This window comes from Enterococcus sp. AZ084 (genome assembly GCF_051714905.1).
Lineage (GTDB): Bacteria > Bacillota > Bacilli > Lactobacillales > Enterococcaceae > Enterococcus_B > Enterococcus_B pernyi.
The window spans coordinates 1,511,374-1,626,716 of sequence record NZ_JBIOSS010000001.1 but is presented as its reverse complement, the minus strand read 5'-3'; the positions used below and the strand labels follow the sequence as shown (position 1 = coordinate 1,626,716).

115 protein-coding genes and 1 riboswitch (2 of these 116 only partly in view) are annotated in these 115,343 nt (G+C 37.6%); of the genes, 85 read left to right on the top strand and 30 right to left on the bottom strand.

All coding sequences use genetic code 11. The features are described from left to right. Together lepA and IGI79_RS07490 are read left to right on the top strand one after the other, a co-directional pair. Positions 1-933 carry the 3' portion of a translation elongation factor 4 gene (lepA, locus tag IGI79_RS07495; protein ID WP_065095933.1) on the top strand. 903 nt of this gene lie to the left of the window's left edge, so only the last 933 of its 1,836 coding nucleotides appear in the window; its start codon lies beyond the left edge, outside the window; the stop codon is at positions 931-933. Between the two features lie 781 nt (positions 934-1,714). Beyond that, positions 1,715-2,146 carry a DUF4231 domain-containing protein gene (locus tag IGI79_RS07490; RefSeq protein WP_002305693.1) on the top strand — a complete coding sequence of 144 codons (432 nt, stop codon included), beginning with the start codon at positions 1,715-1,717 and terminating at the stop codon, positions 2,144-2,146. Positions 2,147-2,377: 231 nt separating this feature from the next. Here IGI79_RS07490 and IGI79_RS07485 read toward each other — a convergent pair whose 3' ends face one another. After that, a complete protein-coding gene (locus IGI79_RS07485; protein WP_019723395.1) occupies positions 2,378-2,635 on the bottom strand; it encodes a hypothetical protein in 258 nt (85 codons plus the stop codon). Between the two features lie 162 nt (positions 2,636-2,797). Here IGI79_RS07485 and bsh (IGI79_RS07480) point away from each other — a divergent pair, with 162 nt between their 5' ends. Beyond that, positions 2,798-3,772: a choloylglycine hydrolase gene (bsh, locus tag IGI79_RS07480; RefSeq protein ID WP_019723394.1), complete on the top strand. Its 975-nt coding sequence runs from the start codon at positions 2,798-2,800 to the stop codon at positions 3,770-3,772. A 537-nt stretch (positions 3,773-4,309) separates the two neighbouring features. Here bsh (IGI79_RS07480) and IGI79_RS07475 read toward each other — a convergent pair. Next, positions 4,310-4,612, bottom strand: coding sequence for a DUF5960 family protein (locus tag IGI79_RS07475; RefSeq protein ID WP_019723393.1), 303 nt, complete (start codon positions 4,610-4,612; stop codon positions 4,310-4,312). 588 nt (positions 4,613-5,200) lie between these two features. Between IGI79_RS07475 and IGI79_RS07470 the strand changes: the two genes are divergently transcribed. The 10 genes from IGI79_RS07470 (at position 5,201) to IGI79_RS07425 (ending at position 12,172) form a co-directional block, all read left to right on the top strand. Next, entirely contained in the window at positions 5,201-6,577 is a 1,377-nt protein-coding gene (locus IGI79_RS07470; protein ID WP_065095747.1) for an FtsX-like permease family protein, read from the top strand. A gap of 193 nt (positions 6,578-6,770) precedes the next feature. Further along, entirely contained in the window at positions 6,771-7,478 is a 708-nt protein-coding gene (locus IGI79_RS07465) for an ABC transporter ATP-binding protein (RefSeq protein ID WP_065095746.1), read from the top strand. 225 nt (positions 7,479-7,703) lie between these two features. After that, complete coding sequence (locus IGI79_RS07460; protein WP_104776749.1) at positions 7,704-9,092, top strand: C39 family peptidase; 1,389 nt, start codon at positions 7,704-7,706, stop codon at positions 9,090-9,092. A gap of 244 nt (positions 9,093-9,336) precedes the next feature. After that, positions 9,337-9,696 carry a YxeA family protein gene (locus tag IGI79_RS07455; protein WP_019724117.1) on the top strand — a complete coding sequence of 120 codons (360 nt, stop codon included), beginning with the start codon at positions 9,337-9,339 and terminating at the stop codon, positions 9,694-9,696. Positions 9,697-9,946: 250 nt separating this feature from the next. After that, a complete protein-coding gene (rpsN, locus tag IGI79_RS07450) occupies positions 9,947-10,216 on the top strand; it encodes a 30S ribosomal protein S14 (protein WP_019724116.1) in 270 nt (89 codons plus the stop codon). A 17-nt stretch (positions 10,217-10,233) separates the two neighbouring features. Next, entirely contained in the window at positions 10,234-10,401 is a 168-nt protein-coding gene (rpmF, locus tag IGI79_RS07445; protein WP_019724115.1) for a 50S ribosomal protein L32, read from the top strand. Positions 10,402-10,432: 31 nt separating this feature from the next. Then, positions 10,433-10,810, top strand: a complete 378-nt coding sequence (locus IGI79_RS07440) for a hypothetical protein (RefSeq protein ID WP_065095742.1) — start codon at positions 10,433-10,435, stop codon at positions 10,808-10,810. Between the two features lie 36 nt (positions 10,811-10,846). Then, entirely contained in the window at positions 10,847-11,254 is a 408-nt protein-coding gene (locus IGI79_RS07435) for a NusG domain II-containing protein (RefSeq protein WP_019724113.1), read from the top strand. Positions 11,255-11,517: 263 nt separating this feature from the next. Further along, entirely contained in the window at positions 11,518-11,703 is a 186-nt protein-coding gene (locus IGI79_RS07430; protein ID WP_029594205.1) for a type II toxin-antitoxin system HicA family toxin, read from the top strand. Positions 11,704-11,737: 34 nt separating this feature from the next. Next, positions 11,738-12,172, top strand: coding sequence for a type II toxin-antitoxin system HicB family antitoxin (locus tag IGI79_RS07425; protein WP_019724111.1), 435 nt, complete (start codon positions 11,738-11,740; stop codon positions 12,170-12,172). A 394-nt stretch (positions 12,173-12,566) separates the two neighbouring features. Here the strand turns inward: IGI79_RS07425 and IGI79_RS07420 are convergent, their stop codons facing one another. Then, on the bottom strand, positions 12,567-13,583 hold the full coding sequence (locus IGI79_RS07420; RefSeq protein ID WP_065095741.1) for a hypothetical protein: 1,017 nt from the start codon (positions 13,581-13,583) through the stop codon (positions 12,567-12,569). A 417-nt stretch (positions 13,584-14,000) separates the two neighbouring features. Here IGI79_RS07420 and IGI79_RS07415 point away from each other — a divergent pair, with 417 nt between their 5' ends. Both IGI79_RS07415 and IGI79_RS07410 read left to right on the top strand, forming a co-directional pair. Next, positions 14,001-14,807 carry a MerR family transcriptional regulator gene (locus IGI79_RS07415; RefSeq protein WP_438845806.1) on the top strand — a complete coding sequence of 269 codons (807 nt, stop codon included), beginning with the start codon at positions 14,001-14,003 and terminating at the stop codon, positions 14,805-14,807. A 303-nt stretch (positions 14,808-15,110) separates the two neighbouring features. Next, entirely contained in the window at positions 15,111-17,954 is a 2,844-nt protein-coding gene (locus IGI79_RS07410; RefSeq protein WP_438845805.1) for an endo-beta-N-acetylglucosaminidase, read from the top strand. A gap of 744 nt (positions 17,955-18,698) precedes the next feature. Here IGI79_RS07410 and IGI79_RS07405 read toward each other — a convergent pair. Next, a complete protein-coding gene (locus tag IGI79_RS07405; RefSeq protein ID WP_010735353.1) occupies positions 18,699-18,848 on the bottom strand; it encodes a hypothetical protein in 150 nt (49 codons plus the stop codon). 270 nt (positions 18,849-19,118) lie between these two features. Then, positions 19,119-19,877 (bottom strand): hypothetical protein, encoded by a 759-nt coding sequence (locus tag IGI79_RS07400; RefSeq protein ID WP_438845804.1) that lies wholly within the window; start codon positions 19,875-19,877, stop codon positions 19,119-19,121. A gap of 419 nt (positions 19,878-20,296) precedes the next feature. On the opposite strand from IGI79_RS07400, the gene IGI79_RS07395 reads away from it, so the two are divergent. Continuing rightward, positions 20,297-20,773, top strand: a complete 477-nt coding sequence (locus IGI79_RS07395) for a flavodoxin family protein (RefSeq protein WP_438845803.1) — start codon at positions 20,297-20,299, stop codon at positions 20,771-20,773. A 184-nt stretch (positions 20,774-20,957) separates the two neighbouring features. Beyond that, positions 20,958-21,158, top strand: coding sequence for a cold-shock protein (locus IGI79_RS07390; RefSeq protein WP_010735357.1), 201 nt, complete (start codon positions 20,958-20,960; stop codon positions 21,156-21,158). Between the two features lie 122 nt (positions 21,159-21,280). On the opposite strand, the gene IGI79_RS07385 is transcribed toward IGI79_RS07390, so the two are convergent. From IGI79_RS07385 to IGI79_RS07370, 4 genes are all read right to left on the bottom strand, one after another. Then, the gene (locus IGI79_RS07385; protein ID WP_023519740.1) at positions 21,281-21,643 is read right to left on the bottom strand and encodes a TIGR02328 family protein; all 363 of its coding nucleotides are present in this window, start codon (positions 21,641-21,643) and stop codon (positions 21,281-21,283) included. A 38-nt stretch (positions 21,644-21,681) separates the two neighbouring features. Then, positions 21,682-21,915, bottom strand: coding sequence for a helix-turn-helix domain-containing protein (locus IGI79_RS07380; protein WP_010735359.1), 234 nt, complete (start codon positions 21,913-21,915; stop codon positions 21,682-21,684). Between the two features lie 526 nt (positions 21,916-22,441). Next, positions 22,442-22,933 (bottom strand): isochorismatase family cysteine hydrolase, encoded by a 492-nt coding sequence (locus IGI79_RS07375; RefSeq protein WP_438845802.1) that lies wholly within the window; start codon positions 22,931-22,933, stop codon positions 22,442-22,444. 13 nt (positions 22,934-22,946) lie between these two features. Then, positions 22,947-23,759, bottom strand: coding sequence for a Cof-type HAD-IIB family hydrolase (locus tag IGI79_RS07370; protein WP_438845801.1), 813 nt, complete (start codon positions 23,757-23,759; stop codon positions 22,947-22,949). Positions 23,760-24,084: 325 nt separating this feature from the next. Here IGI79_RS07370 and IGI79_RS07365 point away from each other — a divergent pair, with 325 nt between their 5' ends. The 11 genes from IGI79_RS07365 (at position 24,085) to IGI79_RS07315 (ending at position 37,362) form a co-directional block, all read left to right on the top strand. Then, complete coding sequence (locus tag IGI79_RS07365; protein ID WP_438845800.1) at positions 24,085-24,942, top strand: glycosyltransferase family 8 protein; 858 nt, start codon at positions 24,085-24,087, stop codon at positions 24,940-24,942. Next, positions 24,935-25,837, top strand: coding sequence for a glycosyltransferase family 8 protein (locus tag IGI79_RS07360; RefSeq protein WP_108146405.1), 903 nt, complete (start codon positions 24,935-24,937; stop codon positions 25,835-25,837). The genes IGI79_RS07365 and IGI79_RS07360 overlap by 8 nt, the downstream gene beginning before the upstream one ends. A gap of 45 nt (positions 25,838-25,882) precedes the next feature. Further along, positions 25,883-26,233, top strand: a complete 351-nt coding sequence (locus tag IGI79_RS07355) for an iron-sulfur cluster biosynthesis family protein (RefSeq protein ID WP_023519736.1) — start codon at positions 25,883-25,885, stop codon at positions 26,231-26,233. A gap of 26 nt (positions 26,234-26,259) precedes the next feature. Then, positions 26,260-27,201 carry a magnesium transporter CorA family protein gene (locus IGI79_RS07350; RefSeq protein ID WP_438845798.1) on the top strand — a complete coding sequence of 314 codons (942 nt, stop codon included), beginning with the start codon at positions 26,260-26,262 and terminating at the stop codon, positions 27,199-27,201. A gap of 64 nt (positions 27,202-27,265) precedes the next feature. Then, positions 27,266-28,159 carry an SDR family oxidoreductase gene (locus IGI79_RS07345; protein WP_019723804.1) on the top strand — a complete coding sequence of 298 codons (894 nt, stop codon included), beginning with the start codon at positions 27,266-27,268 and terminating at the stop codon, positions 28,157-28,159. A 30-nt stretch (positions 28,160-28,189) separates the two neighbouring features. Then, the gene (gene amaP / locus IGI79_RS07340) at positions 28,190-28,753 is read left to right on the top strand and encodes an alkaline shock response membrane anchor protein AmaP (protein WP_065096363.1); all 564 of its coding nucleotides are present in this window, start codon (positions 28,190-28,192) and stop codon (positions 28,751-28,753) included. A 12-nt stretch (positions 28,754-28,765) separates the two neighbouring features. Further along, positions 28,766-28,954: a DUF2273 domain-containing protein gene (locus tag IGI79_RS07335; protein ID WP_010735369.1), complete on the top strand. Its 189-nt coding sequence runs from the start codon at positions 28,766-28,768 to the stop codon at positions 28,952-28,954. An 11-nt stretch (positions 28,955-28,965) separates the two neighbouring features. Beyond that, positions 28,966-29,736, top strand: a complete 771-nt coding sequence (locus IGI79_RS07330; protein ID WP_438845797.1) for an Asp23/Gls24 family envelope stress response protein — start codon at positions 28,966-28,968, stop codon at positions 29,734-29,736. Positions 29,737-29,823: 87 nt separating this feature from the next. After that, complete coding sequence (locus tag IGI79_RS07325) at positions 29,824-30,066, top strand: GlsB/YeaQ/YmgE family stress response membrane protein (protein WP_019723801.1); 243 nt, start codon at positions 29,824-29,826, stop codon at positions 30,064-30,066. Between the two features lie 472 nt (positions 30,067-30,538). Further along, on the top strand, positions 30,539-35,773 hold the full coding sequence (locus tag IGI79_RS07320) for a putative mucin/carbohydrate-binding domain-containing protein (protein WP_438845796.1): 5,235 nt from the start codon (positions 30,539-30,541) through the stop codon (positions 35,771-35,773). Positions 35,774-35,925: 152 nt separating this feature from the next. After that, entirely contained in the window at positions 35,926-37,362 is a 1,437-nt protein-coding gene (locus IGI79_RS07315) for a helix-turn-helix domain-containing protein (protein WP_438845795.1), read from the top strand. 72 nt (positions 37,363-37,434) lie between these two features. Here the strand turns inward: IGI79_RS07315 and IGI79_RS07310 are convergent, their stop codons facing one another. Together IGI79_RS07310 and IGI79_RS07305 are read right to left on the bottom strand one after the other, a co-directional pair. Then, positions 37,435-37,650 (bottom strand): helix-turn-helix domain-containing protein, encoded by a 216-nt coding sequence (locus IGI79_RS07310; RefSeq protein ID WP_010735376.1) that lies wholly within the window; start codon positions 37,648-37,650, stop codon positions 37,435-37,437. Between the two features lie 8 nt (positions 37,651-37,658). Continuing rightward, positions 37,659-38,132: a DUF2975 domain-containing protein gene (locus IGI79_RS07305; RefSeq protein WP_066025054.1), complete on the bottom strand. Its 474-nt coding sequence runs from the start codon at positions 38,130-38,132 to the stop codon at positions 37,659-37,661. 587 nt (positions 38,133-38,719) lie between these two features. Between IGI79_RS07305 and IGI79_RS07300 the strand changes: the two genes are divergently transcribed. The 14 genes from IGI79_RS07300 (at position 38,720) to IGI79_RS07235 (ending at position 51,369) form a co-directional block, all read left to right on the top strand. After that, entirely contained in the window at positions 38,720-40,003 is a 1,284-nt protein-coding gene (locus IGI79_RS07300; RefSeq protein ID WP_066025053.1) for a sensor histidine kinase, read from the top strand. A gap of 2 nt (positions 40,004-40,005) precedes the next feature. Beyond that, positions 40,006-40,758, top strand: coding sequence for a LytR/AlgR family response regulator transcription factor (locus IGI79_RS07295; RefSeq protein WP_410300271.1), 753 nt, complete (start codon positions 40,006-40,008; stop codon positions 40,756-40,758). Between the two features lie 102 nt (positions 40,759-40,860). Beyond that, the gene (locus IGI79_RS07290) at positions 40,861-41,427 is read left to right on the top strand and encodes an accessory gene regulator B family protein (RefSeq protein WP_195339384.1); all 567 of its coding nucleotides are present in this window, start codon (positions 40,861-40,863) and stop codon (positions 41,425-41,427) included. Between the two features lie 2 nt (positions 41,428-41,429). Next, positions 41,430-41,594 (top strand): cyclic lactone autoinducer peptide, encoded by a 165-nt coding sequence (locus IGI79_RS07285; protein WP_010735382.1) that lies wholly within the window; start codon positions 41,430-41,432, stop codon positions 41,592-41,594. A gap of 696 nt (positions 41,595-42,290) precedes the next feature. Continuing rightward, complete coding sequence (gene amaP / locus IGI79_RS07280; RefSeq protein WP_410300273.1) at positions 42,291-42,857, top strand: alkaline shock response membrane anchor protein AmaP; 567 nt, start codon at positions 42,291-42,293, stop codon at positions 42,855-42,857. Between the two features lie 12 nt (positions 42,858-42,869). Beyond that, on the top strand, positions 42,870-43,058 hold the full coding sequence (locus IGI79_RS07275) for a DUF2273 domain-containing protein (protein ID WP_010735385.1): 189 nt from the start codon (positions 42,870-42,872) through the stop codon (positions 43,056-43,058). A gap of 12 nt (positions 43,059-43,070) precedes the next feature. After that, entirely contained in the window at positions 43,071-43,625 is a 555-nt protein-coding gene (locus IGI79_RS07270; RefSeq protein WP_010735386.1) for an Asp23/Gls24 family envelope stress response protein, read from the top strand. 34 nt (positions 43,626-43,659) lie between these two features. Continuing rightward, the gene (locus IGI79_RS07265; RefSeq protein ID WP_010735387.1) at positions 43,660-43,902 is read left to right on the top strand and encodes a GlsB/YeaQ/YmgE family stress response membrane protein; all 243 of its coding nucleotides are present in this window, start codon (positions 43,660-43,662) and stop codon (positions 43,900-43,902) included. Positions 43,903-44,455: 553 nt separating this feature from the next. Beyond that, on the top strand, positions 44,456-45,526 hold the full coding sequence (locus IGI79_RS07260) for an ABC transporter ATP-binding protein (RefSeq protein ID WP_438845794.1): 1,071 nt from the start codon (positions 44,456-44,458) through the stop codon (positions 45,524-45,526). Next, complete coding sequence (locus IGI79_RS07255) at positions 45,526-46,413, top strand: carbohydrate ABC transporter permease (RefSeq protein WP_438845793.1); 888 nt, start codon at positions 45,526-45,528, stop codon at positions 46,411-46,413. Before IGI79_RS07260 ends, IGI79_RS07255 begins: the two co-directional genes overlap by 1 nt. Beyond that, positions 46,410-47,228, top strand: a complete 819-nt coding sequence (locus IGI79_RS07250) for a carbohydrate ABC transporter permease (RefSeq protein ID WP_438845792.1) — start codon at positions 46,410-46,412, stop codon at positions 47,226-47,228. The genes IGI79_RS07255 and IGI79_RS07250 overlap by 4 nt, the downstream gene beginning before the upstream one ends. Beyond that, positions 47,212-48,492 (top strand): MBL fold metallo-hydrolase, encoded by a 1,281-nt coding sequence (locus tag IGI79_RS07245; RefSeq protein WP_438845791.1) that lies wholly within the window; start codon positions 47,212-47,214, stop codon positions 48,490-48,492. Before IGI79_RS07250 ends, IGI79_RS07245 begins: the two co-directional genes overlap by 17 nt. Positions 48,493-48,509: 17 nt before the next feature. Then, positions 48,510-49,793, top strand: a complete 1,284-nt coding sequence (locus tag IGI79_RS07240; protein WP_066025046.1) for an extracellular solute-binding protein — start codon at positions 48,510-48,512, stop codon at positions 49,791-49,793. Between the two features lie 22 nt (positions 49,794-49,815). Then, positions 49,816-51,369 (top strand): bifunctional metallophosphatase/5'-nucleotidase, encoded by a 1,554-nt coding sequence (locus tag IGI79_RS07235; protein WP_438845790.1) that lies wholly within the window; start codon positions 49,816-49,818, stop codon positions 51,367-51,369. Positions 51,370-51,442: 73 nt separating this feature from the next. Here IGI79_RS07235 and IGI79_RS07230 read toward each other — a convergent pair whose 3' ends face one another. After that, positions 51,443-52,210, bottom strand: a complete 768-nt coding sequence (locus tag IGI79_RS07230; RefSeq protein WP_438845789.1) for an ankyrin repeat domain-containing protein — start codon at positions 52,208-52,210, stop codon at positions 51,443-51,445. Between the two features lie 439 nt (positions 52,211-52,649). On the opposite strand from IGI79_RS07230, the gene IGI79_RS07225 reads away from it, so the two are divergent. From IGI79_RS07225 to IGI79_RS07205, 5 genes are all read left to right on the top strand, one after another. Then, complete coding sequence (locus IGI79_RS07225; protein WP_438845788.1) at positions 52,650-53,993, top strand: lytic polysaccharide monooxygenase; 1,344 nt, start codon at positions 52,650-52,652, stop codon at positions 53,991-53,993. A 148-nt stretch (positions 53,994-54,141) separates the two neighbouring features. Beyond that, complete coding sequence (locus IGI79_RS07220; protein WP_065096379.1) at positions 54,142-54,756, top strand: flavin reductase family protein; 615 nt, start codon at positions 54,142-54,144, stop codon at positions 54,754-54,756. 163 nt (positions 54,757-54,919) lie between these two features. Continuing rightward, positions 54,920-55,086: riboswitch (M-box (ykoK) riboswitch) on the top strand. Between the two features lie 319 nt (positions 55,087-55,405). Further along, positions 55,406-56,287 (top strand): LCP family protein, encoded by an 882-nt coding sequence (locus IGI79_RS07215; RefSeq protein ID WP_438845787.1) that lies wholly within the window; start codon positions 55,406-55,408, stop codon positions 56,285-56,287. Positions 56,288-56,462: 175 nt separating this feature from the next. Next, positions 56,463-58,496, top strand: a complete 2,034-nt coding sequence (gene pbp4, locus IGI79_RS07210) for a penicillin-binding protein PBP4(5) (RefSeq protein ID WP_438845786.1) — start codon at positions 56,463-56,465, stop codon at positions 58,494-58,496. A gap of 102 nt (positions 58,497-58,598) precedes the next feature. Then, positions 58,599-58,883: a hypothetical protein gene (locus IGI79_RS07205; protein ID WP_066025039.1), complete on the top strand. Its 285-nt coding sequence runs from the start codon at positions 58,599-58,601 to the stop codon at positions 58,881-58,883. Between the two features lie 68 nt (positions 58,884-58,951). Here IGI79_RS07205 and IGI79_RS07200 read toward each other — a convergent pair whose 3' ends face one another. From IGI79_RS07200 to IGI79_RS07185, 4 genes are all read right to left on the bottom strand, one after another. Beyond that, positions 58,952-60,103, bottom strand: a complete 1,152-nt coding sequence (locus tag IGI79_RS07200; protein ID WP_010735399.1) for a cation:proton antiporter — start codon at positions 60,101-60,103, stop codon at positions 58,952-58,954. Between the two features lie 174 nt (positions 60,104-60,277). Further along, entirely contained in the window at positions 60,278-60,805 is a 528-nt protein-coding gene (locus IGI79_RS07195; RefSeq protein ID WP_410300285.1) for a DUF308 domain-containing protein, read from the bottom strand. Between the two features lie 69 nt (positions 60,806-60,874). Continuing rightward, positions 60,875-61,225 carry a DUF2200 domain-containing protein gene (locus tag IGI79_RS07190; protein ID WP_438845785.1) on the bottom strand — a complete coding sequence of 117 codons (351 nt, stop codon included), beginning with the start codon at positions 61,223-61,225 and terminating at the stop codon, positions 60,875-60,877. A 141-nt stretch (positions 61,226-61,366) separates the two neighbouring features. Continuing rightward, positions 61,367-62,899, bottom strand: coding sequence for a helix-turn-helix domain-containing protein (locus IGI79_RS07185; protein WP_438845784.1), 1,533 nt, complete (start codon positions 62,897-62,899; stop codon positions 61,367-61,369). A gap of 129 nt (positions 62,900-63,028) precedes the next feature. Between IGI79_RS07185 and IGI79_RS07180 the strand changes: the two genes are divergently transcribed. After that, the gene (locus tag IGI79_RS07180; protein ID WP_438845783.1) at positions 63,029-64,450 is read left to right on the top strand and encodes an LPXTG cell wall anchor domain-containing protein; all 1,422 of its coding nucleotides are present in this window, start codon (positions 63,029-63,031) and stop codon (positions 64,448-64,450) included. Positions 64,451-64,522: 72 nt separating this feature from the next. Here IGI79_RS07180 and bsh (IGI79_RS07175) read toward each other — a convergent pair whose 3' ends face one another. The 7 genes from bsh (IGI79_RS07175) to IGI79_RS07145 form a co-directional block, all read right to left on the bottom strand. Continuing rightward, positions 64,523-65,497, bottom strand: a complete 975-nt coding sequence (gene bsh, locus IGI79_RS07175) for a choloylglycine hydrolase (RefSeq protein WP_071867091.1) — start codon at positions 65,495-65,497, stop codon at positions 64,523-64,525. A 116-nt stretch (positions 65,498-65,613) separates the two neighbouring features. Next, the gene (locus IGI79_RS07170; protein WP_438845782.1) at positions 65,614-66,054 is read right to left on the bottom strand and encodes a MarR family winged helix-turn-helix transcriptional regulator; all 441 of its coding nucleotides are present in this window, start codon (positions 66,052-66,054) and stop codon (positions 65,614-65,616) included. Positions 66,055-66,109: 55 nt separating this feature from the next. Next, a complete protein-coding gene (locus IGI79_RS07165) occupies positions 66,110-66,520 on the bottom strand; it encodes an organic hydroperoxide resistance protein (protein WP_010735406.1) in 411 nt (136 codons plus the stop codon). 163 nt (positions 66,521-66,683) lie between these two features. Further along, complete coding sequence (locus IGI79_RS07160; RefSeq protein ID WP_023519705.1) at positions 66,684-67,532, bottom strand: YitT family protein; 849 nt, start codon at positions 67,530-67,532, stop codon at positions 66,684-66,686. A 237-nt stretch (positions 67,533-67,769) separates the two neighbouring features. After that, positions 67,770-68,129: a PaaI family thioesterase gene (locus IGI79_RS07155; RefSeq protein ID WP_010735408.1), complete on the bottom strand. Its 360-nt coding sequence runs from the start codon at positions 68,127-68,129 to the stop codon at positions 67,770-67,772. A gap of 204 nt (positions 68,130-68,333) precedes the next feature. Then, positions 68,334-68,525: a hypothetical protein gene (locus tag IGI79_RS07150; RefSeq protein WP_104776877.1), complete on the bottom strand. Its 192-nt coding sequence runs from the start codon at positions 68,523-68,525 to the stop codon at positions 68,334-68,336. Positions 68,526-68,622: 97 nt separating this feature from the next. Continuing rightward, positions 68,623-69,069 (bottom strand): helix-turn-helix domain-containing protein, encoded by a 447-nt coding sequence (locus tag IGI79_RS07145; protein ID WP_104776876.1) that lies wholly within the window; start codon positions 69,067-69,069, stop codon positions 68,623-68,625. A 135-nt stretch (positions 69,070-69,204) separates the two neighbouring features. Here IGI79_RS07145 and IGI79_RS07140 point away from each other — a divergent pair, with 135 nt between their 5' ends. The 25 genes from IGI79_RS07140 (at position 69,205) to IGI79_RS07020 (ending at position 95,277) form a co-directional block, all read left to right on the top strand. Next, entirely contained in the window at positions 69,205-69,465 is a 261-nt protein-coding gene (locus tag IGI79_RS07140; RefSeq protein ID WP_066025029.1) for a helix-turn-helix domain-containing protein, read from the top strand. Positions 69,466-70,102: 637 nt separating this feature from the next. Continuing rightward, the gene (locus tag IGI79_RS07135; RefSeq protein WP_108146555.1) at positions 70,103-70,516 is read left to right on the top strand and encodes an ArpU family phage packaging/lysis transcriptional regulator; all 414 of its coding nucleotides are present in this window, start codon (positions 70,103-70,105) and stop codon (positions 70,514-70,516) included. A 287-nt stretch (positions 70,517-70,803) separates the two neighbouring features. Then, complete coding sequence (locus tag IGI79_RS07130) at positions 70,804-71,037, top strand: hypothetical protein (protein WP_104776874.1); 234 nt, start codon at positions 70,804-70,806, stop codon at positions 71,035-71,037. Between the two features lies 1 nt (position 71,038). Continuing rightward, positions 71,039-71,311: a holin gene (locus IGI79_RS07125; protein WP_066025026.1), complete on the top strand. Its 273-nt coding sequence runs from the start codon at positions 71,039-71,041 to the stop codon at positions 71,309-71,311. Between the two features lie 31 nt (positions 71,312-71,342). Beyond that, positions 71,343-72,242 (top strand): peptidoglycan recognition protein family protein, encoded by a 900-nt coding sequence (locus IGI79_RS07120; protein ID WP_438845781.1) that lies wholly within the window; start codon positions 71,343-71,345, stop codon positions 72,240-72,242. A gap of 122 nt (positions 72,243-72,364) precedes the next feature. Then, the gene (locus IGI79_RS07115) at positions 72,365-73,366 is read left to right on the top strand and encodes an N-acetylmuramoyl-L-alanine amidase (protein WP_195339287.1); all 1,002 of its coding nucleotides are present in this window, start codon (positions 72,365-72,367) and stop codon (positions 73,364-73,366) included. Positions 73,367-73,642: 276 nt separating this feature from the next. Continuing rightward, complete coding sequence (locus tag IGI79_RS07110) at positions 73,643-73,990, top strand: transposase (RefSeq protein ID WP_195339286.1); 348 nt, start codon at positions 73,643-73,645, stop codon at positions 73,988-73,990. A 381-nt stretch (positions 73,991-74,371) separates the two neighbouring features. After that, complete coding sequence (gene menB / locus IGI79_RS07105; RefSeq protein ID WP_438845780.1) at positions 74,372-75,187, top strand: 1,4-dihydroxy-2-naphthoyl-CoA synthase; 816 nt, start codon at positions 74,372-74,374, stop codon at positions 75,185-75,187. Further along, on the top strand, positions 75,162-76,646 hold the full coding sequence (gene menE / locus IGI79_RS07100; protein ID WP_195273533.1) for an o-succinylbenzoate--CoA ligase: 1,485 nt from the start codon (positions 75,162-75,164) through the stop codon (positions 76,644-76,646). Before menB ends, menE begins: the two co-directional genes overlap by 26 nt. Further along, positions 76,627-77,985 (top strand): isochorismate synthase, encoded by a 1,359-nt coding sequence (locus IGI79_RS07095; RefSeq protein ID WP_229053956.1) that lies wholly within the window; start codon positions 76,627-76,629, stop codon positions 77,983-77,985. The genes menE and IGI79_RS07095 overlap by 20 nt, the downstream gene beginning before the upstream one ends. After that, the gene (menD, locus tag IGI79_RS07090; protein ID WP_104776678.1) at positions 77,982-79,691 is read left to right on the top strand and encodes a 2-succinyl-5-enolpyruvyl-6-hydroxy-3-cyclohexene-1-carboxylic-acid synthase; all 1,710 of its coding nucleotides are present in this window, start codon (positions 77,982-77,984) and stop codon (positions 79,689-79,691) included. Before IGI79_RS07095 ends, menD begins: the two co-directional genes overlap by 4 nt. Next, positions 79,691-80,527: a 2-succinyl-6-hydroxy-2,4-cyclohexadiene-1-carboxylate synthase gene (gene menH / locus IGI79_RS07085; RefSeq protein ID WP_104776677.1), complete on the top strand. Its 837-nt coding sequence runs from the start codon at positions 79,691-79,693 to the stop codon at positions 80,525-80,527. The genes menD and menH overlap by 1 nt, the downstream gene beginning before the upstream one ends. Next, positions 80,518-81,630: an o-succinylbenzoate synthase gene (gene menC, locus IGI79_RS07080; RefSeq protein ID WP_161641848.1), complete on the top strand. Its 1,113-nt coding sequence runs from the start codon at positions 80,518-80,520 to the stop codon at positions 81,628-81,630. The genes menH and menC overlap by 10 nt, the downstream gene beginning before the upstream one ends. Before the next feature lie 157 nt (positions 81,631-81,787). Further along, positions 81,788-83,554, top strand: a complete 1,767-nt coding sequence (locus IGI79_RS07075) for a glycoside hydrolase family 13 protein (protein WP_104776675.1) — start codon at positions 81,788-81,790, stop codon at positions 83,552-83,554. A 98-nt stretch (positions 83,555-83,652) separates the two neighbouring features. Further along, entirely contained in the window at positions 83,653-84,912 is a 1,260-nt protein-coding gene (locus IGI79_RS07070) for an extracellular solute-binding protein (RefSeq protein ID WP_195273531.1), read from the top strand. A gap of 144 nt (positions 84,913-85,056) precedes the next feature. Further along, a complete protein-coding gene (locus tag IGI79_RS07065; RefSeq protein ID WP_010735424.1) occupies positions 85,057-86,355 on the top strand; it encodes a carbohydrate ABC transporter permease in 1,299 nt (432 codons plus the stop codon). A gap of 2 nt (positions 86,356-86,357) precedes the next feature. Beyond that, positions 86,358-87,209 carry a sugar ABC transporter permease gene (locus IGI79_RS07060; RefSeq protein WP_010735425.1) on the top strand — a complete coding sequence of 284 codons (852 nt, stop codon included), beginning with the start codon at positions 86,358-86,360 and terminating at the stop codon, positions 87,207-87,209. 12 nt (positions 87,210-87,221) lie between these two features. Further along, the gene (locus tag IGI79_RS07055; protein WP_074799020.1) at positions 87,222-88,043 is read left to right on the top strand and encodes a maltodextrose utilization protein MalA; all 822 of its coding nucleotides are present in this window, start codon (positions 87,222-87,224) and stop codon (positions 88,041-88,043) included. Positions 88,044-88,219: 176 nt separating this feature from the next. Then, the gene (locus IGI79_RS07050; RefSeq protein WP_074799019.1) at positions 88,220-89,386 is read left to right on the top strand and encodes an SAM-dependent methyltransferase; all 1,167 of its coding nucleotides are present in this window, start codon (positions 88,220-88,222) and stop codon (positions 89,384-89,386) included. Between the two features lie 180 nt (positions 89,387-89,566). Then, on the top strand, positions 89,567-90,208 hold the full coding sequence (locus IGI79_RS07045) for a PepSY domain-containing protein (protein WP_195273529.1): 642 nt from the start codon (positions 89,567-89,569) through the stop codon (positions 90,206-90,208). A gap of 83 nt (positions 90,209-90,291) precedes the next feature. After that, positions 90,292-91,233 (top strand): dihydroorotate oxidase, encoded by a 942-nt coding sequence (locus tag IGI79_RS07040; protein WP_195273527.1) that lies wholly within the window; start codon positions 90,292-90,294, stop codon positions 91,231-91,233. 144 nt (positions 91,234-91,377) lie between these two features. After that, complete coding sequence (locus tag IGI79_RS07035) at positions 91,378-92,835, top strand: amidase (protein ID WP_195273525.1); 1,458 nt, start codon at positions 91,378-91,380, stop codon at positions 92,833-92,835. Between the two features lie 262 nt (positions 92,836-93,097). Then, on the top strand, positions 93,098-93,787 hold the full coding sequence (locus IGI79_RS07030) for a hypothetical protein (protein WP_195273524.1): 690 nt from the start codon (positions 93,098-93,100) through the stop codon (positions 93,785-93,787). 7 nt (positions 93,788-93,794) lie between these two features. Further along, positions 93,795-94,757: a sce7725 family protein gene (locus tag IGI79_RS07025; protein ID WP_195273522.1), complete on the top strand. Its 963-nt coding sequence runs from the start codon at positions 93,795-93,797 to the stop codon at positions 94,755-94,757. 13 nt (positions 94,758-94,770) lie between these two features. Then, entirely contained in the window at positions 94,771-95,277 is a 507-nt protein-coding gene (locus tag IGI79_RS07020; protein ID WP_195273520.1) for a GNAT family N-acetyltransferase, read from the top strand. A gap of 30 nt (positions 95,278-95,307) precedes the next feature. Here IGI79_RS07020 and IGI79_RS07015 read toward each other — a convergent pair whose 3' ends face one another. The 3 genes from IGI79_RS07015 to IGI79_RS07005 form a co-directional block, all read right to left on the bottom strand. Beyond that, positions 95,308-95,868: a guanylate kinase gene (locus IGI79_RS07015; protein WP_195273518.1), complete on the bottom strand. Its 561-nt coding sequence runs from the start codon at positions 95,866-95,868 to the stop codon at positions 95,308-95,310. Between the two features lie 169 nt (positions 95,869-96,037). Further along, positions 96,038-97,219, bottom strand: coding sequence for a NupC/NupG family nucleoside CNT transporter (locus IGI79_RS07010; RefSeq protein ID WP_104776668.1), 1,182 nt, complete (start codon positions 97,217-97,219; stop codon positions 96,038-96,040). A gap of 413 nt (positions 97,220-97,632) precedes the next feature. Further along, entirely contained in the window at positions 97,633-99,135 is a 1,503-nt protein-coding gene (locus tag IGI79_RS07005) for a DUF1846 domain-containing protein (protein WP_104776667.1), read from the bottom strand. Positions 99,136-99,294: 159 nt separating this feature from the next. Here IGI79_RS07005 and IGI79_RS07000 point away from each other — a divergent pair, with 159 nt between their 5' ends. The 12 genes from IGI79_RS07000 (at position 99,295) to IGI79_RS06945 (ending at position 112,052) form a co-directional block, all read left to right on the top strand. Then, entirely contained in the window at positions 99,295-99,486 is a 192-nt protein-coding gene (locus tag IGI79_RS07000) for a hypothetical protein (protein ID WP_010735437.1), read from the top strand. Between the two features lie 191 nt (positions 99,487-99,677). After that, a complete protein-coding gene (locus IGI79_RS06995) occupies positions 99,678-100,556 on the top strand; it encodes a viral A-type inclusion protein (protein WP_074799012.1) in 879 nt (292 codons plus the stop codon). Beyond that, positions 100,556-101,632 carry a hypothetical protein gene (locus IGI79_RS06990; protein WP_195273514.1) on the top strand — a complete coding sequence of 359 codons (1,077 nt, stop codon included), beginning with the start codon at positions 100,556-100,558 and terminating at the stop codon, positions 101,630-101,632. Before IGI79_RS06995 ends, IGI79_RS06990 begins: the two co-directional genes overlap by 1 nt. A gap of 116 nt (positions 101,633-101,748) precedes the next feature. Then, positions 101,749-102,141 carry a DUF4430 domain-containing protein gene (locus tag IGI79_RS06985; protein WP_195273512.1) on the top strand — a complete coding sequence of 131 codons (393 nt, stop codon included), beginning with the start codon at positions 101,749-101,751 and terminating at the stop codon, positions 102,139-102,141. A gap of 30 nt (positions 102,142-102,171) precedes the next feature. Then, entirely contained in the window at positions 102,172-103,146 is a 975-nt protein-coding gene (locus IGI79_RS06980; RefSeq protein WP_195273510.1) for a cation diffusion facilitator family transporter, read from the top strand. Between the two features lie 266 nt (positions 103,147-103,412). Then, positions 103,413-104,192: an AzlC family ABC transporter permease gene (locus IGI79_RS06975; protein WP_195273508.1), complete on the top strand. Its 780-nt coding sequence runs from the start codon at positions 103,413-103,415 to the stop codon at positions 104,190-104,192. Continuing rightward, positions 104,185-104,502: an AzlD domain-containing protein gene (locus IGI79_RS06970; protein ID WP_335883322.1), complete on the top strand. Its 318-nt coding sequence runs from the start codon at positions 104,185-104,187 to the stop codon at positions 104,500-104,502. Before IGI79_RS06975 ends, IGI79_RS06970 begins: the two co-directional genes overlap by 8 nt. A 128-nt stretch (positions 104,503-104,630) precedes the next feature. Beyond that, positions 104,631-106,223 (top strand): polysaccharide biosynthesis protein, encoded by a 1,593-nt coding sequence (locus tag IGI79_RS06965; protein WP_071867062.1) that lies wholly within the window; start codon positions 104,631-104,633, stop codon positions 106,221-106,223. A gap of 264 nt (positions 106,224-106,487) precedes the next feature. Continuing rightward, positions 106,488-107,336 carry a DegV family protein gene (locus IGI79_RS06960; protein WP_335883323.1) on the top strand — a complete coding sequence of 283 codons (849 nt, stop codon included), beginning with the start codon at positions 106,488-106,490 and terminating at the stop codon, positions 107,334-107,336. Positions 107,337-107,492: 156 nt separating this feature from the next. Beyond that, the gene (locus IGI79_RS06955) at positions 107,493-107,972 is read left to right on the top strand and encodes a DUF6530 family protein (protein WP_010735448.1); all 480 of its coding nucleotides are present in this window, start codon (positions 107,493-107,495) and stop codon (positions 107,970-107,972) included. Between the two features lie 22 nt (positions 107,973-107,994). After that, the gene (locus tag IGI79_RS06950) at positions 107,995-110,232 is read left to right on the top strand and encodes an AAA family ATPase (protein WP_335883324.1); all 2,238 of its coding nucleotides are present in this window, start codon (positions 107,995-107,997) and stop codon (positions 110,230-110,232) included. 179 nt (positions 110,233-110,411) lie between these two features. After that, entirely contained in the window at positions 110,412-112,052 is a 1,641-nt protein-coding gene (locus tag IGI79_RS06945; protein WP_335883325.1) for a glycoside hydrolase family 13 protein, read from the top strand. A gap of 64 nt (positions 112,053-112,116) precedes the next feature. Here the strand turns inward: IGI79_RS06945 and IGI79_RS06940 are convergent, their stop codons facing one another. The 4 genes from IGI79_RS06940 to IGI79_RS06925 form a co-directional block, all read right to left on the bottom strand. Then, complete coding sequence (locus IGI79_RS06940; protein ID WP_195273500.1) at positions 112,117-112,665, bottom strand: TIGR01440 family protein; 549 nt, start codon at positions 112,663-112,665, stop codon at positions 112,117-112,119. 16 nt (positions 112,666-112,681) lie between these two features. After that, a complete protein-coding gene (locus IGI79_RS06935; protein WP_195273498.1) occupies positions 112,682-113,179 on the bottom strand; it encodes an ECF transporter S component in 498 nt (165 codons plus the stop codon). Then, the gene (locus IGI79_RS06930) at positions 113,169-113,975 is read right to left on the bottom strand and encodes a bifunctional hydroxymethylpyrimidine kinase/phosphomethylpyrimidine kinase (RefSeq protein ID WP_195273496.1); all 807 of its coding nucleotides are present in this window, start codon (positions 113,973-113,975) and stop codon (positions 113,169-113,171) included. Before IGI79_RS06930 ends, IGI79_RS06935 begins: the two co-directional genes overlap by 11 nt. A 176-nt stretch (positions 113,976-114,151) precedes the next feature. After that, positions 114,152-115,343: the 3' portion of an AMP-binding protein gene (locus tag IGI79_RS06925; RefSeq protein ID WP_195273494.1), read on the bottom strand. The gene runs 338 nt beyond the window's last position; 1,192 of the gene's 1,530 nt are visible here — the last part of the coding sequence; the start codon falls outside the window, past its right edge — the gene reads right to left on this strand; it ends in the stop codon at positions 114,152-114,154.

Here is a 115,343-nt window from a genome sequence, read left to right as displayed (position 1 = left end):
CCAATGGTCTATTGTGGCTTATACCCGATCGACACATCACGATATAATGATCTACGTGAAGCATTGGAAAAACTTCAACTGAATGATGCTGCTTTGCAGTTTGAACCAGAAACATCACAAGCACTCGGCTTTGGTTTCCGTTGTGGCTTCTTGGGATTACTTCACATGGATGTCGTCCAAGAACGTTTAGAGCGTGAGTTCAATCTTGAATTGATCACGACAGCACCTTCTGTAATCTATCATGTCAACAAGACAGACGGTTCGATGGTCGTTGTTGATAATCCTGCTGATTTTCCTGAACCAGTCACGATCCAAGATGTCGAAGAACCTTTTGTGAAAGCACAGATCATGGTACCTAATGAGTACGTTGGTGCAGTCATGGAACTTTCGCAACGTAAACGTGGCGATTTTATTACGATGGATTATTTAGATGACTATCGTGTCAATGTTGTTTATAATCTTCCATTGTCCGAGATCGTCTTTGATTTCTTTGACAAACTTAAATCAAGCACGAAAGGCTACGCTTCACTTGACTATGAAATGTCGGGTTATCAAAAGAGCAAGCTAGTGAAAATGGACATCTTGCTGAATGCTGAAAAAGTCGACGCATTAAGCTTCATCGTTCACCGTGATTTTGCCTATGAACGCGGAAAAGCCATCGTTGAAAAACTGAAAAAATTGATCCCTCGTCAACAATTCGAGGTACCGATCCAAGCGGCGATCGGACAAAAAATCGTTGCCCGTTCAGACATCAAAGCGTTACGTAAAAACGTGTTGGCTAAATGTTACGGTGGTGACGTTTCCCGTAAACGTAAACTTCTTGAAAAACAAAAAGAAGGTAAAAAACGAATGAAACAAATCGGTAACGTCGAAGTCCCTCAAGAAGCCTTTATGGCCGTTCTGAAAATGGATGAGGATGAACCGAAGAAATAGTAAGGGGTCTAGCCGTTGGGCTAGACCTTTTTTGTTGCTTTTTCCCACGGATTTCCCACGGTTGTATGGGAAATTTAAATCATACTGTCTTTTAACATTCTTTCAAATATATCTAGTTGACGGAACAAATCACGTTTTTGCGAGTAGCTGCAAGTGCGCCAGTTCGGCAAAGAAATGCGAATGCCAAGCTTGATAAATTCACTGTATTTGAAAAAGTCACAGCTCGCGTTGCTGGATGATTAGTACCTAGCACTCCGCAAGGATCTATTCGTGCAAGAGCATTCGTTTTGATTATGGAGCATGGCACCATAAAGAATTTAATCGCATTGAATCTAAAGGTATCTTATGCCCAGATGTCAAAAAAGCATATGGTTATCAAGGTGGAGATACACTTGGTTTTGATGTAACTTTTGATACTGATTTGCTGAAAGGGAAGAAGATTGATATTGTTTTACGCCGATGCAATCAGTCTAATGGTTAAGGTGCAGTAAATGATGTGCGGATTTCTGATATTTATTTAACGCTATAAATAAAAATAATCCCTCTTTGAGGGGCGGTACATAAAAATTTATTATTTAGATTCTATAAACATGTGCAACTTATCTAACAACAAAGTATATATTCTACAGAAGTAAACAAATAGCTTATATTTTAGGATGTACACAAATTGACAAGTATAATAAAACTTTGATAAAATACAAATGTTTTTTTATTTTTATGTGTGATTAGTTAGAACTTACTTAAATCCTATTATAATATTTTTGTTAATGATTTTAATAAAATGATTGGAGAGAAAATGATGGATCAAAAAGCGTTTATCGAATCTATTGATTCTACAATCGATAGATTAAAAAAAGAAATTCGATTTTATAATAGAGTAATTGGTATCGGAAATATTATAAAAATAGTCTTATCAGCTAGTATCCCAATATTAATTGATCAGGCTTCCGAACACAGGTCTTTACTATTGATTGTTTCAATTGCTTCAGCAATAATTACAATTATACAAAGTGGGATGTCTGCATTTAATTATCAAGATAAAGTACAGACTTCGACAGAGTTATTAATGAAAATTGAAAAAGAAAAGTTGTTATATATAACGAAAACATCCCCATATAATAAAACAGATGAAGAAAATTTCCATTTAATCGTTACAACCCTTCAAACTGAATTAAATGATATTATCTCTGATTTTAATCAAGTTAATAACTAAAAATTTATTTAATTAGAAAGTAGTGCAGATAATACTAATTGTACAATTAAGAAAAGAGATAAGACTTTACATTTTTTTAGGAATGTAAAGTCTTATCTCTTTTCTTAATGCTATAAATTCATAATAACATTATGGACAATAAATTTAAAATTTATTCAGACTGTAGACAAACTCCTAAATTTAGAGTGTTGTTTGCAGTCTGACGACTCAAAAATGAGTCGTATAAATCAATTATAGTAATAAGTCATTGATTTCTTTAAATTCTTTATCAAGTTCTTTTTCATCATATTTTTCATATTTATCAGCTTCATGAAGAACTTTTTTAATTTCATGAATAGCCTTTCGTTCAACTAACCATTTTTTTAGGTTATGTTTTTTTTCTGGATTTTCAGATAACGTATCAAGTTCGTCTAACTCTTTATCCAGTTTATTGACAACAGAAACAATTCTGTTTACAACTTTTTCTTCTTTGTTTTCTAAATTTGACATTTATCTTCACGTCCTTTTTATTTGATAATTTAAGTATAGAACTTTGATATAGTTTATACAAATAGAAACGCTTCTTCGTGTATTCTGTGATTTTCTTTTGAAATGAGGAAAACTTTGGAGTAAAATGAACGTGGACAGAACAATATTTAGGAGGAATAAACTATGTGTACGTCTATTACTTATGTAACAAGTGATCATTATTTTGGAAGGAATTTTGATTATGAAATATCTTACAATGAAGTAGTCACTGTTACTCCAAGAAATTATAAGTTGAATTTTCGAAAGGTAAATGATTTGGATACTCATTATGCAATGATTGGTATTGCCGCTGGTATAGCTGACTACCCTCTTTATTACGATGCGACAAATGAAAAAGGATTGAGTATGGCTGGGCTAAATTTTTCTGGGTATGCTGATTATAAAGAAATACAAGAAGGGAAAGACAATGTATCTCCTTTTGAATTTATTCCTTGGATTTTAGGACAATGCTCAACAGTAGGAGAAGCTAAAAAATTGTTAAAAAATATCAATTTAGCAAATATAAATTATAGTGATGAACTTCCTTTATCCCCTTTACATTGGCTATTAGCTGATAAAGAAAAGTCAATTGTCATTGAAAGTATGAAAGATGGACTTCATATATATGATAACCCTGTGGGCGTTCTTACCAATAATCCTTCATTTGACTATCAATTATTTAATTTAAACAATTATCGTGTCTTATCGAGTGGAACTCCTAAAAATAATTTTTCAAATCAAATAAGTTTGAATGCCTATAGCCGCGGTATGGGAGGGATAGGCTTGCCTGGAGATTTATCCTCAGTATCTCGTTTTGTTAAAGCGACTTTTACGAAGCTGAATTCTGTATCTGGAGATTCAGAGTCAGAAAGTATTAGTCAATTTTTCCATATCTTAGGTTCAGTAGAACAACAAAAAGGTTTGTGTGATGTTGGTGATGGAAAATATGAATATACAATTTATTCTTCTTGTTGCAATGTTGACAAAGGAATCTATTATTATCGAACATATGAAGACAGTCAAATTACTGCAATTGATATGAATAAAGAAGACTTAGATAGTCATAAGTTAATTAGTTATCCAATTATAGAAAAACAACAAATTAAATATATAAATTAGTTAATGTGTTGTGATTGATTATTTAATATAGATATAATACAAAAAGGCAAAGATATTTTCAAAACATTTTTTCTTGATGTGATATCCTTGTCTTTTTTGTAATGTTTTTAACTTATTACTTTTGCAAAATTTATTTACCTGTTTTCTGGATCAACGATAGTGTATATTATGCTATCCTTGTTTGATTTTAGGACGTTTAAAGAGGCACTTTTTTACATAACTTAATCCATAGACCTTTTAAGCATGCTGTGAGATAATAATAAAGAAGAGTTTAAAGCGCACCCCAAACCACTTCCCCATAAGTGTATTACGCTTTAAACTCTTTTATATTTGAATTCACTAAGAAGCATAACATATTTTTGAAAAAAAGTGAGAAAAAAGGCTTATAATTAGGATTTAGAGTAATTAATTAGATGTTTATTTTATAGGACTGATATTATAGATTACAAATAGTATCGTATTTCGCAATCTTAAAATTATCTTCTTACTATGAATAAGATAATAAAATTTGTATCTGTCCTTTTTAGGTAACTTATTTTAATCTATATACCTTTCTGGATCAACGAAAGTATACTTTATATAGTCATAACGTCGATGATCGCTCCGTGTGTCTGGCACGTCAGTCACGATATCAAACAAAAAATATACATCCTTCTTCATTCTCGTTTTCGCAGCAGGGATTTTAAAGTAGTTCTTATTTGAATAGTAGAGATTGATTAATAAGCTTTCTTCGATTGCTAAAAAGAAAACTTCTGAATCCCATACTTTATAAAAATATTTGATAAATCTATTCGAAGGATCAAATTTAAACCACAATAGTGTTTTTACTTCCATTAACATATAAAGTTCACCTTAAAAATACTAACAAAAGTTTTTTTGTAAACCTTAAATAAAGATAATATCTCCCACATTTCTCCCACGTAGTCTATATAAAACCACAAAAAAATTTGAAGTGATACGAAGAAGAGTGAAAAAATAATAGAATATACAGCAATTGAAAACACTTCTACATGAAGCAAATTAAAACTTATTGAAAATGTACGTAATGCTTTTAGAATACAAGACTATAAGAAGCCTTCATGGCCGTTCTGAAAATGGATGAGGATAAGACGAAGAAATAGCTATTTCAAAATGAGAATACTAAATGATTTTGATTCTTTGTCAAAATGATGTTGGCAAAGAGAAATCTTAGAATAATTTGGACAGTAAGAAGGAGTTAACTTCTTTCTGCTCTTTTTATTTGGACAGAAAGAATCCATTGTCGAGTCATAATCCTTAATGGTTAATTTTACTAACAAAAATATAGTCGTATTTATTACTTTGTAATTAGAGTAATACCTTTCAGAATAAGGCTAAAGTCTAATTGTTACTACAATTTTCTTATGCTACCTTAAATTTAGAAATACTAAATGAGGAGGCAACAAATAAATGTTTAAGTTGATTTTAAAGCAATTTTTACAACACTGGAAAATTTGGCTATCCATCCTGCCTATTTTTATTGTTTCTGGATTAATATTTAGCACTGCTTTTGTGATATTAAATGCTTTAAGTAGGGCTGGTCTTAACAGTTCAGTTGATTATGGTGTTTTTATGCAGTTACCAATAGTAATAGGGATAGTAGTGTTGTTTTTATTGACTACCAATGCAATGAAACAGTGTATAGATTTTTTTGATGAAACAAATGACATATTGCTTCTTTTAGGGGCTTCTCCTGCTCAAATTAGTTTGGTAATGACCGGTCAAATGTTAATAATTGGGATGATTGGAGCCTTTTTTGGAAGCTGCTTCTCCTTAAAATCTTCACAGCTTTTTTTATCCACATTACCTTCGAGTGCTGCTAAAGAATCTCTTGTACATATCCCTCTTCAGTTCTCATGGAATATCGTTTTTGCTGTGATAATGATTCAACTAGCAATTATTCTATATACATGTATGCGCTATTGTCTTAAAAATTATAAGAAAAGAAAGGGAAGCCTTTCTTCTCATAGAGCATCTAATAAAACGAAGAACAGTGGTAAATTTTTGGGAATAATTGCGTTACTCATAAGCGTAGGTGCGACATTATATTTATATTTCAAAAATATTCCTGATCCAACTTTAATAAAAGAATATACTCAAAGTATGAGTAACTCAATGAATTTATTGCTCCTTCTGTGGCTTTCTATACTTATGACTATGAATTTTTTGATTCGTCCCATATTTCGAGGGATCGTACATATAATTGTTGGATTACCAAAAATGACAAAGAATCCAATGGTCCGCACTGCATTTTACAATATGCAATACAATATAGAAGAATTAGTAAAATTAATTCGTCCTGTCAGCATCATTACCTTATTAGTTGGGAATTTTATAGCTTTGTTTCTCAACACTAAACTACTGATTGATGGTACAAATGATAACTCTTATATTTCAGATTTGATCATCAACCTTATTTTTGTATTTGGAGCTCCAATATTAATCAGCTTGGCGAACGTAATTGTGTCAATTTGCCTTTTTAGAATAAAAACAAAAGTTGAATCTAAAAATTATTTTTATACTGGATGTACACCAGATTGGATTTTTAAAATGAGAATCATTGAAATCAGTATAGTTTCACTTATCTCAATAGTAGTTACTCTCATTGGAATGATAATGTTTGCGATTCCTTTATTAAGAGTGACATATCTGGGTGGTGGCAATATTTTTAAGGCAAATTGGTCGGTTAATCTCTTATTATCGTTAGGCGCTTTTCTAATATTCGGTTTATGTTTTATTGCAATATATTGGTTTGAGCGCTACACGTTAAAAAAGTATGTCGAGTAGATTTATTAATATACTAAAAGAATAGATTGTTTTAATTGAATCAAACACAAGAAAGTAATTAATTCAAATTGAAAGAAGGAAAGAAATTGCTGAATTGGGAGATCCTTCTACTATCAATGAGTAGTTTGCGCCCTACAGTTTTGTATGAGAATTTGATTTATAAACTAGAATGATTTTATGGAGGTTAATATCGATGAGAGAGATAGTTATTTCAATAAACGAATTAAAAAAAGAAATAGAGCTTGCGAAAGGAAATCTTTTACAAGTGCTTACTGATATTTCTTTTGATGTAAAGCAACAAGAGTTTGTATCGATCGTAGGACCTTCTGGTTCAGGAAAAACAACGTTGCTTCATTGTATCTCTAGCTTATTACCTCCTACAGAGGGAGAGGTGATGATCGATGGCGAATCACCATATGGATGGAGTGCAGCGAAATTAGCAAAGTTTCGTCGTAAAAAAATTGGTTTTATTTTTCAAGATTTTCAACTCATACCTTCATTGTCAGCCTACGATAATATGGTACTCCCAGGAACATTGAATGGGCACAAAATAAAAAGGGAAAATATCGATACTTTGGCAAAACGATTGGAATTAAAAGCGGATTTACATCAGCCTATTGATGCTCTTTCGGGTGGTGAACAACAAAAAGTTGCAATTGGGCGCACAATATTAGCAGATCCAGAAATATTATTTTTAGATGAACCTACTAGCGCATTAGATACTCACTCACGTGTCCTTATTATGGAAGTACTGAAAGAATTAGTAAGCAAAGGTAAGACAATTGTTATGGTTACTCATGACCTAGAATTAGCCAGTCAATCTTCCAGAGCAATTGTTTTAAAGGATGGGCGCATTCATAATAATATAAGTTCGCCAACATTGGAAACCCTCATATTCTAAAAGATACGATTCATTCATATCTACCTTAGCTCCATCTACTTTTACTCAATGAAATTAGCGTATGCTTTCTTTGGTTCTCAAATGGATTAAACAAATCATTCGGACAAAAAAATAGATTCATGTATAATTTAATCAGAGTTTATATTACTATCGTTATAATATTTTTAGGAAACATCTTATGTAAAATCTATTGCTATTTTTTGTTCATTTATGAGGAGGAAAAAGATGAAAAGGGGATTTATTTCTAAGGGGATTTGTGGGTTCACGATACTTGCGATATTAACGAGTTCGTTTGGTGTGAGTCAAGTTTTTGCAGAGGATTCGTCTACAATGGATACCTCGACTGAATCGACTCAAACGTCAGCAGCTCCACAGATAAATAGTACAGAAACGAATGAAGTCAGTCAGCAGACAGAAACGACAGAAACAGAGATACCAGCGCAAGAGTCACAACAAACGCCACCAGTACAAGCGAGTAAAGAAACAGAAGTTCAACCAGAGCAACCACAAACTGCAATCGTCGATGGAGTAGAAGTCGCTTTGGAAGCGCCAGAAAAAGCTGGTAAAAACGAAGCGGATATCACACAAGCGCCAAAAGAGGAATTGATCGAAGGCTCTCCAAGACTATTTCGAGCAGCTGTGCAAACGATTCCAATGTATCGTTTATTCAATCCACATAGTGGGGAGCATTTTTACACGAGAGACACTGGTGAACGAGATAATTTAAGAAGGATTGGTTGGAATTACGAAGGTGTTGGTTGGCAGGCACCGACAAGTGGTGATCCAGTCTATCGTTTGTACAATCGCTATAATGGAGAACATTTTTATACGTTGAACGCAAAAGAAAGAGATAGTATCACGAAACAAGGCTGGAAGTATGAAGGAATCGGTTGGTATTCCTACAAAGGGGCGAATGCCATTCCTGTCAGTCGTTTATATAGTAAACGCGTGAACTGGCACCATTACACATTAGATGAAAACGAGAAAAAAGTAATCACGAAACAAGGGTGGGTCTATGAAGGTGTTGGTTGGTACGCAGTTGGCAGTGGTCAACAAAATCAAGAGGACTATAAACTATTGGGTGTGAAAAATTACAACCAATATGCGTTAGGTGCGCCAAGTGGATGTGAAGGGGCTTCATTATTGCAAGCACTTCAATATAAAGGAAAGATCACCAACTGGAGTTTGACTCAATTCTTGAACACGATTCCTAAATCTCCGAATGGTAATCCAAACAGCGGTTTTGTTGGCAGCCCATTCGTCGAAAATTCATGGACTTATTCTGCAATTTATCCTGCACCTTTGACGACGTGGGGCAAGAAGTATGGAAATGTCCAAAATATTTCAGGTAGCTCGATGAATACGTTGTTAAACGAAGTCAAAAATGGCCATCCGGTGGTTGCTTGGGTTACGATCAACTTCCAACCAATCCGTTGGGGGAATTGGAATTTTGGTGTCGCAGCGAATAATAATCATGCGGTTACTCTTGATGGATATAATAAAGGAAGTAATCAAGTCCATGTATCTGATCCTATCAGTGGTTCTTATTGGATGAATCGGACAACATTTGAAAATATTTATAATGCACGTAAATACGCGGTAGTTGTAAGATAGACTAAAGCTTAACAAAAACAATGGTTGCAGTAATTCTTTTCCCATAACCTGTAAGATCCGAGAATAGTTTGGATTTTATGGGTTATTTTTATTGCATTATTCTATCTAGATCAAAATCAATGGTTAGAAACAAATTCTATTACGTTAATGTAAGTTAAACATAGGAAGAATAGATTTCGGATCATTGCCTTATTTAGTATGATTTAGACAGGAAGTGAAAAAGAATAGGAAAGTGGGAATGATAATGGGAAAACTAGTAAAAGGATTATTAGCAATTACGCTTATTTTAGGAATCGGTGCATTTTTTATTGAATCAAAGACAGAAGGCTTTCAAGCATTAACGGATAATTTTTTATCTGATAAAGAAGTGAAAGAATATTATGTAAAAACAAGTAGTGGGGATAAAAAAGGGAAGGATTATCTCTACACGTTTGAAGGATACGATGAAGATGGCAATCAACAAACAGTAAAAAAATTAGTGGATCACGAATTAAAGCAAGGTAGATACTTAAAAATCTATGCAAAAGGAATGCAAGGAAAAGGCTGGAGTGAAGTAGCAGAAAACGAAGTGCCTACGAAAGCATTGCAAAAAATCAATATATAATGGCTGAAATGTTTAATTACATTTGAGGTAGTTAATAATAAAAAAAGCTCACCGTGATGGATGTGATACATGTCATGGGGGCTTTTTCAATGTTCTCAAAAACACACGCTCAGTCCAAGCCCGCTCAGCCATATTTTTTATTAGTATTTCTTTTTTGACAAACAAATAAATAAATGGTAATGTTATTCTACTCAAAACGTAATTATTACGATTTGTATAATATAAAGTGAAATAAAGGAGCAGATTATTAGTGGCAAAAAAATCAAAAATTGCAAAAATGAATAAGCAAGTAGCTTTGATCAATAAATATAGTGAACAACGTCAAGAGTTGAAAGCAGCAAAAGATTATGAAGGACTAGCTAAGTTGCCAAAAGAGTCTAATCCTAATCGTTTAAAACTGAGAGATCAGACAGATGGCCGTCCTCGAGGCTACATGAGAAAATTTGGCATGTCTCGAATCACTTTTAGAGAACTGGCACATCAAGGGTTGATCCCAGGAATTAAAAAAGCAAGTTGGTAAAATAGGAGGAAAAAGTCATGGCAGTACCAGCAAGAAAAACATCGAAAGCAAAAAAACGTTTGCGACGAACACACCAAGGTTTGACGAAACCACAGATTTCCTTTGACGAGGTGACTGGTGATTATCGTCGAAGCCATCATGTCTCTTTAAAAGGCTACTATAAAGGACGCAAAGTGACAGAATAACCGATTGGAAGCTGCAAGGGGGGTTCAAGAAATGAAAATTATTTATCCACCATTAGTCGAACAAGGAATCAAATATTATTCGAAAACGGTGAAAGAACCTGTAGACAAAGGGGAATTCTATCGTGCGATGGTCGATAAGAAACTGATCACAGAAACTGGCCTTCCTACAGAACATGCGCTAGAGCAAGGCTTTGTCAAAGACTATTACGAAAAACAAAACTTATCCTTTGAAGAATTTTTGGACATTTATCCTATTTTTCAAAAGCATGATGCCGATTTGTTCAAATCTATTGACGGCTTCTGGGAGATTCCTGTAGACTTGAAAATAGAATTAATGGAAATGCTTGAAACTGATCAACTGGATTATGATGACGAACAACAAATCAACATCTATTTAGAAGATCGATAAAAGGATAGAATAAGAAAATCCAAAAGGACAAACTATATGCACAACTTTCGTAAATCAGGTATAAAACCTTGGGATATCATCATTATTACTGTTCTGGTAGTTGCTTCTTTCGTTCCGACAATTGTCTTTGCTTTGTCATTTGATAACGCAGAAAGCGGTAATAGTGTGAAGTATGCAGTAGTCAAAATTGACGGAAAAGAAGTCGAACGTTTTGATTTAGATGAAATCAGTAGTAAGATGGTGACTTATCATCCTTCTGATACCCAATACAATATTGTCGAAATCCAAGAAGGCAAGATCAGAGTCAAAGAAGATAATAGTCCCGATCAAATCGCTGTCAGAACTGGCTGGATCTCGGAACCTGGACAAACGAGTATCTGTTTGCCGCATCGACTAGTTATTACAATTGAACAAGAAGGACAGTCGGATTATCATATCTATTAAGTAAAAGAAAACTGCTACTATCAGCTAGGATAAAGTTGATAGTAGCAGTTTTTTTGTCTCCAGAGTGATAGGGTACAATCAGATATGATTATACATTAAAAAATATGTATTTAAAAATTGAACAAGGTGGCATGATCTATTTAAATGATTTCAAAATTTAGCATTTCTCAACCAAGAAAAATAGCTCTTTAAAAATATAGTCTCTCCTTTACGTACGTGTTGGTACGTGCTATAGTTGTTTTTGTAAGGAGGTATAGTGAAAAATACCGCTTACAGGAAAAGAAATGCTTCGGTTATTGAAGAAGAATGGCTGGGTTGAGCGAAGGCAGGAAGGCTCTCATCATCACCTTTATAAAGATGGTGTTAGAATTACTGTCCCTGTTCATGCCAATCAAGATCTAGGCCGAGGACTTGAGCAAAAAATTTTGAAGGATGCGGGATTGAAATAATCTCGCATTTGATTACAAGAAGGGATTGACTGAGATGTTAAGCGAACCTTTAGCAAAAACATATCCTGCTATTTTTAAACCCGAAGAAGGTGGCGGTTACTTCATTGAATTTCCTGATATTCAGGGTGCTTATACAGGAATCAATGAAGATGATATATCTTATGGAATTGCCATGGCACAAGAGGTGTTAGGTATGGTTCTAGCGGACTATATTGATCACGGAGAGCCAATACCAGAGCCGACGCCGATCAAAGAAGTCTTTGTTGAAAAAGATTCCTTTACGACATTGATTCGTGTAGATGTTGCTAAATATCTAAAGGATACAGAACTTATCAAAAAGACTTTAACGATTCCACGATGGGCCGATACATTAGGTAAACGTGCGGGGATAAATTTTTCAGTCCTTTTAACAGAATCCATTGCAGATAAAGCGGATGATATTCTTCATTCAGGTAAAAATAATAGATAAAAATGATTTGGAAACTAGTATCTTTTTATGTCTTCCACTAGTAATAATGCTCTCGAAATCTGACAGTAGATGAACATCTTTATGAATAAATTAGTTGAAACTGATTCTAAAAAAATTTAAAAAGCTTTTTAAAATCAGTCTCATAATAAATCAATTGTTGACTTGTATCTTTTATTTACAATTAAAGGAAAAGACCATTTAAAGTTTTCGATGAATGATCATTCTAGAAGTCAGCCAAAGCCCTCATCTAAATCAATACTTAGATGAGGGCTTTTCGCAGATGTGATACAGCATAGTTGATTCTAGGAGGTTAATCCTTATACTACCTTTTGATTGATTATTTGTGTTCGGTGCTTATGATCCTCTAGCACGTTTTATTGCTACTTTTCAAAGGTTACTGTAATTTGAAAAAAATCCTATTTGTAAAATCATTAAATTCAATAAGCGTATCGTCACCAATCGGAACGAGCAATGCGACTTTGCCTTTGTCCGTTCCACCTTCGTACAAATCTTTGTTCCCAAATTCTTCGTTGCCTAAGTAGCTATAACTTTCTTGGTTGACTTCTTCTCCAGTTGAACTAACTGGTATAAAACTAGAAAAAGCACGATATGGCTCATCTTGGCTCCCTTTATTGACAGTTAGCTCTGCATCAAAAACTACCCATTCTTTTCCTTCTGGTGCTGGTTCATTGTACTCATCCATGCTGATCATATAATTATACGCTTCTTCACCACGGACAACGTTACTGATGGTTAAGGAAATATTTGTATCGATTTCTTCATATTCGTCATCATAATAAACAGTGTCGAACGTGATCGGGTTGTCGAGGGGCACAGGGTTTGAACGTTTGCCAAAAGCAGAATCACCTGATGCGTCATCTGATCCGCTTAGTTCAGTTGAGTTATCAGTGATATCTACGAGAGATGAATCATGTGTTGCGTCTTTATCAGTTGTGGTGCTGTCTGAAGAAGTAGAAGATGTTGCTGTTTTACTTTTATCATATGGCTTCAGAACAAGTTTTTTATCTTCCTCGTTATCTTTGGTAGGTGTGAGAATAATATTTTTATCTTCTTTTGTTACTGTATACTTGCCTGTTTCCCCGTCGTTTTCCCAGGTCATGATATTTCCTTCTAACGTGTATTCAAACTTATATTGAAATTCTTCAAGCATGCTTTTCGCAAATTCTTCACCCAAGGCTTCCCATTCATTGGTAGCGGTCGATTGGTAAGAAGAAGGATCAATGCGAAACGATACGACATGATTTGAGAAAGAGGCAATCATGTCTACTTCCTCTAATTCTTCAATCAGCCAATCATTGGCTTTCAGGTCATCAACACTGACTTGCTTTCCACAGGCGGCTAGAAATAGTAGAACGAACAATAACATGGAACGACTAACGATTTTTTTCATTTTTTTCCCCCAAAAAATTATTTTGACTACTATGTAAATGTAGTAGTTACCAAAAAAGTAGACCTATAACCAAGTTTGAAAGCCTATTCATTTTTTAAAAAAACTTATTTGAATTTGGGCGTTTTAACTTCTTCATCGAAAACACATTAATATTATATCTTTATCTAATGAATAATACAAGTTGTGTTAAAAGTACGTTTGTTTTTTTACATAAAACTAAAATAAGGGTGATGTTTAAACGATATAAATATAGCTGTTCATCAAAATTTCTGAGTGGAAAATATTGAATAAAGGAATCTATGTGAATAGTTTTAGATTAAAAAATAACGATAAAATATAATATATAAAAATAGTTTATGATATAATCAGTATCTGAACGCTTGATATTAAAGATTATTATCATGTAGGAGAATTGTAATGAGAGAAACGGACAAAAGAAGTGAATTGTTGAGTATCGGAGAATTGGCGAAAATAACCGGTGTCAATATTAAATCGTTAAGATATTATGAACAAGTCGGGGTATTATTGCCGGTGTACATCAATCCAGATTCTGGCTATCGCTATTATTCCTTAGCGCAAGTGAGTGCGGTCGAGCTGATTCAAGCATGTGTAGAGATTGGTTTGCCTTTAAAGGAATTGCATCGCTTCAGTGATCCGAATAATTCCATCGATTACCTATCTTTTTTATCATATAGCGAAGAATTAATGAAACAAAAAATCGATTCGCTCCAACAAAATTTAAAAGGAATGCAAGAGGTAAAAGAAGAAATCAATTTGTTAAAAACATATCCACATTCTAAAAAGCAACATATTCGGCAATTGTCAGAAAAGTACTTATATGTTTTTCCTTATCAACCGACTGATAACAAAAAGACACTTTATACAGAAGCAGCCAATTTGTTTGATCGCTCGATGGAAGCAGGGTATGAGCCTTTATATGATTTTGGTATTCTCTATGAATTTATTGATAAAAATGTGCACCAGTATATGTATATAGAAATCAAGCCTACAAAAAATGTTGGTAACAATATCAAGATTTTACCTAGTGGAGAATACGCATGCAGATTTAGTCCTAAAAGTTACGGTGAGCGCCTTCCAGAGTTGTTTCCAGAAATATTTGAAAAAAAGTCGACTGTTCTTGCGATCGAAGCAGAAGCTTCCACTGGAACATTAGAAGAAATCGTTTATGAGATTCGAGTTTTCAACGAGAGAATGAATGATTGAAAAATCCGTCATCACTGTACAAACGACGAAAAGTCAAAATGTTGAAGTAACTAATCATGCTGAGAGACAATCCAAGTTTTATTATAGTTGATTGGTTTCATGAGGATTTCAATTAAAATCTATCGTAAAAGGGCATAATAGCGAATCAACAATACAAAAACTGATTTCGATCGACGATCAAAATCAGTTTTTTTGTTCATGTTACCTATAATTTGTTGTGAAAGTTCTATGATTTGTTCATATACCCAAAATAAAGAAAGCGTTATCATTTTTGTGAATCAATTAAATTTAGGAGGAGTGGAGATGAAGGAAAAGAAAAAAATGGCGGTCGGACTCTTTTGTGCAGTAGTAATAGCAAGTGCAATTGGTAGTGGGACAACGTATCACGCAGAGACTAAAACGTTTGATTACAAAGAAACAGAAGCAGCAACGTATCAACGAGGAATGGATAATCAGCCGGAATCGTCTTACTGGTTTCCTGAAGACTTGCTAGAATGGGAATTTTCTAAAGACCCAGATGCACCTTATAATGTTAGCCAAGTACCTTTGGCAAAACGGATCGATAAAAACGCACTGACCACTTCAAATGATACACAGACACCAGAAATGAAAGTTGTCGCTTTGTCGATCATGAATAGTAGTACAAGTGGAAATGCGCCTAGAGGTATCAATACTTTTGATGCCAATGTATTTTCCAATTGGCAATATATTGATCAACTTGTGTATTGGGGTGGTTCGTCTGGTGAAGGGATCATTGTACCGCCAAGTCCTGATGTCATTGATGCGGCCCATAAAAATGGCGTGCCAGTATTAGGGACAGTTTTCTTCCCGCAGTCTGCTCATGGCGGTAAAATCGAATGGTTGGATACATTCTTGCAAAAAGATGAGGATGGCACCTTTCCTTTAGTCGATCAATTGATCGAAGTAGCTAACCAATATGGGTTTGATGGCTGGTTTATCAATCAAGAAACAGACACCGTAGTCACAAGCTTCGATGATGCAAACAATCAAAAAAAGGTAGAAGGGGCGAATACGACAGAAGGATTGAGTAAAAAACATGCGGATTTGATGCAAGAATTCATCAAGCAATTCAAGCAAAAAGAAGCAGCATTAGAAATCATGTGGTATGATTCAATGACTTCGGAAGGGAAGATGGATTGGCAAAATGCACTGACGGATAAAAACCAAGCTTTTTTAGTCGATGCGGAGATGAATCCTTTAGCAGATAGCATGTTTTTGAATTTCTGGTGGAACACCGATCGTTTAGCTAGTCAAGAGCTATTGAAAGCTTCTAAAAAGAAAGCAAATGAATTAGGCATTGATCCTTATCAATTATATGCGGGCATCGATGTCCAACAAAATGGTTTTGATACACCAGTGAATTGGCGGCTGTTCACAGATGAAACGGGCACTCCGTACACTTCGTTAGGTCTGTATGTACCAAGTTGGACATACACATCAGCTAGTGATCCTGCTGATTTTCAACGTCGTGAAATGCGTTTTTGGGTAAATGAACAAGGTGATCCAACGAAAGGGAAGGCACCGGTAGAAAAAGAATGGCCTGGGATCTCTACGTATGCAGTAGAGCAGAGCGCTATTACCAGCATGCCTTTTGTGACGAATTTTAGTATGGGGAATGGGTATGGATACTTTATCAATGGAAAAAAAGTATCTGATCTAGAGTGGAATAATCGCAGTATGCAAGACGTGATGCCAACGTATCGTTGGATCTTTGATCATCAAGGAGAAAATCAATTAGCCGTTGAGATGGATTACGATGAGGCGTTTCGTGGCGGAAATTCTTTGCTTCTTAAAGGGAGTATGGAGAACGAGGCAATAAGTACAATCAAACTTTACCGAATGGATGGAATCATTTTCGATAAAACTTCTATCACAACAACGGCAAAAGCAACGAGCATGAGCCAACTTGACTTAGTTCTGGAAATGGCTGACGGGCGAAAAGAAATCATCTCAGCAAGTGAACCAATCGGTCGGGATTGGACAACTGTCAGCTACGATGTCAGTCGATTGGCAGGAGAAAAAATCAACACCCTTTCTTATCAGCTTGCTTCTTCAGAAACTCAGTCGGATTACGCGTTACACTTAGGTCAATTAGCTCTGACAGGTGGAAAGGAACCTCAAGCCACAAAAGTGTCAGGACTGACGCTTGAAGATGTTGTGTTTGATGAAGAGGAAGGGCGATACGCTGGCATACGGCTGGCTTGGGATGAGACGGAGAGTCAAGCAAGCTACTATGAAATCTACCGGTTGAATCCTGATAACTCAAAATCTTTCTTAGGAGCAACACCAGCTACGAATCATTATATCAATGCCCTTGAACGAACCTTAGACACCGCGCAGACAAAATTGATTGTCGTGCCTGTTGATGCGCTGGGTAATCAAGGTGAACCTTCAGAGGCCGTTTCTTTTGATTGGCCGGATAATAAAGTCCCGAGAGCTGATTTTACTGCTTCAAGAACCTTAGCAGCTCCAGGATCAGCGATTACTTTTACAAACACGTCTTCCTTAAATACCGAAACTGTTACTTGGGAATTTGAAGGTGGGGATATCACGACAAGTCATGAACATTCGCCAGTTGTCACTTACCACAAAGAAGGTGTTTATAAAGTCAAATTAACGGCAAGCAATCAAGCAGGTGAGACACCTGTCGAAAAAAACGGTTTGATTACAATTTCTAATAAAGTACCAATGGAGTTGCCGCTGTTATCACGAAACGCGAAAGCGACCGCTTCTTCTTATACCAACGAAGCGGAAGCCCCGCATTTTGCAATAGATGGCGACTTGTCGACTAAATGGTGTGCAACGGGTACGCCACCACATGAATTGACACTTGACTTAGGGAGTGTTCAAACCATTAGTGAAGTTCGCATAGACCATGCGCAAGCAGGAGGAGAAAGTCCTGATATGAATACAAAAGCATATGCGATCGAAACAAGTGAAGATGGAGAGATATATAAAGAAGTTGCCAAAACTACCAATAATACGGCGAGTAGCTCCGTCGAGACTTTTGCGGTACAATCTGCACGATATGTCCGATTACGTATTGACAAACCAACACAAGGATCAGACACTGCAGCAAGAATCTATGGATTTGAAGTATTTGGACTGCCAGAATTGTTACACTAACTTAGTGGGATAAGAAGTGTATTTGTCATCTCATCAGTTTTATCATTATAATTGAGATGTTTAAAATCCACATCATTGCTAAATAAGCGTCACCCTTTTCGAAACCATGAAAATGATTTTCGAGGGTGGCGCTTATTTAGCAATGCATATCTAATACAGGTTTCGTTGCCTTTATATAATCAAAAGAGATTTACTTATTAAGGTTTGAGTGTCGCTTTTTTTCAAAGAACGTCAATCCCGCAATAATTAATACTACAACAAAGTATGTGGTCCAACTAATCACATTAAAAAGTAATAAAGCTAGTCCAATGATCAAACATAATAGTAAAGTCCATACGGTTAGATTCTTTTCCATATCATATTGAAAATATCGAAGCATCAATTTCTCGTGTTACATGAAGAATGAGCTATCGCTGTTTTCACTTCCAAACCTCCTTGTAAACGGCTTATAAAGACAAAAATATTTTCATCTTGAAAAAGAAATTTTAGCACAAAGCAAAAAAGATTGTAAGGATTAGTTGAAGATTAGTGCAAATCAGGTACTTTTTCAAGTTGCTGAAAATAGGATCAAATAATTGAAAAAGAGAATATTCCTAAGAACAAGCTAGAATCATCCGATCGTCATATGTAAGATAAGAGTGGAGTTTCATCACGCATATAAAATTTAAGACACCTACTTTGACCTTTCAAGTAGGTGTCTTATTGTGAACTAGAGTTGCAATCGTCCATTCGAGGTTTTCACTCCTATGCGGATTTTTTAAGTTCTTGCACTGCTTGTTCGATCGTTACACCAGTCGCTACACGATTGCTATCTTCTTTGTCGAATACGACGAAAAGATTTAAATCGGTATTAAGAGTGACACGATATTGTAATTCTTTGTTATAGAATGTCATAGTCATTCTCCTTTCTTATTGTTCTGTTGAAAGGCAACGATACGTTGATAACGAAATTCCATAACTATTATAGCACAGATAGGTGAATTGAATCAACTGTATTTTTATTAAATAATAATGATTATTATTTGAAGTGGATCATTGACACAAAAAATTGGATTACATAAGTGAAAAGGAGGGATAAGAAGATGTAGACTAGATTATGAAATTGATAAGAAAAAAGCAGTATACGAGATCAGAGCGATCATTTCGTATACTGCATCAATTATTTTAGTAACATTTTTCGCAAGGGGTCAATCCGCGTGCCAATGCTTCATTCATTGTCGCAGGATAGTAATTACCGTTACCACACTTATGCGTATGGTACTTTGCTCCAGTTCTGGTAACTAAGACTTGTGCTTCATTTGCTTGTGCCTGTTGCGCTTGAGCTGCGGCTGCTTGTTCTTGTGCCACGCGCTGGGCTTCTGCTTGTTCAGCAGCCACACGAGCTTCTTCAGCGATACGCGCTTGTTCCGCTGCCTGTGCTTGTGCTGCCTGTTCTGCTTCGAGACGAGCTTGTTCTTCCTGAGCTTTCTTTTCCGCTTCAAGTCTTGCTTGTTCTTCTTGCGCTTTCTTTTCTGCTTCACGTTTTGCTTGTTCTTCTTGCGCTTTCTTTTCTGCTTCAAGTCTTGCTTGTTCTTCTTGCGCTTTCTTTTCTGCTTCACGTTTCGCTTGTTCTTCTTGTGCTTTTTTCTCAGCTGCTAATTTTTCTTCTTTCTTTTTCTCTTCTAATTCTTTCTTTTCCGCCGCTTCTCGTTGGGCTTTTTCTTCACTAGAAGTTGAAGTTGTTTCCGAAGTAGCAGTATCTGCTTTTGACGCTTGATTGGTTCCAGATCCGCAAGCGCTACTGATCAGTAGTAAACCGAATAAAGCACTAAATAAAATGAGATGGCGCTGCCAAGCTTTTCCATTTCTTTTACTTGATCGACTAAATAGATGTAGACCAAGCATCAAACTGATTAATCCTAACAATAACAACAATAAATTCATTTTTTCCTCCTGTTTCTACGAAAAATAGATCGCTTTCATACAAAGCTCCCCCTAATAAAAGCGATTGGTTTTATTTACGGTGATTGACCGTATTCTCTATGTCGGAATCGAACCGACGAAAGCCAGTTAGAGAGTGTAGATAAATCAAAAAAGAATAGTGGTAGAAGAAAGCACAACGTTATAATTATATAAAGAAATAATAACAAACAAACTTTATTTTATCATTAAGATGAACATAATAACAGAGAGTTTTAATGGATGATTATTTTTTTAATATTTGTTTTTTTAATGTAAAAAATGTTATATTTGATGAAGAAAAGTATCGATTTGATATCATAATCGTTCGAATATAAAAATAAACCAAGAGTTCACATGAAAAAGAGAGTCAGGATGAAAAACTGGACAGAGGAGGAGTTAATATGCGCATTTTGTTTATTAATGCAAGCCCGAACAAAGAGGGGATGACCGTTAGATGGGGAGAAAAAATCTTAAAGGATATCGACTATACGGTCCTGCATTTAGTTGATTATTCGATCAATCAGTTAGGACAGATGACCGAAAAGGATGAATTTGACAAAGTCATGGGAGTAATCAAACAAGCTGACGTCTTGGTGATTGGTACGCCCATCTACTGGTGGGATGTGACCGGTTTGTTAAAAACATTTATTGATCGCTGGACGGATCTATTTGAGTATGGGTTAGACACACCAGATGCTCCTTTGTATCAAAAATCGGTTTTCTGGTTTATTCAAGGATCTGCGCCAGAGGAAGCTATCAGCGGAATTAGACGAATGCTGTCTAATGTGAGTGACCGGTTTTTGATGCAGAAGTTAGGGATAATTTATCAGAAGAAAGACATTGCTTCATCTAATGAACAAATCAAACAAATGAGATGAATAGAGAAATTGAAAGTACCGAGGGTTTATAGTTGTGTTTTCTAAAAGGGCATGCTATAGTATAAAAGTAATCTATTTTGAAACGTAATTTGAGCTATAAGTTAAACATTATAAGACTCCTTTTGCCTATCAAATATTTATTGCACTATAAACGTACGTTGATACGTATCAGGAGGAAATATACATGAATAACGGTACAGTAAAATGGTTTAACGCAGACAAAGGTTTTGGATTTATCACTGGTGAAGATGGAAATGACGTATTCGCTCATTTTTCAGCTATCCAAGGTGACGGTTTCAAAACATTAGACGAAGGTCAAGCTGTGACTTTTGATGTTGAAGATGGACAACGTGGCCCTCAAGCAATCAACATCGTTAAAGCATAATCAAACGATTGATATCTTACTGCTCTTTCTTACGAAAGAGCAGTTTTTTTATGTCTAATTTCAATAATAGCCTCTCGATTCAGCAATCGAGAGGTTTGATAGAGCAATGTATTATTGCTTGTTTACAAGATGATCCCTTTCTGTTCTAAGTTTGCCACACATTCGGCTAAGTAGATTTGATCATGTTCTGGATAAAGTGGTGAGGTCCATTCAATAGGGGAAAGGGTAGAATAAGGTTCACAAATTTTTCCTCGATACAAGGGATCAAACCATTCCTCACCAGGTTTATAATTTTGTTTCTTCATTTCTTCCATTACTAACAAATGATACTGAAATAATTTGTAAGGCGAATGTGTAAATACGTAATCGACAGTCGCATGTTTTCGTCCCCAACCATTGCCTCTCAGAGCACAACATTCGCGATGTTGTCCTAATAATTGTTGGCGCGGAAGTGATTGCAAGAGGCTTTGATGCCATAAGCGCATATAATATTACCTTCTTTCTAAAACAGTGAATTAAGTGTTTAGGATGCTTCCGTTCGACCAATCAAATAATCGATGGTCGTGTCGTAAAAATCTGCGATAAAGATCAATTCGATGATACTAGGTATATTTTTTCCATCTTCATAGTTTTTATATGTCTCAATCGGTAAGTTCACTTTTTCAGCAACCTGTGGTGTAGTTAAATGCTTTTTATCTTTGAGGAAGTTTAAACGGCAATGCAGTGTATCCAGTAAAATCGCTTCTTCAATCGTCATTTTACCTCACCTTTCTCTAAATAATTATCTATGAGAGTTAACGTTTATTTTTTCTGTTTAGATAAAATAAATACCCAATGACAAAGAGTATGGAGAAAATGAACCCAACTAAATTAAATGTGAAGATCTGGAAGGGTTCGAAAAACTGATAGTTTAATATTTTATACATAAAATAAATCGCAGGCAAACTACTTAAAGCGATTTTTTTTCGTTCTTTCGTCCATTTGATAAACGAAAAGACGATCGGTACAAATATAAAAACAGGAAAAATAAAAGCAAGTCGGCTCAATTCCAGCATAATAAATAAACTCCCATAGCTATATTTTATTCGTGCATAAATTGTATTTTGAGTTATTCTATTTGAGAATATACTAGATTTATATTCACTAGATAAAAGATAGCATGTTATGCGATTCTGAACAAATATTTCGATAAAAAACATGATTCTTATGTAGGCGCATTATTTGAGAAAATCAAAAAAAAGGTGGAATCTTCATTCCATCTTTTTTTTGACTGATTAGATCATTTACTCTTTGACAAAAACATTGAAGTCTTTTAGAAGTTTAAGTGCTTGCGGCTCGTGATTACGACTGCTGACTAGAGATGAATCAATGATAAAGTCAGCTTCTGGAAAGGCACTTTGCAAAGCAATCGTGTTGGACAATACGCATAGATTGGTTTCGATCCCAACTACTTCAATTGTTTTTTGTTCTTCTTTACGTTCAAAAAGTAAATGCTTGATCTCTGTTAACGTTTCTGGAGGCAAAGTGAAGTAGTATTTTTTGATTTCCCGCTCATTTGGTAGAGGGGAGAGTGCAGAAATGATTTTGAGGTCTTCGCTCTCTGCCTCATCTTTACGTTCGATAGGGATATCTCGAGTGAATAGCACGTATTCATTCGCTGCACGTGCCTGGTTCAAACGTGTATTGACTCGTTCGACTAATGCTTCGGCATCTTCTATATAAAATTCACTAGATGGATCTAAAATATGATTTTGCATATCGATTACGACTAACATCTGTCATCTCTCCTTATAAAAAGTGATCATTCAAAAAGTTTGCGACACCAGCTTCGTCATTGGTTTCTGTCACTTCATCTGCTAAAGCTTTGACCTGTTCTTGCGCATTGCCCATAGCCACGCTTAATCCACTGAACTCAAGCATTGCCAAGTCATTTTCTTGGTCACCGAACGCCATGACATCTTCTGGAGATAATCCTAAGTGCTCAGTTAAAAATAAGAGAGAGTGTGCCTTTGTAATATTTTTAGGAGTAATCTCCAAGAAATGCGGGTCTGAAAAGACAGAATCAATTCCTTCTTTCTCCAACTCTACTTGGATCTTTTGTAGTTTTTCCTCATTCTTATCCGTCAGTGCCAGTTTCAAGTAGCTCAATGAAGGATCGTCCAACTGTGCTGTGATCTCATCGAAAGAATGGTTTTGTAAGTTGAAGTGTTGATAATAAGGATCATCTTTTACTAAGGCGTTTTCGTCAAAAGTGATTTGGTCATCTTGTGTTTCTCGGCTTGCGATAATTGATATTTTTGCTTCCTTTGCTAAATAAAAAGCTTTTTTTAAGATAGGAACTTCAATTTTTGAACGTCTTAATACATGATCGATCTTGCCATCTTTCATTTCGGAAATCAATGCACCGTTAGAAGAAATCAAATAGCCGCTGACGCCTAATTGTGCAAAGACATCCTTGGCAGAAATACTATTTCTTCCTGTTGCAATCGTTACGATTCCTCCATTAGAGGAGAAAGCTTTTAATGCGCGAATATTTTCTTGTGGGACAACTCCTTGGGAATCAAGCAAGGTCCCGTCTAGATCAATAGCTGCTAATTTCATCTTTTTACGCTCCCTTAGTCTTTTTTCTTTCACCAATAGCTTAAATGAGAAACTTCTAAAATAAAAATAAAATGCTTTAACTCTTTGAATTTTTTCAAAAAAGATTTTTCATAAATGGAGAAAAGGATATTAGTAAGGAAATGGTTAAGACCGCTGTATAAAAAAGCATAACAATCTTAATGTTTTCGTTTTCATTTTCATAAAAAAGGGCAAATTTTGGGTAATATTCATAAAAAACAAAGCATATCTTTTGCTTTCAGGAAAAAGTAGGCATATTGTAGATGTAGAATAGGTTAGAAAAAGATTAAAAAAAGGAGTGATTTTGATGGAGATTAAGTATGGGACTGTACCGGTTGTGACTGCTTCAGATGAAAATTATGCTCCTTATCTAAGCGTAATGATTGCAACGGCACTGGAAAATGCGAATAAGATGAGACATATATATTTCTACGTAATCGACGATGGAATATCAGAATATAGCAAAGAAGGATTGCGCCAGACAGTTGCACAGCATTCGGAGCATGCAAGTATTCAATTCTTGACTGTTGAGAAAGATGTTTATGAAGATTTCTTAGTCAGTGACCATATTACAACAACTGCGTATTTAAGAATTTCTCTACCTAAAATCTTAGCAAAATACAATTATAAAAAAGTGTTGTATCTAGACGCGGACGTTTTAGTGTTGGATGACATCGTTGCATTATATGACGAATCATTGAACGGTAAAACAATTGGGGCAGTAATTGATCCAGGACAAACGAAAGCGTTGAAACGCCTAGGAATCGATTCAGAAGAATATTATTTTAACTCAGGTGTCATGGTGATCGATATTGATCAATGGAATGAAAAAGATATTACAGATAAAACGATCCAATTCCTAAAAGAAAATGGTGAACAGATTATCTATCATGACCAAGACGCATTGAATGGTGTCTTATATGGAGATTGGGAACAACTTCATCCAAAATGGAACATGCAATGTTCATTGATTTTTGAACGCCATCCAGCTCCAGATAAGAAATATGAAGAGTTATATAAGAGCGGGAATGAAGCTCCTTCAATCGTTCATTTCACAGGGCATGATAAACCTTGGAATACATTGCAGGATCATCCTTATACACAAATCTATCTAAAAAATCTAGCGCATAGCGTATTAATGAAAGTAGGCGAGGTAAATGAATAGAAGAAAAGAAGTAGCAGTTGTCTCTAGTTGTAATACAAAATTTGTGCCTCATCTAGCAGCACTGTTTGTGTCAATTTTAGAAAATAGTGACCCGAAAGTGTTTGTACGTTTCTACGTGATTGATGATGATATTGAATTAGAAAGTAAAAATCTTCTACGTTACTCAGTGAAAAATTCCCGAATGAATACAGATGTTGAATTTTTGAAAATCAACAAAAAATTCTTCAAAAACTTAGTGACAAGTGATCGTATCCCTGAAACAGCATACTATCGTATTGCGATCCCTGAGTTATTTAGAGGGAAAAATATCGAACGTATCCTTTATATGGACTGTGACATGATCGCGTTGAACGATATCAGTAAGCTTTGGGATCTAGAATTTAACGGCGCAGTGATGGCAGCAGTTGAAGATGCTGGTTTCCACCAACGTCTTGAAAAAATGGAGATTGAAGCAGATTCAATGCGTTACTTTAACTCCGGCTTGATGCTGATCAATGTTGAAAAATGGTTAGAACAAAACATCACGAAAAACGTTCTAAAATTCATCGAAGAAAACCCAGAAAAACTTCGATTCCATGACCAAGATGCTTTGAATGCTATCTTACACGATCGTTGGATTGCTTTGCATCCAAAATGGAACGCACAAGGTTACATCATGGCGAAAGCAAAACAACATCCAACAGCTCAAGGAGAAAAAGAGTACGAAGAAGCACGTCGTAAGCCTTATATCATCCATTACTCTGGGCATATCAAACCATGGAGTGAAGAGTTTAAAGGTGCTAGTAAAAAATACTATGAAAAGTATGCAAATATGACCGCTTTTCGTTGTGTTAAATCATTCCCTAAATATCCATTGTACGCTCGTGTTCAACGAAATACTGAATTGAGTCATTGATCGATAATAGAAAAAACTTACTATTATATAGAGGAGATGATCGATATGGAAATCACGCTGACAAGAAATGCGATGGACATCTTAAAGGAAAAAGCAGGCGAACAATCAAAATTAGCGCTTGCATTGATCAATAGTAAAGATCCTTTCCTTAGAGACAAAGGAGCGTGTGCGAAAGGTAGCTTTTTCCAAATTATCCCTTTTGTTACTGAGTTTGGACTATACGTCACAAAAATCAATCATCCTTCGCTAGAAATCTATACATCACAAAGTGAACAATGCTATTTAGGCAAACATTTGACGATGGATTATGATCATGTATTAAATAGTTTCTCATTGGAAAATGAGATTGCTGTGCTAGATCATAACATCAAACTAACTAATTGTTTCTTTAGCTGAGTGCACACTAGAAAGGACGATTCACCATGCTGGAATATTACTTGATTGATGAAAACAAGAAAGTAATAGCCGCAGATGAAGAACATTTTAATTGGCTTGTTATTGATACGAGCGATACTGAGGAAATCGAACAGGTTACTCGAACCTATCAACTCCCTGAAGATATATTTGTCGGTATGACTTATCCAGAAGAGGTCTCCCGCTTAGAACATCTATCAGGAACAAGTTTGAACAACCCGATTTCCTTAGTACTGCTCAACCTTTCAAGTGAAAAAGAAAAAATCGAACGTCGTCTGACACCATTATCTTTCGTCATATCAAATGACTTATTGATTACTTGTCGAGACGAAAAAACCAATTTTATCGATCGGCTGATTGAACATCATGGTAATAAAATCGATTCTTTCGAAAAAGTGATTGTTTATGCGGCATTAGATATTTATACCCATTTTGTCAAAGAACTTCGTGAAATGAAAACGCGTATTGATTCGCTAGATCAAGAAGCACGAAAAACGACAGAAAATGAAGAATTGTATAAGCAGGCTGATTTAGAAAGAGATATTGTTTACATCGATCATACGTTGCGGGATCAAAAAGAGACAATGGACCTCCTCTGGGAGACTCCTGAATTCAAAGAACGTGTCAATGATGAACAGTTGCTTTATGACGTTCGTTTGAGACAACGTCAAACAGAGAAGATGATTTTGATTTATCGTGATCTGTTAGAAAGTATTGGCGATCTGTTCAACGGAATGATGGACAATAATCTGAATCATCTGATGAAATATCTGGATTCTACGGCGTTGATCATCTCTGTGCCTGCGATGATTGCAGGGATTTGGGGGATGAATACCGGTGGATTACCAGGAGAAGATTCAGCAACTGGTTTTCTCTTAGTATTAGGGGGATCGATTCTTGCGGCTGCTGCTCTAGGGTATCATTTATTTAGAAAAGATTACACAAAATAATTAATATGGGCTTTTACGCCCAAATTTATAACGTCAGTTATGACTAAAAAATAGGAGGATCATTATGACAGAACCAAATTTAATCGACCCAAGAAAGCTTTATCACACAGAAGAGTTTCCAAAACAGGATCAAGAAACACCCGCTTTACAAAAGGATATGAAGCCAGTACCTGATTGCGGCGAAGAAAGCTATAAAGGTACGGAACAACTAGAAAATCGTCGTGTCTTGATCACAGGCGCAGACTCTGGGATTGGACGTGCCGCTGCCATTGCCTTTGCACGAGAAGGTGCAGATGTAGCCATTCAATTTTTCCCAGGTGAAGAAGAAGACGCGCAACAAGTGGCCCATTATATCGAGGAAGCTGGACGTAAAGCTTTACTATTACCTTATGATTTGCGAGATGAAGCTGCACCAAAAGAAATCATCCAAAAAACAGTGGATGCTTTTGGTGGATTAGACACACTTGTGCTTAATGCGGCGCAACAAATTTCGTCTCCTTCAATTGCAGAAATCCCATTGGAACAAGTAAAAGATACTTTTGCTGTAAATATCATCGCAATGTTTGCACTTGTGAAAGAAGCAATTCCACATATTCCAGCAGGTGGAGCCATTCTTACAACGACTTCAGTCCAAGCATTCAATCCAAGTGAACACTTGTTGGATTATGCGGCAACTAAAGCTTCGATTGCGAACTTCACGATCGGTCTAGCGAAACAATTGGCACCAAAAGGTATTCGTGTCAACGGTGTAGCACCAGGTCCAATCTGGACACCATTGCAACTAGATGCAGGTCAACCAAAAGAAGATCTACCTGAATTCGGACAACAAGCTTTGTTGGAACGTGCAGGACAACCGGCTGAATTAGCACCTGTCTATGTCTTTTTAGCATCAAACAAAGCAAGCTATGTCACAGCACAGATTTACGGTATCACTGGTGGAGAAGCCATTAATCTATAATCAGTGACAAGAAGCTAGGAGGGCGAGACAATGAACAAAGGAGCAAAAACAATAGGAGCGATCTTACTGATCCTTCTACTATCAGTTTTAATATTTGCTATGTTGCTGAGCGCAGTTTATCCATTGCCGTTTAACTGGGAAGAATTCCGCTTTCTATCGTTAACAAATTTTTATGTACAACAATATGTCTTTTGGGTAACCGCAGCGTTTGCTGTGTTAACACTGATATTAATTCTAGTATTATTATTCTATCCAAAAACTTACCGTTCATTCTTACTAAAAAAAGGTGACGGTGAATTGACATTAGATAAAAAAGCAATCGAAGGAATGGTTCGTTCACGATTGACGAAAGAAGAATTTGTTTCTTCCCCAAAAGTAACGATCAAAGCAACAAAAAATAAAATTGACGTAAAAGTAAAAGGCGAGTTGAAACGTACGTCATCATTAATCGGTAAAACAGGAGCGTTAATGACAGACATTGAGCGCGATGTAAAACAAATCATCGGCACAGATGAACCAGTGAATGTCTTGATCAATTATACCGGTTTTGACTCACCACAATCAAAAAGAGTCGAACACTCACGAGTACAGTAAGGGGGAGAGAAAATGAACGAGATCTTTTCGACATACAAGCTCCCAATTATTTGTGGCGCGCTTGGATTGATATTAGCTATTTTACTAGTAGCTGTCGGATTTTTTAAAACATTGCTGATCGTGATTATGGTTGCGCTTGGTGTAGCCATCGGCATGTATTTAAAAAGAACCGGAATTTTAGAACATTACTTTAAATCTTAGGAGGCTTTACCATGGAAAACAATCATTCAAATCAAAACGGAAATACACCGAAATCAGCACATCCAGATCCAACAACACCGAATCAAGCACAAGGGATCAAAGATGAAAAAAATAAAACTGCGCCAGTGTCTGCACATCCAGATCCAGTGGTGCCGCATGTAGAAGAAAAAGTTGCGCATGATCAAAAAGAACACCACGATCATCCACATCATGAAGCGAAAACTCCTGGTGCGCATACTCCAACTCATGAAGCAAACAAACAGTCAAATGACGTGAAGGGCAGTGAAGAATCGATGAACGGTGAAGTAACTTATGATGACAAAGTCATTCAAAAAATTATTGCGATCGCATTAGAACGTATCGACGGACTATTAACAGTAGATGGAGGCTTCTTCTCCAATGTTGCTGGTAAATTAGTCAATACGGACAATGAAACAGCAGGCATCGAAACAGAAGTTGGGAAAAAACAAGTGGCTGTTGATATGTCGATCGTCGTTGAATATGGTAAAGACATTGAAGATATCTTTAAACAAATGAAAGAAATCATCAGTGAAGAAGTAGCGAATATGACACATCTAGATGTCATCGAAGTGAATGTCAACGTGACAGATATCAAATCAAAAGAAGAATTTGAACAAGATCAAGTTACTGTTCAAGATAAAGTGACAGATGCTGCAAAAGCAACTGGAGAATTTGCATCTGAACAAACAGATAAAGCAAAACATGCAGCAAGCAAAGGAACAGAAAAAGTAAAAGAAAACAACGAGCCAAGAGTACAATAAAATATCTTGGTGAGTAAAAACTTTTAATTAAAATAAATGAGATGTCGCATTGAAAAAATCGGCTAGACACTATAGGAGGAAATACAGATGGGTTTTATTTGGTCATTAATCGTAGGTGGAGTTATCGGAGCAATTGCAGGAGCAATCACAAATAAGGGTTCTTCAATGGGGATCATTGCTAACGTCATTGCAGGACTTGTTGGTTCAGCAATCGGACAAGCAGTGTTAGGTTCATGGGGACCAGTAATCGGTGGTATGGCAATCGTGCCTTCATTGATCGGTGCGATCATTTTAGTATTGATCGTTTCATTCTTTGCACGTAAATTGTAAGAAGAAAATTTGTGGTGAATGCAAAAATTCTTTTACTTTGAAATAATCGGTAACATTCAATTATCGGGAATTTGATTTGAGGGATCTTTACAAGTTGACTTGTTCAACGAAGTGAAGATCCTTCTTTTTTGTTGTCCTTTCGGCGTTCTTGCAAATAGATGATTAGAAAATTATTTTCTCACAAAAAATCTTCTTTCAATTACTCCCGATCGAAAGGGAAAAAATGACGTTACACAAGACATTGATGACCGATAAACTTGAAGAAGTAAAGCTTTTTAATGCTTTTCTAAATGATTTGAAAAAGGAGTGAATAGTAAAAAGACGATTAAGAAACGCAAAATACATAACGTTTTTATAAAAGAGTCATTTGAATTACTACGAACATCCTTTAAGAAAAAGAAACGACTATCAACAGAGAATAAACCAGACGAAAAAGTTTTTCTCTGATTGTTTGATAAAGGGAGGAAATAATTTGAGAACAAGAAGAAAACTGTTGAACAGTGCTTTGATCCTAGGTTTGACTTTAGGCAATCTCAATGGCACAGTTGTTCAGGCAGTGACCGCATTCAATGCACTAGGTCCGATCCAAAGTAGACAGGCAAGGACGACTACTAATGAGAGAGAAAAAAAGAATGAGGAAAAAGGAAAAAAAGAAACAAATGAAAAAGAGAAACAACCAGAGAAAGAGCAAACTGACTCGAAAGAAATAAATGAACTAAGCAAAGAGGATTTAAAGAATCTAAGTAAAGAAGAAATAAAAGAACGGAGTGATTCGTTAGAGCAAATATTAAATCCCACCCACGCACAAGATGTACCTTCGTGGATTCCGGATGTAAGTAACCTACGCGATAGGCAATTAGGGGACATGTTGACGGGTCGCTTAAGAGACGGGATCAGAAGTAACCTAGATCTGACACAAGATAATTTTAACATAGGGGATAACGTTATTTTAAGAAATGTCACCCCAATGTACTACTTCACTCCTGGTTTTGCTTATGATGATTATGTTCGGTATCTTGTTCGTAATTTAAGTCCTTTGCGCCGAAATGATGATACTCAACGAGCAGTGTACACAGTGGTTGCTGATTCGAAGAGTGGGAACTGGCGGATGCAAGTCACTCCGTCGTTGAGCGCCTTACATAATAATCTAACCGATGGCGAAATGAATGTGGTCTTTACCCGTTTAAGAATAGCACCGCCTCAAGAAGAAGAATTTGAGATCCGCAGATTTCCATTTTCTTATTGGGGGGAATCGCAAGGAATTAGTAATGGGCGTTGGAGATTAGAGAGTAGCTCGACTAGTTTCACGATCGATTTTTCTGGAACTGATATTGGCAGTATTCGTCTTAATCCAAAATCTGGGTCACTGATTCTGGAACATCAACAGAGTATTCCTGATCCAGAACATTTTGTGGATGCTCACAATACGAGGGGAACGGTACGGTATGAATGGGTAACACAACCTGATACAAGTCAATTAGGTAAGCAACGCATAGAAGTCAGTGTTACTGATCAAACCGGTAGACCAGCTGTCACGCTTCCTATTGAAATCGAAATAAAACCATTGATTTCCGCGACCAATCCTCAAGTAACGATTCGTCAAAATGATCCGAACCCTATGCCGCAAGAGCTGTTTACGATCGCACATGATGGCAGTTATCAACTCACGTGGGTAAATACGATCAGTACCGCTAACTTAGGGAATTTCATTTGGCATGCAAGAGTGCGTACCCAAGATGGCAGAGAAGCAACAGAAAGTGTGAATGTGACGATTGTTCCAGATGAAGGATTACAGTTAGAATTGAATCCTGCAGGTGTTCAAAGACTTGGAAGTACAGAGTCCATTTTTTCCGGTAATTTATATAGAGACTTGATCAAGGATGTGACATTCCGAGGAATGCCAGTCGATCGAAATAGTTTGCAGTTGATTATGGATGATTCGCTCGAGCCAAACTTCAATTTAGTGGGAGAACAACCATTCAGATTAACTGTTCAAGCAAGGCGTCCAGATGTGAATGCAACAACTCGAGGAACAATTGAAGGAACAATCAACGTTCGTTGGGAAGATACCATTTTGATGAAGTCTGCTACCGGTCAATCAGCAGGAGCATTCTCTTTATTATTGAGTAATACGAATTCAAATACTATCCCATTAAGGATTACGAGTGGTTTGCAAACAGACATGAATGCACCTGTAGGCCCACAGACTGCTCCATTTTCTAGATATTATTCGTTTCAGATTTTACGAAATAATAATGTGATCTATAATCAAGATGTTTTAAATAGGTCCACTTTACAACAAGTGATCAATCAATTTGGGAACACTGATAATATTTTTAATGTTCAGTTGGGAGATGTGATCCGAATCCATCATCCGGAGCGATCGGCCAATAGCTCAGTCTTGATGATGAATGAAGAAGAGCACGATTTTACCTATGATACAGAATATGCATACTATGAAGTCACTTCATCTGGATTCAAACCAGTGGCAGTCATGGAAGCGGAAGCTGCACAAAAAAACTTTGTTTTGGGAGAGAATACTTCAACAATTGACCCAGGCTCATTACTTGATAATGTGACGATCAATGGTCGAAGAATCGATAGTAGTCACTATACTGTAGAATCATTGATCGATTTTGATACGAGTACGATTGGTACACGTAAGATGCGTTTGAGGATCAATATGAACGATGGTTTGGCCTCTAATGAAATTGAAGTAGATTATGGTGTGAATTGGGGAGATACTTTTGTTTTAAGAGGACTAAATGAAGCAACAGTTGGTGCGTTTAGTTTGCTTAAAGAAGACGGACGATTTGCGCTGCATGCGTCTCAAGGCGTAAGTGGTACAAATCTCGCGAATCCAGTTAACAACCACTTTGGTCGTGATACCTATTATTCCATCGAGATCATGGGAGGAACTAGCTCGAATTATACATATGAAGTAGCTGGTAATTCCACGATCAGAGACGCGATCAATGGCTTCAATAATGGGCAACCACTACCAGTTGAAAAAGGGAATGTGATCAAGGTCTACCATGCAGATCCACAAGGTGCTTCGCAAGGGCGAAACTTGCTCATGCAAGACGAATTAGTTCGTGATTACACGATTGGTTCAAACTATGCCTATTACGAAGTGACAGATAATGGGTTAGAACCAATTATTACCGTAGCTGCAGAATCTTCACCACAAGAGTTTACTTTGGGCGATAGTACAGCAGGTATCAATGGAGCAAATCTGATCGATCATATCACAGTCAATGGGGTCGAATTAGCACCGAGTCTATATACAGTGACTCAATTAGAAGAATTTGATACCTCCACTGCTGGGAAGAAAGATCTACGCATCCAATTTGAAACGAGGGATGGGTTAGTCTCAAAAGAAATCACTGTCCCTTATGAAGTCAAGTGGGGGAATACGATTGTGATGCGTTCAGCCAATGGCGGAGCGGCAGGAGCTTTCTCGTTAAGACCAGGAAGTAATAATTCTGTCCGCCAGTTGACGATGTTCCCAGGGATTGATTCACCACTGGATGAGCAGTTAAGTCCAAACTCTTCCTTGTACTATTCAATGGAAATCATTCGTGGGGATCGAAGCATTTACTCTCAAGAGATGCCGGGACGAGCAACGTTACAACAAGTGATGGATAATTTTGGAAATAATCGTGCGGTAACCGTTCAGTTTGGCGATGTAATCAAAATCTACCATCCGCAGCGTTCAGAAGGAAGTTCAGTGTTAGTTGTCAACGAAGAAGAACAAGACTTCACGCACAATTCAGCTTATGCTTATTACGAAGTAACCGCGTATGGTTTTGAACCAATGGCAGTGATGGATGCTTATACAGCGAATAAGGAACTAGTTTTAGCACAAGATACGACAAGTTTTGAGCTAGGTGAATTGTTGGATAGCGTAACGATCAATGGAGAACCTGTGGCAGAAGATACGTATACGATCGAGCGTTTATCTGATTTCGATACTTCAACCATTGGTGAACGAGAAGTTCGTTTGAGAATGGCAATGAAAGATGGCTTGGCCTCCGTTGAATTGGAGATTCCTTATGAGGTGAAGTGGGGAAGTACGTTCTTACTGAAAGGCTTAGAAAATGCGACTGTGGGTGCATTTAGTATCATCGAACAAGATGGGATATCAAAGATTCATGCGACACAAGGGGAACAGGGAACGATTTTAAATAATGCAGTGAATAATGTTTTTGGTCGTGATACGTATTATCGAATCGAAATTTTAGCTGATCCAGAGCAACCAGAAAGTCGCCTATTTCCAGATAATATCAAATATAGTTATGAAGTGACAGGACATATGACGATCCGACAAGCAATTCAAGGCTTTAATAATGGGCAACCGTTAGAAGTTAATGAAGGGGATATATTCAAAGTTTATCATGCGGAAACAGAAAATCGTAACTTATTGATGCGGGATAACTTGGTCAGAAACTTTACGGCGGGATCTAATTATGCCCATTATCGAATCCAAAATGGTGAGTTTGAACCAATCACTATGATCCATGCAGAAAAACAAAATCAAAGCTTAGTTTTAGGTGAAGATGCAAGTGAATTGGATGCAACAAAACTAATCAATGAAGTCCGCTTTAACGGACACCAATTATCTAGTTCATTATATAATGTGGAACAAATCGATACATTCGACACACAAACAGCTGGCCAAAAATCAGTGACTGTTCGCGTATCCACAGCAGATGGTGTTACTGCTACGGACATTGAAGTGCCTTATGAAGTCAAATGGGGCAGCACGATCCATTTAAAGAATCGTCAAAATGAGACAGTAGGTTCATTTGGTTTAGTGAAAAGTGGTCGCCAAATCGAGATCCAATCAATACAAGGATCAGATCGCACGATTTTAAATAATCGTGTGACACAAGTGGACGACAATAATGTGTATTATGGAATCGAGATCCTCGGTCAAGATGGACGATCGAAATATCAATATGAAGTTCGCGGCACACAAACGATCCAACAAGCCATCTCACGTTTCAATAGCGGAAGTGCCTTTCCAGTAGTTGAAGGAGATGTTGTAAAGGTCTTCCACCAAGATGCGAACAACAATATTTTGATGCATGAAGAACAAGAAAGAAACTTCACTTATGGAGGACAGTTTGCTGTTTATAATGTGACAGAATATGGATTTGAGCCTACAGGGGAGTTAGATGTTAGAACACGAGTAGCTTCTATTGCGATTGGCACAGAAAGAGTCGATCCGAAATCTATGGTTGAAACAGTAAGAGTAAATGGTCGCGAAATTCCAGCCAATTCTTATACGGTTCAGTTACAAGAAGATTCGCAAATCGATACATCTGCACTTGGAAGTAACAATATCGTTGGTTTAGATATCCAAGTCAATGAAGCACATGGTGGTTTTACAACAAGTGCTGAAGGAAGATACTCTGTTGTGGAAGAAGGCCAAGAAGATACGCCAGGTGCTAGTGAAGAAGGTGCTGGAAGTGAGACCGGTGAAAATGGACAAGGTGGACAAGGTGGACAAGGTGGACAAGGTGGACAAGGTGGACAAGCTGACGGAAGTGATCTTGAAGCAACTGGCAACTTGCCACAAACAAATGCCACTCGAAACACACTTCTCTCAGTACTAGGAACTATGTTACTTGCCTTGGTTGGCGGTATCTTCTTCTGGAAAAAACGATCTACTGAAAAGTTAGAAGAAGAGTCCGATAAATAAAATAAAGACATTTTTTATCCACTTTTTTATTCATAGTAGAAAAAATAGTTTTTAGAGAAGAAAAAAGACCTCTAAAATTAAATATGGGAAACACTCAAAGGAGGGGAAACCCAAATTTGAGTGTTTTTTATTTGTTTGTGAGGTGAATAGAAATGTTGAAGATTTTGTCAAAAAAATTAAAAAGACAATTGAAGTTACTGGAGTACTTATTTGAAGGCGATACCTATCGCTTTAACGACTTAGAAAATTTACTTGGTTGTTCAGCCAAAACGTTAAGAAATGACTTGCTTGATATTCATTCTTATGCCAGCGATATCAAAATCCAAATGACTCGAGAAGAGGGAGTGAAAGCAACAATTCTACCTCATGTCACGGAAGATTATATCTATCAAGTGATCAAGCAAGAGTCGATTGAATATCGCTACTTGGAAGCTATTTTATTACATAAATTCAAGAATTACCTTGAATTAGCAGACTATTTATTTATTTCTGAAAGTACCTTGCGGCGAATCGTCGATAAAATCAATCCAATGTTACAGAGTTATGATCTGAAAATACAAGCACTGATCAAACTTGTTGGAAACGATCAAGTCATTACTGAAATGACCGTTCAGTTCTTAATGGAAAAATATCATTATTTTGAAGATGCATTTCCTGCATCCTTTCGGTTGCTAGTGACTCAACTTGCGCAGGATTTTGTTGAAGAAAACAACTTGCAACAAGCACTGATTAGTTTGGAACCGCAAGAAGAAAAAATATTTCATTTTTGGATTGCTGGTCGGATATTATTGCTACAAAATGATAATGGGGTAGTTTCGGTTAGTAGAAAACAAAAAAAATTCAAGTACGAAATACTATCAAATAAACGTTTGCGTTTACCAAAGACCAACGAATTGATTAATGAGCGCATGGCAAGTTTTATATTCGATCAACCACTTGTTTTCCAATTATTCGTCAGAGATTCTTTCAATCAAAAAAATCCAATTCTATTTGCCATTGATAGTTTTATCAAAGAAGTGGAAGAAAAATATGGAATTGTGTGTGAAGATAAAAAAAAGATCTTTCGTAAAGCAACTATTTTATTACAACAAAGTACGGTACCTTTCTCTATAAGTTATCAAAAAAAATCACTTTTTTTTAAAAATAGTCACTCAGAAATGAATAAAATCCAGCTTCGATTATGGAATAAGTTAAAACATTGTGTACATACACATCATATCTTACTAAATGATTTCGAAGAATTTGCGACAACTATGTTTACAGAAATATTATTGTATTGGCCAGATTTAATAAAGAACTTCGAAGATAATAAGCAAGTTCGCGCGTTAGTCATCACCAACTCTACACTAAAATATGACGCCTATTTACTCAGTGAATTAGACCAACAATTGGGTAATCATTTTGAATTTGTTGCTAGAAATAATAAAACATTGTCCCAAGATTTAATCAATTATGAGAATTTTGATTGTATTATTTCAAATATTACGATTGATAAAACCTATAATATCCCTATATTCGGTATATCCGTCTTTCCAAAAGCAAGAGAGATCCATAATCTGATCAACTTTTATCAAGAATTACTGGCTTGATAACGAATAAAAAATGCAAGTCCTCCAAATCTTGAGATTATGGAACTTGCATTTTTATAACACCAAAACTATTTAGATTTCTTGATCTTTTTCAAAGACAAGAAGGTCTCCTGGCTGACAATTCAAAACTTCACAGATTTTATCTAATGTGGTGAAGCGAATCGCTTTCGCTTTTCCAGTTTTTAAAATTGAAAGATTAGCCATGGTAATACCAACTTTTTCACTTAGTTCTGTTACTGACATTTTCCGCTTTGCTAACATTACGTCTAAATTAACAATGATCGCCATCTCACACCTCACACGGTCAATTCGTCATTTTTCTTCAAACGAATTGCTTCTTCCAATATTTTGATCAAGACATTCATTAATACTAACCCCGCAAAAGGTAAGAAAACCAGTGCAAAACCTAATAGCATCAATCCAGGAGCATCATCCGCATCTGCCATTTGATAGAATTTTGGTAAAATACCAAAAGCACTGAGTGATATCAGAATCATTACTTTCCGGATATAGCTAACTAAACGGTGTGAATGATCTGAGAAGGTCTGGTCATTAGAGATGATTGTCAATAATTTAAAAATGATACCGCCAATGATGATACCAGATAGTAGAGTGGTGAAAATGACTAAAATCAATAGAGTGGTTTGCCAATCTAAGGGGGCATTTGATTCATTGGTCAGTAACTGAGTAGCGAACAACAGACCAAAAAGACCGAAAACAACACATATTCCGATAGTCGTTGTTTTTAAAAAGAGTGAATGTTTTTTCATTTATTTAACCTCCTAAAAAAATGTATATATTGATATTCAACTATAATTTATCGTTTTTCGATAAATTGATGGTTGAACGATTGCCTTTTCCGAAGAAAAGGCAATCTAACGAAGCATTGGTGTTACTTAAAACCTCTAAAGAGGCGATTACTCTATATTAACTCTTTCTCATTTAAACAATGTATTCCCTAACCACTAATACATCCTTGTAACCCTTTAGTTACGCCAGTGGGATTAAATTTCATAAAAACAAATTAAGATGTCGTATAACATATGATTCGCAATATATCTATTATAGCACAACCTACAATAGATGTAAATAGACTATTAATTTCAAAAAAAATCCTTGGTTCTACCGAAAAAATGAAAAGTTCTACGCAGTTTATTAATCAACATGTAATCCAAATGACTAGTGAAATGTGCTACAATCTTTTTTGGTGAAAAGGATTAAAACGTTTTTGTTATCGAAAGATACATAAAATGAAGAAATGAGGCTTTGTTTAAGAAAAATAGGTTAATGAAGCAATTCTTTGTTGTTTTTGGTTTGTTGTGTACGTGAGGACTTACTTAAATTAGGGGGACATTTTGTGAATTTAGACACGCTGGAAAGCTTGTTGATTGTCATCGTTCAGACGGCTTGCATCTTTTGGGTGACTAGCTATTTGGATACGCATTTAAAAAATCGGTATTACGTCATTTTGTCGATCATTGGAATCATTTGCTATATGGCACTTTATTTTGTGATCAATGTTTTTGCAACTGCAGTTTTATGGGCTAGTTTATGTGCCATAACTTATTACTTCCGGCGAAATATTTATATTGCGCTATTTATCCCTTCTGTCACATTCTGTTTATATATTTTTTCCGATTATATCATCAATTTTAGTTATACGATTCTTCATTTGGTTCTAAATATAAGATTAACTGTGATTCTAGGAACCCTTCTTTTTTTCTTCTTTGCATATATTTTCAAAACATGGTTATTAGAAAAGTGCTACAAAGATCTCTTGACGATGAAAATCAGCGGAATCATCGCAACAGCGACGATTTGTGTCTATTTTTGTCTAGTGGTCATAGAAAGATTTCCGAATTTGCGAATTTATTTGATCGATGCACATGAGCTATTCATGATTTTGTATGGGCTATTGTCAGCGATTATTTGTTTTTCGTTTATTTTCATAAAAAGAACGGAATATGAAAATAGAGAGCAAAAACGTCAAATGAGTTACTTGATCGAATACAGTGAACAAGCTGAAAAAAATTATTTAGAGATTCTAAAATTTAAACACGATTACAAAAATATTCTAATTTCATTGGAAGAGTATATCGAAACTGAAGATTTAACAGGTCTAAAGGATTATTTTAGAAATAGTATCAAAGCGACAGGATCGATTTTTGACCAAGAAATTTTTAGGATGTCTTCGATTTCAAATATAAAAATTCGAGAAATCAAAAGTGTGATCATGAGTAAGTTATATATGGCACACCAGAAAGGAATCCATGTGAGCATTTCTGTGCCTGAGGTGGTCAATCATGTGGAAGTGTCTACGATGGTACTCGTAAGAATGCTGGGGATCATTTTGGACAATGCAATAGAAGCCTCAGAAGAACTTGAACATCCAGAAATTGAACTAGCAATTGTGGCAGACCATAATGACTGTACGTTTATGTTGATCAATAACTGTCCACGTGATTTGCCTAAATTACATGATTTAAAGAAAGCAAGTTTTACGACAAAACCCGGTAATTCTGGGATAGGTTTGACAAATCTGGATGAGCTAGTCCAGTTGAATGCAAATGTATTTTTAGATACAAAGATCCAAGATGATAAGTTTATACAAATCATAACTATATGTGAGGTAGAGGGGTAACTATGTTAAAAATTTTTATTTGTGATGATGAAGAGATCCATCGTAACCGCATCACCAACATTATAAAAAATTACGTGATGATGATGGACTATGATGTGGAGTTCCAACTAGCTGCCGATAACCCGTATGATATTTTATCCTACGTATCAACTAACAAAACAGAGGGTATCTATTTTTTAGATATCGATTTAAATTCAGATATCAACGGTGTGGAACTAGGAAAGCAGATTCGACAGTATGATCCAACAGCCAAAATCATTTTTGTTACGACCTATACCGATTTTGTCTATCTTACTTTTCTTTATAAGGTAGAGGCATTGGATTATATAATCAAAGACAATGAAGAACAATTGCAACAAAAAATCATCAGTTGTATTGATATTGCGATCGAACGCTATATGAATACTGCGTTGTCTACCAGGGAACAGATCTGGCTAAAAAGCGGTGCCGTCGATGTAAAATTATATGTGGATGAAATTCTCTTTTTTAGTTCAAGTTCAACACCACATAAATTGATCGTACACTTGGACAATCGCATGATTGAGTATGCGGGGAAAATTAAAGAAATCGAAAAATTAAGCGATTCTTTGTGTCGCTGTCACCAATCGTTTGTCGTCAATTTGGCAAATATAGCAGAAATCAATAAAAAAGAGCGAAAAGTGATCATGACGAACGGGGAAGAATGTTTAGTCTCTACCAGATATTTAAAAAAATTAGCCACTCGCTTTGAAAATGAGTTTTCGCCCAAAGCATAAATGCATCGATTTTTGCACTTTTGACAAAAAAAGAAGCACTTTTGATAAAATAATCCATAGATTTGTAAAATAGGTATAATAAACTGCGAAGGAGCGTGAAAGATGACTGAAGAGTACATTTCAATAGAGGAAAAATTATCAAAGAAAATAAGTGGACATTTCGCTTCACAATTAGGACTTTCACCGATTGAACAAGCAAAGGTGGAATATGGGTTATCGATCCTATTTGTTGATCTGTTCAAGATGATCGTGATGTATGGGATTGCGTTTCTCTTACATATTGTGGGAGCAGTATTCATCACACACCTTGTATTCATCTCAGTTCGTTTTACCACGAAAGGATTTCATGCAAGTAACAGTGCAGTTTGTACAATACTTAGTGTGCTTTTCTTGGTTGTTTTGCCATGGATCACCGCTTCGCTTGGTTTTGAATCGACTCGTCCTTTGTTTGTTCTCGGAATTCTATTCGTGGGTTTAGGAATATTCGTAAAAGAGCGGACGATCAATCAAGCAAAAGGACCTTTCCGATTAAGAAAAACGGTTCTTATTATTTTGTTCATCACAACGATCGGCTTGCTTTTACCTAGTGACAGTATTCGTACATATCTTTTGTTAGGTCTAGCAATTGCTACATTGTTGATGTTTATTAAAAATAAAGGGGTAGAGTAAATATGTTAACAAGTCTAAAAACAAAGAAATTACAAATGATGCAGGTTATCTCAACAATGGCGATAGCTATCGCAACTTACGCAATGGGAACGATCGGTGCAGATTGCACATTCGTTATCTACGAACCAAAAATGCCTGAAGCATTAAAAAATGAAATGAATAAATAAAAATAAAAAAGCGATTTAGAAAAAATCTAAATCGCTTTTTATTTTTTTGATATTCATACTCATTCATTTCTTTCGATAATTTTGTAGTAAGAGAACGAATAAAAAGAAAAACAATGATTCCCATAGAGTGGTGGTCCAACTAAATTCTTTAGACACCCCAAAAAATAGATTACCAGCATTGGAAACAATCAAGTAAATAATCGTTATTATAAATGCATATATGGATTTTTTTAGCATATGACACCTCTTTCTAAGAGTAATAGTTTTACTAAATTGAATAACTATTATTCTAACATTTTTCTTTTACTTATTATAAAATATTTTAATGGTTTTTGAAAAGGGTATCATCCTTTATAATAAAAGATTAAAATATTTGGTTTGAAAGTGGGGAATGATCGTTTCTTGCTGCATTTTGTCATTTTTATTTTTTATTTTGTAATATAAATGAGCATTATCTTTGCAATTTTTAATCTTGAATACTATTCTTGTAGTATAGCCAGCAAGAAACAATAGAAGTTATATAATAATTGTTACTGTTATTTAAGATTTCTATTCAGGAGGGAGTACCAAAGTTATTTTGAGCCTGCACTTTTTGGTAGCGCTTACTTTAAGTAGGTATTTCTATAGGTTCCTCAAGTGATATACTTGTTGGTCATGTGTTGAAAAATAAAAAATAAGATACTTAGGAGGTGGAAAATGAATAAGGGGGTAAAGATCATCGGTGTAATTGTAAGCATAATTTTACTTTCAGTACTTTTGATCATCGCTCTAGTTAATGCACCATATGTCTTACCTGAACAATTGGAACGTTTTCGCTTTTTTACGATAACAAATTATTTTATGCAACAATATATTTTCTGGGCTGCAGTCGTTTTTGCAATTGTTGTCGTTCTCATCTTATTATTTGTTCTTTTCTATCCAAAATCGAAAGGAACCTTCGTATTAAAGCACAAAGATGGAAAATTGACGTTGGATAAAAAAGCAATTGAAGGACTGACTCGTTCGTATCTACACGAAGAAGAGTTCATTCAATCGCCAAAAGTCAAAGTACGATCAACAAAACAGAAAATCAATATTCATGTAAAAGGCGATCTAAAACGTACTTCTTCTCTGATTGGCAAAACAGAAATGTTGATGCAAGAAGTGAGAGATCAAGTTGCCAATGTCCTTGGTTCAGAACAAGAGATCAAAGTAGCTGTCAATTATAGTAGTTATCAAGAAGAAAAAGATCATGAAGACAACCAGCACTCACGAGTAGAATAGGAGGGCACACAAATGAAAGAATTCTTTTCACTATATAAGCTCCCTATTATCTTTGGGGGTCTTGGCTTACTATTAGCCGTTTTATGGTTAACAGTTGGATTTTTCAAAACTCTTTTAATATTGATCATGACCGCTATTGGTGTGGGTATTGGTTTTTATTTAAAAGAAACCAAATTGTTAGATGAATATTTCAAATCATAGGAGGAATTTAATATGGAAAACAAAGATTTCAAAAACGTGAACACTACTACAGGTACAAATCCAGTTGCTGATACTACAGCAAAAGGTGAATTGACTTATGAAGACAAAGTCATTCAAAAAATCATTGGTTACGCATTGAAAGACGTTGACGGTTTGTTGACTCTTGATGGCGGATTTTTCTCAAATATTGCTGAAAAATTAGTCAATACAGATAACGTGACTGCTGGAATTAACGCAGAAGTTGGTAAAAAACAAGTTGCTGTTGATTTAGATGTAGTTGTTGAATATGGAAAAGATATCGAAAACATTTATGATCAAATCAAAGAATTGATCAGCACAGAAGTAAATGAAATGACTCATCTTGATGTGATCGAAGTTAACGTAAATGTTGTTGACATCAAAACACAAGCAGAATACGAAAAAGATCAAGAAACAGTACAAGATAAAGTAACTGATGCAGCAAAATCAACTGGTCAATTTGCTTCAAAACAAACTGACAAAGCAAAATCAGCTGTTGGCAAAGGTGCGCAAAAAGTAAAAGAAAACAATGAACCACGCGTACAATAAACTTAATTTTATAGAATTTTAGGAGGAAATAATCATGGGATTTATTTGGTCATTAATCGTTGGTGGTATTATCGGAGCAATTGCAGGAGCAATCACAAATAAAGGTTCTTCAATGGGAATCATTGCGAATGTGATCGCAGGTCTAGTTGGATCAGCTATTGGTCAAGCACTTTTAGGTACTTGGGGTCCAGTGATCGGTGGAATGGCAATCGTACCATCACTTATCGGAGCAATCATTTTAGTATTGATCGTTTCATTCTTTGCACGTAAGCTTTAAGCAAAGGACGCTTACTCAGATGTAATGATCTGATCAAGAAAGAGATCGACTAAACATTCTAACAGACCACAAAGAGTAGTTTTTATTCTAACTCTTTGTGGTCTGTTTGTTTGTACATATTTTCGAATATTCGTTGTTTGTCTTTTATCAATCGGTTAATTCACTTGAATTCAGTGTTTATCATAAAAACAATATGTGAACTACGATTTTTTTGATATTAAAAAAATAACAAAATGCTTATTCCGCAGCAATCTTCGAGGTTTAACTGATAGATAACTGTTATTTCTCGTCTTGACGTTAAATATTGCTATAGATAAAGCATTTTTTCTTTGTTATCCTTTTATTGAAATATTATATGAAGAGTTTTTATAAGCATCATTTTATAACGTTGATTTCAATTTTTTACAATAAAACAAACATAAAAACTAGGAGTTAAGAATATTTTCAAGATATTTACAAATAATATATGTAATCTAAATATTCGAACGTTAAGATGAAGATGTGAAAGAAAACAACTGTCATAAAAAATATAAGGAAGAGCGGAGGGTCACTTATGATTGAGGTGATCGGATTACAGAAAACTTTTGATAATGGCTTTGAAGCATTGAAGCAAGTAGATTTTGCGATTGAAAGAGGAGAACTTGTTTGTCTTTTAGGCCCTAGTGGCTGTGGTAAATCAACGATGTTGAACCTCATCGCAGGACTATTACAACCGACAGATGGCGATATTCGTTTTAACGGGCAATCGGTCATAAAAACAGAACCTAAAGATCGTAATATTGGCTTTGTTTTTCAAAATTACGCGTTGTATCCACACATGACTGTCTTAGAGAACATCATGTTTCCTTTATTAGTTGGGAATAATAAAAAGAAAAAAGGCGAAGCAAAAGTGATTGCTGAAAAATATATGGATTTAACCAATATCAAAGAGTTGCAGAACAAGAAACCTGGGACTTTATCTGGTGGGCAACAACAACGAGTAGCCATCACGAGAGCCTTAGTACAAGAACCAGAAGTCTTATTATTGGATGAACCTTTAAGTAATCTCGATGCTCGACTTCGCTTGAAGATCCGTGAAGAAATTCGCAGGTTAGTAAAAGAAGTGGGGATCACGACGATTTTTGTCACCCACGATCAAGAAGAAGCTCTATCGATCAGTGACAAAATCATCTTGTTGGAAGATGGCAAGATACAACAAGAAGATGATCCTCAAAATCTCTATTTAGAGCCAGAAAATTTATTCGTTGCGAAATTCATTGGTAATCCAATTATTAATTTTTTACCGATTGAAGTCATCGATGATCGGGTCAAACATGCGTCATTTGATTTACCACTTTCTCATTTTATCGAAGAGCGTTTCAAAAAATCAATCACAAATGGTAAATATTACTTAGGTATGCGTCCTGAAGATATCTTTCCAAGCGATAATGGTCCTTTGAAAGGGAAGATTCAAAGTGTTGAGTTGATCGGTCGTGAACGGATTTTACACTTTGAACTTGCAGGAGAGCGAGTAAAGTCGATTGTACGAGTGGAAAATGAGATTACTGAAGGAACTGAGGTTACGTTTAATTTGGCTTATCCTAAAGTGTTCTTATTCAGTCTTGATGGAGAGAGGATCTATTGATGGGAAAGAAGAATTATAACTCTGAAAATCAGCTAAAGGCTTGGTATTTTTTGCTTCCAGCATTACTTGCAATTTTCGTATTCAATATTTATCCGCTTTTTCGAGCTTTTTTTATGAGCTTTCAAAAAGGGACATTGATCAATCCTCGCTTTGCAGGAGTTGAGAATTATCAACGGTTGTTTAATGATCCGGTATTTTTTCGCGCATTGAAAAATACTGCTTTCTACAGTTTTACCGTCGTACCAATTGCTTTGATTCTTTCATTAGCAATTGCGTGGGTGATTTTTGAAAAGGTAAAGTATAAGTCATTTTTTGAAGCGATTTTTTTTATGCCCTATGTCACGAGTACGATAGCGATCGGTATTGTTTTTCGCTATTTTTTCAACGGATCATACGGACTCATCAATTATTTACTCGAGTTTGTTGGGCTTCCCCGCGTGAATTGGTTAGATAGTGTGTCAATGAGTATGCCGACTTTGATCCTCTTTGGTATTTGGACAAGTCTAGCTTTCAATATCATCATATTATTAGCGGGATTCCGTAACATTGACAAAGAGCATTACAAGATCGCGAAAATGTTTGGCGCAAATGAATGGGAGATTTTTTTACAGATCACTTTGCCCCAATTGCTTCCTACATTGACGTTTCTCTTAACAGTCAATTTGATTGGCGCATTTAAAATCTACACGCAAGTTTATGCACTGTTTGGTGGTCAAGCTGGAATTGCAAAAAGTGCGATGACCGCAGTATTTTACATTTATGATAAGTTCCACGTTGCAGGTAGACCAGGTCTAGCTATGGCAGCAACACTTGTTTTATTCTTGCTTATTCTAAGTATTACTTTTTTCCAACAGTTGATTTTGAAGAAAGTGGGGAGACAAAGATGAAAAAAATCGTTACATTGCTCTCACTCTTATTTTTGACACTCCTAGGAATCATTACTGTGTTTCCATTTATCTATATGATACTCGGTGGATTGATGACGTATCGGGAAGCGACAAGTATTCCACCAACTGTTATACCTGATTCCTTTCAATGGGTGAATTATTTCGCGGTATTTGAAAAAGCGCCATTTATCCAATACTTCATCAACACGTCATTTGTATCGTTAGTAACCACATTGGCAACCGTTATCACTTCACTGTTAGCAGCATTTGCTTTAGCAACTTTGGAATTTCGCTACAAGAAAGTAGTGATGGTAGGATTGATTTCTCTGTTGATGATTCCATACGAGTCGATCATATTTACGAATTATAATACAATCGCACGTTTAGGCTTGTTGAACTCTTATACTGCCTTGATCTTACCGTTTTTGACGAGTATTTTTTATATTTATTATTTGACTAATTACTTGAAAAGTATTTCACGTTCCTTTTATCAAGCAGCTAAGATCGATGGCGCATCTGATATGGAATATATCAAAAAGATCCTTGTTCCTATGTCTAAGCCAGCGCTGGTCACAGTAGGAATTTTGACTTTCATTTCGAGTTGGAACTCCTTTTTATGGCCGTTATTGGTCACAAATGACAAAAGGTTTCGCTTATTGAACAATGGCTTATCTGCATTTACGAGCGAAAGTGGCAGTGATGTCCACTTACAATTAGCAGCAGCCACCTTAACCGTATTACCAATCGTGCTTATTTACTTTATTTTTAGAAAAGAAATCATCCGAGGAGTGGCAAAAAATGGGATCAAAGGCTAATCAAAAAACAAGTATTACCTTTCATAGTGGGCTCATGACGATTGGTGGAACAGTCATTGAAGTTGCTTACGGGGACGATAGAATCTTTTTTGACTTTGGGACAGAATATCACCCTGAGATCAACTTACCAAATGAAGAGCTACCAACTTTACTAGATGTAGGATTTATTCCAGCAATTGATATTTATGATCCTCGATTGACCATACAAAAGCAAGAGACTAAGTTTAAAAATACTGCAGTATTTTTATCGCATGTTCACTTGGATCATACAAAAATGATCAATTATCTTGATCCAAAAATCCCCTTATATACATTAGAGCCGACCAAAGATTTATTGGAAAGCTTAAATCGTAACGGGACATTCTTGTTGCCTTCGCCTTATATAGAAGGAAATACACGAATGATCAAAACGATTGCGCCTGATCAAGATATTCACATTGGCGAAATAACGATACGTTTGTTTCCTGTGGATCATGATGCATATGGGGCAGCAGCCTTTCATATCGAAACACCAACTGCTTTGATTGCTTATTCAGGTGACCTTCGTCTTCATGGATTTGACCGACATTTGACAGAAGAATTTTGTGAAGCGGCACAGAAGGTCGATGTATTGATGCTGGAAGGAGTGAGCATTAGTTTCCCAGAGAAAGAAAAGAAACATGTGACATCACCAGATAGCGAAAGAGGACTGACGGAGCAACTGGTGAAGTTGATCCAAGAAAACGAGAATCGTCAATTGACCTTCAATTTTTATCCAGCGAACATCAAACGCTGGGAAGCTTTGATCGATGCTTCCCCACGACAAGTAGTTGTCGAAGCAGAAATGGCTTTACTCTTACAAAAAGTCGCAAAACGAGAAGTCCCTTATTACTACGCTGAGAAGAAAGAGCGGATCGATACATTAGATCCACAACTTGAGTATTCTTACGATACTTTATTAGCAGATTCGACAGATTATTTTTGGCAATTTGTTGGTAAGGTTGACTCATTACAAAAAGGAGGTCTGTATATACATAGTGATGCCCAACCATTAGGCGAGTTTGATCCCCAGTACGCGATTTTTAGAGCATCTTTTGAAAAGCAACAAGTGGAGTTTAAGCAGTTATCATTATCAGGTCATGCAAAACCTGCGGATCTAGCAGAAATCATCGATCGGATAAAACCAGCTATGTTGGTCCCAATCCATACGTTAAAACCTGAGAGTATGCACAATCCATATGGAAGCAGAGTATTAGTACAAAGAGGCGAAACCATTCAACTATAATTGGAGGAAAATGAAAAATGAAATGGACAACTATTAGTAAGTTTTTGGTAGCATCAGCAGCTGTGATGACTTTAGGCGCTTGTGGGAACACTGGCTCGAACGCCTCTTCATCAAGTGAAGAAATCGTCACTGACCTAACAGAAGACACGACGATCACCTTTTGGCATGCAATGAACGGTGCGCAAGAAACAGCGTTACAAAAGATGACTGATGATTTTGTTAAAGCAAACCCAACTATCAAAGTCGAATTACAAAACCAAGCCCAATATTCTGATCTACAAGCAAAGATCAACTCTACTCTTCCGTCACCAGGAGATCTACCAACAATCACTCAAGCTTATCCTGGTTGGCTATACGATGCTGCACAAGACGAGATGCTCGTTGATCTCCAACCATTGATCGATAATGACACGATTGGTTGGCAAGACCAAGAAGCGATTCGTACCTCTTTGCTGGATGGCGCCAAGATCGATGATGTCCAGTACGGTATTCCTTTTAATAAATCGACTGAAATGCTCTTTTATAACAAAGATATGTTGGAAAAATATGATGTCGCTGTGCCAACGACATTCGCTGAACTCAAAGAAGCATCCCAAAAGATTTATGAAGCAACGGATGGCGAAGTTGTAGGTGCCGGCTTTGATTCTTTGAACAACTATTATACGATCGGTATGGAAAACAAAGGGGTTGAATTTAACAAAGAGTTAGATTTGACCAGTGACAAATCAAAAGAATTGATCAACTATTACGCGGAGGGTGTCAAAGATGGATACTTCCGGATCGCGGGATCAGACAACTATTTATCAGGGCCTTTTGCCAATCAAAAAGTAGCTATGTTTATCGGATCGATTGCAGGAGAAGGATATGTGAAGAAAGATACGGAAGGTGTATTTACGTATGATGTTGCTCCACGCCCTGAAAAAATCAATTTACAACAAGGAACGGATCTCTACATGTTCAGTAGTGCCACACCAGAAGAACGGACAGCAGCGTTTTTATATATGAAATTCTTATCAGAGCCAGAAAACCAATTGTATTGGGCAACCATGACTGGCTATATGCCAACGATCGAATCAGTATTAGAAAGTGATGACTACAAAAATTCATCGGAAACAAAAGTCCCACGACAGTTAGAAGAGGCAACGAAAGAATTGTTCTCGATTCCAGTCGTGGAGAATAGTGACAATGCGTTCAACGAAATGCGTACGATCATGGAGAATATATTAGCTAACACAAATCAAGATACAGATCAATTGATCACAGATTCAGTACCGCAGTTAGAAGATGCCTGGAACCAATAAAAACGACTGAGAGGGTGAAATAATGGAAGTGACGATCCTTGCAACAAGTGACATGCACGGCTACGTTCTGCCGACGAATTATGCCAGTGACCTAGAACAACCATTTGGTGTGGCGAAGGTAGCTGGAAAACTGAAGGAATTAAGACAAGCAGCGAGCGGTCCGGTATTCATGATTGAGAACGGTGACTTTATCCAAGGTTCGCCACTTAGTTATTTTGTTGCAAAACAACCGGAGTATTCTGTCTCGACGTTAACAAAGCTTCTAAACGGCATGAACTATGATGTTGGTGTGTTAGGTAATCATGAATTTAATTATGGCTGGAACTATTTGAATGAAGCAATCCAATCCTATGATTTCCCAATAGTCGTAGCCAATATGTTAAGGAAGAATCAACAGGAATCGGTTTTACCTCCGTATCAGATCATTGAGAAACAAGGGATCAAAGTGGCGGTCTTGGGACTAGTGACCCAGTATATCCCAAACTGGGAAAATCCTGAAACAATCAAGGATCTTCACTTTGTGTCGGCTGTGGAAACGGCCAAAAAATACGTGCCATTATTACGTGAGTTAGCAGATTTAGTCGTCGTTGCATACCATGGTGGTTTTGAAAAAGATCTAATAACAAACGAGCCGACTGAAGCAATGACTGGTGAAAACGAAGGAAGTCAATTGTTACAAGAAGTACCTGGGATCGATGCATTAGTCACAGGGCATCAACATCGTGAAATTGCTGAAGTCGTCAATGGTGTACCAGTGATCCAACCAGGATATCGTGGGGCTTTTGTAGGAGTAATCAAACTAACTGTCAAAAAGCAAGATAACAAGTTTATCGTCTTAGACCACTCATGTAAACTTTATCCGACGAACGAGGCTTCTCCAGATCCTAGTGTTCTTGAACAAGTTGGACCAGTCTCAAAAGCATTAGATGTGTGGCTAGACCAACCAGTGGGAGAAGTGCTGGGGGATCTACGGATTATTGATCCGATGGCAGCTAGAGTCAATGAGCATCCATATATTGAATTGATCAATCGAATACAGATGGATGCGACTGGAGCAGAGATTTCAGGAACAGCCTTATTCAATAATGAAGTGACTGGTTTGCCACAATCTGTCAGTATGCGTCATATTCTTACGAATTATATTTACCCGAATACTCTGGCTGTTGTACGAGTGACGGGACAAGAACTGAAAGCAGCACTCGAACAAACGGCTGGTTACTTAATGGCAACCGATGAAGGAATTACGTTTGATCCGAAGTATATCCAGCCCAAACCTCAATATTATAACTATGATATGTATGAAGGTATCAATTACACAATTGATTTAAATCAACCCATCGGGCATCGTGTAACGCGCTTTGAAAAAGAAGGGGAACCGATTCCCTTAGATAAACCACTAGAAGTGGTGATCAATCAATATCGAGCAGTTGGTGGTGGAAATTATAAGATGTTTTCAGCGGAGAAGATCGTAAAAGAATATCCAATCGATATGACCGAATTGATTGCCGACTATTTCAAACGAAAAAAAGTGATAGATGCAAAAGTGAATCATAATTTCAACGTGATCGGCAAATAAAAATAGGATGAAAAACTCCCTCAAATGCGTGTACACCGCATTTGAGGGAGTTTTTTCAGCGTTTATATTTATATTATGATTGAGATAGTTGTGCCAATAGCTCAGTATATCCCAGTTCTCTTGCGTAATCTTCCGCAGTTTTCCCTTGATTGTCACGTAACGTTTTGTCTGCGCCATGATTCAACAGTTCTTGAACGATTTGTTGATAGATTTCAGAGCCATCACGTAAAGCAACTGCTTCAATCAACGCGGTATAACCATAATTATTTTGATGGTCGATGTCCACACGTGCGTCGGTTAACAGGAGCTTCACATTGTCTAAATGGCCCTTTTCAGCTGCTGGAATCAAGGCATTACCGCCAAAACGATTGACGATTGCTTGATTTGGTTCACGCTGTTCCAACATATAAGATAGGATCTCTGTTTTTCCTTGTGCTCCAGCGTAAAGGTAAGGGCTGTCTTGAATCGCATCTTGGATGTCGATTGACGCACCATGATCGATCAGAAGTTTGGCAATCTTGACAAAATCATGATGTGTGGCAATTAGTAAAGGTGTCTCACCTTTGTCATTTTGTTCATCAATTGAATACTCTGTTTGTAAAATATCCTCAACTTTCTTTCGATCGTTGTCTTCGACTGCGGCTAATAAACTGCCAGATGGGTAACTCATAAGCGATTCCTCCGTTTCCTCGATCAAATGTTTAGTTTCTTCAGTGGTAGGTTGGACGTCAGTAGAAGTAGTCCTTTTCGTTTGATCAGGAACAGTCATCTGCTGTGGCTCTTCACAACCCGTTAATGAAAACAATAAAACGGCAAAGGGCACGATCAGCCAAGCTTTCATAAATACTCCCCCTTTGTATCATCATATGATGAAGCAATCGATACCGCAAATGAATGAACTTACACTAGCTAAAGAGTAAGGGGTAAGTTGTTATTATAGTTATAGATATAGTTTTTTTCATAAATAAGAAATAACGAAATTTTTAATAGTTAAAAATTTGCTGATTTATAATAAAAAATCAAGAATAGAGACGATCAATATTTTTTTCAATTATTCCAACACTAAAATACATCCATAAAATCTTTTTTAAAGAACGTTTTGTAGGGTGTTTTAACATTTTTTTGTGATTTATTATTACCTTGCTTGCGGTAATAACTGGTTAGATTTAAACATATTTGTCTGTTATTCTTAGTTTAAGATAACAAAAACAAATACATAATATGAAATTTTTGAAAAAAGTTGAAGTTATCTATATTAATCGTTAATTACGGAGGGAAACATGAAAAAACAAATTTTAGGAACCATTTTATGCTCAAGTATTTTATTTGGAGCAAGTCTAGCAATTGGTGGGAATGAAGCATCTGCACACGGATATGTACAGTCTCCTATCAGTCGTGGGTACCAAGGACATTTAGACAGAGACACAAACTGGAATGCTGCTTTCCAAAAATATGGAGCGGTTATCAACGAACCTCAATCTTTAGAAGCCTTAAAAGGATACCCTCAAGCTGGACCAGCTGATGGACAAATTGCATCAGCAGGTGGTTCACTTGGTGATTTCAATCTTGATCAAAAAACTTCATCACTTTGGACAAAACAATCGATCGATCAAGGAGCAAACTTATTTACATGGCGCTATACTGTTGGACATGCAACAACAAAATGGCATTATTACATGACAAAAGCAGATTGGAATCCAAACGATAAATTAGAACGTTCTGATTTTGAATTGATTGGTACGATCAACCATAATGGAACACCAGCAACAACGACACCACACGCAATCAACGTACCAAATGATCGTTTAGGTTACCATGTGATTTTAGCTATTTGGGATGTAGCGGATACAGCTAATGCATTCTACAACGTGATTGATGTTGATGTGAAAGGTGATTCAGCTATTCCTGTGAAACCACAAGCACCTCAAAATGTACGTGCTGCAAATGTGACTGCTTCTTCTGTAGAATTAGCATGGAATGGCCAAGCCAATACTGTATCATACAACGTTTACCGTGACGGTGAATTAGTTGGTAATACAAATGATCCAGAATTTAAAGATGCAGGACTAAATGAAGAAACAACATACAACTATGAGATCGAAGCAGTTAGCCAAACTGGATTGACATCTGACAAAACAGCGATTTCAGTAACAACTAGAGCGACAACTGCTGAAGAAAAACCAACTGCTCCTAAAAACTTACATTCAATGGGTGAAACGACTTCGAGCGTGTCATTGATGTGGGGAGCTTCAACCCATACACAAGGTATCAAACAATATGATATCTATCGTAATGGTCAGTTAGTGGCTTCAACGCCATCTACTAGCTACACAGATGAAAACTTGGCTTCTGGTACAACATACTCATACGTGGTACGTGCAATCAGTACAACAGACGAAGTTTCAGATGCAAGTAACACTTTATCAGTGACAACGAAACAAGATGAAACAATCGAAGGAATCCGTGAATGGAAAGTAGGTACAATGGCTTCACCAGAACGTTATTCGATGAATGAAGAAGTAAGACACAATGGAAGAGTCTACATCACTATTGTTCCACATTTCAACTTTGGTGATGTTACTTGGGCACCTGACCAAGCACCAACATTATTCCGTTTGAAATAATCAATTTGACACTCAGCGCATGAAACTGCGCTGGGTGTTTTTTGTGAACAAAGGTTGCAATAAGAACGTTTAGTTGACAATGAAGGAGATTGTCCGATACCATGACTATCATCAGGAATGATCATTCAACCAGAAAGTAGGAAAGCAAATGTTCAAACGAGTACCTTCAGAGTTAACAGAAAGAGAAAATTATAAACTGTTGATTGGCTCAGTTATCCCTCGCCCGGTGGCAGTGGTTGCGACAAGGTCTTCAAAAGGAGTGACCAATGTAGCACCATTTAGTTACTTTAATATCGTCAGTTCCAATCCGCCGATACTTTCTTTAGCTATCCAAAGAAAAAATGGGGAGTGGAAAGATACAGCAAAACATCTTATCGATACAAACGAAGCGGTGATCCATGTTCTAGACGAAAGAATACTTGTAGATGCGAATCAGACAGCTGCTAGCTTATCAAGCGAAGAAAGTGAATTGTCGTTGACCTCTTTCACTACTTCTGAATCCGATACGATCAGCGTCCCAAGAATCAATGAAGCAAGTATTGCCTTTGAAACGACACTATACCAACATGTGCCGATCAAAAAAGGCCAAGAAACAACCGCTGATTTATTTTTACTGCAAATTTCTACTTATCAAATAAGTGAAGCTGTTTATGATGAACAAACAGGCTATATCGATCCGAAACAGTTACAACCAATCAGCCGCTTAGCAGGAAACGACTACGGTAAATTAGGTGAGATCATTCGCTTATTACGTCCGGAATAAATGACCGACTGATAACGCAGTTTTTTCTAGTGTAAAAATGATTTAAGGATCAAATGGTAGCCCTACATTTATTAAATAAAGTTTAATTTAGTTATTTTATTCTTTTTTTTATTGATTATCGATGCGAAGAGGAATATGATAAATTTTGTGAAAATCAAATAAGTACTAACCTTGTTAGGTGAGGCTCCTATACAAACATAGGCTATTGCCCAGAAACGTCGAAAGACGCCAATGGGTCAAACAGGAATTGTCGGATTAAGGCTTTTTCCAATAGCTAAGAATACGTTCTTTACGTTGTATAGTGCTAAAACTCGGACGATGAGATGATGCTAGGTCAGAAATCTTGTTCGAAAAGGTTTCTGACCTTTTCTTTTGCTTTCTTTACCTTTTTTGCTCGCTTTGCCTAACTTGTGTCTGGACAAGAAAGGGGATGCGCTGGAACAAGCTATTTGATTTTATCAATAGAGGTATTCGTTTCACTCCAAAGAATGCCGAACGAAATAAAACAGAGAGACAAACAAAAAAGGTCGACGAGTTGCAGCTCAATCGACCCAAAGACATGTAAGAGAATATACTCTTTACTTGATTCATCATAATAGACAAAGGTCCTCGTTTCAAGTAGAAGAGTTTGAAAGGAAGAGGCAACTGAATGAAACCATTTCAAAAAATCGTATTAAGTATCTTGTTAGTGCTTGCAATGGTCATTGGCTTTTTTTCTTTTGAATTTATCCAAGGGTTCTCCTCAGTGAAACAATCTGCAACAGTTGAGAAAGTCAATGCACAAGATGTTCCACCGATCATCAATGTAGCATTGATTGGTTCTGATGCACGATCAAAAGAAGAAAATGGTCGTTCTGATTCTTTGATGGTCGCCCAATATGATCAAAAGACCAAACAAGCCAAATTGATTTCTATCATGAGAGATTCTTACGTCTCTATTCCTGGTTATGGAATGAATAAGATCAATGCCGCCTATTCATATGGTGGTATCGACTTATTGGACCAAACCTTACAAGATAATTTCAAGTTAGAGACTCCTTATTATGCAAGTATTACGTTTCAAGATTTTATTGATTGTATCGATGAATTGTTTCCAGATGGCGTCACGATCGATGCAGAAAAAGATTTGGATTTAGATGGGGTAGCTATCAAAAAAGGAAAGCAAACAATGGACGGAAATACCTTGCTGCAATATGCTCGTTTTCGTGAAGACGAAGAAGGTGATTTTGGACGGATCCGTAGACAACAACAAGTCGTTGAGGCGGTAGCCAGTCAATTGAAAGATGTTACATCGATCATCAAATTACCTAAGGCGATCGGCAAACTTTTAGGTAGTATCCAAACCAACCTACCGGAAAGTGTACTGTTAGATTGTGGGTTAGATTTCCTAGATGACGAGAAGAAAATCGATACATTGTCCGTGCCCGTTGATAAAAGTTGGGACTTCAATGATCATACACCAGCTGGTAGTGTCTTGGAAATCGACTTGACTAAAAATCAGCAAGCGATACACGAGTTTTTGGACAAATAACCATATAACCCTATTGATAAACCAGTTCCTAAAACGAACTGGTTTATTTTGATTAAAAAAAAGTTAACATAAGAACAGTACTGGTTAAGAATCATTTGGGCTGCTGTTCTATTTCCTCTTCCATGTGTTAAAATATCTTTGATTCGTACTTTTAATAAAGAGAGGTATTCAAAACATGAAGAGGAGTGGCAGACAAAAGAAAAAATCGACCGGCATCTATATCGGAGCGGGAATCGTCGTCTTGCTTGCAGCAGCTGGTGGTGGCTTCTTTTATTATCAACACGTTCAGGAACAACAAGCAGTAAAAGCTGGAGAACAAACGATTGAAGGATTTATTGACTCCCTGAATCAGGAAAATTATGAAGAAGCGGTAAAATCACTTCAAGTAGAGAAAGATAGTGATCTTACTGAACAAGATATTTTGGAAAAATATCAAAATATTTACGGTGCAGCAGAGATCAGAGGGATCAAACTCTCAGACTTATCCGTGACAAAAAAAGAGAATGATACGTATGAGTTTACGTATAAAGCTAAAATGAATACGACGCTAGGTGAATTGAAAGACTTAGCATATGAAGGAACCTTGTCCAAAGAGGGAGACCAAACCAAAATCAATTGGCAACCTAATTTGATTTTTCCGCAAATGGAAGGACAAGATAAAGTCAGCTTGAGTACAGATGTAGCGTCGCGTGGCGAAATCTTGGACCGTAATAAACAGCCGTTAGCGACAACTGGGAAATTAAAACAATTAGGTGTCGTACCTGCGAAATTAGGTGAGGGTGAGGAAAAATCAGCGAATATCAAAGCAATCGCTGAAGCATTCGATTTGACGGAAGCCAGTATAGAACAAGCGATTTCTCAAGGTTGGGTCCAACCGGATTACTTTGTTCCTTTAAAAATCATTGATGGGGAAACACCAGAACTTCCCAATGGAGCAACGATCCAAGAAGTTGACGGTCGTTATTATCCACTAGGCGAAGCCGCTGCCCAATTGATTGGCTACGTAGGAGATATCACCGCAGAAGACATTGAGAAAAATCCTGAGTTGAGTAGCACAGGAAAAATCGGGCGTTCAGGCTTAGAAATGGCTTACGACAAAGAATTAAGAGGTACGAACGGCGGGAAATTAAGTGTCACAGATGAAGAAGGAAATGAAAAAGCGGTCTTACTCCAACATGAAGTAAAAAATGGACAGGATATCCAGTTGACGATCGATGCTAATGCGCAAAAAACGGCATTCGATAGCTTAGATGGAAAACCAGGTTCTACTGTGGCGACAGCCCCTAAAACTGGAGATTTGTTGGCCCTTGTCAGTTCACCTAGTTATGACCCAAATAAAATGACGAACGGTATTTCCCAAGATGATTACAAAGCATATGAAGAAGACCCCAATCGTCCATTTATCAGTCGTTTTGCGACAGGTTATGCGCCGGGTTCAACATTCAAAATGATCACCGCAGCCATCGGCTTAGATAATGGAACATTGAATCCAGATGAAGTCTTAACGATCAATGGATTGAAGTGGCAAAAAGATAGCTCTTGGGGTTCTTACCAAGTGACACGTGTCAGTGATGTACCACAAGTCAACTTGAAAAATGCTTTAGTTTATTCTGATAATATCTATATGGCACAAGAAACATTGAAAATGGGGGAAGAAGCCTTTAGAAAAGGACTGAATCAATTTATTTTTGGTGAAGATCTTGATTTACCGATCCAAATGAATCCTGCGCAGATCTCAAATGAAGACTCATTCAATTCGGAGATTTTGTTGGCAGATACAGGCTATGGGCAAGGACAATTATTGATCAATCCAATCCAACAAGCTGCGATGTATAGTGTTTTTGCAAATAATGGCAGTTTAGTTTATCCACGATTAGTCATGGATCAGGAAACTAAAGATAAGAAAAATGTGATCAGTGAATCAAGTGTACAAACGATTTTGCCAGATTTAGTCGATGTTGTGCAAGATCCTAACGGAACGGCACATTCTTTAGCTGCACTTGGCATTCCGCTTGCCGCGAAAACAGGAACAGCTGAAATCAAAGAAAAGCAGGATGAAAAAGGACAAGAAAACAGTTTCCTTTATGCGATCAATCCTGAAACAAATGGCTACTTGGTGATCAGCATGTTAGAAAACAGAGAAGAAGGCGATTCTGCCACTAATCGAGCGCCTGCTTTATTGCAGTATTTGAACCAAACTTACCAATAAACATAGAGTGTGAAATCGGATACAAAACCATTGGTTATTTTCCTTTTCTAGTGATACACTAGTCTATAGAAACGAGTGTAAATAACAAGAGGAGGAGATAAGATGACTGATGTTCCAAGAGCAGTAAAAGCGGAGATGGCAGCAAGCATGTTGAAGATCCAATTTGATAATGGGGAAACAAGATATTTAAAATCACATTTAGCCAAAGAACATGCAGAAGCTTTTTCGATGAAAAATGGCAAGAGAAAGAATAGTTTATTGGCTTCACAAACAACCTGGGTAGGATCGACCATTGAAATTCAACCAGATGGCACTCTTGTTCTGAATGAAAATGATTATTACTCGCCAGAAGAGTTATGGAACGATAGCAAAGAGCATATTATTTGATCAAAAATAGAGCCTTTCTATTAGATTCGAGAAATCTAGTAGAAAGGCTCTATTTATCTGAGAACGAATCACCCATGATACACTTTTCTAGTAAAGTATTTAAGAATCAATGGAGAGATCAAAGTACTTAATAAGATTACGATCACAAGTGGAGAATAATATTTTGCTTCAATCAATTGGCTTTGTTGTCCAATTTGCAAGATGATCAGTGCCATTTCACCACGTGAGATCATGCCAGCACCTACCATAAAGGCACTATTCGTTGAAAAACCGGCTACTTTCGCCCCTAGATAACCACCACCAAGTTTAGTCAAGACTGCAACAGTCGTTAGGATCAAGATAAAAATCAATTGTTCTCCAAAGTTAGAGAAATCGACTTCTAGTCCAACACTGACAAAAAAGACTGGGATAAATACGGCATAACCTAATGCCTCGACATTATGATACACTTCTTCTTTGACCGAGGTTTGACTTACCGCGATCCCTGCAAAAAATGCACCAATGACTGAACTTAGTCCAATCAAATCAGCGATGTAGGACATACCTAGACATAAAACCAAGGAAACAATGATAATTGCAGAGTTGGCATAGATTTTTCCAGCTAGTGACATCAAAAATGGGGCAATCCATTTGACTAATAAAAATATAAAAATAAAGTAAATCACTTGCTCCAATAAAAGAAGCGGTAAAGGGAGGCTGCTACCAGATTCTCCTGTCAAAAATGATAAGCTGAAACTTAACACCAACACGACAAGAATGTCATCAACAACTGAAGCACCTAAGATAGTCGAACCTTCTTTTGTGTTAACTACATGAAGTTCTTTCAATACCTCAACAGAGATACTAACAGAAGTTGCTGCGAGGATGATTCCAAAGAAGATAGCTTCATTCCTTGTGACTTGGAAAATTTCACCCGTCAACCAACCAAATAATACGGGGAGTATGATCCCTAATAAAGCAACGAACATTCCTGGTCGAAAGTATTTTTTCAAAAGAGAAAGATCGCTTTCCAGTCCAGCTAAAAACATCAATAAAATGACACCTATTTCTGAAAAATCGTGGACGAGAATATTTGGATGCACCCATCCCAGACCCGCACCACCAAGCAAGACGCCAACGAGTAGTTGACCGATCACCGCAGGTACACCAAACCTCCGTGAAAGGTGAGAGCCAATGGTTGTCGCTAACAAGATCAAACAGAGAATACCTATAAATTCCATTCTTTTCATCCTTCCTTTCTCAAAAAGAATTTATTTTATTCGTGTCAAATGACCTCCTAAACAGGATAACATAAATAACGTTATTTATGTAGTATCGTCCATTGTGTGGATATATGAAAGCGCACGACAAAAAAGGCTAGGCAATTAAGCCTAACCTCGAATTTAAATAACTAATCAATTGACATACATATTTCTTACTTTAAAGTAGTTGATGATTTCAGAAATCCCCATAAAGATCAAGATACCGCCAAAGATTTGGAAAAGTACCATCAAGCTTTGGAATGGATTAAATAATAAAATCAATCCGCCAATCAGTAAAATCACGCTGTATAATGACCATCCTTTTGATTTCGTATTCAAACTGATGAACAATTGAAACGCGCCATTTGCTAAAATCATCAAGCCTAAAAGAATTGGCAAGATCGAAACGATTGCTGATGCAAATAAGAACACGATCAGTCCGAAAATCAGAAAAGCAATTGCACTGAAAAGTCCAAATCCCCAAGCACCCGTTTTTTGCTTGTTTTTATAGGCTTCAAATAAATTGATCAGACCTAATAAAACAAAATAAGCAGTGATAAGATAACCGACAAAATTAAATACGGCAGTTGGATTGATGACTATGGCGATACCGGCAATGATATAAATTGCTGCTCGTAAAAAAGCATGTCTTTGAAAATTGCTTCGAATAAGTTCATACATTATTATAACCTCCTTTTTTTTATTTTAACGGTTATTGATGTATAAACCAACTATTAACTAGTGATTCTATTATTTTCTAAGGATTTTTTCCATTTTCTTTCCTTTAGCTAATTCATCGATCAGTTTGTCTAAATAACGAATTTCTTGCATCAATGGCTCTTCAATATTTTCTACTCTAACACCACAAATGACGCCAGTGATCAATTTACGGTCAGGATTTAATCTCGGTGCCTCAGCAAAGAAAGTTTTGAAGTCCTTTTCCAGTTTGATCTGTTCCTCTAATTCAGCTTGTTCATAGCCGGTCAACCAATAAATGATTTGGTCAACTTCCTCTTTTGTACGATTTTTTCGTTCTGCTTTTTTTAGATAAAGAGGATAGACAGAAGAAAAGGGCATAGTAAAAATTCGATGTTCAGTCATAAAAAAGCTCCTTTTTCCATTATTATATAATGAACTGTTCGAAAAGAATAGCTATAGTGTCAAGTCTTATGAGAATTCAGTAAACAGGGGGATAGATAGTTAGAACGCTACAGGATACTGAGCCAATTGTTTCTGTGATGATCAATCAAAATCTGCGTAGTCACGTTCTTGTTTGATCTCAAAAATATAGTTAGCTAACTGTGCAATCATCTTTTTCCAATCATCTGGACGAACGATGCCGTTTAACAAATAAATCTTTTTGATACGCTCGGGTAACTGGTTTAGTGGACAATCACTAATGACGATATCGCAACGCTCCATATAGTAACGTTGGATAACGATCGCTTCTTTTGAAAAGATTTGTTCAATTTTAACAATTAAATCTTTACTGATATAAAAGTCTTTCGTGTGATTCACACCGATAACGATCGGTGGTTGCTTTTTGAATCGGTCGTAGAAATGTAGTAATTCTTCGACTACCCATGAAGTATTTTCTTTTTCTAGAAAATCTGGTAAGTAATGCCAATTTTCTTGCCGGAAGTTCTCATAAAATTCAGCTACCACGGTTCTTAAGTGTTCATAGTTTTTCTGATCCTTATAAAGCAAGAAAGTTGGTAAAGGTGTATTCGGCTGTTCGCTATCTAAAAAGGTATTGTGAAGCTTATTGATCGTAAAGGAAAGTGTATATAACTTTTTTTGTTTTTCAGGTAGCTCTAAAGCGAAATGCTGACTGAATGCTTCAACTAAGTTCTTGGAATAAATCAAATAAGGAAAATCGATCGCTAACAGTCTTTGATAGTGCGTCAAACTTTGCTCTTCACTATCCAATTGAGAAATCGTTAGGCGTGCTAATAAATTGAGTATGATTCGTTGTTCCCGACAAATCGGTAAATCAGGATTTAAAATATCCACATCAGGTTCAATCAAAAGATCAATATACTTAAACTGACTTAATTCTTTTTGAACATTTTCTAAAGAAGTCATAGGAAAATTGTCCTGGCAAAGTTTTAAGAGAAGATACAACTTGTCCAAGACGCCACCATTCATCCCATCCAATAACTCTTTCTTGAAGAAGACATGGAGTGTGTAATCGATTTTTTTTGGCTCTTCCTTGTGATAGGGAAGGGAGGTATTAGCAAAAATCGTCCAATAGACATCTAGGAAACAATATTGGATTTGAATCTCACTACCGGTGATTATTTTCTTTCCCTTACTTGAAAATTTAAAGGAGATTCCATATAAAGCCAAAAATTGGTTGATTGCCTTCATTTTAGAATAGAGATATGAAGGACTGTAATTTGTCATTTGGCTGATCGTGACCATAGAGTTGACTTTCTGACGAAGTAAGGCAGCAATGATTTGGAAATTAGTTGATTCAAAACAATATTTACCAAATAATTCGTAATAACACGTCGCAAGGTCAGCATCGTTCAAAGAAATTTTGACGAATTTCTTGTTTTTCACTACTTCAACACTATTCAAGCCTAAAGAATGAAAATCCTGTTCGATTTCATGAAGATATAAAAGAAAGTTTGAATCAGACATCTTAAAGTAATCTGCTAGATAGTGCGTGGTGATAAAGAACTGATGCTCTGTTAAAAAAAGAAAAATCTCAAGCTTTGTTACATTTTTCTTCTTTAATAAAAACGTTTTGATTGCTTCTTGTGTTTGCATTTGAATTCCTCCGATTGAAAATTTTACTGAAAATTTCTTTATTTTACACAAAAAAACAGTAAATCTTCCGTCTCAATCTATATTATCTTATGTTTAACATGATAATGATATTAAATAGGAGGAATTCTCATGAAATATTTAAGTCTTCTCTTTGCTTCTGTTTTACTGAGTAGTGTTTCTGTACCAGTCGAAGCTGTACAGACAGATGAACAACCTAGCAATGATGTCGCTCAACTAGCTGCACATTCAGGCTGGGCAAATGTGAATCAAATCAAATTTTTAGAAGAACATGCTTCAGCAAACTCTGGTATTATGAGACTTAAACTAGGAGAGACGATCACGGTGAAGGCACTGGTGACTTATTCAGGGGATATTCAACCGATTTTACAGTCTGTTGTCCAATTTGAAAACGTTGATCCAGCATTGAAGATCGAACACGATCCATCTTTACTTGTATTCCACAACAAACTAGCAACTTTTACGTTTAATATTACACTGACACAACCAATCAATAGACCTGCTTTATTCTCTGTAAAAGTGGCAGATGGTCAACCTGGAGATAGACATCACTTGACACCATATAGTCAACGTCAAACAGTTGAACAAAAAGCGGGCGGAACAGGTGGCGTGACTGAGCCAGATCCTAATCCTAAACCGGATAATCCAGACGAAAACCCAGACGTGACACCGGATAATCCAGACGAAAATCCAGATGTGACACCGGATAATCCAGATGAAAATCCAGATGTGACACCAGATAATCCAGATGAAAATCCAGATGTGACACCGGATAACCCAGACGAAAATCCAGATGTGACACCAGATAATCCAGATGAGAATCCAGATGTAACACCGGATAATCCAGACGAAAACCCAGATGTGACACCAGATAATCCAGATGAGAATCCAGATGTAACACCGGATAATCCAGACGAAAACCCAGATGTGACACCAGATAATCCAGATGAGAATCCAGATGTAACACCGGATAATCCAGACGAAAACCCAGACGTAACACCAGATAAACCAGATGAAAACCCAGATGTGACACCAGATAATCCGGATGGAAATCCCGATGTGACACCGGATAATCCAGATGAGAATCCAGATGCAAAACCGGATAACCCAGAGGGCAACAATGGAAACTATGAAGGAGATAACGGGGAAGATGGAAATGGTGGACATGGTGGTGGAGAAGTGATTGAACCTCAAATCCACCCTAATGAAAAAAATCCAACAAGCACACCCGATAATCATCTGCTTGAGGATGTAAAACCATTGTCTCAAATTCGAAAACAATCAATTCCATCTGTTGGTACGACAGATGTACTGGTAAATAAACAATCGTCTGAAAGTGCGAAAGAAATTCTGCCAGTGACAAAAATAGTTCACTCTTCAAATCAAGCAGCTAATGATAAGAATTCTGCAACAGCCACAGAGGAAGCAACGAAGCAATTACCTAAAACAGGAGAGCACAATCGCTTCTTTACATGGATGTTTGGTCTGCTGATCACAGGAATGAGTATGGTTACTTTTAGAAAAATCAATTAATGATTCTAATAGATAAAAAACGCCTTGAAACATTTTGTTTCAAGGCGTTTTGACGTAACATATGATTAATAATCAGTTAACATAGTGGACTTGTTCTTCTTCAATCAATGGATAGGTAAGTAATTCTGTACTATCTAAATCTTCTTTCGTCATATCGACTGCATTGATTTGGCTGTTTGTGTAAGTCGTGTAGTAATAGATTCCTTTATCCACATTGCAACAAGAAGAATAGATCGTATACTCAAATTGACCATTCCCAACGTCACATAGTCCTTTTTGTTGTTCGACCGATTTTAGGATATGGAAGAATTGACTAACGCTTTCCTGTTCAGTCGTTGCTTTGACAGAATTCAATTTTGTAAATGCAACTTTGACAAAACGAGAAGCAGATGATAAATCTCCAGGTAAACCTAATCCGCCCATACCGCGAGAATAGACCGATAAATCAAGTTCATCGGAGAAATGGTTTTTAAGGGTAGTCGGTGAGACTGACCGATAGTTGTTCAAATTAAATAATTGATAGTCAAAGGTTGGATTATTTGTTAGTACACCGATTGGATTATCATAAATTTTTAATCCTTCGGCAACTGATTCAATAACAATCGATGTTTTTTGATCTGCTAATATCCAATGAAGAGGGGATAAAGGTAGTTCTTCACTGAAATTGATGTTGACTAAATTGATATCCGCTAATAACGTACGAGCTTCTTCGACGTTTTTACATTGACTCAATATCCAAGGAATAAATTCAAATGGTGTGATATTGGTCTTTTCGGCATCTTCGTCAAAAAAATGGGCATTTCCAGGGAAATTCAAACCAGCCATACTCAAACCTTTTTCATTTGTTGCATCATAATAGAGGGGGTAGTTATCTACAACTGCTGCCATACCGATGATCGCATAGTGAGACTCTTGTTTTGGTGCTTTCCGATAAACAAAAGGAAAATTTCTTGGAGTGATCGTCACCTGTTCATTATAAGAAATCTCTAAATCCAAATTCCGTCCAAAATAATGATCGTTTGTTGTGTAAGTAATAGATGTACACATTATAATAACCTCCTTTGTTTAATTCTATATTAAGACGATAAAGGAAAAATTACTAATAAAATGATTCTCGCTTCTTATAAGTTGTAAAATTAAGCAAAAAAAACTCGGTAATTGAATTACCGAGCATCTTGTTCTTTATTAAAATTTTTAAGCATTTTTTTAGTCAAATTAAGCAACATAGATAATTCTTCTTCATCTAAAGGTAAAAAATCAAGGATCTTTTCAGGGATGTCTTTTGCTTGATCTTGCAACAAAAGTCCTTGTTCAGTTAGAGATAGAATAGTTACCCGTTCATCTGAATCAGCTCTTTTACGAGTGATATACTGCTTACTAGTTAATTTCTTTATTACAGGAGTCAAAGTTCCTGAATCCAAACACAAGATCTTTCCTAATTCCTTCATGGTGATTTGTTTTCTCTCCCATAAAACAAGTAAAACAAGATACTGCGTATAAGTAAGATCCAGTGGCTTCAACAAGGGCGTATAGTAACGAGTAATTTCTTTAGAGGTGGCATATAAAGGAAAGCATAATTGATTTTTTAGTAATAACTCCTCCAAATAGACCACCTCCTAATGTGCTACTTCATAGCATACTTGTTTTTTCTAAAAAAATCTAGTTCTCTACGGCTGTCAAAGTAACTTCAATATTGCCAGCTGTTGCTTTTGAATAAGGACAAACTTTATGTGCAGCTTCTAGTAATTCTTGTGTTTCTTCGATTGATAAACCTTCAACTGAACCTTCGATCTCAACGCCTAACACAAAACTCATTTCACTTTCTGCGTATAGAGACACTTGAGCGCTGATTGTTGATGCACCGTCAATATTTTTTTGTGTTTTGATCAAGTCTAATGCGCTATTGAAACATGCACTAAAGCCAGCGGCAAACAATTGTTCCGGATTTGTTGCATCTTCTACACGTTTACCTGGAGCTGCAATGTTAAGCTCGAATGAGTGATCTGGACTGTGTACTTCCCCAGAACGTCCGCCAGTATTGATCATTTTTGTTGAATACATTTTTTTCATTAAAAATCACTCCTCTTTTTATATTTGATACAATTAAATTGTACACAATCTAATTAGGTAGAGCAACTAACTTGCTTTGAAAAAAAGTCTACTCTTGGTTTATGAATAAAAATCAAGAGTAGACTTTTTTATAGGAATAGGTCCGTTCATTTTAATTGCGACATCATTCGATCGGATGGTACGTAAATCCACTACCCATGACTTCTGCTACACTATTGACGATGACAAAAGCATTCGGATCGATTTCTTCAATTATCGGTTTGACTTTAGAAAATTCTTGGTCAGTGACAACCATCAACAACACTTCTTTTGATAGATTACTATAACCGCCTCTAGCTTCTAGGATCGTGAACCCACGTCCAATCTCCTGACTTAAACGTGTATGGATTTCTAAAAGATGATTCTCGCTTAGAACCATGATCGATTTTTGACGATTTGTTCCTGTTTCAATGTAATTCATCACGATGGATGTAATTACGATCGACAGAATCGCATAGAGAAATTCATCAAATCCAAAAACAAATAAGGTTAAGGAAACAACGACAGCATCGGTCATCAAAAGTCCAATGGAAGTACTTAAATTGAAGTATTTTTTGAAGATAAGGGGAGGGATCGTGGTACCGCCACTAGATGAATTATTTTTGTATAAGATAGCTACACCCAAAGCAAAGATCGCACTACCGAAAATGACTGATAAGAGACGATCAGGCGTGATCATATACTCTGGGACGATCTCAATGATCGCTGGGAAGACTAAACTACCAAATAATACTTTAAAGAAAGGTTTCTTGCCTAAAAAAATCAAGGCCAAGATCAACATGATGATATTCAAAACTAGTATAACTGTTGCTCGGTTCAAACCTAAAGCTGACTCAAGTAAAATACCAAGTCCACTTACGCCACCAGCTGCAATGTGATGCGGACCTAAAAACATGTTGATACTGATAGCTAAAATAGTTAAAGCAAATACTATTTTAATGTATGTCCAAATTATATTTCTACCGTGTTTCATTTATCCACTTCCTACTATACATTTATTTCCAACTATTCTCATTATACATTAATTTTGTATAAAAGTTAACAAAGTTGAAAAAGAAAGTTAGATAAACCTAAATTTATAATGAATCGTTCAAAGATAAAATGGGTCGAAATAGTGGACATCAATCAATAAAAACAATTATGAAATGGAACGAAGGGTGTATTTTTTGATTCATGCTGACTCGATATTTATAGAAACTATTTATAAAAGCTAATTGACCATCAAGGTGCATTGCCCTGTAGCGATTTTTAAATCATTATCTAAATAAATCGTTGCCTGCCAAAAATGAATATTTTTCCCGATTTTTTCAGGTTGTGCAACCACTCTCAAGTTACCTGTAGAGGCTTTATTCAAATGTTGGACTTGCAGATCGATACCTACAGCAAAGTGGGGGGCTTGTAAATATTCGTTAGCCCCAATGCTACAAGCCGTTTCGATCAATACAGCATTGATTCCTCCATGCAAATAGCCATAAGGTTGGTGATGCTTTTCGTCAATTGCTAAAGTCAATTGGACTTCTTTAGGTGAAACAATACACGTCTCAATCCCTAGATGATCTAATAAATTCATCCTGTTACTCCTTATTTCTTATTCTTTATTGCTACTGTCATAATTAAACTCTATTTTTATCATTCAAACACTGTTTGCGAACTATTAGGGTATTCAATTAAAAATACTTTTACTGATGAATGGAAGAACTGTCAGTTAAATTTTAATCATTTAGTTTAAATGAAACACTCGTTCTAAATCTTTTACCAGAAAAAATGCCAAAGTTCATAAAAACAAATAATGGTCTGCTTTTTTTAGTTTTTTCATTAATTTCCGGATTTCTTTTATTTCATTAGGCGTATAGCCACCAATTATCCCTTTAACCAATGCTTTTTCTTTTTCTACTCCTGCCTTTTTATGATGAAGTCTTTTTTCAAAATCAACTATTTCTTTTGAAAAATTATTTTTTTTAGGCAATCAGAAAAAAAACACCCCCTATATATACGGTTATATAACAATTATATTATTATTATTCTAAAATTGTAACCGTTCGTTTAAAAAGGGGGAGAGGGATTTAGCTGATATTTTTATTTTGTTCTTTTTGCCTTTTACTGGTAATTACTTTATGTAAATTTTCAAAGGCCTCGAATCCATATTCCTCTACGAATTCATCAATTTCTTTGAGAAGTTCTTCATTATCAAGCTTTGTTTCTAACTGTTGTTCTTCTAATTTTTTTCCTGCAAAAGAGATGACTGACTGTTGTCTTTCGCTATCAAGTTTTTCAAAGATAGAGAGTAGACGATGAGAAGTTTCTTCCTCACCTTCAATAATATAACCTTTTGTCACATGAAATAACTCAGCAATTTTTTGAATAGCACCCATACGAGGTGTTTTTAATCCAGTTTCCCAATTAGAAATAGTTTGCTTGCTAACACCGACTTTTATTGCCAATTCTTCTTGCGTCATTTGTTGTTTATGCCTTAGTTCACTAATCTTCTGTCCAATAATATTTTTATCCATAATAATCCTCCGAATTCTTACTCCAATAATATACCAGAAACTGGTCTAAATCAACATTAAGTTATACATAGTTATATAAAATTATTTACTATAACTTTAAGTTATATTAAAATATATAAATAGGAGGTGTTTTATATGTTGCAAATATCTTTGAAAGCAGCAAGAGTAAATTCAGATTTGAATCAGACTGAAGTAATTGACATTCTGCAAAATAGTTATGGTCTAAATCTTACTAAAGAACAGCTTGCTGAGTACGAGGATGATGCCACTGATGTGCCGATTTCTTTAGCAAAGAAATTTTCGGAAATTTATGGTATTTCCGATGACTATATATTTTTCGGTAACAAATCAACTTTAAGTTATATTTCGCGTGGATTAAACCAAAATAATCTTTAGTGATTCATGTGATAAACATCAAGATAACCACTTAAAATTGATGAACAGCATATGACCTATTAATTGATGTGACGAATAAAATCATTTAAACCAAACGATGGTCTTTCAACATTTTAGCGTCCTTGTAATGGGTACTAATATAAGCGGACACATTTAATTTTTATTAAGGAGTGAGTAAGAATGCCATTGAACTGTCGGTCTTGAAAAAAAAAAACTCGGACCTACAAATCTTCGGTTTATCCAACCAGATTATGAAGGCATAGAAGCATTAATGAGGTAATTGAAGGAAAAACCACGTTGGAAAAGAGGAGTAAAAATGTAATCTGGATTACGTAATCTCAAAAATCCGGTCAAACAGGTCAATCATCCTAAAAACACACGAAAAGAAATAGAAAAGTATTGTGTATCCAATGATATTGGTTATGAAGATTTAATGATTGACTAATTCGAACAATCTTTAGTTTAAGTATAGTATGAAAAAAAATACTTCATACCTTAGGAAACGTCTATTTTTATATGAGTTGGAAAAGAAATAAAATGAAAACTCTGTGCAATTTAGTTTGTGGTTTGACTAGTAGAAGCCAAATACTTTATATCAGTAGATCTAAAAGATGATTTTTTAAAGGAGTGATTTTTTTTGATGTACCCCAAAAGAATAGATATGAAACAAACAAGATGCAATGTGAGAGAAGTCTTAAAAAATTTTCGTAAACTTGATCGGATGGTAGGACGTGTCACAGTCGACATTGAATCTCCTCATAGAATCAATAGCTTAAAAGCAACTCTTTCTGATCTATCTTCAGAAAGGGCATCTATGCAAATGATAGCGATTGAAGCAGAAAGAAATGCAATCTTAAATGCTTTGATGGTTTTGAGTCTAACGAATCGAATGATCCTTTATTATTCTTACTTTGTTCCTGAAAGTTTTTCGAATTATAAGATTAGTCTTGAAATCGGTTATTCCGAAAGAACGATTCAGAGAAAAAAAGCAGAAGCATTGATTGAATTTGCTGAAGCATATAAGACTGGAAAACTGATTGCGTATAAATAATTTGGCGTTTTTTTGGCAGATGATTGGCGGTTCCATCCTCTTCTTTGATGCTAGTATGAATGTAAGCTTAGGAAATGGCAGAAAATAATAAGTATTTGTTTTTCTATGTAATAACAGGTGATAGATAGGTGTATCTACATTTTCAGGATGAACATGGCACATATAGTGGAATAAAGAAAATAGAGCAATCAACTTAAGTCACTATATGAAACGAAAGAAGAATCAAATGATGAAAGATACAAATATTCTCACAGAAACAAAAACGTCAAAGATAACGGAGGTAGAGAATGGCGGAAGTATCAATTGGTGAATGGATGGCTGTCATAACACTTGGTGGAACGTTGATTGTAGGCGTAGCAAAATTCTATGCAATGTTTACAAAGCTCGATCATACATTGGGAAAATTAGAAAATACTATTGTTCGAGTAGAAAAAAGCCAAATCGAGTATGGCAATCGTCTATCAATTATTGAAGAACAAATCAAATCTATTTTCAAACAAATTGGAAAGGAGGTGAGGTAAGTTGACCGAAATCTTAACGATTTCAAGTATTATCACACCACTGGTCGTCGGTGTGACAGAACTGGTGAAAGGACAAATAGGGCGCAGTAAACTTTTGCCTATCAGCAACGTGATTACTGGAATTTTGCTTAGTGGGCTGTATTCCTTCTCATTCGTTCCACAGGATCTCATTCTTTATTTATGGGCAGGAGCGATTGCTGGTTTGGCCGCAGGTGGATTATTTGATCTAGGAGATCATGTAATGAAACTACAGGAGTCTAATAAAAGCAATTGATCGTCCCAAGTTTCTTTTACCAGTAAAGGAGGTGAGGAAGATAAAACTGGAGGATCTACGAGGAGATGGACGTATTTTAGGACCGACCAATGCCAAACGAGAGGCATCAGAAATAACTAAAATTGCGCGTCATCATTCGGCAACAACCACAGGAGATGTATGGGCGTTTCAACACTATTGGAAGAACACATTGGGGTGGGGAACTGGCGGCTATCATGAGATTATCCTAAGAGATGGCACGGTACAATGGTGTTACTTTGATGAAGATATAACAAATGGTGTTGGGGGACATAACACAGCAACCTACCATATTTGTCTTGTTGGAAATGGCTCGTTCACTCAAGAACAAGAAAAAGCATTTGATACGCGAGCAAAAGCGGCGATGAAACGTTTTGACCTATCAGTGAAGGATGTTTTGGGGCACAATGAGTTCATTGGACACTCTTCAACTATCTGTCCGGGTATTAACATGATGATGATTCGTGATCGCTTAGGTGCTGCTGAGGACTTGACACATGATGAAATTATTTTAGCTAGTCCACCCAAGGCAGTCGGAAACTATCGAGGAAAATTAGAAATATTCAATGAGCTATCTTTAGGTATGTTTCGGATAGCAGGATGGTTAATACCACAAAATGGAGCAGCCTTTTTAGATCTAGGCTATGTTTTTTGGATAGATGCCGATAATCCATCTGTAGAAGTTGGTCGTTGTCGGTCAGCAGGCATTATACGAGACGATGTGAATGTTGCTTACGGCTTACCAACTGGTCTACGGTTTGGTTTGGACGGCACACTTGACATTCAAAAACATGCAGGAAAAAAAGTATTTCCGATGTTAAGACGGACGAATGAACTAAACGGAAATATGATCAGTGGACAAACAGTTGATGTTTCTTTTCCAGAATATACTTTGACCATTCCTAAACGATAATAAAGTTTGTTTCATTGTTCATATTATAATCAAACAAAAACAATACAACAATAAATAAAATATCAAAATTTAATGAGAAAATGATTTTGTAAAATAATAAAATCAGAGAAAGGAAGATTACTATGACAATCAAAATTGAGGATTTACGAGGAGATTCACGGATTTTAGGACCAACTAATGCGAAACGAGACGTTTCAGTGGTCAAAAACATTGCACGTCACCATTCAGCAACTGAAACAGGAGATGTTTTTATCTTTCAACAATATTGGAATGGAGAACTAGGCTGGGGAACTGGCGGTTATCATGAGATTATCTTACGTGACGGAACTGTACAATGGTGCTACTTTGATGAAGATGTAACTAATGGTGTTGGTGGGCACAATACACCAACCTATCATATCTGTTTAGTAGGAAATGGTTCATTTACGGAAGCTCAAGAAGAAGCTTTCAATCAGCGTGCGAAAGCCGCAATGGAACGATTTGGTTTATCCGTTGAAAACGTCTTAGGCCATAATGAGTTTAGTGGACATGCATCAAATATTTGTCCAGGGACAAATATGGATGCTGTCAGAGATATCCTTAATGGTGGGGATGGCAGCGTTCCAGAACCGGACTATATCATGCATGATTGGAATAAAGAAATGGTCGTAGCAGCAGATGTTTTAAATGTACGCCAAGAGCCAAACACACGATCAGCAATCTTACGTCAATTAACTAGAAGTCAAGTTTTCCATTCTGCACGAGTGACGATCAACGGGGAGTTAGTGAATGGTATCAGACACTGGTATGAAGTGGATGGTAACGGATGGGTTTCAGGATCATTAGTAGCAGAAGCATCATCTGATAATGAATGGATTGAACGAAAAGGCGAGGTGACTGTCGCTATTTCAGGAGGGATCAACTTACGAGGACCTTCAAGTGACAATGTAACCAATCCAACTAGTCTGCCAATACTACGTCGCGTGGATCTGGGGGAAACGTTCGAATATGACAAAATACTCGTACAAAAGAATGGGCATGCCTTTGTAAGACAGTCAATTAGTGAAGGTTATACTTGGTTGGCTATTGGTTCAACTGCTAATGGAATCGTTACTTCATACTGGGTTACTGGCATTGAAATCTAATTGATATAATAATTACGCACAGTTTTGAGAAAAGCCGAAAACTAACAGAAACAAGTAAAAAAACGAAAATTTGAAAATAAATTTTCGTTTTTTTACTTGTTTTCGAAAGATTTGCCTTTGAAACTACATCGATAATCACTATTTCTCTTATTCAAGTATAGTGAGAGTTAAGGGAAGCTCGAACATACTCTAATGGACCTCGAGTCCGTGTAAAGAAAAGTCGAATCGAAATGAATGAGTGAAGGATGTTCAATCAAATAATAAAGGAGAAGTCGCATGACCTTTATTTTTGCTTTTGACGTATCTAAAGGTAAAAGTTACAAAGTACTTTATCATAATCAACAATGTCTAACAGAAGGGAAAGTCTGTCATAATCAAGAAGAGTTCCGCCAGTTACTTGAAGAAATCACCGTACTGCCAGAAACGCCTGAAATTATTTTTGAAGCAACCGGTGTCTCCTCTCGTCTATTAGAAAAATTCTGTCAAAATAACCGGTTAGCCTATTGTCTATTAAACTTTTTGGAGAGAGATATATTAGCCCTCTCATACCACCTGAAACTGAATAAGCGGCGAGAACAGAATCAACCTCTTCATTATTTATATAAAAGAGCTGTACTGCTGTGAAAGTATGTCTATCTAGGAAATAGCGACTAAAATAGTAAACGAAATAGAGGATTTTGAAAACATTCATTTGCTTGCGTAGCAATTGTTTATTATGAGTATGGATGGTAAAAGCAAAAAAATTACGTATTGGGTATATGCTAGATTATGAATATAGCCAGGGACTAATAAGAGAAGATATTTGAAGTAATCAATGACAATGAAAAATAGAAACAATAAATTCACTGAAAAAATCTAAAATCATTTATTTGAAAGTTAGATTATAAAGCTTTTCTTGCGCTTAACTCATTCAATATTCTTTGTACAGTAATTTATAAAGAAATTATCATTAAATGCTTAAAACTTGTGTATAATAAATTTAATGAATTTTAGGAGGAGATAGAGATGAGAGAATGGAAAACAATCAAGGAATATGACGAGATCCTATTTGAACAATACGGGAAGATTGCTAAGATAACAATCAATCGTCCAGAGGTTCATAATGCTTTTACACCAAAAACAGTCTTTGAGATGATCGAAGCTTTTACAATCAGTCGTGATCGTCAAGATATCGGTGTTATCATTTTGACAGGAGCTGGTGACAAAGCATTTTGTTCAGGTGGCGATCAGAAAGTTCGAGGAAATGGTGGGTATGTTGGTGAAGACCAAATTCCGCGTCTGAATGTACTAGATTTGCAACGATTGATCCGAGTCATTCCTAAGCCAGTGATTGCGATGGTCAAAGGTTGGTCGATCGGTGGTGGAAATGTCTTACAACTTGTGTGTGATATCACAATCGCAGCCGAAAATGCGAAATTCGGTCAAACAGGGCCTAACGTTGGGAGCTTTGATGGTGGCTATGGTTCGGGTTACTTGGCTCGTGTCGTAGGGCATAAAAAAGCGAAAGAAGTTTGGTTCATGACGAAGCAGTATAGTGCTGAAGAAGCGTTGGCAATGAATTGGATCAATACGGTCGTACCGCTCGAACAAGTAGAAGATGTGACGATCGAGTGGGCAGAAGAGATGTTGAAGAAAAGCCCGCTAGCTCTACGAATGATCAAAGCGGCAATGAACGCAGATACAGATGGCTTAGCAGGTATCCAACAATTGGCAGGGGATGCGACGCTTTTATATTACACCATGGATGAAGCACAAGAAGGACGCGACGCATTTAAAGAAAAAAGAGAACCTAATTTTGACCAATTCCCTAAGTTCCCTTAAACCTCAACCTAATAGCTGGTTGCAAAAACAAGCAATGCTTCATCCAGATGCACCAGCCTGTCAGTGGAACGATCATCATTTGTCTTTTCGCGAGCTGACATCACACGTTCAAAGTTTTGCAGAGTATTATCATCGAATATTACCCAAAGCGAGTGAACGAGTTGCCTTGTATTGTGAAAATGATTTAGATGCCTATTTATCGATCTTGGCATTATGGGAGTTAGGAAAAGAAATCCAGTTTGTCAATGCACGCTTGACGACGAATGAAATCAGTGAACAGATGGCAGATGCTGGGACATCCATTCTTATTTCTGCCAATAAATTAGCAGTCAACGAGCGCATCACTTGGTATTCATTTCCTGATCCTTCGGAATTACACGTCCTACAGCCGAAGGATTGGTTTGATGAAGGGTATGGAGAAAAGGCGATCGCGTCAATCATGTATACGTCTGGAACGACAGGTAAACCGAAGGGCGTACCGCAAACATTTGCCAATCACTATGCGAGTAGCCAAGCCACTGCGCTAAGTTTAGAAGTAGATCGTTCAGATAGCTGGATCTGCTGTGTGCCACTCTATCACATTAGTGGCTTGTCTATTTTATTACGCTCACTTGCTTTAGGCATCCAAGTGATTCTGTTGCAGGGATTCTCTCCTCAACAAGTCCATCAACTTTTAGCAAATGGAAGTGGCAACTATATTTCTTTGGTCAGCAAAATGTTGAAAGACCTTGAACCATTGATCCCAGAAAGTGGTTATGCTCCCTCATTCAAAAAAGTATTATTAGGGGGAGGGCCGGGAGAAGGACGAGTCATGCAAGCATGTATGGAAAAACAGGTGCCTGTGATGCTTTCTTATGGCATGACAGAAACCTGTTCACAGATCGTCGCCCTTTCTCCAGAGTCATTCGAAGCAAAAACCGGTTCTTCTGGTAAAGCTTTGTCTAAGGTATCGATCCGTATTCAAAAAGATAAGAAGTCAGATCAAATGGGAGAGATTTTAGTCAAAGGACCATCGATCATCGACCACTATTTGAATAGCGTCAATCCGGATTCTTGGACAGAGGATGGCTGGTTTCACACTGGCGATTGGGGGTACCTTGATGAAGAGGATTATCTTTATATTGTCAGTCGCATGAGTGAACGCATCATTTCGGGGGGAGAGAATATTTTCCCAGTTGAAATCGAGCGAGTACTTTTAACTTGCAATAAAATTGCGGAGGTCGCTGTCGTAGGGGCTTGGGATGAAACATGGGGACAAACACCTGTTGCTTATGTGCGATTAGATGAACCACTTACTGATAGAGAAATCACTGAGCTACTAGCGCCATTAGCACGTTACAAGCATCCAACTAAAATCTACTGTGTCTCGGAAATTCCTAAAACGGCGACTGGAAAACCAATCAAACGTCTTTTAATGACAGAAGAAAGAGTGAACTACATTGAATATCAAATTAGATAGCTCAATCGATGATCAGCTTTTAAAAAATCATCTTTATTTTACTTATAGCTACGAGCTTGGTGAACAAACGGTAAAAAAACTCTTACCTCTTGTCCCATCTAAAGGAGATCGCTTTTATTGGTGTCCTCCTGATGAGGATTGTGAGCTATTAGGAATAGGAGAAAATTTATTTGATGGACAACAGGATGATATGCCCAGTGCTATCAAAGGATTCTCTCTTGAGTTTTCTAAAAGTTTTTTAAACGTATCAAGCCAGAAGGGGAGACCTTTGCTTTTTGGAGGCTTTCCCTTTGATCCAAACAACTTAAAAGAAAAGATTTGGAGTGAGCTTGAATCTGGCTATTTCATTCTACCAAGTATTCTTTTCAAGCGAATAGGTTCAAAGACTCAAGTTGTTTTGACAATCAGAAAAGAAGCGGCAACAACCAGGAGTCTTTTAAAAGATTTTTCATATTTGGATAGTCTTGTGAGTGAATTGTTAGAAGGCAAAGAACAAGAACAATCAGCAAATGTTCTTGTGTCGTCCGAAGAGCTGGCAGTTCCAACTTTTCTACACAATGTAGATGATGCGCGCAAGGAAATCATACACAAAGTTACTTCGCTTAAAAAGGTCGTCTTAGCAAGACAATTGGCCATACACGGATCTTTCCAGTCGATCACTCAAATTCTTCATCGTTTAGCTGAACAACAACCACAGACTTATTTATTTCTTTTAGCATCAGATCAACTTGCTTTCATTGGTGCAACTCCAGAACGATTGATTCAAGGAACGAAAAGTCATTTTATGACTGCTGGGATAGCAGGTTCGGCACCTAGAGGATCTACTATGCAGGAAGACGATGAAATCGGTAAAGAACTTTTAAAAGACTCTAAAAATACACAAGAACACGGAATTGTTGCGCAACGATTAGAGGATCAATTAGCAAATATTGTCGCAGGGGATGTTGCTGTTTCTTCCCGTCGGTTATTGAAAAACCGTGATATTCAACATTTAGCGATGACTTTCTCTGGAGAACGTAAACAGGGAGTCTCATTGATCGATGCGGTTGAACTGATCCATCCTTCACCGGCTTTAGGTGGTGAACCTCAAGGATTGGCGTTGCAATGGATCAAAGATCATGAACCTTTCGGTAGAGGGTTATACGGGGCACCAATCGGGTGGGTGGACCCGATCGAGGATGTCGGTGAGTTTGCTGTAGGCATCCGCTCAGGCATCTTGACTGAAACCGAAGGAATATTATATGCAGGTTGTGGCATTGTTGCGGATTCTGATCCTGAGGCAGAACGCCAAGAAACATTGCTGAAATTCCAACCAATGCTTAGAGGAGTGAAAGGATGACGAGACAACAAGAGATGACCGCTTATTTATTGGCATTCATCAAAGGAATGAAAGAAGGCGGGCTTAAAAATGTCGTGATCAGTCCTGGTTCACGATCGACCCCACTTGCCTTGTTACTTCATAGAGACCCAGAGATCAATACAACAGTCAATGTTGATGAGCGATCGGCGGCATTCTTTGCATTAGGTATGGCAAAAGCATTGAAACAACCAGTCGGGGCTCTTTGTACGTCTGGTACTGCCGCAGCGAACTTCTTTCCAGCGGTTTGTGAAGCAAAAGCAACAAACATTCCTTTACTATTGCTAACAGCAGATCGTCCACCAGAAGCACGTGGCGTGGGTTCGCCACAAACGATGGACCAACAAAAGTTGTTTGGTTCGCATATCAAAAAGTTTATTGAATTAGCACTTCCTGAAGCCAGTCCGGAAATGATACGGTATAGCTACTGGCATGGTGCCAATAGTGCCCATGAAGCAACACGCGTGCCTGCTGGCCCTATTCAGATCAATTTGCCTTTTAGAGAGCCATTATTGCCTGATTTAACTTTTTCTCTTGATGGATCTTTTCATCCAAAAAAACTGGTTACTCAAATTGTGTCGAAGCAAGTACCGGAGCTTGTTCCTTGGCTATCAAAAAAAGGGTTGATGATCGTCGGTAAAGAATTGACACCTGATGAGGCAAAAGCGTTACTTACTTTAGCAACAGCTTTACAATGGCCAATCATTGGCGATCCTTTAGCAAATCTAGGTGCTTGTCAACAAATGAGCGATGTCTATCTTCCGCACGCAGATTTGATTTTTTCTGGACCGATTTCTGAAACTCCTGAAGTCATTTGGCAATTTGGTAATCTTCCTGTAGCTAAAAATGTGATGCTTTATTTAAAAAAACATCACGAAGCTATTTCTGACTATGTTTTGATCGATGAGGAAGAATGGCGTGATCCATTACATTTAGGAACGAGTTTTGTTCAAATCAGCGTGCTTGATTTCTGTAAACTAGTACTGGAAACTTTGGATGCAATACCTACGCCAACCTCTGACGAATGGTTGGCGCAATGGAAAAGAGCTTATCAAAAAGCGAGAGAAGTCATCACTAAAGAATTGTCTATCGATGAATGGAGCGAAAGCAATGCTAGTTGCCAGTTATTGCAAGCGATAAAATCAGAGGAAGCTTTATTTTTGGCAAATAGTAACGCGATCCGCTTTGTTGATCGTTTTGCTTCGCCTACTGGAGAATCATTTCCAATCTATGGGAATCGAGGGATCAACGGGATCGACGGGTTGATTTCTACAGCGGCAGGAATCGCTTTGGTAAGGAACAAGCGGATGTTTGTCTTGATCGGTGATCTTGCGCTGTTCCATGACATGAATGCGTTGGAGCTAATTCGACGTTATCACTTACCTGTTACTTTAGTCGTATTGAACAACAATGGTGGTGGAATTTTTTCTTTTCTTCCTCAAAATCAACTTTCAGAGACTGATTTTGAACCATTGTTTGGTACACCACTTGATTTAGAATTAGAGAAAGTAGCAGATTTATATAATGGTCATTATATACAATCAACTTCAAGGAAAGAGTTTGAGCAAGCGATTGAAAAAAGCCGGAATCAAGGGGATTGGACAATGATTGAAATCAGAGGACAACAACAAGAACCTGTTCAATTATGGGAGCAGATGAAGCGTCGTTATCAGGAGGAAATAGACTGATGCCAGTTAAGACTGTACGTGGGGCGGCTTACCATTACCGTTGGTTACAGCAAACTGATCCAAAGCAGCCAACGGTTATTTGTTTGCATGGCTTTACCGGTAGTACACAAACCTTTATGTTTGAGAATCCTCAGTTTAATTACTTAGCCATCGATTTGATCGGTCATGGAAAAACAGCGGTTTACCTTCATCCTTACCGCTACCAACTTTCGTCACTAGTTGCTGACTTGGCGAGTTTAGTCTCATTATTAGAAATCCCCTCTTTTTATGTATTAGGCTACTCGATGGGCGCTCGAGTAGCACTTGCTTGGGCGCTCGAACAACCACAAGGGATCAAAGGTCTGATTTTAGAAGGCGGGACTGCAGGAATTGCAGATGAACAGCAACGAAACCATCGAAAAAAAGCTGATCGAAAACTTGCTTTACGTTTATTGAGAGAGCCTTTGAGTGATTTTGTTGATGATTGGGAGAAGTTGCCACTATTCGCTTCACAACAGGCGCTATCCTTGGAACAAAAAAGCAGAGTAAGAAACGAGCGACTTGCTCAAAATAAGCTAGGTTTAGCATTAAGTCTTTACTATATGGGAACTGGCGCGCAAAAAAATTATTGGCCAGATTTAGCGAGTATCGAATGCCCACTATTGTATCTTGTTGGTCAAAAGGATGAGAAGTTCCAAAAGATCGGTAAACAAATGACAAACATTAAAGAGATTTTTCGTTGCCAGATCCTTACGGAATGCGGGCACTGTTGTCACATCGAGCAACCTAAACTATTTGAGACAACTGTCACTACTTGGATCAATGAAATGGAAAGGGAGTGGACGCCATCAAAATAGTCAACATCCAACAGTACTGTTTGCGATTACCCTTAGTGACACCTTTCAGAACGAGTTATGGTCGATTGGAAACAAAGGCTTTTGATTTGTTGATCGTGGAAGATGAGTTAGGGAATCAGGGGATCGGCGAGTTAGTCGCTTTTGAACGTGCAGATTACATCGAAGAAACGATTGATATGAGTCGATCGGTATTACAAAAAGAGCTGATTCCTTGTTTATTCGAACTTGACTTCTCACATCCAGAAGAAATTTGGTCAGCTTTCAAACATACGCAAGGGAATTTTATGGCAAAATCAGCGGTCGAAACAGCGGTTTGGGATCTTTATGCTCGTCGAATAGGGCGCCCATTACAAAAGTTGTTTTCTGCCGAACGATCAGCGATTCCCGTAGGTGTCAGTATTGGTGTCCATGACAATCCGATAGATTTACTTGCGACTGCAAAAACTTATGTAGATCAAGGATACCAACGAATCAAGTTGAAAATCGCTCCTGGCAATGACTTAGTGCCACTGCAAGTGTTGCGTGAACAATATCCAGAGATCCAATTGATGGCTGATGCGAATTCTGCTTATACGATCAGCGATCTGCCGTTATTCAAGAAAATGGATGCCTTGAAGCTTGCGATGATCGAACAACCTTTTCACCCTCGTGACTATGTTGACCATGCCATACTTCAAAAGGAAATCAAAACAGCAGTTTGTCTTGATGAAAATATTCGAACACTGGAAGACGTAAAAACAGCTCATGCACTGGGAAGTTGTCGAGCAATCAATTTAAAGATTCCCAGAGTCGGAGGAATCACTGAGGCTTTAAGAATCGTCGATTTTTGTCAGGAAAATGATTTGCTCGTTTGGTTAGGTGGTATGTTTGAATCCGGAGTCGGCCGAGCGATGAATCTGCATTTTGCAAGTCAAGATTGCTTTACTTTTCCAGGAGACTTGTCTGCTTTTGATCGCTATTTCTATGATGATATCGTCGAACCCAAAGCACGAATCACAAATGGACATTTGAGGATTCCTGGTCAATCAGGGATTGGTGTCACATGGCAAGAAGAGCAGTTGTTAAAGTATGCATATGATCAGAAAACCTATGTAAATAAATAGCGTCAAGAAGATGAATCACGCATGTTTTGTAAACAGTGTGCTATTCATCTTTTTTTTGCTAAAAATCTTGTTACCGATAACAACAATGTAAGCGTTGTCTTTCGGTTAGTTATCTTTTATAGTTGTTTTGTTAACTGAAAGACAAGGGAGGACTGAAATGAATACTGCAGCAATTTATCATCGACCCGAAAGTGAATTTGCTTATTTATACAGTGATACAACGATGCGGATTCGCTTACGTACAAGTAAAGATGATGTCAAACAAGTTTCTGTGATCAGCGGAGATCCATATACGATTTTCTCAGAAAATTGGTATTTAAAAGAACAACCAATGAAAAAAGGATTAAGTACACTTCTTCATGATTACTGGGAAATCGAGTTGACGAGTGATACTAGACGATTGCAATACGGTTTTCACATCGTGGGAATTGATGGGATGGATTGTTTTTACGGAGACCAAGGAATATTCCCTTATCAAGAAGAAACATTGGCGAATGCAAACTATTATTTCCGTATGCCATATTTTCAACAAATCGATCGCTTCAAAGTACCTGAATGGGCAAAACAAACGATTTGGTATCAAATATTTCCTGAACGCTTTGCGAATGGTGATCCAACAAATGATCCTAAAGGTACGTTGCCTTGGGGAAGTAAAGACCCGGATCGAGAAGATTTCTTTGGCGGAGATCTTCAAGGGGTGATCGATCATCTCGATTACCTAGCTGATTTAGGGATCACAGGGATTTATTTCTGTCCTGTTTTTGAAGCAACCTCGAATCACAAATATGACACGATCGATTATTATGCGGTCGATCCACAATTTGGTGATAAAGAGTTATTGAAAGAGTTAATCACAAAAGCGCATGATAAAGGAATCCGAATCATGCTGGATGCCGTGTTCAATCATATGGGTAGTCATGCACCACAATGGCAAGATGTGATCGAAAATGGCGAGAAATCCCGCTACAAAGACTGGTTCCACATCCATTCATTTCCAGTGGATGCCTATCAAATGACAGATGTTCCTGAAACAGCCGAAAATCTGGCATATGATACGTTTGCTTTTACGCCATTCATGCCTAAGCTCAATACAGCAAATCAAGAAGTACAAGATTATTTATTAGATATTGCCACGTATTGGGTCAAGGAATTTGATATCGATGGGTGGCGGTTAGATGTAGCAAATGAAGTGGATCATCATTTTTGGAAGAAATTCAGAGAAGCGGTCACTATGATCAAACCTGATATTTATATTTTAGGCGAAATCTGGCATTCTTCTCAAGCTTGGTTACAGGGCGATGAATTCCATGCGGTGATGAACTACGCCTTTATGGATTCGATCAAAGACTATTTCGTCCATAAAAAAATCACACCCACTCAAATGGTCAGTGGCATGAATCATCAGCAAATGCTTTATCGTGATCAAGTCAATGAAGGGACATTCAATTTATTGGATTCTCATGATACAGCCAGAATCTTGACTTTGTGTAAAGAGGACAAGGAACTGATGAAATCAGTGTTAGCTTTCATGTTCTTACAAAAAGGGGCGCCTTGTATCTACTACGGAACAGAAATCGGCATGACAGGTCATGATGATCCTGACTGTCGAAAATGTATGGTCTGGGAAAAGGACCAGCAAGATCTTGAATTGCAGGGGTTCGTCAAAGAATTGATCTGTGTGCGTAAACAAGTGCAACAAGTGTTGATTGAAGGGGATCTGACTTGGCGCTCGGTCGACGATAAAAACGAACAAATTCACTTGACTCGTCATCTCGATCAGCAAACCATTCATGCTTATTTCAATCAAGGAACAGAACCGTACTTGGTCGATTTAGAAAATGATGTTTTGTTCAGCCAAAATTGTGACATCTTAAAAGACGGCAAAGCTGAAGTCCAAACGAATGGATTTTTGATCCTTTGTTAAGTTGTTATCGGTAACATAGAGAAAGCGTTTGCAAATCAAGCTTTTGTAAACATATAATCAAATTGTAAGAGGAATAGAATAGAATCGGAGGAAAAAAAATGAGTAAACAGTTGCTAAAAAAAATCGGGTTAGGTGCATTATCTTTAGGGTTTATCGGGGGACTTGCTGCCTGTGGGAATGGCGGGTCTTCAACTGCAGCAAATGAAGAAGATGGAAAAACATTAACGATTTCTGTCGATTCTGGCTACAAAGATTATGTCGATGAGATCAAAACAAAATTTGAAGAAGATAACGACGTAAAAATCAAGTTAGTCGAAAAAGACATGTTCGAACAATTAGAATCGCTTGCGTTAGATGGTCCTGCCGGAAAAGCACCAGATGTCATGATGGCAGCTTATGACCGGATCGGCGCATTAGGGCAACAAGGACATTTGGCAGAAGTGAAATTGGGGAACGAAGCAGATTACAATGATACGGATAAAGCTCAAGTAACGTACGAGGATAAAATCTATGGAGCACCGGCAGTTATCGAGACACTAGTTTTATACTATAACAAAGATCTAGTTGACACTGCACCGACAACTTTCAAAGATTTGGAAGCGTTAGCAAAAGATGAACGTTTCAATTTTGAATCTGAAGAAGGAACGAATACAGGATTTTTAGCAAAATGGACTGATTTTTATTATTCATATGGCTTGATTTCTGGTTACGGTGGATATGTCTTTGGTGAAGATGGAACAGACCCATCTGAAATTGGGTTAAACAATGCAGGAGCAGTAGAAGGAATCACTTATGCTACAGATTGGTTCCAAAATGTTTGGCCTAAAGGAATGCAAGATATCAAGAGTGCTGGCGATTTTGTCAACCAACAGTTCATGTCAAACAAGGCAGCAGCGATTATCGATGGCCCATGGCAAGCACAAACTTATCAAGAAAACGACCTCAATTATGGCGTATCAAAAATCCCAACATTGAATAATGGTGAATCTTATCAACCATTTGGTGGAGGAAAAGGTTGGGTCGTAAGTAACTACTCTAAGAATAAAGAAGTGGCTCAAAAATGGTTAGATTATGTAACCAATACAGAAAACCAAGAAAAATTCTTTGAGATGGTCAACGAAGTACCAGCCAATCAAGCGGCTCGTGAAACAGCAAAAGGCACAAATGATGAATTGACGACTGCAGTTATCGAACAATATGAAACAGCACAAGCAATGCCAAATATTCCAGAGATGGCAGAAGTTTGGACAGGCGCAGAAAACTTGATGTTTGATGCTGGTTCAGGCAGAAAAACACCAAAAGAATCGGCTGACGACGCGGTGAAGACGATCAGCGAAGCAATTGAGCAAAAATATTAATTAGATCATCAAAAAGGTTGGAGCTGTGAAGGAAATTGCTTCTCAGCTCCATGTTTTACCTTTGATGAACGTGAGATGATTTTATAGAAAAGGCGCTTCAACATACAGCACCTGTTTTTAGTATCAAGAGGGGGGAACAACACCATGCAACAAGAAGATACAGCGGTCAATGTCAAAGGCACGATGTTACGTTCGATCATTCCAGGACTGGGTCAATTTGCAAATGGTCAAGTATTTAAAGGGGTCGTATTTTTAGCACTATTTATCGGATTTATCATCCAAATGGTTTTAGGTGGTTTTCAATCCTTAATAGGTTTAGTTACCTTAGGGAGTGTCCCAATGGAAGATCACTCATTATTTATGTTGATCCAAGGAACTTTGCAATTGATTGTGACAGCCTTGTTTTTATTTTTTTATTTCATCAATCTAGTAGATGCAAAACGTGTCGCAGTCATGAGAAAAGAAGGGAAAAAGATCAATCGAACAATGAAGGAAGTCATACATAATGTGGGTGATGAAGGCTTTCCTTATCTCTTGACGCTTCCAGCGTATCTATTGATGATTTTCACGATCATCTTTCCGGTTCTAGTGACATTATTTACAGCATTTACAAACTATGATTTCCAACACATCCCACCAGCAAGTTTGATCGACTGGGTGGGAGCAGAAAACTTCTTCAGTATTTTCTTTTTAAGTTCTTATCGAAATACATTTGTTGCCGTGTTCTCTTGGACCGTCATCTGGACGCTTTGTGCCACTACTTTACAAATCACGTTAGGCGTATTTACAGCAGTGATCGCGCACCAGAAATTTATCAAATTCAAACGTGTTTTTGGAATTATTTTCCTTTTACCATGGGCAGTCCCAGCATTTATCACGATCATGAGTTTTTCAAACATCTTTAACGATAGTGTGGGAGCGATCAACACGCAAGTTATTCCATTCTTGAATAATATTCCCTTTGTAGATATTGCCTCCGTTCCTTGGAAAACTGATCCGAACTGGACAAAAGTCGCAATCATCTTGATACAAGGCTGGTTAGGTTTTCCTTACATCTATGTGATGGTCACAGGTATCTTACAATCGATTTCTGAAGATCTTTACGAAGCAGCGAAAATCGACGGTGCGAATGCTTGGCAGCGCTTCTCAAGTATCACGTTGCCAGCAATCTTTCTTGTAGCAGCACCAACGTTCATCACACAGTATACAGGGAACTTCAATAACTTCTCCATGATCTACCTCTTCAATAATGGGGGACCGGGAAGTGTCGGTGGTGGTGCAGGATCAACAGATATCTTGATTTCGTGGATCTATAAATTGACCACGGGGACCTCGCCACAGTATTCGATGGCTTCTGCGATCACGCTGATCATTTCGATGATCGTCATTGCCGTTTCTCTGTTGGTATTCAAGAAAACTAATGCGTTCAAAATGGAGGACTAGTCATGAAAAAATTTAGTACGAGTGCTAAGTTCCAACGGAGACTTTCGCATTTCTTCACTTATGTGTTTTTGATCCTATTGTCGATCATTATCATCTATCCGTTATTGATCACAGCTAGTACTGCTTTCAAACCAGGCAATATTGCTGCTTTTAGTTTGGATTTCTCCGGTGATTGGACCTTAAATAATTTTTCTCGCTTATTCAATGAAACCTTGTATGGCACGTGGTATAAAAATACGTTGATCATTTCTGTTTTAACGATGGTCATTCAAGTAACTGTTGTGACACTTGCTGGTTATACGTATAGTCGTTATCGTTTCATCGGAAGAAAATCAAGTTTGATGTTCTTTCTAGTGATCCAGATGGTACCAACGATGGCAGCATTGACCGCTTTTTATGTGATGGCCTTTCTATTAGGTGCATTGGATCGTTATTGGTTCCTGACAATGATCTATATCGGTGGGGGAATCCCAATGAACACTTGGCTGATGAAAGGATACTTCGATACAGTCCCAATCGATTTAGATGAATCAGCTAAATTGGATGGTGCAGGACACTTTAGGATTTTCTTGCAAATCGTCTTACCATTAGTCAAACCAATGATCGCAGTCCAAGCGCTTTGGGCATTTATGGGACCATTTGGTGACTTCATGTTGGCACGTTTCCTACTTCGTACGCCTGAAAATCAAACAGTCGCAGTTGGATTACAAACCTTTATTTCTGATGTAACCAACCAACGCGTTTCTCTGTTTGCGGCGGGAGCAATCTTGATTGCTGTACCAATATGTTTATTGTTCTTCTTTTTACAAAAAAACTTTGTGACCGGACTGACATCAGGCGGGACCAAAGGTTAGGAGTCGTTTGCTATGGATAAATTCCCACTCAATTACTTTTCAAGCTTAAGAAGTCCAAAACAGTTGTTTTTAGGTAGAAAACAACTCACTTGGCCAAAATTTATCGTGATCTTTCTGTTTCTGATTTCTTTTATGGTCATGCCGATTACTTTATTTTATACGAATCAAGTCTCGGCGATCCCGATGGAACAATTCTTATCGGTGAATACGTTGATCGATCAGGAAGGGGTGGCACGCTTACGTGAACTACAACTTACGAACGGTCGCTTAACAGCTGACTCTGAGATCATCAGTGTAACAAACGATGTCATCATCGGAACAGCACTGACGCCAGAAGAAATGGCAGAAAGAGGAGCCGCAATCAATTTTGAAGAGACCAGCTGGACGATCCGTCAAGAAGAGGATGGACAAACACGAGAATACAATATGTCATATCCCTCCTCATTTGATTTTATGAGAATAACAAGTCCTAAAGAGTTTGAACAGTTTTTAGAGAATGAATTTTATGCGAGTAATCGACCGATGATCATTTTATCTTACAGTTTGACGTTAGGTATTTTATTGTTTATCATGACTGGCTTGATTTTGTTCGGCGCTGCCTTCTTTTTATGGCTAACAAGAAAAAGCAAATTCTCTTCCATAAAAAACTTTAAAGAGAGCGCAAATTTGATGTTGAATGTTCTAGGTGTGAGTTCGATAATTGCTGGTTTTGTCGGTTTTATCCATTTTGATTTTGTCTTGATGATGGGCATCCAGTCGACCATAGCCGTTTTATTGTTACTATGGATTTTCGCTAAAACTGGCTTCAAAGATTCAAAAGCGATCCAAGTCTGATCGAATCAAAAAATGAAGAATGTAAGAGGGAAAGCAGAAATGTCTTCCTCCTTACATTCTTTATTTTTGTGTTTCTGAAATTTTCAAAAAGCTTTTATTTATTACCTGTAATCTGTTGATTCTTTGACGAAATAGGTATAACGTAATAGTGTAATTTTTGTTTTAGGAGGATCATTATGTTAGAAAAAACAATTTATCATCAACTATTTTCGCACTCTTTTTCACTTCCAGTAGAAGTCACGTATTGGGATGGAACGACGAAGCAGTATGGGGATACCGATAACCCTCCACAAATCAAAATCACGTTCAATGAAGAGATCCCAATCAAAGAGTTGACGAAAAATGCTTCTCTTTCTTTAGGGGAAGCTTATATGGATCATCGCATTGAAATCGAAGGGAATATCCAATCATTGATCAACGATGCATACAGTCATACCGATAGTTTCTTGCGTAGCAAAGATTATCTGAAGTGGTTACCAAAAAAAGAGAAACACACAAAGCAACAAAATAAAGCGGATATCCATGCTCATTATGACCTAGGTAATGATTTTTATCGCTTATGGCTTGATTCAACGTTGACGTATTCTTGTGCTTATTTCAAAACTCCAGAAGATAGTCTGGAGCAAGCACAGATCAATAAAGTCCATCATATTTTAGATAAGCTATTTATCAAAGAAGGAGAATCCCTCTTGGATATTGGTTGTGGCTGGGGAACGTTACTATTTACTGCGGCAAAAGAATATCATGTCAAAGCGACTGGTATTACTCTCAGTGAAGAACAATACAACTTCATCACCAATAAAATCAAAGAAGAGCATCTAGAAGACCAATGTCGTGTGTTTCTAATGGATTACCGTGAGTTGAAAGGGGAGACTTTCGATCATATCACCAGTGTGGGGATGTTCGAACACGTAGGGTCAGAAAATCTACCTGAATATTTCAAAGTAGTCAAAGATTTGTTGAAACCTAAAGGAACTGCTTTGATCCATGGAATCAGCCGACAACAAGGTGGTGCAACGAATGCGTGGATCAATAAATATATTTTCCCTGGCGGTTATGTACCTGGTGTGACGGAACTGATTAAGGATATCACGGAAAACGATCTACAAGTGATCGACCTAGAAAGTCTACGTCGTGATTACCAATGGACATTACAACATTGGACGCAACGTTTCCATGCGGTTCAAGAGCAGGTGACTCAGGAGATGGGTGATCGGTTCTATCGTATGTGGGATCTTTATTTACAAGCCTGTGCCGCATCTTTTGAATCGAGCAATATCGATGTGATCCAGTACTTGTTAGTCCATCCAGGGAACAATTCGATCCCAATGCATCGGAAATAACTAACTAATATTTGTTTTTTTATTTAAATGAAAAGAACCTGTTTTTACTTTTTTACGTAAAAACAGGTTCTTTTTTAGTTGTAAAATCAGACTGTAGACTGATTTTTCATGGTATTGGCTGACAGTATTCACTCTTTTCGTTATACTGAGAATAGATACCTAATAAAAAGGAGAATTGTTATGAAATCAAAAGTTATTTTTACAGGCTTATTTTCTTTACTACTTTTGGCGGGATGCCAGCCAAACCAAACAACTACCCCTTCAAGTACGACCAACCAGTCGTCAGAAACGACAGTAACTTCTACGAATAAGACAGAAGAATCTAGCACAACTGCTGCTTCTACTGATTCATCTTCTTCACAAACAGCAAACCCTGATATTAAAGTTTCTGCGGATCGCGCGATTGAATTATTCCAAAACAAATACCCAGATGCAGCCATCACTAGCTTAGAACTGGATAGTGATTGGGGAAGCTACTTTTACAAAATTGAGGGTGTCGATGATCAAAACGAATATTCAGTGAAAATCAATGCGATGGACGAAAAACTTGAGGCAGAAAATCCAGAGCAATTAGATCGTGACGAACAAAACGGTCAGAAAAAATCAGAAGATGGTTTAGATGTCAGCAATCTGATCTCGATTGAAGAAGCTGGGAAAATCGCTGTTGAAAAAGTTGGCGCTGGAACTGCAACAGATTGGGACCTTGATAAAGAATTAGGAACTACTTATTGGGATGTCAAAGTGAAAAATGGCAACCAAACGACAAATGTAAAAATCAATAGTCAAACCGGAGAAGTATTGTCTTCAGAGGTCGATGATTGATCGAACATGCGATAAATTTTTATTGATTTTGTTCGCTTTAATGATACACTAGAAAAAACGCTTTATTAAAAGGAGAGAATATCTTGAGCTTAACGACTACTTTCTTAAATCATTCTTTTGAAAATCCCTTGATGAACGCTTCTGGTGTCCATTGCATGACTACAGCTGAATTAGATGAACTTGCACATTCGAATGCGGGCGCCTTTATTACAAAAAGTTGTACCATCAATGAGCGAGCAGGAAATCCTGAACCACGTTATTATGATGTGCCACTTGGTAGTATCAATTCGATGGGCTTACCAAACTTAGGTTTTTCCTATTATCTGGATTATGCATTGGCCTACGAGAAAGAGCATGGACAAGAACAACCATTGTTTTTCTCGATTGCCGGTATGAGTGCAGAGGAAAATCTGGAAATGTTGAAGTTGATCGAAGAAAGTGATTACCAAGGGATCACTGAGCTGAATCTTTCATGCCCGAATGTTCCAGGAAAACCGCAGCTAGCTTACGATTTCGAGGCAACAGCAGCTTTATTGAAAGAAGTCTTTCAAGTGTTCTCTAAACCGTTGGGGATCAAACTTCCTCCTTATTTTGATTTCGCCCACTTTGATCAAATGGCGGAAATCTTGAATCAGTACCCGATCGCCTATGTGAACTCGATCAATAGTGTGGGAAATGGCCTTTATATCGATACTGATAGTGAAACAGTCGTCATCAAACCAAAAGATGGTTTTGGTGGACTTGGAGGCGAATACATCAAACCTACTGCGTTAGCGAATGTCCGGGCATTTTATACCCGCTTGAAACCAGAGATCAAAATCATCGGTACTGGCGGTATCCGCAATGGACAAGATGCTTTTGAACATTTATTATGCGGCGCAAGCATGTTACAGATCGGCACGGAACTTCACAAAGAGGGAGTAGCTATTTTTGATCGTATCAGTAAAGAATTGGAGACGATCATGGCGGAAAAAGGCTACCATTCAATCGACGAATTTAGAGGGAAATTACGCTCGATGTCGTAAGATCTCTTCCATGCTTATAACTAGAGAAGACACTTGAAGCATACAGCTGCTTCAGGTGTTTTTCTATTAGAATGAGAAAATAAGCGTAAAGATTGTTGCTTTTTCTGTCATATGAGAAAATAACCGTAACTGAGGAGGGAGAGCATGAAAGATGCAACATATCTTGCGAATGGTTTAAAAACAAAGCAATTCAGCTCGGAAGAACTTTTTATAGAAACAAAACGAAAAATCGAAAAGCTCAATCCAGAAATCAACGCATTTGTCACCCTTGAATCAATTGATTTCCAAGCAAATGTAAAGCAGCCACCACTGGAGACAGATTCACTACTAGGAGGAATACCATTTCCTTTAAAAATGCTAGGACAAGAAAAAAAAGGCTGGTTAGCAACTTCCGGTTCACGAATTTTTGAACAACATCGAGCGTCTAAAAATTCGAATTATGTCCAAGCAGTTGAAAAGGCTGGCTTAGTCCCATTTGGACAAACGAATGCGCCTGAATTTGGCTTTAAGAACATTACCGATCCACAATTATATGGACCTGCACGAAACCCATGGAACTTGGCATATTCTCCAGGAGGATCAAGTGGCGGAGCTGCGGCAGCAGTTGCGGCAGGGATCGTTCCTATGGCAGGTGCCAGTGACGGCGGCGGTTCGATCCGTATCCCAGCCTCATTTTCTGGCTTGATTGGCTTGAAACCATCAAGAGGAACCATGCCAGTCGGTCCAAATGCTTGGCGAGGGTGGCAAGGAGCCTCCATCGACTTCGGATTAACGGTTTCCATGAGGGATACAAAAGCGTTGTTCCAAGCATTACAAGGAATCAATAGTGGGGCACCTTATCAAGTGACACCAGCATTTTGGCAAAAACACCCAGTGAAAGAACGTTTGAAAATCGCTGTCTGTGTTGATTCGCCAATTGGCTCGAAGGTGAGCGAAGAAGCTCAAATCGCAATTAAAAAAGCGCGGCAGTTTCTGGAACAATCTGGGCATGAAATTGTTGAGATTCCTTATCCTTTAGATGGACGTACATTGATCAACTCGTATTATCAAATGAATGGTGCTGAAACGGCAGCAATGATCGAGTCGATCGAAAAAGGGTTGCAGCGGGGGATAGAAAGCAACGAGCTAGAACCAATCTCATGGACATTATGGCAATATGGTAAAAAACTTTCTGCAGCAGACTATGTGCATTCATTGCACGTATGGGATCATGCAGCTGTCACAATGGAAAGCTTGTTTGAGTCCTTTGATTTGTTTCTTTCGCCAACCACTGCGGATACTGCGCCTAAAATCACAGCTGACTTACAAAGTGACTCGATCCGTCAGCAGATGGCTGATGTCCCTCATTTATCGGCAGATGAAGGGTTGGCAGTCGTGTCAGCGATGTTTGAAGAGAGCTTGACGATCACTCCTTATACACAATTAGCGAACTTAACTGGGCAACCTGCAATCAGCCTACCTACACATGTTAGTGAACAAGGATTGCCACTAGGGATTCAGTTTATGGCTGCCAGAGGAAGAGAAGACTTACTGTTTCAGATTGGTGAATTATTTGAAAGACATGGTTTGTTTTATCTTCCAAAAGGAATCGAAAAAGAGTAAGAGATTAAGGGAAAAATAATTCGTGCAATTTTTAAAGCGGAGTAGCACTTAGGCGTAATACTCAACCGAGAATTTTATCGATCAATAAAGAACCAGTGCAACAGAAAAGACGAAAAATGTGATGTTTTAGCTGAATTTTTCGTCTTTTCTCTGTTGCTTTTTACTGTTAGATAAGAAGCATACAAAAAAATAAAATGACAGTTGGATTATGGTGGATTTTCAGGTAGAATAAAAAGCGAAAGTATGTTCGGAGGTGAAGTGTATGAAAACTCCTTTAACGATCGAGCTTGAATCATCGTTGTATCATTATTGTATCGAACAAGGAGGAATCGTTGTCGAGGAAGTGACAATGCCTGAGGATCATGGGATCGTTGACACTTTAAGTTGTCTAATGAAATTTGATGGAACAAGAGAATGGCGTTGTTATGAATTGAAAGTCACAAAAGCTGATTTTCGCTCAACTGCTAAATTGTCCTTTGTTGGCCACTATAATTATTTTGTTTTACCAAAAAATTTATATGAAGAAGTCAAAAGTGAGATCCCACCAGAAATTGGTGTATTAGTTTATCGTTCTTATGCACTGGAAGAGGAAATGCCTGTGCCTGGAACTTTTATTATTGCAAAAAAAGCAATGCGCCGTGAATTAGGCGTGGTAGAAGAGGCATTGACTAATCGTTTTATGGCTTCTTTGTTTAGAGAAGTCAGAAAAGCTAAGCAAATGGAACGGGGAGTGAAATATTTCCCTTCAGACCAACTATATAAAGAATTGAAAAAACGGTCAGAAACGCAAGACCCCTTCTCAAAAGAACGTTATTATGAACGCTTTATCGAAGAAATCGAAAGTCAAGCAATCCATGATCTGCAAGAAGAAAATCGTGCCTTGCGACAAGAACAGGACTGGTTGCGCCAGCAACGTCATATTCGACGTCTGCCAACTGAACCATTGGAGTGAATAATATATGTATTATCCTTATTTACGTGGTAAACAATTCGATCTACTTGCATTAAAAGAAAGTTTGAATCGTGGACTTTTATCCACTAAGATCCAGCCCATCATTGAGCCAGTACGTGATTCGGCGACGCTAAAAAATGTTGTCGAATTGTTTCAAAAAAAGAATCATCCGCTGATTATCATAAAGAATCCGCAAGTGGGGCAGTTCAAACTGTTCGATCAACCGATCCACACGTGGGCAATCAGTGAAGATAGCTCGTTAGCAGAGGCAGAGATCATTACGCCGAGCAATTATGAAAGAGTGATTGAGGCGCCACCGCCATTCATTATTTTTGATGGACAACATCAACCTAGAGAAAATGCGATTTGGCAAGCTTTGATCGAAACAAATGCGACATTTTTCATTCCTGATTCTAGTCGCTTACGCATGCAATTGCCTGAGAATAAAATCATTGTCCGTGATCAATTTCAAACGAGACGACATGTAGAGAATTATGCAGAAAAAAATGATGATTTCTTTAGCGATGATCATCTTTTCTTTCAAATGGATGGCTATCATGGGTTTTCCGATTTTACGATCGAAGGCAGTCGTTACTTCGATAAAGGATTTCCCAGTCGAGCGTTAGCCTTACATCTTACATACATCGATGCCTATGGGAATATGCGAATCAAACACTTCGTTTCAGATACCAATGATTCCGCAAAAGATCAAGCATTGAAATTTATGGAAGCAGCCAATAAAATGTATGTATGGTTGATGAAGAATCATCAACAAGTTTTTATCACGGAAGGATTACTTGAACTTATCAGCTTGTATCACCAACAAAAATTCCCAGGTCTGGGGGTTTTGAAGAAATGGACGTTGTTACATCATCTTGAATTAGTCAGTCAGCTTTTAGAGCATCCGACAGACTGGTTGCGTAGTGGTTCAAGAATAGACAAGCTATACGAATTGATTACAGATCAATAAAAGGAGCAGAGATATGTACCTTAGAAAAACAACAGTAGCTGATTTGCCGAGAGTGTTGCAAATCATCGATCAAGCCGCAGCATATCTTGCTGAGCAAGGATTACCTCAATGGCAAGGGGAGCAAAAGCCATCAAAAGAACGAATCATCGAAGACATTGAAAGACAAGAAAGCTTTGTCTTGATTGACGAAGAAGTCATTGTTGGCACTGCGGCGCTAGTTGCCGGCATCGATCCGGTCTATACAGCAATTGCCGGAAATTGGGAGGGGAGAGAGCCGTATCTTTCCATCCATCGAGTTGCTCTTGATCAAAACGTCAGAGGGAAAAGACTTGGAAAACAATTATTAGAACATTTATTGACCGTTGCCACATGTCAAGGAATCAAGGACGTTCGGATCGATACGTTTCCCACCAATCATCCAATGGAAAAAACGATATACTCGGCAGGTTTTCATTATTGTGGCATGATTGAATTTCCATTCCCACACGGAGAAAGAAAAGCGTATCAAAAAGTATTGTGAAACGAGTAAAATCAAAAGCAAGCCAACTGTTCAGCGATGATCCGCTGCCTGGATGGCTTGCTTTAATTTTTTTGTCTCGATTTCTAACGTCTGATTGTTTTCAAATGAGATCAAGGTAGGAATAAGTGTTAATTTTTCAAGTTCTTTTTGATCTTTTTCAAAGAGCGCGAGCCGTTGCCTGATTTTATCTGGTGAGTCGCCGCGAAGTACAAATCGTTCATACAACTTTTCTTTTGCTACTGTGATGAAGACAGGTACGATACAACGACCAAATTGTTCATACAGGTGCCAAAAACCTGGGGCTGTTAGGACAGTGAAGCAGTCACCCTGTGCAAGCTTCGTTGAGATCTCCTGTTTACTTGAGCCATAATAGTGATCGGCGTACCGATCCCATTCGGCAAATTCCTGATGGGCGATCATTTCTTCAAAGGTCTCTTGAGAAACAAAATGGTAATCAAGGTGATTTTTTTCATTTTTTCGTGGGGGACGGGTCGTATACGTAATGATCTTTTGTTGTGGAGAAAAAATTGCATGAGCGAGCGTCGTCTTTCCGGAACCAGAAGGCCCAATAAATACATAACATTTATTCATAGGAAATATTCCTTTCTATAGTTACATGATCAAAGACATGTACATAACTAATATATACCGAAAAGTGGAAATCTGTCATTTAAAATAAAAAAACTTAACCAATTTAAACAAGTCATCTGTTCAAACCAGCCAAGTTCAGTATACTTAAGACTCTAGATAAAAGATAGCTTTATACCAGTATTCCGGTAACAATTGCGCTTAAAAAGCTGACTAATGAAGCGGTGAACAAAATTTTCAATCCATGTTTTGCTACAAGATTACCTTTTTCTTCATTCAACCCTTTCATTGCCCCTGAAATGATCCCAATTGAAGAGAAGTTCGCAAATGATACTAAGAAGACTGATAAGATAGCGGTGGTACGTTCTGTAAATTCAAAAGTCCCAGTCGATAATTCAGTCATTGCTACAAACTCATTTGTCACAAGTTTTGTTGCCATGATACTACCGGCATCAACCGCTTCTTTCCAAGGAATCCCACTGATAAATGCAAATGGCGCAAAAATATACCCTAAAATCTGTTGGAAGGTAATCCCAAAAATCCCGTTGAACAAGGCATTGATCATAGCAATCAATGCAACAAAACCGATCAACATTGCAGCCACCGTGATCGCTACATGGAAACCATCTAAAATATATTCGCCTAACATTTGGAAAAATGTTTGTTCTTTGTCTTCTTCAATCACTAATTCATCTTCTTTTTCGTCTAACTCATAAGGATTGACGATCGAAGCAAGAATATACCCACCAAAAAGATTCAACACTAAAGCAGTGATCACGTATTTTGAATCGATCAACGCCATATAGGAACCAACGATGGACATCGAAACAGTCGACATAGCGGAAACACTCATCGAGAACAGGCGCTTTTCTGTCAAGAAAGGCAGTTCCTTTTTGATGGAGATAAAGACTTCTGATTGACCTAAAATCGCTGAAGCCACACCATTATAAGATTCTAATTTCCCCATGCCATTGATTTTACTCAATCCTAGACCGACTGCTTTCATAAATAAAGGAAGAATCTTGATGTAACGCAAAATCCCAATAATGGCAGAAATAAAGACGATCGGCATCAAAACATTCAGGAAGAATGGGGCACTTCCAACGTTTGCTACACCACCAAAAACGAAATTGACACCTTCACCGGCAAATGCCAATAAGTGATCAAATAGCTTGGCTAACATCCCAACAACTGCTGTACCAAAAGTCGTACGTAATAAAACAAACCCAAACGCAAATTGCAACACAAGCATGATGATCAATGGTTTGCGTTTGATGGCTTTTCGATCGCTACTGATCAAAACCGCCAACCCAAAAATTAAAAGTAAACCTATTATTCCAATAAACTGACTCAAAAAAATCACTCCTTACCAAATTCCGTTTAATTCTACATGTTATTTTTAAAGAATACGAATCTTTTGAGAGAAATTTCATGAGATTTTTAGACTAAAGCGTATACATGGAAGAGAGGGGAAAGACAGGTGTCTTTTAATGGGCAGGAGTGGATCAAGAAATCCTAAATTATTGATTTTATCTAACGGTGTTGGCATATATGTATGCATATATTTGTTAGTAAACTATGACCAGAAGCTGTTAGACAAATAACTTCTTTACTTTATTGTTTTCCTTTGAAAGCAGTAAACGTCAGAAAGCGAAGCAGCTCCTAAAAAAAGGGGTACCCACAAAAATTTGAGCAATTTTCATGGATACCACCCTATTTTTCGAGGTAACTTCTATTTTTCTATCTTAGCCATCTTCGAAGAATTATTTATTGATAATACAAGTTTTCTGAAGGGTAAACCGGCGCACTAGTGATGTCGATACCTAATTGTTTCAGGTTTTGTTCATCATTCTTATTGATCATCACAGTTGAATGTGCTTGCGCACCTTCAAGTTCTGCTAATTTTTCATAAGCAACTTGAGCGATTGGATTTGTGACTGCACTGATCGATAAAGCAATCAACACTTCATTGAGATTCAATGTATCGATTGACGAGTGCAACGCCTTGCTTTTAAGTCCTTGGATCGTTTCCAAGACAAGAGGAGATAACAATGGGATCTCATCGGAAATGTGGGCGAGATATTTGATCGCATTCAAGACAACAGCAGCCGAAGCATCCATCAACTGACTTGTCCGACCTGTAAGGATCACTTGATCAGGAAGTTCGATCGCAATCACTGCTAGCGGTTCCGTACTAGATGCTTGACTAGTTTTTGCATACTCATGGGCAGGGGTCACGACTTTACGGTCTTCAGGACGTAAACCGACTTCTTCCATGATCAATTTGATACGATTGACGGCATCTTCATCTGTCAATCCTTTTTTAAAGTCACACGCTGTTTGGAAATAGCGTCTGATGATCTCTTGTTTTGAGGCTTCCTGTACGACTTCATCATCCGTGATACCGAAGCCCACACGGTTGACGCCCATATCAGTAGGAGACTGGTAGACCGATTCCTTGCCAGTGATTTTTTCGATGATCCGTTTAATGACAGGGAAAGTCTCCACATCACGATTGTAGTTAACAGCCACTTTGTTATACGCGTCAAAATGAAATGAATCGATCATATTGACATCTTTTAAATCGACTGTTGCTGCTTCATACGCAATGTTCAATGGATGCTTCAATGGAACATTCCAAACAGGGAAAGTCTCAAATTTAGAGTAACCTGCGGCATTGCCTTTTTGGCTTTCGTGATACAGTTGGTTCAAGCAGGTAGCTAATTTCCCACTACCTGGACCAGGAGCTGTCACGACAACGATCGGTTTCGTTGTTTCGATGTATTCGTTCTTGCCGAAACCATCCTCTGAAACGATTTTTTCGACATTGATCGGATAATCCTCGATTTCAGCGTGTTTATAGACTTTGATATTACGACGCTCTAATTTGTTGATAAATACTTTAGTTGCTGGCTGTCCGTTATATCGGGTGATCACTACACTATTGATCGATAATCCATATCCTCGTAATTCATCGATCAAACGCAAGATATCCATATCATAGGTAATCCCATAATCACCACGAATCTTATTCCGCTCGATATCACCTGCATACACACAAATCAAAATCTCCGCTTGGTCACGCAACTTTTGCAATAATTTGATTTTAGCATCTTCTTCAAATCCAGGTAAGACACGTTTGGCATGCTTATCATCGACTAATTTTCCACCAAATTCTAGATACAACTTATCATAATGATGAACGCGTTCAAGAATATACGCAGATTGCTCTTCGATATACTTTTCTGAGTCAAAACCAATTTTTTTCACTTGTTTCCCTCCTTAGCTACTCTCGCATTTTTTCATTTTTTGAAGGTTTCGTCAACTATCAATTAAGTATATAAAGAAATTTCAAAGAAAAAACAAAAGAAACATGCTTGTCTCAGAAGGCATTCATTGGTATGATAAGTTTGATAAGGAAGGTGTCCTATGAAAAAAAGACAAAAAAAGAAAAACGCGTACAAACAGTATATACGCTCAATTTTTACAGGATATGAGCATATGCTAGAAGATAGTGAACTAAATGAATTAAAGTTCTCTTACTTAAATGAAGAAACATTACTTACACGAGATGAAAACCAACGCATCCATTTTACAACAAGAGATTTACCCAAAAAATAAAGCTAAGAGCGGGGAATCGCTGACCCGCTCTTTTATGTTTTCTAACTTTCAATTAATACGAGTAAAAGTAATTTTTGTTCTAAGTCAGCGCATACTTAGTAACACTTTTTTCTTAGAAAATGATACTATTGGATTACATAGAATAATTGATGGAAAATTGATGCGTTCAAAAGCAAGAGGAGGCCAGTAAGATGATAGACCCACAGACGAACGAACATTATGATGAAAACGAACAAGAGGAAGCATCTTCGTTTTACGATATCAAAGAAAAAGCAAGTATGAATCTTTCACAATTATTAGAAGATCTACAAGCTTTTGAACAAGCTGTCCGCGAGGAGAATATTCCCGCGATCTATCAGTTATATAATGGACGCTTGAACGATGAGCTTAAAAAAAGCTCAAATGAAAATCATGAGATCGATCAGCTGTTGATGCGTAAGATCCATGACCGTTTCTTGCAAGAATTTCCCTTCATGAAACACACAGAGACCATCTCTCCGACGATGAGTTATTACCAGATCGGCACCTATTTTCATGAGCGAGCAACGATCGGGATCGATGCTAGCTTACCTGAAATCTTTGTATTACCGCAAATCGATGAAGAATGGGAAAATTACGCGACGCAACAAACCCATGATTTTGATAAAAAAATCAATGAGTTAGAGGCAAAAGTGATCACTGCAAAAACAGAGATCGAGCGTTTAGAAGAGGCCATCAAAGAGATCGATCGACAAATCACTGAGTTAGATGATACGAAAGGATTCTTAAATCGTAAAAAAATAGACGAAGAAATCCAAGCGTTAGAACAAAAGAAACAAGCACTCGAAAATGAAAAATTAGGTTGGTTGCCCTATATCGAAGAACCAGAAAAAATCCAAAAACAAAAGCAAACCTTATTACATGAAGAAAAAGCGGACCAGTTACGCGCTGCGATCGTTGAAAAAGAACAACGTCAAATCAAAAAGTATTTTGGTGACATGGAAGGTTTCAGACAGTCGATCCATCGTTTCTTGATGTCGTACCTTGGCAGTGAAAACCCTGAAATAGTAGAAGAGGGAGGGGACGAGTGATGACAAAACAAGAAGATTTAGACCTACAAGAAGTAACAGCTGAAAATCATGGAACGACCGAGCCAGTAGAAGAAGCATCAAGCACCGACAAAGAGATGGCGAATGAAGTAGAAGAAATTCGCGAAGAAGCTAAAATCCATGAAAAAGAAAAAGTCGTCCCAAACTCGACGAATCAAACAGATAATGCGCGTTCAACGATCGAGCAAGCGGTCAATGAAAATCAAGCATATCTTTCTGGTAAACAACATGATCACGAAGACATCGTTGACTTGATTGCAGCCGCAGAAGAAGAGTTAGCTGATTTACGATTACGCAAATATTTGATCGAAGCGGATTTCAATGAGTTATTGGTCGCATATCATCGCTATGTGTTAGAAGATAAACCGATTTCTGCCATTGCTAAGACAAGTTTGATCGAATACTTCGCTTACGAGATATTAAAACCATTGAATGATATCGGCTTGGAATTATCCAAACAAGCATATGATGTATGGGAAACAAGATATTTTTCAATCAATTATAGTTTGACCCCACAAAAAGAATTGATGTTCTCCTTTGTGTTACCGACGATCGACCAACGATACCAAGTAGAATCCATCAATTTGATGCGAGTATCCCCAGAACAAATGACGATCGAGATCGATGATGACCGAGTGTTAGCATTGATTCGTCATTGGTCTGTTGAACGAGTGTTTTCGGCTAGTCAGATCACGATTTTCAATCACAAATTGAATCAATTATTTGCTTATGCACGTAAATTAGGCTTTACGGTCGATCAAACCTTGTTAGACAACACGAAGCCACTAAGATTAGATATTGCAAGTAAGTTTCCAGCTACGCAAGAAGTATTAGATGATATTTTTATTGTCACAATGAAAAATCCGCAGTATGATATGGAGAAATTGGATGACACGACTTATAAGGTGTTACTGGATAAAGGTCAGTCGCTCCAAATTTCTCTTAAAGACACAACACAGACAGATCTAGCGATTTCTTCTGGTGACTATCATCGTTCAGTGATCGATTTCTTTATCAATTATGAATTTTTAGTGCCTTTGATGGTCCGCAAAAATTGATGGCAAAAGAACGGTCATGCAGTATTTGCTTCAGAAAGATCAGTTCAGATGATCGATGAAAAAAGAGCCAAGGAATCGGTTTCTCCTTGGCTTTTTTTATACTTAGGAGGGGTAAAATGAAAAGGATAGGAACCAGTTTACTCATTGTCTGTTCGATGTTGCTTTTCTTTACCAGTTGTATAAATCAAGAGACAAAAAAAGCTGACCCAAAACCGTCATCCATGGTGATGAATGAAACAGCAACTATCACCTTGCAAGAAGATGGGGTTGATACCTTAGTAAAAAAAGTGACGTTCCATACAGGAGAAAATTTACTGGACGTGCTGGAACAAAACTTTAGTGTGGAAGAAGACAAAGGATTTATCACCTCGATTAATGGTCAGAGCCAAAATACCGAAGAGAAAAAATATTGGATGTTCAGTGTGGATGGTAAAAATACAAAAGTAGGCGCAAAAGAAACGATATTAAAAAATAATCAAACCGTCATCTTTAATTTAGATACTCTTTGATGTTGTTAAGAATGAAGGGAAGAAAAAGCAATGGAGAATTTGAAGAAGAGCGGAATGTTTTCTGTATTGGCAGCGTTAGGTGCCAACCTCTTAGTTGCGTTTAGTAAATTTGTCGGTTATGCCATCAGTGGCAGTGCCGCTATGTTGAATGAAAGTATCCATAGTATCGTTGACTGTAGCAATCAAGTATTACTACTAGTCGGTGACAAACGTGCGAATCGTGGTCAAAGCGAATTACACCAATTTGGCGAAGGACGAGCAAAGTATTTTTTCAGTACGATTGTTGCCATGATGTTGTTTTTTGGTGGGGGCGCGCTAGGTGTGATGGAAGCTTTTGAAAAACTTACCCATCCCGCCCACGAAGTTGGTAATCCTTGGATCGTCATCCTGATTCTATTATTTGGTCTAGCTGTAGAAGGGAGTTCATTGCGAATAGCAATGAAAGAAATCCGCGAATTGAACACTGAGAACCTTTCAACCATGCGCTTTCTACGTGAAAGTCGTCACAGTGAGATCCTTGTGATCTTCACCGAAGATCTCTGTGCTGTAATTGGTCTCATTCTTGCCTTAGTCGGCACCGGATTGACCATGGTGACAGGGATTGCAGCTTTTGATGCCATCAGTGGACTATTGATCGGCTTTTTATTGATGGGTGCTGCTATCTTTCTGGCAAAAGAATTTTATAGTTTGATTATTGGCGAGAGCGTGACTACAACAGATTTGAAAAAGATCAAATTTGCTTTTGAGCGAAATGAAGTGAATCGCGTCATTGATATCAAAACTGTGCATTTAAGTCCGACAGAGATTTTAGTTGCCGCCAAAATCGACCTATTTGAGAGTAAAGAATATCAAGTACACATGATCATCAATGATATTGAGCGGACGATCCGTGAACAATTAAAGGATAAAAAAATCTATATTTACATTGAAACAGATAAATATGATCCAAATTATTCGCAAATAAATAAAACACAAGAAAATATGGTAGAGAACGTCGAGAAATAATTTAGAAACTAGCGTTATTTTTTACTTATAAAAAAGTTTGATGTCAAAAAAACAACTCGTTTATTTATAGTGTAAAATCATCTGAAAGGTAGGAGGAAAATGAATTTCCTCTTATCTTTTTCGATGATTTTTATTTTTTTTAATCGTTCTCCTTTGAAAATGAGAAAAATATCATGTTGTTTAACGATAAAACGGCTACATTTTTATTTATTTATGTTACAATTAGTCCGCTATTTATTTGTTGTTAATTGAAGGAGATATCGTTAATGAATAAACAGAAACGGGCGCCTTGGCAGGATTCGCTACATGCTGCGTTGCCACTTTGCCTTAGTTATATCCCAGTTGGATTAGCTTGCGGGGTCTTACTGCAACAAGTTGGTTTTGATCCACTCTTAGCTGGTCTATTATCCATCTTAGTATTTTCTGGCGGCGCACAATTCTTAGTTGCCTCTATGCTAGCCACACAAGCGCCATTTTCAACCACACTTTTAATGGTTTTTTTCTTAGAACTACGGTATATCTTGCTAGGATCGAGTCTTTCAGGCTTTATGAAGAAAGAAAAGCGATTCTTTTTAGCTGTGTTCTCTCAATCATTGAATGACGAAAATTATGCAGTCAATTATTTGAAATACTCAACTGACCCTACTTGGGACAAGCGAAAAGCGTTGTATGTCAATTGGTTTTCAATGGGGGCTTGGGCGATCAGTAACATGGTCGGAAATATTTTTGGATCAGTGATCCGAGTGGATACAGATTTGGTCCATTTCGCTTTGACCGCTATGTTTATTTTTATGTTCATCATGCAAATGAAGAATGCTTTACTCATCTTCACAGGGATCTTTTCTGGGATACTCAGTGTCATATTCATGGTACTTTTCCAAAACACTTTCGGTTTGATCGTTGCAACGTTGATTGCTTCTTCAGCAGGTTTTGTATTAGAAAGAGCCTTCAAGAAGGAGAAAGAAAAGAAATCCAGCAAAGAGACCCAACCTTTGAATGAGCCATTGTTCCATTTCCCAGAACAGGAGGTGCAACATCATGACTGAGTGGTACTTGTTGTTATTGGTGATCAGCTTATTTGTCGTTGCCTACATTCCACGTGTTTTTCCTATGCTTTATTTTACACATCGAAAAGTGCCTAAATGGTTTAGTGAGTGGATGAAGTATGTACCAGTCGCTTTGTTTGCAGCGTTAGCCTTCAAAGATGTTTTTATCACACATGAACATTTAGATATCGCTTGGAATATCAAAATCGTTGCGATGCTACTTGTTGCAGGTGTAGCTTATAAGACTCGCTCAATGGCTTTGTCTGTCATTACAGGACTTGCTTCAGTGTTTTTATTATCAATGTTATAGAATTTCTTAAGCTTCTCCAAAAAATTGGGAAGCTTATTTTTTTGTTTTCCTCAACGAGTTGTCCTCTAAGTTTTTTTTGTTATAATAGGGAAGATGTTTATTCTAATAGAGATAGTTGAGGTTGACATATGAATAAGAAATTGATGCAAGGGACATTTTGGCTTACCTTTGCCAATCTACTCTGCAAAGTTTTAGGTGTCGTTTATTTGATTCCTTGGTTAAGTATGATGGGGAACAATCAAGATGGCATGTTAGCAACTACCCTTTATAATGTGGGCTATTTACCTTATGGTCTTTTCCTGATGTTAGGGACAGTCGGGTTTCCAAATGCCATTGCAAAAAAAGTGGCGGTAGCAACGAAAAATGGGGATGAACAAGCATGTAGGGTCATTTTTCGCAGTACGATCAATATTATGTTCGTTATCGGGATCATATCTGCCGTATTGATGTATTTGTTTGCTCCCGCTTTGGCGAAAATCAGTCCGATCTCGAATGTCGATAACGGTATTTTGGCGATTCGTAGTCTCTGTCCTTCCTTAGTAGCGATCCCAGTATTAAGTGCGATGCGAGGTTACTTCCAAGGGAAAAATCATCTTCGCCCTTACGGTACTTCCTTGATCATTGAACAGGTGATCCGTGTGATCGTGATCTTAGCTGGTACGTATTATTTGCGTGTGTTGACAGATGGCACGATTGTGCAAGCGGTATTGATCAGTACTGTTGCTTCTTTCTTCGGTGGACTAGCGGCTATTGGTCATATGTTTGTTGTCGGACGGCAAAACGATTATTTCCGTTTAAAAGATTTCTGGATCTCAAGTCGCTATTTCCAAAAAGACAATCGTTCTGCGTCTGTTTCGATCATTCGAGAAACCTTACCGTTCATCTATGTTGGTTCGGTGATCACGATCGTGCAAATGATCGATCAGGTGACGATGAAACCATTCTTGCATTTATTTAGACCGGAAATTGCAGACCAACAACTCGAATTTTTGTTTAGTCGTGCATCAGTCAATCCGAACAAATTGACACTGATCTTGATTTCAATGGTCGGAACGGTCGCAATCAGTAGTCTGCCGATCCTAAGTACACTAGGAAAAAAAGACCGACTACAGATTGAAAAAACAGTAGGGGACAGCTTCTCGATTGCTTTATTGATTCTTTTGCCTTCGTTAGCAGGGATGTCCTTGTTAGCAGGTCCGTTATACACCTTGTTTTTTGGCTATGACCCAGAGAGTGTCGGTTACTTCCAAATGGCGCTTTTAGCTTCCTTGTTCTTCTCGTTGTTTACGATTTTATCGACGATGCTCCAATCATTGAATCATCATTTGGTTGCGATCAAACTGACAACAGAAGCCATTATTTTAAAAGTCGTATTCCAAGCGATTGGGTTAGCTTTATTTGGCGGATACGGAATGAGTTTATCTAATACAGTGGCTTTTGCTTTTGTGTTTGTTCGTGGGTATCTTTATTTATCAAAAGAATACCGCATCTCGCCATTCGCAAAGATCAGTCATTTCTTCTTGAAGACGTTTCGTTCGACAATGGCCATGTTGCTTCTGTGCTGCATTCTTTTCTTCGTGTTGAGTCTTTCCCTATCCATGACATCAAAAACGCATGCAGTCATTTATTGTGTGGTGATCGGCGGTGTCGGCGGCTTGACGTTTGCCTTTGCCCAATTTGGAAGAAACGCCATGCAAATGGTCAAGAATTTTAGACGATAAGGGGATACTGTGGCAAGTACCAGTGGTTCTATAGGTAACTAAGAGCGCAAGCTAATTTCAAATAGTAAGTCAGGACTTGAGAAAATTTTTTCTAGTCCTGGCTTTTATTCGTTCTAATAAACAATGAAAGTGATAAAAACCTTAGATTTTAATAAAAAACATGGGTTGCTTTTTCTATAATCCGGACAAAGGTTCAAATCTTTTCTTACTTATGATATAGTATTAAGGACTGGTAAAATTCTTTGAAACGAGGAACTTAAATAAATGAAATTAGCAATCGTAACTGACAGTACAGCTTTCCTGCCAACACGTATCAAGAACCATCCTGATTTATATGTGATTCCTATCCCTGTGATCTTGGATGGAAAAATTTATAACGAAGGCATTGACATCGAAGCAGACGAATATTACGGACTATTGAAAAACAGTAAAGATTTTCCAACAACTTCCCAACCCGCTGTAGGTGAAGTTTTGGCACTATACGAAGAACTGAAAGCCAAAGGCTATGATACGATCTTAAGCATACACTTATCAAGTGGGATCTCTGGATTCGTCAATACATTATTTGCGATGAAAGACGACGTCAAGGAGATGACGATTGTTCCTTATGATTCGAAAATCACCAGTATGCCAATGGGGCATATGGTTGAATCTGCTTTAGACTTGAATGATAAAGGTTATTCACTTGAAGTCATTTTAGCTCACGTCGATCGAATTAGAGACAATACATACGCCTATTTGATCGTTGACGACTTGAACAACTTAGTCCGTGGAGGTCGCTTGACTAACGGAGCTGCACTGATCGGCGGACTATTGAAAATCAAACCGATCCTGACTTTTTCAGAAGGTAAGATTATTTTATTCGAGAAGATCCGTTCAAGCAAAAAAGCTTTTGCCCGTGCAGAGCAAATCATTGGCAAACGAAATGAAGAAATTAAGCCACCAGTAAAATTATATGTGATCCATGCAAACAATTTAGAAGTTGCTGAAGAAGAAAAAGCAAAACTTCAAAAACAATACCCACAAGCAGAAATCGAGATCGGCCATTTTGGTCCAGTGATCGGTAGTCACTTGGGTGAAAAAGCGATCGGTATTGCGATCTCTGCACAATAAATAGGGCAGAAAGCAAAAACACAAAGAAAAGAAACAGTTTGAGCAATGACTTGCTTGGACTGTTTTTTTGCATTTCTACCCTAATTATTTTATACTATCTTTTTATTATCTAGTAATTTACTAAATCACTAAATTACTAAAAAGGAGTAGAGAAGGATGGAAATACCAACAAATTTGAAACATAAACCAGTGATCGTTGTTGAAGATTATGATAAAGTTGATGGCAGAAATGCCTTGCATACAGATGCAAAAGGACTGTCTTTAGGATTAGCTCAGTGGAATGATCGAGGCAAAGTCGATATCTCAGGAAAAGTGTGGCGTCATACAGGTGAAAAGTGGTCACGTCAATCGGAAGAATTACCGATCACTCGTATCCTTGACTTAGCGATCTTAGTGGCGCAAGGAAGTGTTTACTTCCAAGATGCTTACCGCCATGAAAAATTTTACGATCCTGAAAATCCTGTCGTTGATATCATCGGTTTGCAAGGAAACCGGATGACGGTGGAAGTGGACACGAAAAACCCTAAAATCGATGAAGATATCATGTTATACTACGATGCTTTACAAAAAGATGGGGAATTACTCGGCGAACGTTTTCGTATCTTGAAACGTCTATTAGATGATCTAGGGTATTAATGTTATAAGGAAGTGTTTAATCATGGAAAACTTTTCACTCACCGATCAACGAACGTTTACACCGATCGAAAAACAAATGATCTGGAAAAAACCGACAAGTCATCAGACAAGTGCTGAAGAGCTGCGTATTGCAACTGAAATCAAAGCAAACTGGTTAGATCCGGAAATGAAAATCAGCAATGTGCTATTGGAAGGAGATGCAGGTTCTGGGAAAACGCAATTAGCCAAAGCTTTGTCTTTTGATCTGCAGTTACCTTATACGAAAGTAACATGCTTTGCTGATATGGATAAATCAGATGTCTTTGGTGCGTTACTACCTGTCATTGATTCAGACCAAGAAGAGGATCAGGAGTTATTGACCGCTATTTATCAAACGGATACATTAGCTGCGGTATTGACGTTGATCGAACAATATTACTCCGTCGATCAACAAACAGCCAAACAGAAATTAGCCGATCTCGTGCAACGAATCGAAAACAACCAAGAAAGTACAATCCACTACAAATACTATCCGTCAGAAATCGTTCGTGCGATCGAAAAGGGTTATCTTTTAGAAATCCAAGAACCAACGGTGATACGTGATGCTTCGGTTCTTGTTGCCTTGAACTCTGCCTTAGAAACTAACGGTTTGTTGAACTTACCTACTGGTGTGATCAAACGCCACCCTGATTGTATCATCATCATTACAACCAATCGCAACTACCAAGGAAACCGACCGTTGAATGAATCGCTTCGAGATCGTATGCAACATGCTGAAAAAATGGATCTGCCAGAGCTTTCTGTTATGGTGGAAAGAGCAATCAGTAAGACACAAGTCCAAGAGCCAACACTTTTATTGAAAATGGCAGAGGTGATCCGTCTGTTGGATGAAACTGCCAAAGCAAATGCCATCAAAGGTGTGGCAGGGATGCGTTCTTATTTTTATTGGGTCAATACGCTGAAACAAAATCAAGACATTTTCGTATCGCTCTATCCCAAAGTCTTATATAAACTGACGACTGATCCAGATGAATTACACATTTTGACGACTGCCTTAACTGATAGTGGGCTTTTAGATGAACTAAGAGAGTTACTTCGTCAAAAAAAATGGGGAGACTTATCAGAGGAATCCTTGCGTATCAAAGGAAGAACGATTGGTGCAGAAGAAGCGGCAGAACGCCAAATTGAGAAGTTGGCAGAAGAAACCACACTGCTTGGTGAACAACCCTCTGAGAAAGAAGAAGTGCTGCCAGAGGAGCCGATAAATGAAGCGACTGCGAATGAAGAAACGCCAACTAACACGTTGCCTTTATCGGAAGAGCGGAGCCAGGAAGTCGAAGGACGGAGTCAACAACAAAACCAAGCAGATAACGAATCCCAAGAGATGTCAGCTTCAGATATGGAAGCCTTCGACAAGCAATTCAAGCGTGAACTCAATAAAGAAGCCCGTCAGCTGATGAAAGGTACGATTCATGAAAAAGAAGGAATGATCGTTCATCGCCCTAAGTTTGCTGTCATAAATCCTGAAGTAGCGACTATCCGACAAGAAATTGATCCGATCGTGGATTCATTGAGTCGGCAAATCCTTGATCTTTTGGAAAATGAACAAAGCGAAACTTATCAAAAAGGAAAGTACGAAGGCCAACGTTTTAATGCTAGTCGAGTAGCTTATGGTGATTTACGGCAATTTGATAAAAAAAATCCCCCTCATGAGCAACCTTCCTTAGCAGTTGCTTTACGAATTGACGAATCTGGTTCAATGGTTCGCGAAGATCGCATTCTAGCAGCTAAAAAAGCAGCATTTGCTATTGCGGAGTTTGCCAAAAAAGTACGCATACCTCTGTTGATCTACGGGGATACAGCAGATGTTTCGACAAGAGAAAAAACATCTGTCTTTTCGTACAAAGAGTTCTCGGATTCATTTGATTGGTTGGAACAAAAGTTAGTGACTATGAAGCCAAGACAAAACAATCGTGATGGCGCAGTGTTACGTCTGATCGCTGGAAAGCTGGCAGAACAACCTGCGACAACCAAGCTGATCGTCAACATCAGTGATGGCCAACCAAAAGCGTTACCTGATTATACAGGCGCTAAAGCAAAAAAAGATATCCAAGAAGTGTTGACCGAATATGAACGCCAAGGTATCGTCTTTATTTCTGCGGCAATTGGACAAGATAAGGAAGAAATCAAAGAAATCTATGGCGCAAGTCGCTTCGTCGATATTACCGATTTATCGACATTTCCCAAACAATTGATCCAATTGATTTCTCGTTATTTATAAATAAATATTAAGCGAATATCAAAGATGATGCGTCACTCATGGTCTTTGATGTTCGCTTTTTCGAGTTCTTTCATTTATGATAAGCACTACTCCAACTGATGTAAGCATAAAAAAGTTAACGGTAACAAATATGTAACCGCTTGAAATTGAGCTATAATAAAAAAAAAAGGGGGATAAGCATGAAGCAGTCAGAAAAGTGGTGGAAAGAAGCAGTTGGGTATCAAATCTACCCAGCGAGCTTTAAAGATAGCAACAACGACGGTATCGGTGATATCAACGGCATTCGCGAAAAACTTAGCTATTTGAAAGAGTTAGGGATCGACTTTATTTGGATCAATCCTATTTATCAGTCACCATTTGTCGATAACGGCTATGATATCAGCGATTATCAAGCAATCCTTGAGAAATTTGGTACAATGGATGAGTTTGATGCTTTATTAGCTGAAGCCCATCAGATGGGGATAAAGATCATCATGGATTTAGTCATCAATCATAGTTCCGATCAACATGAATGGTTTATTGAATCACGTCAGTCGGTCGATAACCCTTACCGCGATTACTACATTTGGGTCGATGGCACACCTGATCAAGCCCCAAATGAATGGCAGTCGATCTTTGGTGGTTCAGCCTGGCAATACGATGAACAAACTGGTCAATACTATTTACACATTTTTGCAAAAGAACAACCTGACTTGAATTGGGAAAGTGACAAGTTAAAAGCTGAACTCTTCACGATGATCCGCTGGTGGTTAGATAAAGGGATCGATGGATTCCGCTTAGATGCAATTTCTCATGTAAAAAAAGATGAATACTCTGTCAAGGCAACTGAGAACCCATTTTCTCCTTTTCAAAATGTCTCCGGTATTGAAGATCATTTGACAGAATTAAAAAATGTCTTTGATGAATACGATATTATGACGGTAGGAGAGGCGAGTGGGGTATCTGCAAACGAAGGACCTGAGTGGGTAGGCGAAAATGGCTATTTTGATATGATTTTTGAGTTTGACCATATTTCGATCTGGAAACATGAAAAAGATGGAGATCTAGATGTATTGAGTTTGAAACAATCATTGAGCGCTTGGCAACGAGCACTGGATGGCAAAGGTTGGAACGCTCTTTATATGGAAAACCATGATGTACCAAGATGTGTGTCTGTCTTTGGAGATACGTCTCCTGCATATTGGCAAGTTTCTGCAAAGGCAATCGCCATGATGTATTTCTTTTTACAAGGCACACCGTTTATTTATCAAGGACAAGAAATCGGTATGACGAATCTACCATTTTCCTCTATTGATGAGATCGATGCAGTAGATTCGAAACGATTGTATCAACAATTGCTTGATGAAGGACGTTCTGAAGAAGAAGCATTGGATATCGTAGCCAATACGACAAGAGATAATAGTCGTACGCCGATGCAATGGAATGATCATTTGTACGCTGGTTTTTCTGAGGTTACCCCTTGGTTGCTCGTCAATCCGAATTATCAAATGATCAATGTCGCTGATCAAATCAATGACCCAAATTCCATTTTATCTTTTTACAAGAAAATGATTGCCGTACGTCGAGAACATAAAGGGTTGATCTATGGTAGTTTCAATGAATATCTACCTGAAAATGAACAGCTCTTTGTGTACGAACGAGTCCTAGATGAAGAACGTTATCTGATCATCGTCAACTTGACTGATGAAGCAGCGACTTATACCTTACCAACGGAAATCGAAACAAATTGGGAAGTATTATTGGAAAATCAACCCGGTCAAGTATTTCAATCAGGTGGTACATTCGCCCCTTATGAAGCGCGTCTTTATCGAAAAATTTAGCTGACATGAAAAAACTACGAACAATAAGAAAGGGAACACTCTCTTATTCGTTCGTAGTTTTTTCTTATTCGTATTGCGCGCGAGGTCCGCCAATGTATTTAGGGCGAGACCGTAAAGCAGTGACATGCGCATGACCTAATGTGTTAGAGCGAGGACGTACAGGCACTTGAACATGCTTGATGTGCATTCCGATCGCAGTATCGCCGATGTCGATTCCTGCTTGAGCAACGACATGTTCCACTTCGACAGGATCGCTGAATTGTTCAAATGCTGCAACTGAGCAGGCACCTCCTGCATGGAGTGCCGGAATGACAGAGACGATCTCAAATTGTTTCTTTTCCGCTACTGGACGTTCGACGACTAATGCTCGATTAAGGTGTTCGCAGCCTTGGACTGCTAACGAAACGTCAAGAGGGTCTAATTGTTCTTTCAATGTTTCGATGACCCATTGTCCGATTTCTGCATTTGAGTTTTTACCAATACGTCCACCAACAATTTCACTGGTACTGCATCCTACAACGAATAGATCGCCTGCTTTAAGATGGGCTTCATTGAGAACGTCCGAAACCATTTCAGATAATTGCTGTTTGAAACTGTCTTTTGATACTTCCATTTTCCATTCATCCTTTTTACTTATTTTTTACCGTTGATTGTTGCAGAGGTAAACGCATCAATGCCTTTGTAAGTGGGATCGCCACCACGATACCGACAATGTTTTGGACCAAATTACTTGGTAGCGATGCGACACCGACTGGCCAGTCATAAAGCAACCAACTGGCAAAGAAGTAGCCTGTAACCATGATGATCGTTCCAAGGGATAAACCAAAGCCCCAACGCACAGAACCTTTACCCGCAAAATAGCCAGCAACCAGTCCTTGTAAGCCGTGGATCAATAAAGAGAAGATCGCCCATTGGGGATAGCCGGATAATAAATCAATAAACAAGCCACTTCCTGCACCAACAATCAATCCACCCATCGGACCAAAAAGGGCAGCTGCCGTATAAATCCCAACTTCACATAAGGTGACAAATCCGTTGGTTCCAGGTATTGGGATCAAGATGACTAAAGAGATCCCCACAGTTAAAGCTGTCAGCATGGCATAAATCGCGATTTTTTTAGTATTCATTCGTTATTTCCACTCCTTTTCCTTTTGACCAAACACTTCCTGTTTGATCCTTCATCATGACACCATTCAAGATACAGTCATAAACAAAAGCCTTACTCCGAGCAACAGCATCCGTCAAAGGATAATCTAAGACCAGATTTGCAGCAATCGCGGAAGCAAATGTACATCCTGCACCGTTGACAGTCTGTTCGTCTAACTTTTCCCGCCTAAATGAGATTGTCTCATTTCCGTTGAATAAAACATCCAATGCTTCGTTACCGATAATCCCAGTCCCACCTTTGATCACTACGTTCTTAGCACCCAGTGAATGGATATATTTTGCACAATCAGTCATTTGGAGAAATGTTTGAACGTGTTGGCCATAAAGCAGGGAGGCTTCTTTCAAATTCGGGGTCAATACATCCGCAAAAGGAAATAACTCCTGTATCATTTTTTGCATATAAGCTTGATTCAAGGTATTTGTTGTTTCCTTAAAGGCAAACACAGGATCGATCACAATGGGAACATCCTCAAAATATGTAAGGAAATCCTTCACAACGTCAATGGCATCCAATGAATGTAATAAGCCAATTTTTATCCCATCTAAATCTGTCATACGTCGAATCGAATCTAGCTGCTTGGCTAGCCATTCAGGCGGGATCGTCTCTAATATAAACGAACCATCTGAGTCAAGCATTCCGATACAAGTCAATGCACTCATCCCAAAAATATGATGGTTTTCAAATGTCTTTAAATCGGACTGTATGCCGCCACCAGCAAACGGATCAGATCCTCCAATCGTTACTATTTTTTTCACTTTCATCCCTCCACAAAAAGAGTATACCTTGTTCGAATAAAAAGAAAAACAGCCAATTGGCAGATTATCAAGTCAGCCACTTTATGCAAAAAAGAGAAAAGAAATCTATATACAAAAAAAACAAGCACTTTCCTAACTACAGGAAAAGTACTTGTCTGGACTATTGGAGCAGATAATTATTGATTTGATTCTTTAAATTCTTTTTCAATTTGTAACCGTTGGACTTTCATCGTTGCTGTTCTTGGAATATCTTCGTAAGCACGAATGATCGGTGTGTTCAAACGTGGCAATTCATGGACTTGGTTCCACCAACGATCCCAATCCATCTCTTGATTCGGCGCTAAAGCAATGATTGGTTGTGGTGAATTATCTTTATCACGAACGATGACGACTTCAGCTAAAAATTCCAATGAATCCAACAAATAATCTTCGATCGCTAATGTACTATTGATCGTATCGATCAAGTCAACTTGACGATCTTTCAAATGTAGATGGCCATTTTCATCGATACAACCATAATCGCCGCTATCCCACCAAACACCATACACATTTTCTTGGAAACGAGCATCTTCTTTATAATAAGTCAATGCACGACCTTTTGATAACAAGTGGATGTGACCATCTGTGTTCGCCGGTAGTTCATTGCCTTCTTCATCAGTGATCCTTGCTTTGGTCAAATCACCTAAACCGACACCCATATCACGGGCGTCACTTGTTTTTAAGCTCTCCAACGTATGAGCTTTCAAAATCATCGGTCCACATTCACTTTGTCCGTAGACTTGCAAAAAGATTGCTTCTTTTGTTGCTGACGTTTGAAGGAATACTTCCATTGTCTGATTGTTGATGGCATCAAATGTAGAGTGGTAGTAGCGAATACCTGAAAAAGCTTCTGGATGTTCTCTTGCAGTGAAACTCCACTGAACAAAGTTATTTGGATGTGTCTCTAAAGCAATTGGCGGATTCTCTAATAACAGTTTTACCACATGTTCCCCTTGAGGATCTGCGATTGGCATCATCGGAAAGCCCATCGCCATAAGAGAAGAGATGCCGATGTTGAATCGTGAATGGACTGGCGAAATATGAAAAGCGACTAATTTCTTCTCGGCGATCTTAGTAAAGACCGTTTTTTGCCACTTTGTCCGCCAGCCCATTGAATGTGCAGAGTGGCAAATCAATTTAGGAATGCCGGTCGTGCCCGAAGTGTGAGTCATATAAGAGATTTCATCATTATCTAATTTCTTTTGTTCCACAGGAGTTGCGGGTTGTTTGAGCAAATCAGCGACAGCCAATTGTTTGCTCTTAGTGCCGTTAGTGATGCCTGCAACGCGTTCACTTGTCACTTCGTCGAATAAGATAAAAGGGTCTTCT

What these genes read in the sequence shown, in the direction of transcription:
- IGI79_RS07490 (WP_002305693.1), top strand. Translation starts at nt 1,715, where the DNA reads ATGATTGGAGAGAAAATGATGGATCAAAAAGCGTTTATCGAATCTATT.
- IGI79_RS07485 (WP_019723395.1), bottom strand. Translation starts at nt 2,635, where the DNA reads ATGTCAAATTTAGAAAACAAAGAAGAAAAAGTTGTAAACAGAATTGTT.
- bsh (WP_019723394.1), top strand. Translation starts at nt 2,798, where the DNA reads ATGTGTACGTCTATTACTTATGTAACAAGTGATCATTATTTTGGAAGG.
- IGI79_RS07475 (WP_019723393.1), bottom strand. Translation starts at nt 4,612, where the DNA reads ATGTTAATGGAAGTAAAAACACTATTGTGGTTTAAATTTGATCCTTCG.
- IGI79_RS07470 (WP_065095747.1), top strand. Translation starts at nt 5,201, where the DNA reads ATGTTTAAGTTGATTTTAAAGCAATTTTTACAACACTGGAAAATTTGG.
- IGI79_RS07465 (WP_065095746.1), top strand. Translation starts at nt 6,771, where the DNA reads ATGAGAGAGATAGTTATTTCAATAAACGAATTAAAAAAAGAAATAGAG.
- IGI79_RS07460 (WP_104776749.1), top strand. Translation starts at nt 7,704, where the DNA reads ATGAAAAGGGGATTTATTTCTAAGGGGATTTGTGGGTTCACGATACTT.
- IGI79_RS07455 (WP_019724117.1), top strand. Translation starts at nt 9,337, where the DNA reads ATGGGAAAACTAGTAAAAGGATTATTAGCAATTACGCTTATTTTAGGA.
- rpmF (WP_019724115.1), top strand. Translation starts at nt 10,234, where the DNA reads ATGGCAGTACCAGCAAGAAAAACATCGAAAGCAAAAAAACGTTTGCGA.
- IGI79_RS07440 (WP_065095742.1), top strand. Translation starts at nt 10,433, where the DNA reads ATGAAAATTATTTATCCACCATTAGTCGAACAAGGAATCAAATATTAT.
- IGI79_RS07435 (WP_019724113.1), top strand. Translation starts at nt 10,847, where the DNA reads ATGCACAACTTTCGTAAATCAGGTATAAAACCTTGGGATATCATCATT.
- IGI79_RS07425 (WP_019724111.1), top strand. Translation starts at nt 11,738, where the DNA reads ATGTTAAGCGAACCTTTAGCAAAAACATATCCTGCTATTTTTAAACCC.
- IGI79_RS07420 (WP_065095741.1), bottom strand. Translation starts at nt 13,583, where the DNA reads ATGAAAAAAATCGTTAGTCGTTCCATGTTATTGTTCGTTCTACTATTT.
- IGI79_RS07415 (WP_438845806.1), top strand. Translation starts at nt 14,001, where the DNA reads ATGAGAGAAACGGACAAAAGAAGTGAATTGTTGAGTATCGGAGAATTG.
- IGI79_RS07410 (WP_438845805.1), top strand. Translation starts at nt 15,111, where the DNA reads ATGAAGGAAAAGAAAAAAATGGCGGTCGGACTCTTTTGTGCAGTAGTA.
- IGI79_RS07405 (WP_010735353.1), bottom strand. Translation starts at nt 18,848, where the DNA reads ATGACATTCTATAACAAAGAATTACAATATCGTGTCACTCTTAATACC.
- IGI79_RS07400 (WP_438845804.1), bottom strand. Translation starts at nt 19,877, where the DNA reads ATGAATTTATTGTTGTTATTGTTAGGATTAATCAGTTTGATGCTTGGT.
- IGI79_RS07395 (WP_438845803.1), top strand. Translation starts at nt 20,297, where the DNA reads ATGCGCATTTTGTTTATTAATGCAAGCCCGAACAAAGAGGGGATGACC.
- IGI79_RS07390 (WP_010735357.1), top strand. Translation starts at nt 20,958, where the DNA reads ATGAATAACGGTACAGTAAAATGGTTTAACGCAGACAAAGGTTTTGGA.
- IGI79_RS07385 (WP_023519740.1), bottom strand. Translation starts at nt 21,643, where the DNA reads ATGCGCTTATGGCATCAAAGCCTCTTGCAATCACTTCCGCGCCAACAA.
- IGI79_RS07380 (WP_010735359.1), bottom strand. Translation starts at nt 21,915, where the DNA reads ATGACGATTGAAGAAGCGATTTTACTGGATACACTGCATTGCCGTTTA.
- IGI79_RS07375 (WP_438845802.1), bottom strand. Translation starts at nt 22,933, where the DNA reads ATGTTAGTCGTAATCGATATGCAAAATCATATTTTAGATCCATCTAGT.
- IGI79_RS07370 (WP_438845801.1), bottom strand. Translation starts at nt 23,759, where the DNA reads ATGAAATTAGCAGCTATTGATCTAGACGGGACCTTGCTTGATTCCCAA.
- IGI79_RS07365 (WP_438845800.1), top strand. Translation starts at nt 24,085, where the DNA reads ATGGAGATTAAGTATGGGACTGTACCGGTTGTGACTGCTTCAGATGAA.
- IGI79_RS07360 (WP_108146405.1), top strand. Translation starts at nt 24,935, where the DNA reads ATGAATAGAAGAAAAGAAGTAGCAGTTGTCTCTAGTTGTAATACAAAA.
- IGI79_RS07355 (WP_023519736.1), top strand. Translation starts at nt 25,883, where the DNA reads ATGGAAATCACGCTGACAAGAAATGCGATGGACATCTTAAAGGAAAAA.
- IGI79_RS07350 (WP_438845798.1), top strand. Translation starts at nt 26,260, where the DNA reads ATGCTGGAATATTACTTGATTGATGAAAACAAGAAAGTAATAGCCGCA.
- IGI79_RS07345 (WP_019723804.1), top strand. Translation starts at nt 27,266, where the DNA reads ATGACAGAACCAAATTTAATCGACCCAAGAAAGCTTTATCACACAGAA.
- amaP (WP_065096363.1), top strand. Translation starts at nt 28,190, where the DNA reads ATGAACAAAGGAGCAAAAACAATAGGAGCGATCTTACTGATCCTTCTA.
- IGI79_RS07335 (WP_010735369.1), top strand. Translation starts at nt 28,766, where the DNA reads ATGAACGAGATCTTTTCGACATACAAGCTCCCAATTATTTGTGGCGCG.
- IGI79_RS07330 (WP_438845797.1), top strand. Translation starts at nt 28,966, where the DNA reads ATGGAAAACAATCATTCAAATCAAAACGGAAATACACCGAAATCAGCA.
- IGI79_RS07325 (WP_019723801.1), top strand. Translation starts at nt 29,824, where the DNA reads ATGGGTTTTATTTGGTCATTAATCGTAGGTGGAGTTATCGGAGCAATT.
- IGI79_RS07315 (WP_438845795.1), top strand. Translation starts at nt 35,926, where the DNA reads ATGTTGAAGATTTTGTCAAAAAAATTAAAAAGACAATTGAAGTTACTG.
- IGI79_RS07310 (WP_010735376.1), bottom strand. Translation starts at nt 37,650, where the DNA reads ATGGCGATCATTGTTAATTTAGACGTAATGTTAGCAAAGCGGAAAATG.
- IGI79_RS07305 (WP_066025054.1), bottom strand. Translation starts at nt 38,132, where the DNA reads ATGAAAAAACATTCACTCTTTTTAAAAACAACGACTATCGGAATATGT.
- IGI79_RS07295 (WP_410300271.1), top strand. Translation starts at nt 40,006, where the DNA reads ATGTTAAAAATTTTTATTTGTGATGATGAAGAGATCCATCGTAACCGC.
- IGI79_RS07290 (WP_195339384.1), top strand. Translation starts at nt 40,861, where the DNA reads ATGACTGAAGAGTACATTTCAATAGAGGAAAAATTATCAAAGAAAATA.
- IGI79_RS07285 (WP_010735382.1), top strand. Translation starts at nt 41,430, where the DNA reads ATGTTAACAAGTCTAAAAACAAAGAAATTACAAATGATGCAGGTTATC.
- amaP (WP_410300273.1), top strand. Translation starts at nt 42,291, where the DNA reads ATGAATAAGGGGGTAAAGATCATCGGTGTAATTGTAAGCATAATTTTA.
- IGI79_RS07275 (WP_010735385.1), top strand. Translation starts at nt 42,870, where the DNA reads ATGAAAGAATTCTTTTCACTATATAAGCTCCCTATTATCTTTGGGGGT.
- IGI79_RS07270 (WP_010735386.1), top strand. Translation starts at nt 43,071, where the DNA reads ATGGAAAACAAAGATTTCAAAAACGTGAACACTACTACAGGTACAAAT.
- IGI79_RS07265 (WP_010735387.1), top strand. Translation starts at nt 43,660, where the DNA reads ATGGGATTTATTTGGTCATTAATCGTTGGTGGTATTATCGGAGCAATT.
- IGI79_RS07260 (WP_438845794.1), top strand. Translation starts at nt 44,456, where the DNA reads ATGATTGAGGTGATCGGATTACAGAAAACTTTTGATAATGGCTTTGAA.
- IGI79_RS07255 (WP_438845793.1), top strand. Translation starts at nt 45,526, where the DNA reads ATGGGAAAGAAGAATTATAACTCTGAAAATCAGCTAAAGGCTTGGTAT.
- IGI79_RS07250 (WP_438845792.1), top strand. Translation starts at nt 46,410, where the DNA reads ATGAAAAAAATCGTTACATTGCTCTCACTCTTATTTTTGACACTCCTA.
- IGI79_RS07245 (WP_438845791.1), top strand. Translation starts at nt 47,212, where the DNA reads ATGGGATCAAAGGCTAATCAAAAAACAAGTATTACCTTTCATAGTGGG.
- IGI79_RS07240 (WP_066025046.1), top strand. Translation starts at nt 48,510, where the DNA reads ATGAAATGGACAACTATTAGTAAGTTTTTGGTAGCATCAGCAGCTGTG.
- IGI79_RS07235 (WP_438845790.1), top strand. Translation starts at nt 49,816, where the DNA reads ATGGAAGTGACGATCCTTGCAACAAGTGACATGCACGGCTACGTTCTG.
- IGI79_RS07230 (WP_438845789.1), bottom strand. Translation starts at nt 52,210, where the DNA reads ATGAAAGCTTGGCTGATCGTGCCCTTTGCCGTTTTATTGTTTTCATTA.
- IGI79_RS07225 (WP_438845788.1), top strand. Translation starts at nt 52,650, where the DNA reads ATGAAAAAACAAATTTTAGGAACCATTTTATGCTCAAGTATTTTATTT.
- IGI79_RS07220 (WP_065096379.1), top strand. Translation starts at nt 54,142, where the DNA reads ATGTTCAAACGAGTACCTTCAGAGTTAACAGAAAGAGAAAATTATAAA.
- IGI79_RS07215 (WP_438845787.1), top strand. Translation starts at nt 55,406, where the DNA reads ATGAAACCATTTCAAAAAATCGTATTAAGTATCTTGTTAGTGCTTGCA.
- pbp4 (WP_438845786.1), top strand. Translation starts at nt 56,463, where the DNA reads ATGAAGAGGAGTGGCAGACAAAAGAAAAAATCGACCGGCATCTATATC.
- IGI79_RS07205 (WP_066025039.1), top strand. Translation starts at nt 58,599, where the DNA reads ATGACTGATGTTCCAAGAGCAGTAAAAGCGGAGATGGCAGCAAGCATG.
- IGI79_RS07200 (WP_010735399.1), bottom strand. Translation starts at nt 60,103, where the DNA reads ATGGAATTTATAGGTATTCTCTGTTTGATCTTGTTAGCGACAACCATT.
- IGI79_RS07195 (WP_410300285.1), bottom strand. Translation starts at nt 60,805, where the DNA reads ATGTATGAACTTATTCGAAGCAATTTTCAAAGACATGCTTTTTTACGA.
- IGI79_RS07190 (WP_438845785.1), bottom strand. Translation starts at nt 61,225, where the DNA reads ATGACTGAACATCGAATTTTTACTATGCCCTTTTCTTCTGTCTATCCT.
- IGI79_RS07185 (WP_438845784.1), bottom strand. Translation starts at nt 62,899, where the DNA reads ATGCAAACACAAGAAGCAATCAAAACGTTTTTATTAAAGAAGAAAAAT.
- IGI79_RS07180 (WP_438845783.1), top strand. Translation starts at nt 63,029, where the DNA reads ATGAAATATTTAAGTCTTCTCTTTGCTTCTGTTTTACTGAGTAGTGTT.
- bsh (WP_071867091.1), bottom strand. Translation starts at nt 65,497, where the DNA reads ATGTGTACATCTATTACTTACACAACAAACGATCATTATTTTGGACGG.
- IGI79_RS07165 (WP_010735406.1), bottom strand. Translation starts at nt 66,520, where the DNA reads ATGAAAAAAATGTATTCAACAAAAATGATCAATACTGGCGGACGTTCT.
- IGI79_RS07160 (WP_023519705.1), bottom strand. Translation starts at nt 67,532, where the DNA reads ATGAAACACGGTAGAAATATAATTTGGACATACATTAAAATAGTATTT.
- IGI79_RS07155 (WP_010735408.1), bottom strand. Translation starts at nt 68,129, where the DNA reads ATGAATTTATTAGATCATCTAGGGATTGAGACGTGTATTGTTTCACCT.
- IGI79_RS07145 (WP_104776876.1), bottom strand. Translation starts at nt 69,069, where the DNA reads ATGGATAAAAATATTATTGGACAGAAGATTAGTGAACTAAGGCATAAA.
- IGI79_RS07140 (WP_066025029.1), top strand. Translation starts at nt 69,205, where the DNA reads ATGTTGCAAATATCTTTGAAAGCAGCAAGAGTAAATTCAGATTTGAAT.
- IGI79_RS07130 (WP_104776874.1), top strand. Translation starts at nt 70,804, where the DNA reads ATGGCGGAAGTATCAATTGGTGAATGGATGGCTGTCATAACACTTGGT.
- IGI79_RS07115 (WP_195339287.1), top strand. Translation starts at nt 72,365, where the DNA reads ATGACAATCAAAATTGAGGATTTACGAGGAGATTCACGGATTTTAGGA.
- IGI79_RS07110 (WP_195339286.1), top strand. Translation starts at nt 73,643, where the DNA reads ATGACCTTTATTTTTGCTTTTGACGTATCTAAAGGTAAAAGTTACAAA.
- menB (WP_438845780.1), top strand. Translation starts at nt 74,372, where the DNA reads ATGAGAGAATGGAAAACAATCAAGGAATATGACGAGATCCTATTTGAA.
- menD (WP_104776678.1), top strand. Translation starts at nt 77,982, where the DNA reads ATGACGAGACAACAAGAGATGACCGCTTATTTATTGGCATTCATCAAA.
- menH (WP_104776677.1), top strand. Translation starts at nt 79,691, where the DNA reads ATGCCAGTTAAGACTGTACGTGGGGCGGCTTACCATTACCGTTGGTTA.
- IGI79_RS07075 (WP_104776675.1), top strand. Translation starts at nt 81,788, where the DNA reads ATGAATACTGCAGCAATTTATCATCGACCCGAAAGTGAATTTGCTTAT.
- IGI79_RS07070 (WP_195273531.1), top strand. Translation starts at nt 83,653, where the DNA reads ATGAGTAAACAGTTGCTAAAAAAAATCGGGTTAGGTGCATTATCTTTA.
- IGI79_RS07065 (WP_010735424.1), top strand. Translation starts at nt 85,057, where the DNA reads ATGCAACAAGAAGATACAGCGGTCAATGTCAAAGGCACGATGTTACGT.
- IGI79_RS07060 (WP_010735425.1), top strand. Translation starts at nt 86,358, where the DNA reads ATGAAAAAATTTAGTACGAGTGCTAAGTTCCAACGGAGACTTTCGCAT.
- IGI79_RS07055 (WP_074799020.1), top strand. Translation starts at nt 87,222, where the DNA reads ATGGATAAATTCCCACTCAATTACTTTTCAAGCTTAAGAAGTCCAAAA.
- IGI79_RS07050 (WP_074799019.1), top strand. Translation starts at nt 88,220, where the DNA reads ATGTTAGAAAAAACAATTTATCATCAACTATTTTCGCACTCTTTTTCA.
- IGI79_RS07045 (WP_195273529.1), top strand. Translation starts at nt 89,567, where the DNA reads ATGAAATCAAAAGTTATTTTTACAGGCTTATTTTCTTTACTACTTTTG.
- IGI79_RS07035 (WP_195273525.1), top strand. Translation starts at nt 91,378, where the DNA reads ATGAAAGATGCAACATATCTTGCGAATGGTTTAAAAACAAAGCAATTC.
- IGI79_RS07030 (WP_195273524.1), top strand. Translation starts at nt 93,098, where the DNA reads ATGAAAACTCCTTTAACGATCGAGCTTGAATCATCGTTGTATCATTAT.
- IGI79_RS07025 (WP_195273522.1), top strand. Translation starts at nt 93,795, where the DNA reads ATGTATTATCCTTATTTACGTGGTAAACAATTCGATCTACTTGCATTA.
- IGI79_RS07020 (WP_195273520.1), top strand. Translation starts at nt 94,771, where the DNA reads ATGTACCTTAGAAAAACAACAGTAGCTGATTTGCCGAGAGTGTTGCAA.
- IGI79_RS07015 (WP_195273518.1), bottom strand. Translation starts at nt 95,868, where the DNA reads ATGAATAAATGTTATGTATTTATTGGGCCTTCTGGTTCCGGAAAGACG.
- IGI79_RS07000 (WP_010735437.1), top strand. Translation starts at nt 99,295, where the DNA reads ATGAAAAAAAGACAAAAAAAGAAAAACGCGTACAAACAGTATATACGC.
- IGI79_RS06995 (WP_074799012.1), top strand. Translation starts at nt 99,678, where the DNA reads ATGATAGACCCACAGACGAACGAACATTATGATGAAAACGAACAAGAG.
- IGI79_RS06990 (WP_195273514.1), top strand. Translation starts at nt 100,556, where the DNA reads ATGACAAAACAAGAAGATTTAGACCTACAAGAAGTAACAGCTGAAAAT.
- IGI79_RS06985 (WP_195273512.1), top strand. Translation starts at nt 101,749, where the DNA reads ATGAAAAGGATAGGAACCAGTTTACTCATTGTCTGTTCGATGTTGCTT.
- IGI79_RS06980 (WP_195273510.1), top strand. Translation starts at nt 102,172, where the DNA reads ATGGAGAATTTGAAGAAGAGCGGAATGTTTTCTGTATTGGCAGCGTTA.
- IGI79_RS06975 (WP_195273508.1), top strand. Translation starts at nt 103,413, where the DNA reads ATGAATAAACAGAAACGGGCGCCTTGGCAGGATTCGCTACATGCTGCG.
- IGI79_RS06970 (WP_335883322.1), top strand. Translation starts at nt 104,185, where the DNA reads ATGACTGAGTGGTACTTGTTGTTATTGGTGATCAGCTTATTTGTCGTT.
- IGI79_RS06965 (WP_071867062.1), top strand. Translation starts at nt 104,631, where the DNA reads ATGAATAAGAAATTGATGCAAGGGACATTTTGGCTTACCTTTGCCAAT.
- IGI79_RS06960 (WP_335883323.1), top strand. Translation starts at nt 106,488, where the DNA reads ATGAAATTAGCAATCGTAACTGACAGTACAGCTTTCCTGCCAACACGT.
- IGI79_RS06955 (WP_010735448.1), top strand. Translation starts at nt 107,493, where the DNA reads ATGGAAATACCAACAAATTTGAAACATAAACCAGTGATCGTTGTTGAA.
- IGI79_RS06950 (WP_335883324.1), top strand. Translation starts at nt 107,995, where the DNA reads ATGGAAAACTTTTCACTCACCGATCAACGAACGTTTACACCGATCGAA.
- IGI79_RS06945 (WP_335883325.1), top strand. Translation starts at nt 110,412, where the DNA reads ATGAAGCAGTCAGAAAAGTGGTGGAAAGAAGCAGTTGGGTATCAAATC.
- IGI79_RS06940 (WP_195273500.1), bottom strand. Translation starts at nt 112,665, where the DNA reads ATGGAAGTATCAAAAGACAGTTTCAAACAGCAATTATCTGAAATGGTT.
- IGI79_RS06935 (WP_195273498.1), bottom strand. Translation starts at nt 113,179, where the DNA reads ATGAATACTAAAAAAATCGCGATTTATGCCATGCTGACAGCTTTAACT.